This window comes from Pseudomonas sp. MYb185 (genome assembly GCF_002979975.1).
In the GTDB taxonomy this organism is placed as follows: Bacteria; Pseudomonadota; Gammaproteobacteria; order Pseudomonadales; family Pseudomonadaceae; genus Halopseudomonas.
On sequence record NZ_PCQD01000008.1, the window covers coordinates 56,391 to 170,499 of the forward strand.

General features: G+C 60.4%; 110 protein-coding genes, 1 tRNA gene and 1 pseudogene (2 of these 112 only partly in view). 49 read left to right on the forward strand and 63 right to left on the reverse strand.

Annotation, left to right across the window (positions count from 1 at the left end; genetic code table 11):
* Both CQ007_RS13420 and CQ007_RS13425 read right to left on the reverse strand, forming a co-directional pair.
* Positions 1-2,211, reverse strand: the 5' portion of a protein-coding gene (locus tag CQ007_RS13420) for a catalase (protein WP_105646348.1). It extends 162 nt beyond the left edge of the window; 2,211 of the gene's 2,373 nt are visible here — the first part of the coding sequence; it begins with the start codon at positions 2,209-2,211; the stop codon falls past the left edge of the window.
* Positions 2,212-2,684: 473 nt separating this feature from the next.
* Positions 2,685-4,013: an MFS transporter gene (locus CQ007_RS13425; RefSeq protein ID WP_105646349.1), complete on the reverse strand. Its 1,329-nt coding sequence runs from the start codon at positions 4,011-4,013 to the stop codon at positions 2,685-2,687.
* A gap of 354 nt (positions 4,014-4,367) precedes the next feature.
* Between CQ007_RS13425 and CQ007_RS13435 the strand changes: the two genes are divergently transcribed.
* Positions 4,368-5,165, forward strand: coding sequence for a phosphatase PAP2 family protein (locus CQ007_RS13435; protein ID WP_105646351.1), 798 nt, complete (start codon positions 4,368-4,370; stop codon positions 5,163-5,165).
* 31 nt (positions 5,166-5,196) lie between these two features.
* On the opposite strand, the gene CQ007_RS13440 is transcribed toward CQ007_RS13435, so the two are convergent.
* Positions 5,197-5,451 (reverse strand): hypothetical protein, encoded by a 255-nt coding sequence (locus CQ007_RS13440; RefSeq protein ID WP_105646455.1) that lies wholly within the window; start codon positions 5,449-5,451, stop codon positions 5,197-5,199.
* 186 nt (positions 5,452-5,637) lie between these two features.
* Here CQ007_RS13440 and CQ007_RS13445 point away from each other — a divergent pair, with 186 nt between their 5' ends.
* Entirely contained in the window at positions 5,638-6,237 is a 600-nt protein-coding gene (locus CQ007_RS13445; RefSeq protein ID WP_105646352.1) for a pentapeptide repeat-containing protein, read from the forward strand.
* Between the two features lie 211 nt (positions 6,238-6,448).
* On the opposite strand, the gene map is transcribed toward CQ007_RS13445, so the two are convergent.
* The 3 genes from map to CQ007_RS13460 form a co-directional block, all read right to left on the reverse strand.
* The gene (gene map, locus CQ007_RS13450; RefSeq protein WP_105646353.1) at positions 6,449-7,249 is read right to left on the reverse strand and encodes a type I methionyl aminopeptidase; all 801 of its coding nucleotides are present in this window, start codon (positions 7,247-7,249) and stop codon (positions 6,449-6,451) included.
* Positions 7,242-7,448: a ParD-like family protein gene (locus CQ007_RS13455; RefSeq protein ID WP_105646354.1), complete on the reverse strand. Its 207-nt coding sequence runs from the start codon at positions 7,446-7,448 to the stop codon at positions 7,242-7,244. Before CQ007_RS13455 ends, map begins: the two co-directional genes overlap by 8 nt.
* A gap of 234 nt (positions 7,449-7,682) precedes the next feature.
* Complete coding sequence (locus CQ007_RS13460) at positions 7,683-8,141, reverse strand: DUF4112 domain-containing protein (protein WP_105646355.1); 459 nt, start codon at positions 8,139-8,141, stop codon at positions 7,683-7,685.
* A gap of 96 nt (positions 8,142-8,237) precedes the next feature.
* Here CQ007_RS13460 and CQ007_RS13465 point away from each other — a divergent pair, with 96 nt between their 5' ends.
* The 5 genes from CQ007_RS13465 to CQ007_RS13485 all read left to right on the forward strand — a co-directional run bounded on the left by CQ007_RS13465 (position 8,238) and on the right by CQ007_RS13485 (position 11,816).
* Complete coding sequence (locus CQ007_RS13465) at positions 8,238-9,497, forward strand: RNA polymerase sigma factor (protein ID WP_218278879.1); 1,260 nt, start codon at positions 8,238-8,240, stop codon at positions 9,495-9,497.
* 89 nt (positions 9,498-9,586) lie between these two features.
* A complete protein-coding gene (locus tag CQ007_RS13470; protein ID WP_105646356.1) occupies positions 9,587-10,444 on the forward strand; it encodes a YciI family protein in 858 nt (285 codons plus the stop codon).
* On the forward strand, positions 10,441-10,800 hold the full coding sequence (locus tag CQ007_RS13475; RefSeq protein WP_105646357.1) for a YciI family protein: 360 nt from the start codon (positions 10,441-10,443) through the stop codon (positions 10,798-10,800). Before CQ007_RS13470 ends, CQ007_RS13475 begins: the two co-directional genes overlap by 4 nt.
* Positions 10,801-10,833: 33 nt before the next feature.
* Entirely contained in the window at positions 10,834-11,187 is a 354-nt protein-coding gene (locus CQ007_RS13480; protein ID WP_105646358.1) for a DUF1428 domain-containing protein, read from the forward strand.
* Positions 11,188-11,468: 281 nt separating this feature from the next.
* Positions 11,469-11,816 (forward strand): hypothetical protein, encoded by a 348-nt coding sequence (locus CQ007_RS13485; RefSeq protein ID WP_105646359.1) that lies wholly within the window; start codon positions 11,469-11,471, stop codon positions 11,814-11,816.
* A gap of 22 nt (positions 11,817-11,838) precedes the next feature.
* On the opposite strand, the gene CQ007_RS18950 is transcribed toward CQ007_RS13485, so the two are convergent.
* From CQ007_RS18950 to CQ007_RS13500, 3 genes are all read right to left on the reverse strand, one after another.
* The gene (locus CQ007_RS18950) at positions 11,839-12,438 is read right to left on the reverse strand and encodes a hypothetical protein (RefSeq protein ID WP_158256774.1); all 600 of its coding nucleotides are present in this window, start codon (positions 12,436-12,438) and stop codon (positions 11,839-11,841) included.
* A 53-nt stretch (positions 12,439-12,491) separates the two neighbouring features.
* Positions 12,492-12,713 carry a VF530 family DNA-binding protein gene (locus CQ007_RS13495; RefSeq protein ID WP_105646361.1) on the reverse strand — a complete coding sequence of 74 codons (222 nt, stop codon included), beginning with the start codon at positions 12,711-12,713 and terminating at the stop codon, positions 12,492-12,494.
* 153 nt (positions 12,714-12,866) lie between these two features.
* Positions 12,867-13,838, reverse strand: coding sequence for an AraC family transcriptional regulator (locus CQ007_RS13500; protein ID WP_105646362.1), 972 nt, complete (start codon positions 13,836-13,838; stop codon positions 12,867-12,869).
* 330 nt (positions 13,839-14,168) lie between these two features.
* Here CQ007_RS13500 and CQ007_RS13505 point away from each other — a divergent pair, with 330 nt between their 5' ends.
* The 3 genes from CQ007_RS13505 (at position 14,169) to CQ007_RS13515 (ending at position 20,002) form a co-directional block, all read left to right on the forward strand.
* Positions 14,169-15,323, forward strand: coding sequence for an efflux RND transporter periplasmic adaptor subunit (locus CQ007_RS13505; RefSeq protein WP_105646363.1), 1,155 nt, complete (start codon positions 14,169-14,171; stop codon positions 15,321-15,323).
* Between the two features lie 82 nt (positions 15,324-15,405).
* Positions 15,406-18,594, forward strand: coding sequence for an efflux RND transporter permease subunit (locus CQ007_RS13510; RefSeq protein WP_105646364.1), 3,189 nt, complete (start codon positions 15,406-15,408; stop codon positions 18,592-18,594).
* The gene (locus CQ007_RS13515) at positions 18,587-20,002 is read left to right on the forward strand and encodes an efflux transporter outer membrane subunit (protein ID WP_105646365.1); all 1,416 of its coding nucleotides are present in this window, start codon (positions 18,587-18,589) and stop codon (positions 20,000-20,002) included. Before CQ007_RS13510 ends, CQ007_RS13515 begins: the two co-directional genes overlap by 8 nt.
* A 327-nt stretch (positions 20,003-20,329) precedes the next feature.
* Here the strand turns inward: CQ007_RS13515 and CQ007_RS13520 are convergent, their stop codons facing one another.
* Both CQ007_RS13520 and CQ007_RS13525 read right to left on the reverse strand, forming a co-directional pair.
* Positions 20,330-20,560 (reverse strand): VF530 family DNA-binding protein, encoded by a 231-nt coding sequence (locus CQ007_RS13520; protein WP_105646366.1) that lies wholly within the window; start codon positions 20,558-20,560, stop codon positions 20,330-20,332.
* Between the two features lie 68 nt (positions 20,561-20,628).
* Positions 20,629-20,784 (reverse strand): CBS domain-containing protein, encoded by a 156-nt coding sequence (locus tag CQ007_RS13525; RefSeq protein WP_218278880.1) that lies wholly within the window; start codon positions 20,782-20,784, stop codon positions 20,629-20,631.
* Between the two features lie 177 nt (positions 20,785-20,961).
* On the opposite strand from CQ007_RS13525, the gene CQ007_RS13530 reads away from it, so the two are divergent.
* Entirely contained in the window at positions 20,962-21,291 is a 330-nt protein-coding gene (locus CQ007_RS13530; protein ID WP_105646367.1) for a YegP family protein, read from the forward strand.
* Between the two features lie 116 nt (positions 21,292-21,407).
* On the opposite strand, the gene CQ007_RS13535 is transcribed toward CQ007_RS13530, so the two are convergent.
* The 6 genes from CQ007_RS13535 to CQ007_RS13560 all read right to left on the reverse strand — a co-directional run bounded on the left by CQ007_RS13535 (position 21,408) and on the right by CQ007_RS13560 (position 25,660).
* Positions 21,408-21,776: a barstar family protein gene (locus tag CQ007_RS13535; RefSeq protein ID WP_105646368.1), complete on the reverse strand. Its 369-nt coding sequence runs from the start codon at positions 21,774-21,776 to the stop codon at positions 21,408-21,410.
* A 1-nt stretch (position 21,777) separates the two neighbouring features.
* Entirely contained in the window at positions 21,778-22,173 is a 396-nt protein-coding gene (locus CQ007_RS13540; protein ID WP_218278881.1) for a ribonuclease domain-containing protein, read from the reverse strand.
* 51 nt (positions 22,174-22,224) lie between these two features.
* On the reverse strand, positions 22,225-23,169 hold the full coding sequence (locus CQ007_RS13545) for a redoxin domain-containing protein (protein ID WP_105646369.1): 945 nt from the start codon (positions 23,167-23,169) through the stop codon (positions 22,225-22,227).
* An 81-nt stretch (positions 23,170-23,250) separates the two neighbouring features.
* Positions 23,251-23,889: an FMN-dependent NADH-azoreductase gene (locus CQ007_RS13550; RefSeq protein WP_105646370.1), complete on the reverse strand. Its 639-nt coding sequence runs from the start codon at positions 23,887-23,889 to the stop codon at positions 23,251-23,253.
* Positions 23,890-23,950: 61 nt separating this feature from the next.
* A complete protein-coding gene (locus CQ007_RS13555; protein WP_105646371.1) occupies positions 23,951-25,162 on the reverse strand; it encodes an NAD(P)/FAD-dependent oxidoreductase in 1,212 nt (403 codons plus the stop codon).
* A 63-nt stretch (positions 25,163-25,225) separates the two neighbouring features.
* Positions 25,226-25,660, reverse strand: coding sequence for a carboxymuconolactone decarboxylase family protein (locus CQ007_RS13560; protein WP_105646372.1), 435 nt, complete (start codon positions 25,658-25,660; stop codon positions 25,226-25,228).
* Positions 25,661-25,766: 106 nt separating this feature from the next.
* Between CQ007_RS13560 and CQ007_RS13565 the strand changes: the two genes are divergently transcribed.
* Entirely contained in the window at positions 25,767-27,188 is a 1,422-nt protein-coding gene (locus tag CQ007_RS13565) for a PLP-dependent aminotransferase family protein (RefSeq protein ID WP_105646373.1), read from the forward strand.
* A 31-nt stretch (positions 27,189-27,219) separates the two neighbouring features.
* Here the strand turns inward: CQ007_RS13565 and CQ007_RS13570 are convergent, their stop codons facing one another.
* Positions 27,220-27,501, reverse strand: a complete 282-nt coding sequence (locus CQ007_RS13570; RefSeq protein ID WP_105646374.1) for a DUF503 domain-containing protein — start codon at positions 27,499-27,501, stop codon at positions 27,220-27,222.
* Between the two features lie 130 nt (positions 27,502-27,631).
* Here CQ007_RS13570 and CQ007_RS13575 point away from each other — a divergent pair, with 130 nt between their 5' ends.
* Entirely contained in the window at positions 27,632-28,003 is a 372-nt protein-coding gene (locus CQ007_RS13575; protein WP_036992881.1) for a hypothetical protein, read from the forward strand.
* 219 nt (positions 28,004-28,222) lie between these two features.
* Here the strand turns inward: CQ007_RS13575 and CQ007_RS13580 are convergent, their stop codons facing one another.
* Together CQ007_RS13580 and CQ007_RS19220 are read right to left on the reverse strand one after the other, a co-directional pair.
* On the reverse strand, positions 28,223-29,098 hold the full coding sequence (locus CQ007_RS13580; protein ID WP_105646375.1) for a methylated-DNA--[protein]-cysteine S-methyltransferase: 876 nt from the start codon (positions 29,096-29,098) through the stop codon (positions 28,223-28,225).
* A gap of 13 nt (positions 29,099-29,111) precedes the next feature.
* A pseudogene (locus tag CQ007_RS19220) lies at positions 29,112-29,425 on the reverse strand (SDR family oxidoreductase).
* 329 nt (positions 29,426-29,754) lie between these two features.
* Here CQ007_RS19220 and CQ007_RS13590 point away from each other — a divergent pair.
* Positions 29,755-30,882 (forward strand): zinc-binding dehydrogenase, encoded by a 1,128-nt coding sequence (locus CQ007_RS13590; RefSeq protein WP_105646376.1) that lies wholly within the window; start codon positions 29,755-29,757, stop codon positions 30,880-30,882.
* 515 nt (positions 30,883-31,397) lie between these two features.
* Entirely contained in the window at positions 31,398-32,783 is a 1,386-nt protein-coding gene (locus CQ007_RS13595) for an IS4 family transposase (protein ID WP_105646377.1), read from the forward strand.
* Here CQ007_RS13595 and CQ007_RS19085 read toward each other — a convergent pair.
* From CQ007_RS19085 to CQ007_RS13625, 8 genes are all read right to left on the reverse strand, one after another.
* On the reverse strand, positions 32,776-32,952 hold the full coding sequence (locus CQ007_RS19085; protein ID WP_218278883.1) for a hypothetical protein: 177 nt from the start codon (positions 32,950-32,952) through the stop codon (positions 32,776-32,778). The genes CQ007_RS13595 and CQ007_RS19085 overlap by 8 nt on opposite strands.
* Before the next feature lie 122 nt (positions 32,953-33,074).
* Entirely contained in the window at positions 33,075-33,665 is a 591-nt protein-coding gene (locus CQ007_RS18850; RefSeq protein ID WP_146114587.1) for a hypothetical protein, read from the reverse strand.
* A 145-nt stretch (positions 33,666-33,810) separates the two neighbouring features.
* Positions 33,811-35,673 carry an AAA family ATPase gene (locus tag CQ007_RS13605; protein ID WP_105646379.1) on the reverse strand — a complete coding sequence of 621 codons (1,863 nt, stop codon included), beginning with the start codon at positions 35,671-35,673 and terminating at the stop codon, positions 33,811-33,813.
* A 4-nt stretch (positions 35,674-35,677) separates the two neighbouring features.
* Complete coding sequence (locus CQ007_RS13610; RefSeq protein ID WP_105646380.1) at positions 35,678-36,172, reverse strand: ABC-three component system middle component 2; 495 nt, start codon at positions 36,170-36,172, stop codon at positions 35,678-35,680.
* Positions 36,165-37,265, reverse strand: a complete 1,101-nt coding sequence (locus CQ007_RS13615) for an ABC-three component system protein (RefSeq protein WP_105646381.1) — start codon at positions 37,263-37,265, stop codon at positions 36,165-36,167. Before CQ007_RS13615 ends, CQ007_RS13610 begins: the two co-directional genes overlap by 8 nt.
* Positions 37,266-37,337: 72 nt before the next feature.
* The gene (locus CQ007_RS18855) at positions 37,338-38,417 is read right to left on the reverse strand and encodes a DUF3800 domain-containing protein (RefSeq protein WP_146114588.1); all 1,080 of its coding nucleotides are present in this window, start codon (positions 38,415-38,417) and stop codon (positions 37,338-37,340) included.
* A 137-nt stretch (positions 38,418-38,554) separates the two neighbouring features.
* Entirely contained in the window at positions 38,555-39,337 is a 783-nt protein-coding gene (locus CQ007_RS13620; protein WP_146114589.1) for a hypothetical protein, read from the reverse strand.
* An 84-nt stretch (positions 39,338-39,421) separates the two neighbouring features.
* Positions 39,422-40,048 (reverse strand): hypothetical protein, encoded by a 627-nt coding sequence (locus CQ007_RS13625; protein WP_146114590.1) that lies wholly within the window; start codon positions 40,046-40,048, stop codon positions 39,422-39,424.
* Positions 40,049-41,067: 1,019 nt separating this feature from the next.
* Between CQ007_RS13625 and CQ007_RS13635 the strand changes: the two genes are divergently transcribed.
* The 5 genes from CQ007_RS13635 (at position 41,068) to CQ007_RS13655 (ending at position 47,582) form a co-directional block, all read left to right on the forward strand.
* Positions 41,068-43,917, forward strand: coding sequence for a valine--tRNA ligase (locus tag CQ007_RS13635; protein ID WP_105646385.1), 2,850 nt, complete (start codon positions 41,068-41,070; stop codon positions 43,915-43,917).
* A 79-nt stretch (positions 43,918-43,996) separates the two neighbouring features.
* Positions 43,997-44,968 (forward strand): ABC transporter substrate-binding protein, encoded by a 972-nt coding sequence (locus CQ007_RS13640; RefSeq protein WP_105646386.1) that lies wholly within the window; start codon positions 43,997-43,999, stop codon positions 44,966-44,968.
* A 59-nt stretch (positions 44,969-45,027) separates the two neighbouring features.
* Positions 45,028-45,918, forward strand: a complete 891-nt coding sequence (locus CQ007_RS13645; RefSeq protein ID WP_105646387.1) for an ABC transporter permease — start codon at positions 45,028-45,030, stop codon at positions 45,916-45,918.
* Positions 45,918-46,712: an ABC transporter ATP-binding protein gene (locus tag CQ007_RS13650; protein WP_105646388.1), complete on the forward strand. Its 795-nt coding sequence runs from the start codon at positions 45,918-45,920 to the stop codon at positions 46,710-46,712. Before CQ007_RS13645 ends, CQ007_RS13650 begins: the two co-directional genes overlap by 1 nt.
* Positions 46,713-46,994: 282 nt before the next feature.
* The gene (locus CQ007_RS13655) at positions 46,995-47,582 is read left to right on the forward strand and encodes a LysE family translocator (protein WP_105646457.1); all 588 of its coding nucleotides are present in this window, start codon (positions 46,995-46,997) and stop codon (positions 47,580-47,582) included.
* Here CQ007_RS13655 and CQ007_RS13660 read toward each other — a convergent pair.
* Positions 47,565-48,401: an AraC family transcriptional regulator gene (locus CQ007_RS13660; RefSeq protein WP_256582291.1), complete on the reverse strand. Its 837-nt coding sequence runs from the start codon at positions 48,399-48,401 to the stop codon at positions 47,565-47,567. The two genes, CQ007_RS13655 and CQ007_RS13660, sit on opposite strands and share 18 nt — an antisense overlap.
* A 68-nt stretch (positions 48,402-48,469) precedes the next feature.
* Entirely contained in the window at positions 48,470-48,724 is a 255-nt protein-coding gene (locus CQ007_RS13665; protein WP_105646389.1) for a Rho-binding antiterminator, read from the reverse strand.
* 123 nt (positions 48,725-48,847) lie between these two features.
* Between CQ007_RS13665 and CQ007_RS13670 the strand changes: the two genes are divergently transcribed.
* From CQ007_RS13670 to CQ007_RS13680, 3 genes are all read left to right on the forward strand, one after another.
* Entirely contained in the window at positions 48,848-49,093 is a 246-nt protein-coding gene (locus tag CQ007_RS13670; protein WP_105646390.1) for a type II toxin-antitoxin system CcdA family antitoxin, read from the forward strand.
* Entirely contained in the window at positions 49,093-49,410 is a 318-nt protein-coding gene (locus CQ007_RS13675) for a CcdB family protein (RefSeq protein WP_105646391.1), read from the forward strand. The genes CQ007_RS13670 and CQ007_RS13675 overlap by 1 nt, the downstream gene beginning before the upstream one ends.
* A gap of 126 nt (positions 49,411-49,536) precedes the next feature.
* Complete coding sequence (locus tag CQ007_RS13680) at positions 49,537-51,363, forward strand: SLC13 family permease (protein ID WP_105646392.1); 1,827 nt, start codon at positions 49,537-49,539, stop codon at positions 51,361-51,363.
* Positions 51,364-51,401: 38 nt separating this feature from the next.
* Here CQ007_RS13680 and CQ007_RS13685 read toward each other — a convergent pair whose 3' ends face one another.
* Entirely contained in the window at positions 51,402-52,259 is an 858-nt protein-coding gene (locus CQ007_RS13685) for a ChaN family lipoprotein (protein WP_105646393.1), read from the reverse strand.
* A gap of 131 nt (positions 52,260-52,390) precedes the next feature.
* Here CQ007_RS13685 and yejK point away from each other — a divergent pair, with 131 nt between their 5' ends.
* The 3 genes from yejK (at position 52,391) to CQ007_RS13700 (ending at position 56,330) form a co-directional block, all read left to right on the forward strand.
* The gene (gene yejK / locus CQ007_RS13690; RefSeq protein WP_105646394.1) at positions 52,391-53,398 is read left to right on the forward strand and encodes a nucleoid-associated protein YejK; all 1,008 of its coding nucleotides are present in this window, start codon (positions 52,391-52,393) and stop codon (positions 53,396-53,398) included.
* Positions 53,399-53,499: 101 nt separating this feature from the next.
* Complete coding sequence (locus CQ007_RS13695) at positions 53,500-54,501, forward strand: SDR family oxidoreductase (protein WP_105646395.1); 1,002 nt, start codon at positions 53,500-53,502, stop codon at positions 54,499-54,501.
* A gap of 26 nt (positions 54,502-54,527) precedes the next feature.
* Complete coding sequence (locus CQ007_RS13700) at positions 54,528-56,330, forward strand: glycoside hydrolase family 15 protein (RefSeq protein WP_105646396.1); 1,803 nt, start codon at positions 54,528-54,530, stop codon at positions 56,328-56,330.
* A gap of 12 nt (positions 56,331-56,342) precedes the next feature.
* Here the strand turns inward: CQ007_RS13700 and CQ007_RS13705 are convergent, their stop codons facing one another.
* The 6 genes from CQ007_RS13705 to CQ007_RS13730 all read right to left on the reverse strand — a co-directional run bounded on the left by CQ007_RS13705 (position 56,343) and on the right by CQ007_RS13730 (position 61,506).
* Complete coding sequence (locus CQ007_RS13705; protein ID WP_177424358.1) at positions 56,343-57,695, reverse strand: erythromycin esterase family protein; 1,353 nt, start codon at positions 57,693-57,695, stop codon at positions 56,343-56,345.
* On the reverse strand, positions 57,682-58,341 hold the full coding sequence (locus CQ007_RS13710) for a phosphoribosyltransferase (protein ID WP_371919830.1): 660 nt from the start codon (positions 58,339-58,341) through the stop codon (positions 57,682-57,684). The genes CQ007_RS13705 and CQ007_RS13710 overlap by 14 nt, the downstream gene beginning before the upstream one ends.
* Positions 58,342-58,417: 76 nt before the next feature.
* Positions 58,418-59,179 (reverse strand): ABC transporter permease, encoded by a 762-nt coding sequence (locus CQ007_RS13715; protein ID WP_105646398.1) that lies wholly within the window; start codon positions 59,177-59,179, stop codon positions 58,418-58,420.
* Complete coding sequence (locus tag CQ007_RS13720; protein WP_371919831.1) at positions 59,176-60,141, reverse strand: ABC transporter ATP-binding protein; 966 nt, start codon at positions 60,139-60,141, stop codon at positions 59,176-59,178. The genes CQ007_RS13715 and CQ007_RS13720 overlap by 4 nt, the downstream gene beginning before the upstream one ends.
* Positions 60,141-61,076 carry a glutathione S-transferase family protein gene (locus CQ007_RS13725; RefSeq protein WP_105646399.1) on the reverse strand — a complete coding sequence of 312 codons (936 nt, stop codon included), beginning with the start codon at positions 61,074-61,076 and terminating at the stop codon, positions 60,141-60,143. The genes CQ007_RS13720 and CQ007_RS13725 overlap by 1 nt, the downstream gene beginning before the upstream one ends.
* Before the next feature lie 103 nt (positions 61,077-61,179).
* Complete coding sequence (locus tag CQ007_RS13730; RefSeq protein ID WP_105646400.1) at positions 61,180-61,506, reverse strand: GIY-YIG nuclease family protein; 327 nt, start codon at positions 61,504-61,506, stop codon at positions 61,180-61,182.
* A gap of 29 nt (positions 61,507-61,535) precedes the next feature.
* Here CQ007_RS13730 and CQ007_RS13735 point away from each other — a divergent pair, with 29 nt between their 5' ends.
* Together CQ007_RS13735 and CQ007_RS13740 are read left to right on the forward strand one after the other, a co-directional pair.
* Positions 61,536-62,018 (forward strand): asparaginase domain-containing protein, encoded by a 483-nt coding sequence (locus tag CQ007_RS13735; RefSeq protein WP_105646401.1) that lies wholly within the window; start codon positions 61,536-61,538, stop codon positions 62,016-62,018.
* Positions 62,019-62,705: 687 nt separating this feature from the next.
* Positions 62,706-62,996, forward strand: a complete 291-nt coding sequence (locus tag CQ007_RS13740) for a GIY-YIG nuclease family protein (protein WP_105646402.1) — start codon at positions 62,706-62,708, stop codon at positions 62,994-62,996.
* 70 nt (positions 62,997-63,066) lie between these two features.
* Here CQ007_RS13740 and tldD read toward each other — a convergent pair whose 3' ends face one another.
* From tldD to mreB, 8 genes are all read right to left on the reverse strand, one after another.
* Positions 63,067-64,512 carry a metalloprotease TldD gene (gene tldD, locus CQ007_RS13745; RefSeq protein WP_105646403.1) on the reverse strand — a complete coding sequence of 482 codons (1,446 nt, stop codon included), beginning with the start codon at positions 64,510-64,512 and terminating at the stop codon, positions 63,067-63,069.
* A 4-nt stretch (positions 64,513-64,516) separates the two neighbouring features.
* Complete coding sequence (locus CQ007_RS13750) at positions 64,517-65,365, reverse strand: carbon-nitrogen hydrolase family protein (protein ID WP_105646404.1); 849 nt, start codon at positions 65,363-65,365, stop codon at positions 64,517-64,519.
* A 1-nt stretch (position 65,366) separates the two neighbouring features.
* Positions 65,367-69,218 carry a YhdP family protein gene (locus CQ007_RS13755; RefSeq protein ID WP_105646405.1) on the reverse strand — a complete coding sequence of 1,284 codons (3,852 nt, stop codon included), beginning with the start codon at positions 69,216-69,218 and terminating at the stop codon, positions 65,367-65,369.
* 44 nt (positions 69,219-69,262) lie between these two features.
* Positions 69,263-70,720 (reverse strand): ribonuclease G, encoded by a 1,458-nt coding sequence (rng, locus tag CQ007_RS13760; protein ID WP_105646406.1) that lies wholly within the window; start codon positions 70,718-70,720, stop codon positions 69,263-69,265.
* Positions 70,721-70,775: 55 nt separating this feature from the next.
* The gene (locus CQ007_RS13765; protein WP_105646407.1) at positions 70,776-71,366 is read right to left on the reverse strand and encodes a nucleoside triphosphate pyrophosphatase; all 591 of its coding nucleotides are present in this window, start codon (positions 71,364-71,366) and stop codon (positions 70,776-70,778) included.
* The gene (gene mreD / locus CQ007_RS13770) at positions 71,356-71,829 is read right to left on the reverse strand and encodes a rod shape-determining protein MreD (RefSeq protein ID WP_105646408.1); all 474 of its coding nucleotides are present in this window, start codon (positions 71,827-71,829) and stop codon (positions 71,356-71,358) included. The genes CQ007_RS13765 and mreD overlap by 11 nt, the downstream gene beginning before the upstream one ends.
* Complete coding sequence (gene mreC, locus CQ007_RS13775; protein WP_105646409.1) at positions 71,819-72,754, reverse strand: rod shape-determining protein MreC; 936 nt, start codon at positions 72,752-72,754, stop codon at positions 71,819-71,821. Before mreC ends, mreD begins: the two co-directional genes overlap by 11 nt.
* Before the next feature lie 92 nt (positions 72,755-72,846).
* Positions 72,847-73,884: a rod shape-determining protein MreB gene (mreB, locus tag CQ007_RS13780; protein ID WP_105646410.1), complete on the reverse strand. Its 1,038-nt coding sequence runs from the start codon at positions 73,882-73,884 to the stop codon at positions 72,847-72,849.
* Between the two features lie 261 nt (positions 73,885-74,145).
* Between mreB and gatC the strand changes: the two genes are divergently transcribed.
* The 5 genes from gatC to CQ007_RS13805 all read left to right on the forward strand — a co-directional run bounded on the left by gatC (position 74,146) and on the right by CQ007_RS13805 (position 79,983).
* Positions 74,146-74,433, forward strand: a complete 288-nt coding sequence (gene gatC / locus CQ007_RS13785; protein ID WP_105646411.1) for an Asp-tRNA(Asn)/Glu-tRNA(Gln) amidotransferase subunit GatC — start codon at positions 74,146-74,148, stop codon at positions 74,431-74,433.
* Between the two features lie 42 nt (positions 74,434-74,475).
* A complete protein-coding gene (gene gatA / locus CQ007_RS13790) occupies positions 74,476-75,927 on the forward strand; it encodes an Asp-tRNA(Asn)/Glu-tRNA(Gln) amidotransferase subunit GatA (RefSeq protein ID WP_105646412.1) in 1,452 nt (483 codons plus the stop codon).
* 12 nt (positions 75,928-75,939) lie between these two features.
* Complete coding sequence (gatB, locus tag CQ007_RS13795; RefSeq protein WP_105646413.1) at positions 75,940-77,385, forward strand: Asp-tRNA(Asn)/Glu-tRNA(Gln) amidotransferase subunit GatB; 1,446 nt, start codon at positions 75,940-75,942, stop codon at positions 77,383-77,385.
* A 3-nt stretch (positions 77,386-77,388) separates the two neighbouring features.
* The gene (locus tag CQ007_RS13800) at positions 77,389-77,841 is read left to right on the forward strand and encodes a septal ring lytic transglycosylase RlpA family protein (protein WP_371919832.1); all 453 of its coding nucleotides are present in this window, start codon (positions 77,389-77,391) and stop codon (positions 77,839-77,841) included.
* A 93-nt stretch (positions 77,842-77,934) separates the two neighbouring features.
* Positions 77,935-79,983 (forward strand): BCCT family transporter, encoded by a 2,049-nt coding sequence (locus CQ007_RS13805; RefSeq protein WP_105646414.1) that lies wholly within the window; start codon positions 77,935-77,937, stop codon positions 79,981-79,983.
* Between the two features lie 46 nt (positions 79,984-80,029).
* Here the strand turns inward: CQ007_RS13805 and CQ007_RS13810 are convergent, their stop codons facing one another.
* The 3 genes from CQ007_RS13810 to CQ007_RS13820 all read right to left on the reverse strand — a co-directional run bounded on the left by CQ007_RS13810 (position 80,030) and on the right by CQ007_RS13820 (position 81,557).
* Positions 80,030-80,614 (reverse strand): YajG family lipoprotein, encoded by a 585-nt coding sequence (locus CQ007_RS13810; RefSeq protein WP_105646415.1) that lies wholly within the window; start codon positions 80,612-80,614, stop codon positions 80,030-80,032.
* A 62-nt stretch (positions 80,615-80,676) separates the two neighbouring features.
* On the reverse strand, positions 80,677-80,976 hold the full coding sequence (locus CQ007_RS13815; RefSeq protein WP_218278885.1) for a PA4642 family protein: 300 nt from the start codon (positions 80,974-80,976) through the stop codon (positions 80,677-80,679).
* Between the two features lie 89 nt (positions 80,977-81,065).
* A complete protein-coding gene (locus tag CQ007_RS13820) occupies positions 81,066-81,557 on the reverse strand; it encodes a hypothetical protein (protein WP_146114591.1) in 492 nt (163 codons plus the stop codon).
* A 74-nt stretch (positions 81,558-81,631) separates the two neighbouring features.
* Between CQ007_RS13820 and dauA the strand changes: the two genes are divergently transcribed.
* Positions 81,632-83,374 carry a C4-dicarboxylic acid transporter DauA gene (gene dauA / locus CQ007_RS13825; RefSeq protein WP_105646418.1) on the forward strand — a complete coding sequence of 581 codons (1,743 nt, stop codon included), beginning with the start codon at positions 81,632-81,634 and terminating at the stop codon, positions 83,372-83,374.
* A 9-nt stretch (positions 83,375-83,383) separates the two neighbouring features.
* Here the strand turns inward: dauA and CQ007_RS13830 are convergent, their stop codons facing one another.
* Positions 83,384-83,941, reverse strand: a complete 558-nt coding sequence (locus CQ007_RS13830; protein WP_105646419.1) for a hypoxanthine-guanine phosphoribosyltransferase — start codon at positions 83,939-83,941, stop codon at positions 83,384-83,386.
* 156 nt (positions 83,942-84,097) lie between these two features.
* Here CQ007_RS13830 and upp point away from each other — a divergent pair, with 156 nt between their 5' ends.
* Together upp and CQ007_RS13840 are read left to right on the forward strand one after the other, a co-directional pair.
* Positions 84,098-84,739 (forward strand): uracil phosphoribosyltransferase, encoded by a 642-nt coding sequence (gene upp, locus CQ007_RS13835; protein ID WP_105646420.1) that lies wholly within the window; start codon positions 84,098-84,100, stop codon positions 84,737-84,739.
* Positions 84,739-85,995, forward strand: a complete 1,257-nt coding sequence (locus tag CQ007_RS13840; protein ID WP_105646421.1) for a uracil-xanthine permease family protein — start codon at positions 84,739-84,741, stop codon at positions 85,993-85,995. The genes upp and CQ007_RS13840 overlap by 1 nt, the downstream gene beginning before the upstream one ends.
* Positions 85,996-85,999: 4 nt before the next feature.
* On the opposite strand, the gene CQ007_RS13845 is transcribed toward CQ007_RS13840, so the two are convergent.
* From CQ007_RS13845 to CQ007_RS13870, 6 genes are all read right to left on the reverse strand, one after another.
* Entirely contained in the window at positions 86,000-86,404 is a 405-nt protein-coding gene (locus CQ007_RS13845; RefSeq protein WP_105646422.1) for a type IV pilin protein, read from the reverse strand.
* A gap of 11 nt (positions 86,405-86,415) precedes the next feature.
* Positions 86,416-89,316, reverse strand: coding sequence for a PilC/PilY family type IV pilus protein (locus CQ007_RS13850; RefSeq protein ID WP_158256775.1), 2,901 nt, complete (start codon positions 89,314-89,316; stop codon positions 86,416-86,418).
* On the reverse strand, positions 89,297-89,794 hold the full coding sequence (locus CQ007_RS13855) for a PilX N-terminal domain-containing pilus assembly protein (RefSeq protein ID WP_158256776.1): 498 nt from the start codon (positions 89,792-89,794) through the stop codon (positions 89,297-89,299). The genes CQ007_RS13850 and CQ007_RS13855 overlap by 20 nt, the downstream gene beginning before the upstream one ends.
* Before the next feature lie 18 nt (positions 89,795-89,812).
* The gene (locus tag CQ007_RS13860; protein ID WP_105646425.1) at positions 89,813-90,598 is read right to left on the reverse strand and encodes a PilW family protein; all 786 of its coding nucleotides are present in this window, start codon (positions 90,596-90,598) and stop codon (positions 89,813-89,815) included.
* A complete protein-coding gene (pilV, locus tag CQ007_RS13865; protein WP_105646426.1) occupies positions 90,595-91,089 on the reverse strand; it encodes a type IV pilus modification protein PilV in 495 nt (164 codons plus the stop codon). Before pilV ends, CQ007_RS13860 begins: the two co-directional genes overlap by 4 nt.
* A gap of 151 nt (positions 91,090-91,240) precedes the next feature.
* Positions 91,241-92,197 (reverse strand): 2-hydroxyacid dehydrogenase, encoded by a 957-nt coding sequence (locus CQ007_RS13870; RefSeq protein ID WP_105646427.1) that lies wholly within the window; start codon positions 92,195-92,197, stop codon positions 91,241-91,243.
* A 65-nt stretch (positions 92,198-92,262) separates the two neighbouring features.
* Here CQ007_RS13870 and CQ007_RS13875 point away from each other — a divergent pair, with 65 nt between their 5' ends.
* Positions 92,263-92,892: a LysE family transporter gene (locus CQ007_RS13875; RefSeq protein WP_105646428.1), complete on the forward strand. Its 630-nt coding sequence runs from the start codon at positions 92,263-92,265 to the stop codon at positions 92,890-92,892.
* Here CQ007_RS13875 and hemH read toward each other — a convergent pair.
* Positions 92,882-93,901: a ferrochelatase gene (gene hemH, locus CQ007_RS13880; RefSeq protein ID WP_105646429.1), complete on the reverse strand. Its 1,020-nt coding sequence runs from the start codon at positions 93,899-93,901 to the stop codon at positions 92,882-92,884. The two genes, CQ007_RS13875 and hemH, sit on opposite strands and share 11 nt — an antisense overlap.
* A gap of 203 nt (positions 93,902-94,104) precedes the next feature.
* On the opposite strand from hemH, the gene CQ007_RS13885 reads away from it, so the two are divergent.
* On the forward strand, positions 94,105-95,079 hold the full coding sequence (locus CQ007_RS13885; protein ID WP_158256777.1) for an NAD(P)/FAD-dependent oxidoreductase: 975 nt from the start codon (positions 94,105-94,107) through the stop codon (positions 95,077-95,079).
* Positions 95,080-95,123: 44 nt separating this feature from the next.
* Here the strand turns inward: CQ007_RS13885 and CQ007_RS13890 are convergent, their stop codons facing one another.
* From CQ007_RS13890 to hemA, 6 genes are all read right to left on the reverse strand, one after another.
* On the reverse strand, positions 95,124-95,648 hold the full coding sequence (locus CQ007_RS13890; protein WP_105646431.1) for an acyloxyacyl hydrolase: 525 nt from the start codon (positions 95,646-95,648) through the stop codon (positions 95,124-95,126).
* A 69-nt stretch (positions 95,649-95,717) separates the two neighbouring features.
* Complete coding sequence (gene murI / locus CQ007_RS13895; RefSeq protein WP_105646432.1) at positions 95,718-96,509, reverse strand: glutamate racemase; 792 nt, start codon at positions 96,507-96,509, stop codon at positions 95,718-95,720.
* Entirely contained in the window at positions 96,502-97,254 is a 753-nt protein-coding gene (gene moeB, locus CQ007_RS13900; RefSeq protein ID WP_105646433.1) for a molybdopterin-synthase adenylyltransferase MoeB, read from the reverse strand. The genes murI and moeB overlap by 8 nt, the downstream gene beginning before the upstream one ends.
* Positions 97,247-98,080 (reverse strand): peptide chain release factor N(5)-glutamine methyltransferase, encoded by an 834-nt coding sequence (gene prmC, locus CQ007_RS13905; protein ID WP_105646434.1) that lies wholly within the window; start codon positions 98,078-98,080, stop codon positions 97,247-97,249. The genes moeB and prmC overlap by 8 nt, the downstream gene beginning before the upstream one ends.
* Positions 98,081-99,163, reverse strand: coding sequence for a peptide chain release factor 1 (gene prfA, locus CQ007_RS13910; protein WP_105646435.1), 1,083 nt, complete (start codon positions 99,161-99,163; stop codon positions 98,081-98,083).
* Positions 99,160-100,440 (reverse strand): glutamyl-tRNA reductase, encoded by a 1,281-nt coding sequence (hemA, locus tag CQ007_RS13915; RefSeq protein ID WP_105646436.1) that lies wholly within the window; start codon positions 100,438-100,440, stop codon positions 99,160-99,162. Before hemA ends, prfA begins: the two co-directional genes overlap by 4 nt.
* 220 nt (positions 100,441-100,660) lie before the next feature.
* Between hemA and CQ007_RS13920 the strand changes: the two genes are divergently transcribed.
* The 8 genes from CQ007_RS13920 to ychF all read left to right on the forward strand — a co-directional run bounded on the left by CQ007_RS13920 (position 100,661) and on the right by ychF (position 107,520).
* Positions 100,661-102,391 (forward strand): tetratricopeptide repeat protein, encoded by a 1,731-nt coding sequence (locus tag CQ007_RS13920; RefSeq protein ID WP_105646437.1) that lies wholly within the window; start codon positions 100,661-100,663, stop codon positions 102,389-102,391.
* A 2-nt stretch (positions 102,392-102,393) separates the two neighbouring features.
* Positions 102,394-103,011, forward strand: a complete 618-nt coding sequence (gene lolB, locus CQ007_RS13925; protein WP_105646438.1) for a lipoprotein insertase outer membrane protein LolB — start codon at positions 102,394-102,396, stop codon at positions 103,009-103,011.
* Positions 103,008-103,859 carry a 4-(cytidine 5'-diphospho)-2-C-methyl-D-erythritol kinase gene (ispE, locus tag CQ007_RS13930; protein WP_105646439.1) on the forward strand — a complete coding sequence of 284 codons (852 nt, stop codon included), beginning with the start codon at positions 103,008-103,010 and terminating at the stop codon, positions 103,857-103,859. The genes lolB and ispE overlap by 4 nt, the downstream gene beginning before the upstream one ends.
* A gap of 32 nt (positions 103,860-103,891) precedes the next feature.
* Positions 103,892-103,966: transfer RNA gene (locus CQ007_RS13935), tRNA-Gln, on the forward strand.
* A 122-nt stretch (positions 103,967-104,088) separates the two neighbouring features.
* Positions 104,089-105,030 carry a ribose-phosphate pyrophosphokinase gene (locus CQ007_RS13940; protein ID WP_105646440.1) on the forward strand — a complete coding sequence of 314 codons (942 nt, stop codon included), beginning with the start codon at positions 104,089-104,091 and terminating at the stop codon, positions 105,028-105,030.
* 100 nt (positions 105,031-105,130) lie between these two features.
* Positions 105,131-105,763, forward strand: a complete 633-nt coding sequence (locus tag CQ007_RS13945) for a 50S ribosomal protein L25/general stress protein Ctc (RefSeq protein WP_105646441.1) — start codon at positions 105,131-105,133, stop codon at positions 105,761-105,763.
* Between the two features lie 43 nt (positions 105,764-105,806).
* Positions 105,807-106,382, forward strand: a complete 576-nt coding sequence (pth, locus tag CQ007_RS13950; RefSeq protein ID WP_105646462.1) for an aminoacyl-tRNA hydrolase — start codon at positions 105,807-105,809, stop codon at positions 106,380-106,382.
* A gap of 37 nt (positions 106,383-106,419) precedes the next feature.
* Entirely contained in the window at positions 106,420-107,520 is a 1,101-nt protein-coding gene (gene ychF, locus CQ007_RS13955) for a redox-regulated ATPase YchF (protein ID WP_105646442.1), read from the forward strand.
* A gap of 116 nt (positions 107,521-107,636) precedes the next feature.
* Here ychF and CQ007_RS13960 read toward each other — a convergent pair whose 3' ends face one another.
* Positions 107,637-108,806 (reverse strand): mandelate racemase/muconate lactonizing enzyme family protein, encoded by a 1,170-nt coding sequence (locus CQ007_RS13960; RefSeq protein ID WP_105646443.1) that lies wholly within the window; start codon positions 108,804-108,806, stop codon positions 107,637-107,639.
* 98 nt (positions 108,807-108,904) lie between these two features.
* On the opposite strand from CQ007_RS13960, the gene CQ007_RS13965 reads away from it, so the two are divergent.
* The 3 genes from CQ007_RS13965 to CQ007_RS13975 form a co-directional block, all read left to right on the forward strand.
* Positions 108,905-109,783, forward strand: a complete 879-nt coding sequence (locus CQ007_RS13965) for a LysR family transcriptional regulator (RefSeq protein ID WP_105646444.1) — start codon at positions 108,905-108,907, stop codon at positions 109,781-109,783.
* Between the two features lie 115 nt (positions 109,784-109,898).
* On the forward strand, positions 109,899-111,434 hold the full coding sequence (locus CQ007_RS13970) for a phospholipase D family protein (RefSeq protein ID WP_105646463.1): 1,536 nt from the start codon (positions 109,899-109,901) through the stop codon (positions 111,432-111,434).
* Between the two features lie 85 nt (positions 111,435-111,519).
* Positions 111,520-114,109, forward strand: partial view of a DUF748 domain-containing protein gene (locus CQ007_RS13975; protein ID WP_256582292.1) — the 5' portion only. Its footprint extends 323 nt past the window's final position; only the first 2,590 of its 2,913 coding nucleotides appear in the window; its start codon is at positions 111,520-111,522; its stop codon lies off the right edge, out of view.

Consider the following 114,109-nt stretch of genomic DNA (forward strand, 5'->3'; position numbering starts at 1 on the left):
GGCAACAGCCAGGATGGGTTTGCAATGGCGGAACAGGTGGCGGACAAACCCCAGCGCCTGTCCATTTCCACTCATCGCCTCCACTGACGCCTTGCCTCCCGGCACCACCATCGCATCGAACAGTACCGACGGAGAGGCTTCGAAAGTGGTGTCCGCTTCCACTGCATTACCACTGCCCTGAATCTCACCCAGCTTGGAGCTGACGATTCTTACCACCGCTCCCTGATCGATAAGCGACGTACAGAGCGCCTGCACCGCCTTGCCATCCACCCCTTGTTCACAGATGACAGCGATTTTCCGGGTTCTGATCCCGGCCTCGCCCGGATGGGCGGTCAAGGACAGAAAATCCGATTTATCCACCTCGGCCTTGAATTTCCGGTCCGTCGCCAGCGGCATGGGCGGCGGCAGTTCAGTGATCCCCAGCTTGTCCGCTATGGGCTTGGCCAGCTCATCCGAGACATTACGCAACATCGACACGACCCGTACCCTCACAGCAGGCACGGTCAGCTTGCTCAACTCAAATGCGAAACCATCGATGATGTGCTTCTGCTCATGGCTCGTCTGGCTATTGAAGAACAACCTGGCCTGGTTATAGTGCTCGGCAAACTTCTCCGCCTTGGCAGTGATCTCGACCCCGGAAACCGGCTCGGGAAACGCAACGAAGCCATCTGCGCCAGCCTGGAACGGGCAGCCCCCACCGAGGGAGTTGGGTTCATAGGCCACCCGCCCCCGATGAATGGCCTGCCTGTGCATACCGTCTCGCTGGTTGTTGTTGACCGTCACCAAGGAGGCGTTGATGGGCAGCTCATGAAAATTGGGCCCGCCCAGACGTGACAGCTGGGTGTCCGCATAGGAATGGATGCGTCCTGCCAACAGCGGATCGTTGGTGAAGTCGATGCCCGGAATGACATGGGCGGCACAGAACGCAACCTGCTCGGTTTCCGCAAAGAAGTTATCCGGATTGCGGTTCAGCACCAGCCGTCCCACCGGCGTGACCGGCACCAGCTCTTCCGGGATCAGCTTGGTAGCATCGAGCAGATCGAAACTGAATTTCTCCGCATCCTCCTCCGGCACCAGCTGAACGCCTACCGTCCACTCGGGATAATCACCGGCCTCGATCGCCTCCCACAGATCCCGACGGTGATAGTCAGGGTCTGCACCGGAAATCTTCACTGCCTCGTCCCACATGAGCGAATGCGTACCCCATTTGGGGGTCAGGTGAAATTTGACGAAGGTGGATTTGCCCTCCCGCGTGACAAAGCGGAACGTGTGAACACCGAACCCCTGCATCATCCTGTAGCTACGGGGAATCGCCCGGTCGGACATCTGCCACATCAGCATGTGGGTGCTCTCGGGCATCAGAGAGACGAAGTCCCAGAAGGTGTCATGGGCAGAAGCGGCCTGGGGCATGGCATGGTGGGGTTCCGGCTTGACGGCATGCACCAGGTCCGGAAACTTGATGGCGTCCTGAATGAAGAACACCGGCATATTGTTTCCCACCAGATCCCAGTTGCCCTGGTCGGTGTAGAACTTGATGGCGAAGCCGCGCACATCCCGGGCAGTGTCCTTTGATCCCCTCTCCCCCGCTACTGTCGAGAACCGCACGAATACCGGGGTTTGCTTGCCTTTTTCCGCGAACGGCGCGGCACAGGTCAGGCTCCCAAGATCATCAAAACTCTCAAAATAGCCATGTGCCCCGGAACCTCGGGCATGAACAATACGCTCCGGTATGCGCTCATGGTCAAAATGGGTGATTTTCTCTCTGAGGATGAAGTCCTTGAGCAAGGCAGGGCCACGGGCGCCGACTTTCAGCGAGGACTGATTATCTGCAATCAGCACGCCCTGGTTGGTCGTCAATGGGCCTGGTTTGGGTGTGGCTCGCGCCTTGTCCAGGGATCCATCCCGATAGTCACTATCGCTCCCCGCCCCCGTCTTGTCGCTGACATTCTTCTCACTCAGCGTACTGGCAGTAGCCAACTCATCAAATACCGGAGAAACTTTACCCGACACGGCAACTTTACCGTTATCGGCATACTCACTCTCTTTGGTTTCGTTATATTCAATACTTCCAGAAACATCACCAACAATCCTGGCTTGTTTCAATTCAGGCTTCTTTGTGTTATCCGGGGCTGCAGCGGGAGCGCCATCAGTTGCAAGATAGGCAGTATCAGGAATGAACTTACCGCCCTTGTCTTTACCATTCTTAGCCATATCCTCACCTCAAAAGTTTGAATGTCGGATCGCCCTCCCAAGCGTAAAGACTAGCCCATCCCCCGCGCACGTCAAACCTTGCAACAAACAGGCTATAACTCCTTATTTAAAATAAAAATGAAACCACCTGACAATTACACAACAAACAGTTCAGACAAAAATATTAGATACGAAAAACCCATAACAAACAAAAGCCAGCAATTAAATATATGAACTTATAAAGACCGTAAAACTGGTTTTTGAATAGAAACGCTAGCCGAACTCAATTTACTTCCAGCCACTACCAAGTATGGAAGGCCGGGTTCCATCCCGGCCAGCGGATCTGCCGCCAATATCCCTGTCGAGATGGAACTCGACATTCCAATGCCCAGCGTAGATACGCGACACCTTCCCCATCCAGCGCGCGTTGCTCTATCCCTGCCGGACCCTGTCAGCGCGACAGGGTCCACGCTGACAAGCTTCCCGGAACGGACTCAGGCCGGCACCATCTGATCAAGCCCGTCCCGCATGCGCAGAGCATCCTCCCGGAAGCAACGCGCAGCCTGTAGCAACGCCAGCAGGGTGAGGAACAACGCCACCGGAATCAGCAGCATGGCATCGTGCAGGCCGACAGCCTTGAATACCTCGGTCATTTCAGTGGCACCGGCGGCATGCATGGCCGCCTGGGCCGAACGGTCGGACAGCCAGCCCACCACCAACGGCCCGAGGCCACCGCCAAGCAGATACAGACCGGCAAAGAACAGCGCCATGGCGGTCGCACGCAGGCGCGGTTCGACTACATCCTGGATCGCCGTATAGACGCAGGTATAGAAGTTGTAGGAGAACAGCCAGCCAATACTGAACACACCAACGAAAACCGCCGTGTCGATGCGCCCGGCGCTCAGCGCCCAGGCGGTGCAAACGCAGGCCACCAACATGCTGAAGGCGGCGAACAGCAGCCGACCGGCAGCCCAGCGCTGATGAATCTTGTCCGCCAACCAGCCGCCCAGGGTCAACCCGAACAAGCCGGTTACACCAACGATCACCCCGGTAGCCATGGCCGCGTTCTGCAGCCCCAACCCGAAGTAGCGCTGCAGCATCGGCACCATGAAGGAGTTGCAGGCATAGGAAGCAAAGTTGAAGGCCAGACCGGCCAGTACCAGCCACCAGAAGGTACGGATCGCCAGCACCTTGCGCAGCGGCTTGTCCACCGGTGCGGCGCTGACCTGCACGCTCTCCGCCGCGCCACGGGTCGGCTCGCGGATAAAGAACAGGAATACCGCCAGGATAAGGCCCGGCACGGCGGCAATGAAGAACGGCGCGCGCCAGCTGTCGAAGGCCTGGACCATGGCACCGATGGTAAAGAACGCCAGCAGCAGCCCCAACGGCAGGCCGAGCATGAAGATGCCCATGGCCCGTGCCCGCTTGTGCGCCGGGAACAGGTCACCGATCAGCGAGTTGGCCGCCGGGGCGTAGCTGGCCTCACCGATACCGATGCCCATGCGGATCAGCAGGAAGCTCCAGAAATTCCAGGCCATGCCGTTCAGTGCGGTCAAGCCGCTCCAGGCGGCCAGCCCCCAGCCCATAATCTTGCGCCGCGCACCGGTGTCAGCCATGCGCCCCAGCGGTAAACCCGCCATGGCATAGACGATGGTGAAAGCCGTGCCGACCAGGCCCAGTTGCAGATCGCTCAGGCCCCATTCCAGGCGGATCGGCTCGATGATGATGGCCGGAATGGTACGGTCGAAGAAGTTGAACAGGTTGGCGAGAAAAAGCAGAAACAGGATGCGCCAGGCGTTGGACGCTTGCTGATTGGGCTGCATGGAGAGTTCTCTTGTTGTTGTCCTTGGGCGGCCTCTCGCGGCGACACTTGCCTTGGCAGCATCGTCCGAAGGTCTGCTACGGACAATCTAGAACCTTTACCAGGGCCTGTCTCCGACTATTCGCTGGATTTATGTCTGCCGATGACTGCCCGCCAAATCATTTTTTTCGCTGAAGCTGAATGCAGCCTGAACAAAATGGATAAACCCCGGAGCGAGAAAGCCATTTTCCTTATAGTGGGCAAGTAGCTCAGCTACGCTCACCAACTTTCTCTTATATATCAATGTCTTTTGCATGGAAACCGGATCTGGCATGCCCTCCGCTCAAGTCCACGCAAATGACAAGGATAGGACTGCATGAACCACACATTGCTCAATGAGCGATGGCGCATCCGCCCGTTTGTCGCCTGCCATATGATCGCTCTACTACTGTTGGCCACCTGGCTGTGGGCCCCTGGCCGAGCGTTGTGGGACGAGTTCGATCTGCAACTGTTCGCCCTGCTCAACGAGCCGGTACATGGCGCGGGCCTGTGGGCGAAGATCTGGGCAATTGGCAGCATGCGCCTGGCAGACCTGGGCGTTGGCCTACTGATGCTGGCGGTGATGCTCAAGGCAAATCTGGTATTCAGCGGTGCGCAGATACGCAGGGGGCTGTATGCCTTTCTGGCGGCACTGCTGGTCATGTTGCTGTTTCGCGTCGGCTTCGCTGAACTGGTGAAACTGATGGGTTGGCAACGCCCGAGTGCGTCGCTGGTGGTGGAAGGCGCTGCACGGCTGACAGAGCTGTTCCCAGGGTGGGAGGAACGCTGGGACATGAAGGACAGCGCATCGCGCAGCTTCCCTGGCGATCACGCCTCGGTGCTGCTGCTCTGGGCCATGTTCATGAGCTTCTTTGCCCGTAACTGGCGCTTGCTGCTGGTCTGGACGATGGCCGTGATCTTCATGCTGCCGCGCCTGGTGGCGGGCGCGCACTGGGGATCGGATGCTCTGGTTGGCGGAGCATTTCTCGCCCTTCTGGGGCTGGCCTGGGCCTGTTTCACCCCGTTCGCCTGCAAGGCCAGCGGATGGATGGAAACAGTTACCCTACCGCTGACCCGCCTGCTCGCGAGGCTACCACTGCTGGGCCGTCTGAGCGTAATCAGCGGGCGCGGATGATAATGTTCCAACAAACTGAAAGCGAATAGAGTCAGTGGCTGTGCGGCTCCTCACCCAGTAACTCAAGCGCCTCGCCCAACACCGTAACCGACTCCTCGTGCTGCCCGGCGTCATGCAACTCCTCTCCTTGCGCACGCAACGCCACCACCCGATCCAGCACCGCTTCATCGGTTGGCGGATTGCTTTCCAGGATGGCATCGATCCTAGCCATATCCTGAGGACAATGCATGGCAAAAGCAGCAGAACTGAGCACCATTGCAGCAAACAGCAGGAATAAACGGGACATGACCACAACCCTCGTCTGATGGGTTCCCAGCACCCTCCAAGCGTAGTTCACAAACGGGGGGTTGTAACCGATACGGACGTTGTCACGACCTGGCCGATCACCCAAGATGACGGGCACCGCAGCGACGCGCCGACGCGCGGAGTTGTCATCAAGCGCAGCGGCTGCGCCACATGAAGTGAGGTTGTCGTGAACGATATCGCAAGTAATCAACAGTATTTTGACCAGGTGTTCGATCGGCAGCATCTGTCGTCAGCTGATATCAGGGAGTCCGTCTTCGAGGAGTGCGAGTTCAGCGATTGCGACTTTTCTGCCAGTACGCTGGCTCGCTGCAAGTTCGTCGACTGCACCTTCAAACGTTGCAACCTGAGCCTCATGACCCTTTCTCAATCACGCTTCTCCACGGTGGAATTCATTGAATGCAAGCTGGTGGGAGTGGACTGGACCAAGGCCCAGTGGCCATCCTTCGACCTGGCTCCAGGGTTGGCCTTCAGAAGCTGCATACTGAATGACTCCAGCTTCTTTGGACTGACTCTTCACTCGCTGCAACTGCAGGATTGCAGGCTGCATGACGTGGACTTCCGGGAGGGCAACTTTTCCGGATCTGCAATGCGTGATTGCGAGTTCAGCAACAGCGTATTCATGCGCACTGACCTGAGCAAGGTCGATTTCAGTGGGTCAACGGATTTCACCATTGACGTATTGACGAACAAGATCACCAAGGCAACCTTCTCCCGCATGGAAGCCTTGAGCCTGCTGGATAGTCTCGGTATCGAGCTGGTTGATTAGGTGTCGAACTGAGCAAAAACCGATGACAGTATCCAAAGCCTACTCGCTGCTCGAAGCCCAGTGCCTGCTGGCCTGGGTTGGCATCTCACCCCACTGGCAATGAGCCGGGGCAGGCCCACTACCGTCACTGCAAGCTGGACAATGGTGCGGCTCGCAGCGCTAACCGGCTACATCCATTCCCCAGCGAGGCCAGGCACAGCTTTATACTCACTCACTGCCTTCCAGGTGCCTCACTGAACGCAGTCACCTCGTCACCCCGGAGCGTTAGAACCTCATAACCATTCCGCGTCACCGCAACCGTGTGTTCCCACTGGGCAGACAGCGTCTTATCGCTGGTCACGACAGTCCAACCATCCTTTTTCAATTTAACTTTGGCCTTTCCCTGGTTAATCATCGGCTCGATTGTAAATGTCATGCCTTCCTGCAGCACCAGTCCTTTCCCCTGCTGACCAAAATTCAGCACCTGCGGCTCCTCATGCATTTCCCTACCAATGCCATGACCACAGTATTCACGCACAACGGAATACCCATGCCGTGCTGCATGTTGCTGAATTGCGTGTCCAACATCGCCTAATGTGGCCCCGGGCTTCACTACACGTATTCCTTCCCACATTGCCTCATAGGTTTGATCGACCAGTCGCTTTGCAAACGGTGAAACATCACCAATCATGTACATCTTGCTGGAGTCGGCAATAAAACCACCATGTTCAAGCGTGATATCGACATTGACGATATCACCCGACTTCAGCTTCTGAACATCTGAAGGAATACCATGGCACACCACATGGTTCACTGACGTGTTCAGCACATACTGATAGCCGTACTGCCCCTTGCTGGCAGGGCGTGCCTTCAGATGATCCACAATATAGCGCTCGGCCAGGTTATTGATATCCATCGTGGAGATACCCAGCGTTACCTGCTCATCGAGGTAACTGAAAACTGACGCAAGAAGCCGACCGGCCTCGCGCATTATCTGCAATTCCTGTTCATTTTTTAGTATGACCTCAGCCACCCATGACCCTCCTTATATCAACATCTGCATGTTTCATCTGCTCGCTCACAATTTGAGAGAACGACATGCTCGGATTGGTCTCCGCAAGCATACCTATTTTTATCCAGTACTCAGCCTGAGCATTGATGGAGCGCACCATGACCGAACTAGCCTTGCGGACTTCCTCGTGGAGGTCATCATTGATTTTCACGATACCCATAACAGATCCATATATGAAACGTATACGAATCATATAGAGAACCCGAACAGAGCGCAAAGATGACCGCAGCGGTCCGGGAAAGCCAGAACCGCTTGCGACCTATGAATTGGTACGAGCGCTGACCTGACCGCCCCCGTGAAAGCAAGTAACGCGACAATGAACCCACCCCGATAACGGGTGGTCAGGCTCAGATGAAGAAAGACGTACTTTTCATTGGAGCCCCATTCCCCGATTTCACAAAAGAAACACAAAACCCCCAATGATCGCCGCAAACAGAACAGACAGGCCGATCATCACCTTCCAGGGAAAAGGCCGCGGGGGCGGCTGTACGGCTAACTGCTCGTTCAGATAGTTTCTCAGCAAGCGGGTATTACGCGTGTTGGCCTTGTAGACAGCATCGAAGGCATCCCCCACAACCGGTATCAGCCCACCGACAAAGTCGATCCCGATATTACGCAGCATGCGCCGCTTCACCTCCTTGCTCGCACCAGCGCGCTGTGCCTCCCACAGCACATAGCCAGACATCGCCAACCCGATCAAATCACCAATACCCGGCACCAGGCCAATCAGGGGATCGACCCCGATCTTGAATCGGGTGAAAGGCAGACCGATGCTACTGTCGGTGAAACGGCTGAACTTATCGAGCCGCGCAAGTATGGCGCGTTGTTCGGCTTCGGATGGCTTTCTGGTCATTACGGCTCCGGTAGCAAAGGGCGTCAGATCAATATAGGCTCAAAATGCGCCGCAAGCGTTGCCATACCAAGGCTCACGACAACCGAGCTGCCCATTATGAATGCCATGTCCACTTCGCCAACACATATCGAACAGATCTACCGGGACCATTCTCGCCGGGTTCTCGCGACGCTGATCCGCTTGCTCAACGACTTCAGCCTGGCCGAGGAATCCCTGCAGGAAGCCTTCGTCGCGGCCTTGCGGCAATGGCCACAGGAAGGCATACCCGACAATCCTGCCGCGTGGCTGATCAGCACCGGCCACCGGCGTGGCATCGACCAGATCCGCCGCAACCAGACCGCACGCCGCCATGCCCACCTGGTGGAACCTGGCGACGCCTCCATGGAGGAAGCCGACGAGACTCCCATCGATGATGATCTGCTGCGATTACTGTTCACCTGCTGTCATCCCGCGCTGGCCATGGAAGCGCGGGTAGCACTGACCTTGCGGGAAATGTGCGGCCTTACTACCGAGCAGATCGCTCGAGCCCTGCTGCAGAAGCCCGTCACCGTGGCGCAGCGAATCGTCCGCGCCAAACGCAAGATCCGTGACGCCGGCATCCCCTACAAGGTGCCGGACAGTCACGAGTTGCCGCAGCGACTCCCCGACGTGCTCAAGGTGATCTACCTGGTGTTCAATGAAGGTTACTCACGTACCGAAGGGCAGCATGTCCTCGATGTCAGCCTCGCGGGCGAGGCTATTCAGCTGGCCGAATCCCTCGCCCGGCTGCTCCCCCACGGCGAGGTGTTCGGGCTCGCCGCGCTGATGTACCTGCAGCACTCGCGCCGCGATGCCCGCCAGGACCCATGCGGCGAGCTGGTCACACTGGAACACCAGGACCGCAATCTGTGGAACCAGGCGGATATCCGTCTCGGTCTCGACTGGCTGGCCCAGGCACTGCAGTTCACCCCCATCGCACCCTATACATTGCAAGCCTCGATCGCGGCGGAGCATGCTACCGCCAGACATGCCGGCGACACCAACTGGAAGCGAATCGTCCTGCTCTATGATGCCCTGCACCGACAACAACCTTCCGCCGTGATAGCCCTCAACCGGGCGGTGGCAGTGGCCATGCGCGACTCACCGCAGGAAGGCCTGCGTCTGCTGGACCAACTCACCTCCACCAGGGAGGTGCTCAGCTACCACCTGTTTCACGCGGCTCGCGCCGATCTGCTGCGGCGCGCGGGTGATACCGAATCCGCTCGAATGGCTTATCAGCAGGCACTGGTGCTGGCGGTTCAGGAGCCGGAACGGCGCTTTCTGGCGCGCCAGCTGCGCTTACTCGATGACGATCCCACCAGCCGACCAGCGCCATGAAAATTTCATAAAAAGATCGATACCGCTGTCGATCTGGCCCCTCTCCGCACGACTCAAGGGTAACTACCCCAGCAGAGGAGAACGACAAAATGAAATTCATGTTGATGCGCAAAGCGGACGAGGAAACCGAAAAAGGCACCCTGCCATCGGCCGAGGTCCTGCAGGCCATGCACGCCTACAACGAGCGCATGATCCAGGCAGGTATCTTCCTGTTCGGCAATGGCGTAAGGCCCACCAGCGAAGGTTGTCGTATCGTCTTTCGCAACGGAGAAGCCAGTGTTATCCGCGGCCCCTTCTCCCCCACCTCGGACCAACTGGCCGGCTATTCGGTACTGGAAGTGGACTCCCTGGAAGAGGCCATCGACTGGGCCAGGCAATGGCCACGCGAGGACAGCGATGGCAACACTACCCTGGAGTTGCGCCGCTACTTCGAGCTGAGCGATTTCAATCTCGATGCTGCGCTCACGGATAAGCATCAGCGTCAGATGCAACTGCCGATGGAGCTGAACATTCATCTGTCATTTCCCGGTAACTGCCGTGAAGCCATGACCTTCTACCAGCAAGTCACCGGCGGCGTTCTGGAAGCCATGATCCCTTATGCCGAGACACCCGCCGCAACGGAAGTGCCGGCCGAGCAGGCCGACCGGATCATCCATGCCTCGCTGAACATCCGCGGCCGGCGCCTGATGGCAGCGGACATGAACGGCGACTGCCATCAGGCAATGCAAGGTAGCTGTGTCCACCTGGAATTCGACAGCCTCGAACGCGCCGCCGAGGTGTTCGATCAACTGCAACAGGGCGGCCAGCTCATCATGCCCTTTGAAGAAACCTTCTGGGCCAAACGCTTCGGCATGACCACCGACCGCTTCGGTACCCACTGGATGATCGGTTACGGTACCGGTCATTGTCCCCAGGCTCTCAACACAGAGGAGGTTAACGCTCCATGAAATATGTCGCACTGGTGTACTACCAGGAAAGTCTCATTGAAGCCATGACCGAGCAGGAGTGGCACGACCTCAACCAGGAATGCATCGCAGGGGTCGAACGGCTGTGCGCCGAGGGGAAGTACATCAGCGGTCAGCCACTGCAACCGGTGACAACGGCCACCACGGTCCGGGTGCGCAACGGGGAAACGCTGATTACCGATGGCCCCTTTGCCGAAACCAAGGAACAACTGGCCGGCTTCTACCTGCTCGATGCCACCAACCTGGACGAAGCCCTCCAGCTCGCCAGTCGCATTCCTCCGGCGCGCCTCGGCAGCATCGAAGTACGGCCCGCCCGGGAATTACCAGCCAAAGACTGAAACAGTCCCGAACACCGAAACAGGAGTCCGAACATGAACTACATCGATGGTTTTGTCGCAGCGGTTCCCACCGCCAACCAGGAAGCCTATATTCGCCACGCCCGTCTGGCCGCACTGGTGTTCAAGGAGCATGGCGCACTGCGGGTAACGGAATGCTGGGGTGATGACGTCCCCGAGGGTGAGACCACGTCCTTCTCCATGGCGGTGAAACGAGAGCCCGAGGAAGCCGTGATCTTTTCATGGATCGAATGGCCCTCCCGCGAAGCACGGGATGCTGGCATGGCCAAGGTCATGCAGGATCCCCGCCTGCAACCGGACAGCAATCCCATGCCCTTCGACGGCAAGCGTTTGATCTATGGCGGGTTCCGTATGCTGCTGGATGAGTGAGGCCATTAACGACCACGCCAGCCGGGAACGCTCGATGGGTACCTACCTGGCTAAACGGGCCATGCGCTGAGGCATGGCCCACTCTACTCCCATCTTCTCGGACCATGCCCAACAAATGTACTCCCACGAACCACGGCGGTGCACCCCCACGTCATAAATGCCAACACAACCCCGCTCACAATGGCCACAGCCGGTATAAACCGGGAAAAACGAGAAGTTGGAATACATTCTGCTTGGGAATCGGTGGTCACCAAGCCGTAGCCGTTCGGAGGAGAGGGAGCATGATCGATGAAGCCCGTTTCAACCGCAGCACCCTGGATCGCATGGTCACTCTGCGCAGACGCCTCAAGCAAACCATGGGCGTGACCATACACCTGGGCGAGCCTGGCGCGTTCGAACAGATGATCAAACTCAGCGAGGCCAGCACAGATGAAGAGGTGCGCAAACTGGGTGCGGAGCTGGCGCCGACCGCTTCTCACCAGCAAAAGGCAGCGACACTCGGGAAAGGAATGATAGAGACGATGCGCGAGCGGCTCACCAGCAACACCCAAGCCAGGCAAACCGAATCACATACCAGCCTATCCGGTAACAGGGTGCAGATTTACCGCGGGCGGATCGTGCAACAATAACGACAGGCCCATTATCAAATGATCAGGGGGTTTCACTCATCTGACTACTACCAGCGAGTGCAATACCACCAGAAGCACTGCCGCCGCCTCCGCCACCACCACCGCCACCTTTACCACCAGACCCACCGCCTCGTTTACTACTACCACCTGCAGTAACACGCATAGGGCCCTGGTTAGGGACGGTAATACCTGTCGGAATTGCTGTTAGATCCAGAGCCTGACGAATAAAGTCACGCAATGAAATCACCAGTTCAGCGGTTTCGATATTTTTCCCTGCCACCATATCGTTAGCTGCTTGCGCAGCCAGCCGAACCTGTTCCTCTGTACCCAGTAAAACAACATCTGACAGTGCCGCTTCAACCGCATCGCGGATACGCCTGCGGCGCTCGGAAGGACTGGCCTCGTCATCTGTACCGGCAAACTCACGTAAATGAGCAGGATCAACCGCCAGCTCGCCCGTAAAGGAACCTCCCAGCACCTTGTAGGCAGCAATAAGCACCTTTAATCGTTCATTGATCTGCCGATTTTCACGCTCACGTCGACGCTGAAAGGTCTGCATGAAAATGAGACGAACACCGACCACTACCACAGACATCAATACCAAAGTCAGCAGTGTCGTCATGATTGCGAAGCCAGAACTGAAATCAAGCAGGTTCCGCATAAATCACCTGTTGCCTAATGATGAAAGGTGGCTACGTATAGCCTTTCAACCTTGTCTCTTGCCCACTGGGTTCTGCGCAGGAACTTCAAGGAAGATTTGATTGACTGATCCTTCTTGAAGCAGTTGATATCGATCCGCTGAGCCAAACCATCCCAGCCATAGTGACTTTCCAACCTGGTGACGATCTGCTCGAGCGTGACACCGTGCAACGGGTCACGCGGGTTTTCATTACTCATGAATCGACAATTACCCCTGTAGTGTAGTCAGCAGAACTGAGCACCATTGATGATACCCCTCCGGTGAGCTCTCTGCACTCCGCAAGCATAGTTCAGAGACTGGCGTTGCCAGGTGTTACTGGCTCTAGCTCGCGTGACCTGGCAACAGGTTGATCAGGCAGGCATGCTCATGCGCGTTTCGCGGCGCAGCTTGGTGACGTCTGCGCGCGGCGGCGCACCGAACATGCGGCTGTATTCGCGGCTGAAGTGCGAAGGACTTTCATAGCCGACCCGATAGCTGGCCGTCGCAGCTTCAAGGCCTTCACTGAGCATCAACCTCCGCGCTTCGTGCAGGCGCAGCTTCTTCTGGAACTGCACGGGTGACATCCGCGTGACCTGCTTGAAGCTGTGGTACAGCGCCGACTCACTCATGTTCACGTCTTCTGCCAGCTCCCGTACCCGCAGCGGCTCGGCGAAACGGCTCTTGAGCACTGAAATCACCCGGGAAATACGGTGTGACTGACTATCGGCGGAAACAAACTCGCGCATGCGCGGGCCCATCTCACCGACCAGCGCACGGTAGATGATCTCGCGCTGGATCAGGGGCGCCAGCACCTTCGCATCGGTTGGCGAGTCGAGCAGTTGCACCAGCCGGGTCATGGCATCGAGTATGCCCAGATCGACCTGGGCGATACACAGACCGCAGGCTGAATAAGGGCAGTCAGTCGGCCCCCCGCTCGCCTCGGCATCGCCTAATTGCAACACCAGATCGGCGACTTCCGCCGGATCGATACTGATCTTCACCGCCAGATAGGGCTGCTCTGGAGAGGCATCTATTACGCGCCCCTTCACCGGCAGATCGACACTGGACACCATATAACTGAGCGCACCATAGACAATTTCCCGGTCGCCCAGTTCGACCGTCTTGCGGCCCTGGGCAATGACACACAACGAGGGCTCGTACACGGTGGACACGCAACCGGAGGGCGCATCGATGCGAAACAGCTCCAGGCCGGGAATGATGGTTTTGTGGATGCCCTCGGTGGTGATTCTGGCTGAGACCAGATCGGCCAATTGCCGGCACATGGGTTCGGCGGGTGGCTGTATCGGGTCAAGTACAGGGGTTGGGTAGGCGACGTTGAGCATGGCAGACCTCCAGAGAGTGGAGCCAGTATATACAGGATCAGGTAAGCCATAAGACCGGCACCGACGATTTGCAGGAATAGGCAATGATTCTGGAGGATCACTCAAACCATTACAGATAAAGCGCTACGGAGAAGGAAAAATTTCTGTTCAGGCAAACTTGTCGATCTTGAATGCACAGCGTGCGAGGCCGTCAAAAATAGAATCAGGCAAGCATGCCGCAGTAACGCGCTACCCCTTGCAAGAGCACAGGTCTTATCGTTCAACCCTACCAGGGCGCCCTGCGCCCATGACTCAGACCCAGTAATCCCTGACGGGAAGCGAGAACAGACCATGCACGCAATCCCTTTCTATCAGGCCCGAGTGACCTTGCTCGGTGTCCTGTTACTGATCGCCCTCGCCGGCTGCGATGCCCAGGGCCAGGCCCAGGATAATGCCATGCCTCCGCCGCCTGAAGTCGAGGTAGCCGAGGTCAAAGCCGAACAGGTTACCCTATGGGGCGCGTTCAGTGGGCGGGTCGAGGCGCCGCAGACCGTGGAACTGCGACCGCGGGTCAGCGGCTATATCGATCAGGTCAACTTTGAAGAAGGCGAGCTGGTCAGTGAAGGCGACGTGCTGTTCGTCATAGACCCACGCCCTTACAAGGCCCGTGAGCAATTGGCTCAGGCAGAACTGGCACGCATGCGCAGTCAGTTGGCGCTGGCTGGCAGCGAGGCGGCTCGTTCCGAACAGCTATGGGAGCGCCGGGCGATCTCTCGCGAGGAATTCGAACAACGCAACGCGGCGAAGACCATGGCACAGGCAGCAGTGAATGCAGCGGCTGCGACAGTGCAGAGCGCCCAGCTGGATCTGGAATACACCCAGGTCAAGGCACCGGTCAGCGGGCGCATCGGCCGCGCCGGGGTGACCCGCGGCAATCTGGCCACCGCCGACGCCACCTTGCTGGCGACCCTGGTATCGGTCGATCCGCTGTATGTGTATTTCGAAAGTGATCAGCAAACCGTGCAGGACAATCCCCACGGTCAGGCTGTGCCGGTGCGCATTGGGCTGTCAGGCCGGCAGGATTTCCCGTACCAGGGCCAACTGGACTTCGTCGACAACCAATACAACGCGCGCACCGGCACCCTGCAATACCGCGCACAGGTGGCCAATCCCGATGGCAAGTTGCGCCCTGGCCAGTTTGCCCGGGTAGAAATGCCGGTGGCCGCGGCCAGTGCCGCGTTGCTGGTCGATCAGAAAGCCGTGCTGACCGATCAGGATCGCCGTTACCTGTATGTACTGGGTGATGACAACAAGGTCGAGCGACGCATTGTTGAAACCGGCCGCCGGGTGGATGGATTACTGGTGATCACCGCTGGTCTGGCCGCAGGCGAACGTGTCGTGGTCAACGGCCTGCAGAAAATCGGCTTCCCCGGTATTGAAGTGGTGCCACAGCAGGTAGCGATGCGTCGTACCCCGGCACCGATAGTGGTGGCGACAGCGCCGTGACGCTCTAGCGCTCCCTTTAGCTTTCTTCTTACTCTGACTGATACGGGCGCGTCTCCCAGACGCGTTCCGGGAGGCTGTTGCCGTGAATTTCTCGCGTTTCTTTGTAGACAGACCGATCTTCGCTTCGGTGTTGTCGATCATCATCTTCGTGGTTGGGCTGATCAGCATTCCACTGCTGCCGGTCAGCGAGTACCCGGAGGTGGTGCCGCCCAGCGTGCTGGTCAGCGCCAGCTATCCCGGCGCCAACCCCAAGACCATCTCCGAGACCGTAGCCACGCCATTGGAGGAAGCCATCAACGGCGTCGAGAACATGATCTACATGAAATCGGTAGCCGGGAGTGACGGCAGCCTGGCGCTGACCGTGACCTTCGCACTGGGCACCGACCCGGATCAGGCCCAGGTGCAGGTGCAGAACCGGGTATCCCAGGCACTGCCGCGGCTGCCCGAGGATGTACGTCAGCTCGGTGTGACCACCCAGAAGCAGTCGCCCAACCTGATGATGGCGGTGCACCTGACCTCCCCGGATGACAGCCTGGACGCCACCTACATACGCAACTATGCGGTCCTGCATATCCGTGACGAGCTGGCGCGCATCCCCGGTGTGGGCCAGGCCGGCCTGTTTGGCTCCGGTGACTACGCCATGCGCCTGTGGATCGACCCGCAGCGCGCCGCTGCCTTGGGCGTCACTGCCGGTGACATCAGTACGGCTGTGCGCGAGCAGAACATCCAGGTCTCCGCCGGCCAGATCGGCGCACCGCCCATGCCGAATGGCTCCGACCTGCTGATTTCGATCAACGCCAAGGGCCGCCTGGAGTCGGTCGAAGAGTTCGAAAACATCGTGCTGAAAACCGGTGAGCAGGGTGAAGTGACTCTGCTCAAAGATGTAGCCCGGGTCGAGCTGGCGGCCTCGCAGGATGCATTGCGGGCGCTGCTCAATAACCGCCAAGCGGTTGCACTCCCCATATTCCAGGCCCCCGGCTCCAACTCTCTGGAAGTCTCGGCAGCGATACGGGAAAAAATGGCCGAACTGGAAGCCGACTTTCCCCAGGGCCTTGGCTGGGAGATTGCCTACGACCCGACCGTGTTCGTCAGTACCTCCATCAAAGCCGTGATCATTACCCTGCTGGAAGCCGTCGCCCTGGTGGTGCTGGTGGTCATCCTGTTCCTGCAGACCTGGCGCGCCTCCTTGATCCCCCTACTCGCGGTGCCGGTGTCCATCGTCGGTACCTTTTCGGTTCTGCTGCTGATGGGCTTTTCCATCAACACCCTGACCCTGTTCGCCATGGTACTGGCGATCGGTATCGTGGTGGACGACGCCATCGTGGTGGTGGAAAACGTCGAACGTAACATCGAAGACGGTCTGGCACCTCTGGCGGCTGCGCATCAGGCGATGCGCGAAGTCAGCGGGCCGATCGTGGCAATCAGTCTGGTGCTCTGCGCGGTCTTCGTGCCCATGGCCTTTCTCGACGGCATCACCGGCCAGTTCTACCGCCAGTTTGCGATGACCATCGCTATCGCCACGGTGATCTCAGCGATCAACTCGTTGACCTTGTCGCCGGCTCTGGCGGCAGCGCTGCTGAAACCGCACGGAGCAGCGCCGGATCTGCCTGCGCGGATCATCGACCGCCTGTTTGGCTGGATTTTCCGCCCCTTCAACCGCTTCTTTCTGCGCAACGCGCAGCGCTATGAATCCCTGGTCGGTCGCAGCCTGAGTCGTCGTGGATGGGTGTTCGGGGTGTATCTGTTGTTGCTGGCTGGCACCGCCCTGATGTTCACCCAGGTGCCCGGCGGTTTTATCCCCACCCAGGACAAGACCTACCTGATCGGCAGTATTCGTCTGCCGGAAGGCGCCTCACTGGACCGTACCGAAGCTGTTGCACGTCGGGTCAGTGAGCTGGCATTGGAAACCGAAGGCGTTGCCGACGCGCTGGCCTTTGTCGGCTTCAACGCCCTGCAGGGCACCAACACGCCGAATGTCGGTACGGTGTTCATGGTGTTCGACGACTTTGCCGACCGTGACCGCACTGCCCAGGAAATATCCGACGAGATCAATGCCAAACTGGCCGACATCAACGAAGGCTTCGCCATTACCTTCATGCCGCCGCCGGTGTTCGGATTGGGCGCGGGCTCGGGTTATTCACTCTACGTACAGGACCGGCGCGGCGCTGGTTATGGCGAGCTGCAAACAGCCACCAACGAGCTGGCCCTGGCGCTGAGTGAAACACCGGGCATGTTCTACCCGTTCAGCTCCTACCAGGCCAACGTGCCGCAGCTGGATGCCGATGTAGACCGTATCCAGGCCAAGGCCCAGGGTGTGCGGCTGGATGATCTGTTCGGCAGCCTGCAGCTGTACTTCGGCTCGCAGTACATCAACGACTTCAACCTGTTCGGCCGCACCTACCGGGTCATGGCCCAGGCGGATGCGTCGTTCCGCGACAACCCCAGCGACATCGACCACCTGTATACCCGCAACGCCAACAACCAGATGGTGCCGCTCAACACCATGGTTACGCTACGCGAGAGCTTCGGGCCAGACCCGGTGATCCGCTACAACGGCTACCCGGCGGCAGATCTGATCGGCCAATCCGACCCTGCCCTGCTGTCTTCGGCGCAGACCCTGGCCGCGGTCATGGGCGTGGCCGACGAGGTACTGCCGGCCGGCATGTCATTGGAATGGACCGACCTGAGCTTCCAGCAGGTTACCCAGGGCAATGCCGCCATGGTGGTCTTCCCGGTGGCCCTGCTGCTGGTGTTCCTGGTACTCGCCGCGCTGTATGAAAGCTGGGTAATGCCCCTGGCGGTAATCCTGATCGTGCCCATGTGTCTGCTCGCTGCGCTGTTTGGCGTGTGGCTGGTAGACGGCGATAACAACATCTTCGTCCAGGTCGGCCTGGTAGTGCTGATGGGCCTGGCGTGCAAGAACGCCATCCTCATCGTCGAGTTCGCCCGTGAACTCGAACTGCAAGGCCGCGATACCATCAGCGCCGCGCTGGAAGCCAGCCGCCTGCGGCTGCGCCCGATCATCATGACCTCGGTCGCCTTTATCGCCGGCGTCGTGCCGCTGGTACTGGCCACGGGTGCGGGTGCCGAAGTGCGTAACGCCATGGGTATCACCGTGTTCACCGGCATGATCGGCGTAACCCTGTTCGGCCTGCTGCTGACACCGGTGTTTTATGTCGCGCTGCGGACGCTGGCCAAGCATTTTGAGCACAAGGCAGAAAAGCCTGAAAGCGATGTACAAGCAGAACTTGAAGGAGCGTCACATGAGTAAGCTGGCAGGTATCTTTTCGATGGCAGCGCTGCTCAGTGCCTGCGCCGTAGGCCCGGATTATCAGCCTCCTGAGCCAGTACAGCTGGAGCAGTTTGCCCACGATCAGGCAACCACAGATGCTGCCGGAGCGGCGCTGGAACGCAACGAACAGCAGTTCTGGCAAGGCTTTGCCGACCCCCTGTTGGCCGACCTGATCAAGCAAACCATGGCCGACAACCAGAGCCTGCAGGCTGCCCTGGCCCGCTATCAGGAAGCTGAAGCCCTGCTGCGCGGCTCGCGCCGGGATCAGTTACCCAGCGTCACCGCCGGTGCCAATGTTGCCGGCCAACGCCTGGCAGAAGTGGAGCGCACTCAGCCGGGTCAGGAGCGAGTGGAGTTATACCAGGCCGGTGTCGCGCTCAGTTGGGAACTGGACCTGTTCGGGCGGCTGCGCCGCGCCACCGAGGCCAGCGAAGCACAGTTGCAGGCCGCCGGTGCAGACCAGCAGACACTGCAGGTTGCGCTCGCCGGCCTGATGGCCAGCAGCTACTTCCAGCTCCGCGGCCTGCAACAGCAACTGCGGGTAGCCGAGGAGAACGTCAGCCTGCAGCAGGCCTCGCTGGATATCGTCAGCGCACGACTGGAAGCCGGCCGCGGCACCCTGTTCGATCAGGTGCGGGCCCGCGCCCAGCTGGATGCCACCCGGGCAGAGATACCCCAGCTCAAAGCCGACATAGGCGCCGCCATGCACCGCATCGGCGTACTGACCGGCCAGACACCCACCGCACTGGTTTCCCTGCTTGAAGTCCCTGCGGACCTACCGGACAGTCGGCCGTCCATTGCGGCAGGCAGCCCCGGTGATGTACTGCGCCGCCGCCCGGATATCCAGGCCGCTGAACGGCGACTGGCCGCAGCCAACGCCCGCATCGGCATCGCTACCGCCGACCTGTTCCCCCGCTTCACCCTAGGTGCCCTGCTCGGCTCCCTGGCCGGCACCGGGTCAGACCTCTTGACCGGCGGCGCCCAAACCGGGCGCGTCGCCTTGGGTATCGACTGGTCCTTTCTTGATCGGGCCATGGTTCAGGCACGCATAGACGCCGCCGACGCCCGCTACGCAGAACTGCTCGCCGACTACCGGCAGACAGTGCTGCTGGCACTGGAAGAAACAGAAACCTGGCTGCTGCGCTACCAGCAATCCCACGAACGCACAGCGTTGCTGCAAAGCGCCACCGACGCCGCCACCCAGGCCGTGGAGCAGGCGCGCGACCGTTATGATCAGGGCTTTATCGGCTACTTCGAGCTGTTGGCAGCGGAGCAGGAATTGACCGCCATGCGGGATAACCTGGTGCAGAGCCAGACAGCCATGGTGCTGGCGATGGTGAATGTGTATCGGGCATTGGCTGGGGCACCGGTGCCGTCAAGCGTATGATCTGTGGAACTCCAGACTACCCGGGCGCACCTCAAGCTTCCGATGCTTCATCTGCACTTCCGATCCATGCGCCAGAGCCGCCTTCCACCTTGGCACCTTCTTCGTAGCGACTTGCATTGGGCAGGGAGTTACATTTTTATGCGCGTAAAAATGGATAAATTCACATTTTTATGCGCGTAAAAATGTACGGTACAGGTTGTTTACCCTCCGAGGTGCCGCTGTACTTTGTGCAATATGTCGTCGGTGAACATTTGAAGTGATATCGCACAAACGCACGGCTTTGCTGCAAAGCGCCAGCTCTCTCCAATTACAAACGCCTGCCCAGGCTTAGTAAGCCTTACCGTGAAAGGTTGAAACATACAGTTTCTCTACCTTGTCCCGGGCCCATTGGGTCTTACGCAAAAACTTCAGGGATGATTTGATTGACTGATCATTCTTGAAGCAGTTGATATCGACCCGCAGAGCCAGGCCGTCCCAACCGTAGTGGCCTTGCAACCGGGTAACAACCTGCTCCAGCGTGACGCCATGCAAGGGATCGTTCGATCTTTGTTCAGTCATCTGTTCCTCACTCCGAGGCGGCTGCAGCGTTGCCTGCTCGGACTATTTCAATCAGTGCATTCAGTGCATCAGTAGCCGTAAAGATCTCCAGCAGTGTGACCGTCCCCATCCTTGATGATCACACTGCCAACCCTTCTCTCCGACATGAGATACGCCACCTCATCCGGCGGCGTGTCTGCAGTCACGCACAGCGGATCAGCCGCCATGATATCGGAAGCCCGCACCTGAAACTTCTCCGCAGCACCAAAACCCGAGAAAAGCCGCACCGTCCGCGGTGCGTCAAGCCGACTCTCGCGGTGCAATCTTTTGTGCAGTCCGGCATTAGCGAAGCGGCAAACTCTGAGCTTTAATTGACACAATGAACCGACATTCGCCGTGGTTCATTTTTCCAGGAGAACAATATGGCAGGTAAATTTGAGGTCTATCAGGACAAGGCTGGTGAATACCGCTTCCGACTCAAGGCATCCAATGGGCAGAACATCCTTGCCAGTGAAGGGTACAAAACCAAAGCCAGTTGCATGAACGGTGTCGAATCAGTCAAGGCCAACGCCCCGGAAGACGACCGCTACGAGCGCAAGGAGTCCAGCTCTGGCAAGTTCATGTTCAATCTCAAGGCAGCAAACCACCAGATCATCGGCTCCAGCCAGCTATATGAATCAACAGCGTCCCGTGAAAACGGTATCGAGTCCGTCAAGAAGAACGCCCCCGAGGCCACAGTAACAGAGGTCTGATGAGTTCCCCCTCTCCCGGCCCTGGGAGAAGGGGAGTTCCTCTGTTGTTGCAAAGCGTCATACCTGGCTTTTCTGCCGGCACTCGCTCGTGCTCAGTTCAAGCCGCTCGCGTCGAGTCACTCGACCTGTGCATCACTGTATATCTCCACCCGCAATCCATGCTCCCGGGACTCAGCATAAGCACAAAGGTCCGCCATCAACTGAATCCAGTCTGCCAGATCAGCTTTATCCACCTCCGCCGCGCCATCAATTGAAAAACGCCAGAGCGCAGGTGCTGTTAGCTGATCCACCTCATCAAGCAACAGGTCATAGGCCGCATCCCAGTTTCCACCGAAATAATCCGGAAAACGGAAGGACTCGCTGAGCGCCCGCAGCAGGGTCGACTTGTTCAGCTTGTTACCTGCATCCAGCGCGATGGCCGGTTGATCAAGCTGGCCCCTGGGCCACCAGGTGATTGCCGCTGGCTGGCTGGCTGCTGTGCTCATCTCAGTGCCCCTTGATGCGGGTGAAGGAACGGTAATGATCCTCCGTGTAATAGAACTCCACAGGCGGATTGCCACCCGTCACCACTCGCCGCGGGCCACGGTGTGATAAGCCCGGCGTGTCCACCGTGTATTCCCGGTAGTACCCCCTCGGCTTGATCGGCAACAGCCGTTCCCGATTTTCAAAGGTGATGCCATCACGCTGGTAGGGAAACGGCCCATTCCGACTAATCCGCTCCAGCGTGTTGTGCAGCTGCTGGTCCTGCGCCGACAGCTGCGAGTGGTTGGCAGAGCCGGACTGAGTAAGGCCGGCGCCATCAAGCAAGCCATCGAGATGCCCACCCTGCTGAAGCTGGAACAGGCCAAAAGCGAAGGCCAGAACAAGTAGAATTTTCTTCACGGTATGCACTCAGGTCCTTAGCAGCGCAATGGATGAGAGAGCTCCCCATCCTTATTTTTTATGGCTTTTCAGTTCACTGACTATACTGTTTTCGTCAGAAAAGTCCGTTATCCGCGCCACGACTGCATCATCCTTAATGATCAAGAGTGTTGGGAGATCATGGACGGCGTATTTATGAAACAACCGATTGCTTTTGTCTATCTGCATAGAATGCGCTATTGAGTATTTTCTTCTGTATTCCGCCATGTCTTCATCGCCAGTCCACAAGCGATTTATCACACCAAGCCAAGAGATATCCCCGGTTTCCTTGAAAACAGAATTTATTGTGTTTTGAGCTGCAGCGCAGCGCTCAGCAGACACTGGCCGCGTTTCTTTCAAATACCAGTCACACCAGGTGGCAGTGAAAAACAGAGCATGTACATCACCATCATTGGTGTCGATCGATATATCGGGTTCGTCCTCATTCAACACGGACGAGTCAATTATTTTATCTTTCTCCGACAGGCTTCGGGAAACCATGTCAATCTTATTATCCAGTGAGGAATCGGCTTCATGCCCCAGATGAATCAGGTTCATCTGCTTATCAAATAAAAGATGGTAAGGCGTACCGATAAGGCGGAATTTCTGGGCCAGATCACCACCTTCATCAATGGCCATCGGCATCGTTAATCCAAATTCTGCAATCGTGTCTTGTACCGCACGCAGGTCATCATTGAGGCCCAGATTTATGCCGATGACTTCGATCTCATCACCATATTTTTCCTGGACATGCTCGAAGTGCGGCATCTGCTGGCGGCATGGCTGGCACCAGGTTGCCCAAAACTTCAAATACACAGGCTTTTCACCTTTGTATTCGGCCAAGCTGACAGTCTCTCCTGAGATAAGGTGTATGGGCGCATTCAGCAGCTCGTCAGGTAAACCGTCGGCAACGGAGTGAGTGGCAATGAACAGCATCATGAAAATAATTTTATTTATATGGATCAGATAATTACGCATCAATCAGTCCTATTTTGATAGCAGGATGAGGAGTATCGACTGCAGTACCGCACTCACCGCTCGGCAGGAGCCGCTTGCAGCTCATTGAGCCGCTCCAAGTATTGCTCTGCCAATATTCGTCGTATCCATGGTTGAGATCAGAGCTTCCCGATCTGCGTTCAGTTGCTCCTCATCGAGAAATGCCGTCGCTTGCAGAGGAAAGAACTGCAACGAAGTTACGCCCACGCATCCAAATGCAGCAGTCAGGTAAGGGATGAGAAAATCGGGCTGTTTTGCGTGGTCACCTGTGAATATACCGCCGGAGGCAATCCCAATATAGACCGGCTTGTCTTGCAGCAGGCCAATTTTCTCTCCTGTGGATGCGGCACCAATCGTGCGGCCCATCCGCAGAACCTGATCGATCCAGGCCTTGAGTACCGAAGGCACAGTGAAGTTGTTCATCGGCGTACCAATCACCAGCACGTCCGCAGCTTCCACCTCCTGGATCAATTGCTCCGACAGACGCACGGCGCTATCCGACTGCCACGCTGCCAACTCCCCAGGTGACGAGATCGCGGTGGCGTAGCTGGTCTCCGCGTGCGGTATGGGCTCCCGCCCCAGATCACGGCGAGTGACATGAGCAGCAGGATCCATAGCGAGCAGCCGCGCAATGATGGCTGCCGACAACTTCCGGCTATGCGAGTTGGGCCTGGGACTACAGTCAATCAGCAGTATGTTCATATCACCTCCGGCCATGGCCTCGTGAAAGGAGCAGAGCGATCGGGTAGACCGCTCTGTTCGTTCAAGCAACAACGATGCGACTGGGATCCGCCAGGGCAAAGACTTCAGCGCGATCGCCACTCGGGGGATAGATCCACTCGGTATTGATCTTCGTCTTCAGCGCCTTGGCCTCTGCACCAGCCAACTTTACCTGGCGATCCCAGCCTTCCGTGTAGACGGCGCCCCAGGGGCCCAGGTCCAGGCAAGTCACGTACTGCGGCTGGCTATACGGGATCGGCTCCTCGCCAATCAGGTCTGCAGCCACATTATGGCCTGCGGAGCGACCGAGATTCATGGCGTGCTGGCAGGACATCATCGCGTAATTCCCGTCGTCATCGGTGGCCGCATAGGCGCAGTCGCCCGTGGCGTAGACCGTATCGAGGCCGTTGACCTTCAGATTACGATCAACATGAAGCCGACCGAAGTTGTCGCGCTGCGCCGGGATTTGCGCGGTCAGCTTGCTGGCGCGCGCACCAGCGGTCCAGATAACAGTATCAGCCTCGATATATTCCCCATTCTCGAGCGTGACTCCTTTTGCATCGATGCCAGCAGCGCCGGAGCCGAGCTTCCAAGTGACTCCCAGCTCAGCCAGCGCTTGGGTAATCACTGGCCGCGGACCGGCACCCAGATCCGGGCCCACGTCGGTATTGCGCTCAATCATGATCACGCGCACTGCTGCATCCTGACCGAGGACTTCGCGTAAGCGGGCTGGCATTTCGGCCGCGGTCTCGATGCCAGTGAAGCCGGCGCCGGCAACGACCACGGTATTGCGCCCTGCACTTTCCGCCCGACTGGCCAAACCGTGGATATGTGTCTCGAGTTTCGCAGCGTCAGCAATCTGATCAACATTGAATGCATGCTCAGCCAGCCCCGGGATCGGCGGACAATTCAGTCGGCTGCCCGCAGCCAGTACCAGACGGTCATAGCTGATGGTCCGGCGCGATGTGTCCATACCGGTACCGACAATGTTCACCTGCTGGTTCGTCACATCAATGTGCTCGACCAGCCCCTGAATGAACGCAACACCGGTCGCCTGGAAAATGTCCTGCAACGATGCCTTCATTCCCTCGGGATTATGCTCATACAAGCGGGGCCGGACATGCAGCTCCGGTTCTGGCGCAATCAGTACGACCTCCACGTCGGTGCGCCCCGCCTGATCGAGCAGACGAGCGGCGCCCAGCGCGCTCCACATACCGGCAAATCCGGCACCTATGACAAGAATACGTTTCGACATGCGTTATGCTCCTGAATCAAATCGCGCGCCAGGAACCTGGCGGCTGTGGGGGTGTACTGATACTTACTGGCGCATCCCGATCGCCAGGCGATTGAATGCGCTCATCAAGGCAATGGCAAAGGTCAGGTCGGAAATTTCAACCTCGTTGAAATACGCCTTGAGCGGCTCGAAATCCTCGTCGGGTGCATGCGTGCGATCTACGTGCGTCAGTGCCTCCGTCCAAGCCAATGCGGCACGCTCACGTTCGCTGAAACGATCGCTCACGCGCCATCCCGCCAAGCTGTCGATCTTGGCATCTGGAACGTTGTCGGCGCGCAGGGCTTTCGCATGCATTTCCAGGCAGAAAGCGCAGCCATTGATCTGCGACATTCGCAGCCATACAAGCTGGATCAGCTCCATACCGAGACTGCTTTTCTCCAGCGCTGCTTTTGTAGCACCGAGCCCGCGATAGGCCTCGGGAGAGAGCGTGTGATAGGGCAAACGTTTTGGGGTACTCATGTAGATTTTCCTCAGGTGAAGATCCTTGTTGCATGGACAGTACTGTAGGAAAATCATGACCCAGCAGGTAGGTGCAAGAATTGACTAATTTAATGGGGCATTCGATATGGACTTGCAGCACCTCAGACCGAGCCAGGAACAGGGCGTGCCGCTCTATCTGCAGTTGTATCGGCGCTATCGGGAGGCGATTGCCGCTGGCAAACTCCGTCCTGGAGACCGCGTGCTGTCCGTGCGCAACCTCGCCAGTGAGTTAACCCTGGCGCGTGGCACAGTCGAAATGGCCTATCAGATGCTGGCAAACGAAGGCTACTTCGTGACGCGTGGTGCCGCGGGAACCATCATCTCGCCCCGCTTGGAGAGCCTGGCCGCAGATCACGCCAAGCTGTCAGAGCCTACCGCTCCTGCATCACCGCCACTGCACGCGATATCCAGTGAAGTGCTGCCGTTTCAGCTCGGTTTACCGGCGTTGGATGCATTCCCACGGAAGACCTGGTCGCGCCTGGCTGGCCGCACTATGCGCTCGTTGGAAACCACCTCCATGACCTACCCCGATCCAGCAGGCTATGAGCCTCTGCGGCGCGCCATTGCGACTTATCTGGGAATCTCACGCGGGATTGCCTGTTCACCCGAGCAGGTGTTCGTGACGACAGGTTATCTGGGCGCGCTGGAACTGGTATGCCATGCGCTATTGAAGACGGGTGACTTGGGATGGTACGAGGACCCGGGATACATCCTGGCCCGGCAGTTCCTGGAGCGCACGGGGATGCGCCTGGAACCGGTGCCGGTCGATGAGGAAGGTCTGAACGTGGCGACTGGTCAGCGCCGGGCACCCCATGCGCGTTTCGCCGTCGTCACCCCGACCCATCAAAGCCCGCTGGGTGTTGCCTTGTCATTGCCGCGACGGCTGGAGCTGTTGGAGTGGGCGAACCATCGCCAGGCCTGGATTATCGAAGACGACTACGACAGCGAGTTCCGTTACCACGGCCGGCCCCTGCCCGCGCTGAAAAGCCTGGATCGCGATGGGCGGGTGCTCTACACCGGGACTTTCAGCAAAGTGCTGTTTCCCGGTTTACGTCTGGCCTATCTGGTGGTCCCCGTCTCTCAAATCGGCCAGTTCAGGGATGCGGTGAACCACCGCTCCGGCTCAGGCTCCATCCTGCCCCAGGCCATGGTGGCTGACTTCATGGAACAGGGTCACTTTGGCAGGCATCTGCGCAAGATGCGAACCTTATACGCCACCCGGCGGGGCCATCTGGTTGATGCGTTGAAACAGGAGATGGGGGAACACTTGTATATCCAGCCACAGGCGGGCGGCATCCATGTCCTGGCCCATCTGCGCGCCGAGCAGAAAGACAGAGCTCTGGCGGAGGCCGCCCAATCCAGCGGGCTCGCGGTTCACGCCTTGAGCGACTGGCAGATGTGCAACTCATCGCAGGGAGGTTTGCTGATGGGGTTTGCCAATTTTGCAACTGCAGAAGAAGCACGGGTGTCGGTTCAGCGGCTCAAGACGGTGTTGGCAAAGTGCTGAGATACTTGCTCTGCCAAATAGCTGCTGATCACTACAACCGCTCGCGAACCACATCCGTCACCCTGGCCTCGACTGTACGTTGAATCCGGTCTTCAATCTCGCTACACAGCGAGTCCAGCTCTGGTGACGAGGTGCCCACCACAACGAAAGTCCATTCACTTGCATCCAGTCGCTCACGATCACCACTTTCACAAACGGCCACCGCAGGGTTACGCCCGTAGCGCTCGTGAATCCCACCCATTCGCTGGCGCTTCTCCTTCAGCGAGCGACAGCCTGGGAGTGAAAATGTCAGGGTTAACACAACGATTTGCATGAAGCAGTCTCCAGCCAGTTGACGGTACCCCCTCCCGGTAAGAGGCCCCACAGGAGCCTAAGGTTTGCCAGCCATGGAAACCAGAGCCCCTATGGTAAAGTAGCCACAAAATTCAACCCGGACAGTTCAAATGCTTATATACCTGCTGATCGCCTGCGACCGCCTTGAAGAAAAGCGAGAGAAAAAACTGAGGCAGAACCTGCCGGAGCTGCAAGCGGCCTTGCAGGCATATGTTGATGCCAATGCGGCCAACAATGTCACGCTGATCAACGAGTGCGAGAGCGACGATTGCGAAGACTGGCAGCTGGGAATAAGTCAGCCCGTGACGAAAAACATTCACCTTAACTTCCCAGTGGACCTGTTCAACAGGCTGGCCGAGCAATATGGCATTGATTGCGAGGTGGGTTATATCGAAGACGATGCCCGCGAGCCAGTCAGCTATTTCGGTAAGTACGAAGGCAAGGGTGAAGCATTTTTGATAGCAGAGTATTTGGGGTTATAGCAGTGCACCCCAGCGTCTTGATAGTGACGCTGCCCATGTTGTCATCGGGGAGTGGGTCAGCGCAGCTCGACTAAGCTCAACCCCACAAGTCACTCTGGCCAGCGGGCGCTGGATGTGCAGTTTGAAGATACCGCGCAAGCAAGTGGCGTGCTGATCGACAACACCGTTTCAGGTGCAGTGGATTAAAGGGGGCATGTAAGTCGGGCCTCAACGCTTGAGTTAAGGCCCGTCGGGACGCGGAGGCGGCTCAAACGAATTGCTAGGCGGCTCCTCCTGCATTCTTTCCCAAGTTTGTACCATCAGTTTCTTTGTGGGACCCCAGCGATATCCGCCAAGCGCACCACTTTTCTGTATAACCCGGTGACAGGGAATCAGCAAAGCGACCGGGTTTGAACCAATGGCATTACCGACGGCTCTTGCAGCATTGGAGGCGCCCAATGACTCTGCTATTTGGCCATAGCTAGCCACGGTGCCCGGAGGTATTTTCAGCAGCGCACGCCACACGGCGATCTGAAAATTGGTCCCTGCCACATGGAGCGAAAGCGGACCCTCTTTGGAGCCGGCATTGCCGCTAAAAATAGCGTCGATAACATGGCGCGTAGACGAGGTGCTTTCCGTGATTGAACTGAATGGCCAAGCAATACGAAGGTCATCCAGTAATTCGTCCTTGCTGTTGAAGTCCATAAAGCCCGCCCGACACACACCACGCGGGGTCACTGCCACAAACAGGGCCCCCAGCGGGGTAGAATGTACGCCGTACTCTATTTTTAGCTGCTTTCCTCGGTTCTTGTATTCCCCAGGCGTGACTGCTTCCAGCTGCACAAAATGGTCATGCAACCTTGAGCTGCCGCTTAACCCAAGTTCATGTGAGACGTCGAGCAGAGAACTAGACTTATCCAGCAGTCCTTTACCTCGCTCCAATGTGAGGACCTGCAAGAATCGCTTCGGTGTCGTGCCTGCCCAACGACAAAAGAGCCGCTGAAAATGATAAGGACTCAAATGCACATGGGCGGCTATTTCCTCCAAATTGGGCTGATCAGACGCCCTATTCACAAGATAAGTCATAGCGCTCGCGATTCGGTCATAGTCTGACATGTGGCACCGCCTCTCAGACACGATTTATGGATATGCCGCCATCTACCAGCATCGCTGACCCAGTAGTAAAACTGGAAGCATCGGAAGTCAGGTAGAGCGCTGATCGGGCAATTTCTTCAGGCTGCGCGATACGCTTGAGCGCGTGAAGATTGGATACAAACTCTTTCGCCTCAGGAGTATCCGCAAATTCCTGTGCCGCCGCTGTATCAGTACCACCTGGCAGAAGCGCGTCACCCGGATGTTATGGGAACCATACTCAGATGCAAGCACTTGGGTCAGGCCAATCAGCCCTGCCTTGCTAGCTGCATATGCCGCCATCCCCGGCATACCTGCTGTGTAGCCGACTCACGACCAACCTGCACTGGCGCCAGTAACAATAGCGACTTTATTTTCGAGGGTACTCATATAGTTGACCTCTCTGACTCTGTTCTTGATGGATGGGGATCTAACCGGAACAGAAACAATACTAAGAGGCCGATTCGAGCTTGCCGACCCGAATCTTGCTATGTTGCTTTAATGCTGTAACGCTCGGCACACGTGCCGATTTGTAGCCGCGGAGCGGCGGATCACGCAAGCGCTAAGGGCTTGCTCCGCATCTTGTGCGGTAACACCGGTTAGCGAAATACCAGACCACTCAACCTTTGCAGGAGAACAAAGTGTCAGATACCAACATCGAACTCACTTCGACCATTAGCGAAGACAACAAACTGGAACTGGCCCTGCGCGAGATTGAGATCCCGCAGCCAGGCGAAAACCAAGTGGTCATCCGCATCGAAGCCGCCCCTATCAACCCGTCTGACCTGGGAGTGATGTTCAGCGCGGCCGATATGACAACCGCCAGCCAATCCGGTAGCGCCGATCGCCCGGTCATCAGTGCCGATGTTCCGGCCAAGTTCATGGGTGCCGTTAAAAAGCGGGTTGGCAAGTCTATACCCGTAGGCAACGAAGGAGCCGGTACAGTCGTCACTGCTGGCTCATCCGCCGCTGCGCAAAGCCTGCTGGGCAAAACCGTTGCGGTCATTGGCGGTGGCAGCTACCGCAAATATCTCTGTGCCAATGTTCAAAGCTGTCTGGAACTGGAGCCGGGTACGACTGCAGCCGAAGGCGCTTCAAGCTTTGTTAATCCGCTTACTGCATTGGCCATGGTAGAAACCATGCGAGCTGAAGGTCACAAGGCGATCGTTCACGCTGCCGCCGCCTCCAACCTCGGACAAATGCTCAACCGCATCTGCATCGCCGACGGCATAGACCTGGTCAATATCGTCCGCAAGCCAGAACAGGAAGCCTTGCTGCGCGACATGGGCGCCAAATACGTGGTCAACTCCAGCAGCGACAGCTTTATGGCAGACCTGACCGAAGCACTTATCGAAACCGGCGCTACCATCGCCTTCGACCCTATCGGTGGCGGACGACTGGCTAGCGACATCCTCAGCTGCATGGAAGCCGCCGTTTCTCGCAACATGACTGAATACAGCGTGTACGGATCTGACACCTATAAACAGGTTTATATTTATGGGGGCCTTGATCGTGGCCCGATTACTCTGAACCGCAGCTTCGGTTTTGCCTGGGGTGTGAACGGCTTCTTGCTGTTCAATGCGTTGGGAAAGCTCGGCAAGGACACCACCGCCGCCATGCGCAAACGCGTAGCCGCCGAGATCAAGACCACGTTCGCCAGTCACTACACTCACGAAGTATCCCTGGCCGGTGCCTTACAACTGGATGCGATCTCGGTTTACGGCAAACAGGCTACCGGAGAGAAGTTCCTGATCAAACCACAGAGTTAACGTTTAGCGTAAGGCCGTAAGGCCAGCCTAGGGCGCTGGAGTGAGGTTGACTCCGGCGTCTGCATGACAGGTAACCCTGCCGACCAATATTTCTGAAGTTTTGCAGCTTCCATAATGACGTTCATTGTTCTCTCCGAATTAAGCGGAGAGCCCCCCGAGCGGGGATTTCTCCCCGCGTGGGATGGTAGTTATGCAGCGTTTACAGCGAAGATATCCTCCTGGAAGGGCTTCCCCGCACCGCCAGGGGAAAAGGCGAGGCAACAGATATCATGTGTGATAACACTTTCAAGATAAAAAAATTGTACCTGACCCTATTTCCCCTTATTTCCCCAGGCTGGCGCGGATCAGGCGACGCACTTCGTCAATCAAGTCTGATTTATTTCTGGAAAATGTACCTGACCCGAATGGCACTTACTTAGGCTCTAAGCACTTGAAATTGAAATGAAAAAGCTGGCTCAAGGTCACAGGTTGAAAGCGACCAAACCTTCACCTGACAACACAAGAGCCAGCCTTCCATGCATCCTAGACTCCGAGCCACCCATCATCAACAGCAACGTGTCCGCCATCACGCTCAAGGCCTTGATTCCCACGGTTTTTTCAACCTGCTGACAAGCCCTGAGCTGCTGGACTCCGTGGAATCCTTGCTGCCCGAGCATCGAGAAAGACTGTTTCCACCAACAGAAACTCTTTCCCTGTTTCTGGCTCAGGCCATGAGTGCAGACCGCTCCTGCCAGAAAGCTGTGAACGAAGCCGCTATCAAGCGGCTGGCTTGTGGACTGCCAAACTGCAGCACGCAGACAGGAGCTTACTGCCGGGCGCGACAGCGGTTACCTGTTAGCATGGTATCCGCACTAAGCCGACAGGCTGGACGCATGATGACAGAGCAGGCTCCACGAGCGTGGCAGTGGCGCGGTAGGCCAGTACGTCTGGTGGATGGCACCATGATTTCCATGCCGGATACCCCGGCCAATCAGAAGTGTTACCCCCAACCAAATAGCCAGAAACCGGGGCTGGGCTTTCCCTTGTGTCGGCTGGTAGGCATCGTTTGCCTGTCCAGTGCTGCTGTTCTGGACGCAGCCATTGGCCCATACAACGGTAAGGGCGGAGATGAGCAAACACTGCTCAGAAGCATGCTGTCGACCCTGCATGCAGGTGACGTTCTGATTGGCGATGCGTTCTATGCCACGTACTTCCTGTTGAGCGAGTTACAGCGCCGCCACATCGATGGGGTGTTCGAACAGTATGGCGCCCGTAAACGCTCAACCGACTTCAATAAAGGGGTATCCCTGGGGTCCAAAGATCACCTTGTTGAATTGACCAAACCGGTGCGCAAACCTCGTTGGATGAGCCAAGAGCAGTATGACCAGGTTCCTGCCACCCTGACCGTACGAGAGCTGTATTGCGGCGGCAAGATCATGGTCACTACCTTGTTGAATGCCCGACAGACAAGCAAAGCTGATATCAAGCAACTCTATCGTAGCCGTTGGCATGTTGAGCTTGATATACGCAATCTAAAAAGTACGCTGGGGCTGGAAGTTCTGAGCTGCAAAACACCCGATATGGCGATCAAGGAGATCTGGGTCTACCTGCTGGCCTACAACCTCATTCGCCTGTTGATGGCGCAGTCAGCCTTGCTGGGAGACTGCTTGCCTCGGCAGCTGAGCTTCAAACATACGCTGCAACTGTGGGGAGCGTGGCGACAATATCACGATGAATGTGACGAGGAACAGCTGACGTCATTGCTACTGCTGATTGCCGAGCAGCGGGTGGCTGATCGTCCCGGGCGGATCGAGCCCAGAGTGGTCAAACGACGACCGAAAACCCACCCGCTACTGACCCAGCCAAGACCTCAAGCTCGCAGAAAGGTGGCGAAATATGGGCATCCTAAAAAGGCTAAGTAAGTGCCATTCGTACCTGACCCCTTTTCTGGATTTCGGAATTAACTTCTGCAGCAAATTGTTTTACCTGCTCCATCTCAAATGCCTTCGTACAGTTTCGATAAACCTGCAGGCCATTCTTTTCAGCGTCGCTCATATCTAGCGCCGCGATATCTTCATCCCATTCGGACATTCTCACGAACCGCAAGGAAATTTAACGCTTTTGTTCAGCGGCGACCTTTCTGCAGCGAAGCCGAGAAAAGGGCATCCGGTGGAGGCCGTCAGGCCCGATACGAACTGCAACTACTGGTTAGATTATAGAGGTCCATGCTTGTTAAGCGCGGCAATGAGTCCGCGAAAGGCACCTACAGCACGCATGTGAAAATCGTTGTCATAATCATTTTGGTATTCACGCCCAGGGAGCATGAAAAAGTGCATCCGATTTCTTGCTTCCCATAGCCAATCGAGTTCACTTTGAAGCTCTTCGTCGATAATATTTTTGCTTTTGAGATACTCAGTTCGACCTTTGTAGCCCTTACCGCAAGTTCCATGAAGATAATTTTTAGTTAAGCTTTCGCATAGTGAGCCCAATAAAAAAGCATAAAGCTTAGTGAGCATTTGCTGAGGGATCCCCCACAAATCGGTTCGTAAGCTTAGCCACAAAACTGCGTCAGAAAGTATTAACGTGTACGCAAGGTTGCTTTTTAAATCAGGATCTCGAATAAATGCAATCCTCGAACGCTGGAGGGCCGCTTGCCGGATAAACCCTCTTGGAAAGCGAACTTTTGCCGCTTCAACCTCAGCATGAGTTAAATTTTTTCCGGCGCAATAGTTGTGAATCTCCTGCAGAAGTTCACTAGCTTTATCTACCGCAGCTTTGAGCTCTTCATCATTATTTATAGGCATACGACTCTTAATCTAACATTATGCTCACCGGCAAATTTAAAGTGCAGCGGAAAATTTGTCCGTGTGCAGCACCTTGTTATACGCACGACATACACTTGCACACCTATGAATATTGACAAGCAAGCGCCGCCCCATTTACTTACATTTACTCCTGGCTTTCTTTAAAAGGAAAGAGGCCGAAACGACCATACTGAGGGTTCTTCGTAAATACCGTTAACCCAAGCTGGCCGTCAAAAGACTCTGGCGGATGCTCGTTTTCAACGATAATGACTTGGCTGTCGGAATGTTCTTCGATCAGATATTTAAAAAATTTTTGTTTAAGAGTCGTGCCCTGAAGGCTATCGCCCTCGCCCTCCGGCTTGTAGTAGGCAAGCAAGGGTGAATCAAGTACAACAAACCCCGGGTGAGGGAGCGAGCGCTCTTTACAAAATTCGAGCAACCCTAAAGTGGCGGCGGCATGCGTTATCGCTCTGAGACCTTTGCCCCTGTTGCCACGAAGCTTACCATTGATGACAAAATCCATAGCAGTTTCGTCAAAATAAACACTGCCTGTATCAGGAAAGTCCCAAGCCTCAAGTATTCTTTCTACCGTTTTAGAGAAATCATGTAGAACCTGGGTCGATAGCCTCGCGGCAATCTTTTGATTACCTATTTCCGCTTCGTTCTCGTCTCCGAACAACTCTTCTCTTTGTTCACGGAGCTTGTCTAATCTGCTAAATACCGAAAGGTGCGAAACAACTTTGCTACGGGTATCAACAAACTCGGCGTAGTCAGACTGTACATCTGACAGTTCTGGAGCAATGGCGTTTTTAATCTCACCATCAATGCCATTGAACTTGTTTCCGATCTCAATCAGAGCTTCGGATAGACGGGCCGACTCGCCATGCAACGAAGTAACTGTAGAATCAAGATCACTAGCCAGTCTCTTGATCTTTTCCATCTCCGCTGCTGCAGCAACGACTATTGACTCAACATCGCCATCGCACTCTTCGGTACCATGTTGAGATTCAGGTGAAGCGCCGCAAAGCGGGCAAGGCACTCGTTCATGGTGCACAAAAAGCGAACCGGATTCTTCGATGGCCATCAATCGACGCAAATCTGTTACATATTGCGCCTTCAGTAAAGCAAAGCGTTCCAACATGTTGGCTATGTCATCTATCCTGTCTTTAATCGCCTCGCGGTTATTCACAATCTCCCGTCTTTGGGTGGTCATTTCATTGAGCTGAGTCTGAGCCAGTTGAAGCTTCTCTCTACTGGATGAAATAGACTCATCTAGCTTTTCGAGTTGATCTTCCAGTTCTTCACGCCCAAAACCGTGTTCAGTAATCTCGTCCTCTACATCAGCTATCCATTGTTCGAGAAGTTCGGCTTTTGCTCGGTCATTTGACTCCGATTGCTTGCGAGCACCTGCTGGCACTATTGCGCTATCATCCGCTCCCGTAAGCATGAGCTTCAGGGCAGACTTTTCAGCAGTTTTAGAAACATATTGACCAGTTAAGAACGGAGAATCTTGGCGGATTATTTCCTGCTCATTAACAATGATAAGTCGAGCAATGTCGCGGAAACTTAGGGAACGGCAATCTCCATTCGCATTCTTTCGCACATATTTGCTTAGCAAATCTATAGCGCCAAGGAGCCAACCGGAAATATTGTCCTCCCTGCCTGCTGCGTGTTTCATCTTCATCGTGCCGCTTTCCTTGGCATCAGTCGCAGCTTCAATATCCCCTTTAAATACCCGGTAGTTACCGCCCTCTATACTGCGTTCGAATGTCCAGAGGCCTTTTTCCGAGGATTCAATACCAATGCGGGCTTTTTCGTATCCGGCCAGCTCTGGAATTCCTCGTAGTTCTTTACCACCAAGGAGGAAGTCAATGGCCTCGACAAGAAAGGATTTTCCGGTATCAGATGCACCGCATACAACACTCAAGTTTTGATCGAAACCAATCAAGGCGGGGGCAACTCTACTACCCAGAAAGCTTATATTTCTTATTTGAATTGTTTCATCCATTTGATTAACTATCACCTATACCTTGTGATGGGTGAAATTGGGTCGTCCATTTATCAAAAAACCTGCTGATCAAATCTTGAAGCTCGGCAGTGTCCATATTCCCGAAAGTCTCCCCAACCCAGTGAGCTCTATCCATCAATGTGCGCATATAAGGGGTAGCCATTGAGTCGACGAATGGCTTCGCATAGTCACTTGCTTGATAAAAGAACCCTTTCGCCCCCGCAATCCTGGTGACAAGCCCACGGCTCATCATTAAAGAAAGTCCTGACTCAATAATTTTACGCCTAACCAGAAGCTCACCTTCTCTCATAGGAAGAGGTGGATGGAGGCTTTCGGGGCCGTTAACATCGCCTGAATGAACAACCAGATAGTCAAAATCAACAAGACGCTGCAAATCCAAAGCAACGGGAAAATTAGCTGCAAGAATGACTAACGAGCGAACACCTGTCTCAAGTGCACTGTTAAATACCGTGACATTTGGCTGACGCTCTTCACTCATCGTGCTCACCCCAGTTCAACCGACTGTCATTCACAAGTTGGTGGCACATTCCTTGTTTGTCCCGCGTGCGTGTGACGCTGGCAAGCGGGCTTGCATCAACGGCAACATTGGCTGCCTGGCTCATTGTTGCATTTAAACGATCAATACCGCAGTCGTGCTTGGACTCGCACACATCCACAACGCCATCAAAAATATCATCTAGAAGAGCTTCGAAGACACCTGGGGGAACTGTGTCTCGGGAAAAGTTGCGCAAGGACTCCGCATGATAGAAGCGCTCACGCTGTCTTCGGAAGTTGTTCCGTATGCCATCGTCTTTTTCTAGCAGGGAAAGATCGGGCGATTTCAGGTTATCGCCAATGGACTGTGCATATACGCGTAATAGCTGTCTTACGTAGCGATGATCCATAGATACCGTATCTTCTGGCGGTATTTCAGGTTCGGGGCGTGTGGCTAGCCCTCCACCAAATCTTACGGAATGAAAGGGCGTGGAGGCATGTTGTTCAATCATTCGAACAAGTGACACCGAGTCGAATATGGTAAAATCAAAGCTCTCAAAATGGGCAAGGAGATCGCTCTCGAGCTTTATTTTGGCTGTAGACGTAATGCCATCTTCGCAATGTTTTTCCCAGTTATATTTGAGCTCTTCTTTTAATTTTTGAGCATCGGCGAGTAGCTTGCCCAGTTTTGTCCCGATTTGCTTCGGAGCAACAAAGAAATACTTTCGCGGTGACGTATATTCACCGCAATGCGTAAAGTAAATAATCTTACCTAACTCAACCCAGACATCGGAAGGAGCTAACGGCTTATCGTAAAATTTACACTGGTAGTTGTCCCAGCCATCACTAAACTGGCTAGAGGCGATAAAACCTACGACGTCTAGTCCTTTGTCGCCTGCACCAGCAAAGCGCTTGACGCAACGATAGAGATTTTCAAGCGATGAAGCCCATTCCTCGGTGAACTCCTCCCACTCGTCCGCACCAAATAGCTGCACGCGCTTCGCTTTCGGGATAGGAATACCGGAAATTACATGCTCTGAGCTATACAATCCTTTTTGAGGATTGGGTGAAAGCTCTTTGAAATCTTCTTGGTTCATTATTTTTCGCAAGTGCTCGTGTTCTGTATCGTATAACGCTGCGTTCACCGGCTTGTCCGGTGCAACGCTTGGTTAGATGTGATTTTGGATACCATAAAATTTCTTTAAAGGGAGTCCGTTATTCCACATGTAAAGAACATTACCATTCGCAATTGTTCCCTGATAAAATCCTTTACCCAAGAGACTGCTTGGGAATTCCACCTCCTTACCTCGAATAGATCTTTCAAACTCCCGAGCAACACAGTAGCTTATGAAATCTGCAACTTCCAAGAGGTAGTGAGTTCCCGGCTCAACAAATGACGGCTTTACTATAGCTGCACCAGCCGATAGCCATGTAAATAAAGGTGTGTATTGCAATCCCAGAAAACATTCCTCAGCCCACCCCTCAGTTCTCTTTCCACCTGTAGTGTCTTTGATGTTATCAAATATCCACTCTACGCTTTTATTGTGTGCTCTCATTTGCTTTAACGTAGTCAGGATCGATTGAGCAAATACGTCTTGTTTTTGATGGTTGATATGAACCGATCTATCTTTTGCGCTTTCAGGTGAATATAAGCACCCAGAAATATTAAAAGTTACCAACTCAGGGCGTGACTGCCTTATTATCTTGGCAAATTCCTTTGCATGTTTAATTTTTTCTTCTTTGTTTCTTAGGTTGTATTCTCCTGAATTAGGGCTTGATGACCAAACTTTTGTAAAATGATGGCTCCATGTTTCAGGGTCAGAATCAGGAACAATTTTTCGTTTAATCTTATTGATTCTTTTTTTAAGCCTATTCTGTTTGCTATTGTGCATTCCAACCAGTGTGATGCAAAAGAAATTTAGCGGTCTTTGTGAATACTGATCGAGCGGATCAACAATATACCTACCAGCCTCATCACCATAAAGAAACCATTTGCTTTCTTTTTTTAAGATGGTGACCCTAGCGTCAAAAGAATCACTACAAAAAACACACGTTAATGGAAAGCTAACTGGTACAAAATGGCCACCTCCACCTGTTGGTTGAATTGGCTGCTTGGGAAACTCCATTTTCTCTAACCAAGGAACCTGTACATCCGAGTTGCATTTAGGACATTTAAAGCATCTATCAATAAGTTCTTGTGGAATTAACCCAGGAGCAGATCGATAAGGTAATCGACGAACATCCTTCATAAATCACCATTTGAAACCAATCCCATCAACTTCCCCTCTTATCCGGCTTAATATCTAACGCCAGCCAGCATGCGCGCCTACGGAATGGAGGCGAAGCCGCAATGTAGTAGGTGTCGCCGTGCCTGGCCTTGTTATATTTAGAACACCCATCCCAAGAAACCTTCGTCGTACATATCACTGATTTTCCCGGCAAACAGCGAACGTAGCTCACTGTCGAATTTCTTTTGAATCTGGAATATTTGTTGTTCAGTTTTCATCATAATCTGGTTATGTTCGATTACGGAAGATGCAATTTTTCTGAACTTTGTCATAAACTTTTCTCTCTCGGCCTCAGACTCGAGCTGCGTTGCGAGAAGGGTTCGCATCATTGGCATCATGTCGTTCACTTCGACGTCTTTGGTTGCAGCTTTAGATAGTTCAGACCTAGCGTCGTGAACCTCATTGATTGACGTTACCTTTTCGTCGACCATGTTTGAAAACTTATCATAAGTACCGGTCATTAAAGCCAAGCTTTCGTACTTTCTAAATAATTCAAGCCTGCAGTTGGCTACAGTCTCTTTTAATTCACTAGCTTTTACATTGGTTTCGGAATGCGTTTGAAAAATAGATTTTAGGAGAACTTCATAGTCCCTGCCGAGCTCCGATTCAGGTGTCGAAAAAATGTGCTCCAGCTCGTCAAACATGAGCTGGTAAGAACCGCTCAAGTTTCCGTATTGAAGATACAGATCATTATGAGATGTGTGGCACGACCCCTGTAATTCACGCATTGGCGTGAAGTTTTTTTCTATTATCGTGCCTTCCAATCGCGAATCGTTCCTATAGTTTTCTAACACGCCCGCAAATAAAAATGAGCCGAAAAAGACAGGAAGAAATGCCACTAAAACTTGTGCCCAAATAGGCTGATTATTGCTACCGCTCAAAACAACTCCTTAAAATATAACGTTTGGTTAAGGGGCGGGCTTTAGCCCGTCCCAGTGAGCGAAGCGAGCGGTTTGAACCAGTTGTTATAACCCTGCAGCAAGAGTTACGTTCTGAGCCACTGTGCGACCGCTTCTGAAATTATCGATTACTTCGTTGAACAGTGATTTTTCATTTTTGAAAGGCTTGGGCCTGCCTGCTTTTAAATTTTCAATAAAAGCTGAATATTCAGTGTTGGCAACTAGCAGGTGTGACCAATTCAGCCCAAACCAAAGATGAAATGCAATTGTTTCAGGAATCCACATTTTCTTAATGGTGGAGTGTAAATTTATGGCTTCTATTAATGAGAAATCATTGAATTCGTCTTTGAATTCATGCTTTTCATTCTTGTCTCTGTCCGCATGCTTAAAGAAATTTCTTGATTTAAATAGGATCGCTAAAAACTCCTTCCTTTTGTCTTCGCGAATTCTATCGCTATCTCGGAACATGCTGTGTGCGCCAATATCTTTTCCAATGTCATAAAGTATTTGAGATGCAGCTTCCGAAAGCGTATGGATAGATACTGAATCTTCTTCTCTGAAGAACAACCGAATAGCTTGAATTAGTTGGCGCTCTGCTGCATCGAATTTCGTTATGAGTCCCATAGTTGCTGTTGCCTGGCTGGTTATAACGCCCGCAGCACGCGCGGCTTTGTAATGTAGGCGCAGCCGCAATGAAAAAGCCGTCGCCGTGCCTGCGATTGTTAACCATCATCACTTTGGAACCAACTTTAAGCGACCATTAGGTTGCTGTGTAGCTGTACGCCCTGGTGGTATAGCAAGAACGCGACCATCAGCCCCTTGACGGGATGAATAACCTTTCGGTATGGCGACAACCCTACCATCAGAGCCTTGGCGACTTGTACCTCCGGGAGGAATTGCCACCACACGTCCATCAGAGCCTTGTCGTGAAGTAAAACCTTTGCGTATTTCCACAACTCTGCCATCTGAGCCTTGCCGAGAAGTGGAACCGGCGCGCAGTGGGACTACTCGACCATCGGAACCTTGCCTAGATGTCCAGCCATCCGGGATTTTTATCTTACGGCCGTCGGAGCCTGTTCTTGTTGTTGGCATGGTCATTTCCTCCTGTGATGGTTAACAGTGATTAGACCTCACGCGGCACTAATACATAAACAGTGACTGCGGTATAACTCCGCTTCACCGAAGTGACGACGCCAGAAATATTTAAAAATCAATAACTTACAGCTCACACCACAGCCCACCCCGTATTCGCTTGACTGCGTCTTTTCATGAATCCATTACTACTGGATACAAACCCACCCCGCCAGGGACGCTACCGCCCGACCCTCAACAGGCAGGCAAGCCGGTACGCTCTCAATTCGGGTATGGAAGGTAGGCTGTCCTTGCCCCTTGGGCGGGAACGGCTGCGATCCATGCTTTGGGGTCAACATAGCCCAGAGAATGGCGCTTGGCCATAGTCGGAAAGTCATAGGAGGTGAAGGCAGGTGCCAGTCGGCGCATGACCGGCGTTCAATGCACCCTACACGCCATGCAAACAAGGATGCGACCACCCTCCCTCCTCGCTATAATGGCCGTTTTTGCGACTCTGTCTCATGGCGCGCGGAGTTCCTGCTTTATATAGCCCCACCGATCGGCGGGTCATGCGGGACTCCTGTAAGCTGCCGTGGCACCCTTTACCGTCGCCAGCCATATACCGGACAGCCAAAACACCCATGGATAAAACCTACCAGCCCCACGCTATTGAATCCTCCTGGTACCAGACCTGGGAGCAGAACAATTACTTTGCTCCGCAGGGTTCTGGCGAGTCGTACACCATTGCCCTACCGCCGCCGAACGTGACCGGCAGCCTGCACATGGGCCATGGCTTCAATAACTCGATCATGGATGCACTGATCCGCTTCCGCCGTATGCAGGGGCGCAACACCCTGTGGCAGCCGGGTACTGATCATGCGGGCATCGCTACGCAGATGGTGGTGGAGCGTCAGCTGGCAGCGCAGGGTCAGTCGCGGCATGACCTGGGCCGGGACAAGTTTCTGGAGAAGGTCTGGGAGTGGAAGGAGGAGTCCGGCGGCAACATTACCCGGCAGATTCGCCGGCTGGGTAGTTCGGTGGATTGGAGCCGTGAGCGCTTCACCATGGATGAGGGTATGTCGGCGGCGGTGCAGGAAGCCTTTGTGCGTCTGCATGAGGATGGGCTGATCTACCGTGGCAAGCGTCTGGTCAACTGGGACCCGAAGCTGCATACGGCGATTTCCGATCTGGAGGTGGAGAACCACGACGAGACCGGTTCGCTGTGGCACCTGCGTTATCCGCTGGCCGATGGCGCAACCACCGCTGAAGGCAAGAATTACCTGGTCGTTGCCACTACCCGCCCGGAAACCATGCTCGGTGATACCGCCGTGGCGGTGAACCCGGAAGATGAGCGCTACCAGGCACTGATCGGCAAGTTCGTCGAGCTGCCTTTAGTGGGTCGGCGTATTCCGATTGTCGGCGACGACTACTGCGATCCCGAGTTCGGCACCGGCTGCGTGAAGATCACCCCGGCGCATGACTTCAATGACTATGAGGTGGGCAAGCGCCACAACCTGCCGCTGATCAACGTGTTGGATAAAGAGGCCGCCATTCTGCCGCGGGCTCAGGTATTCAACGTCGATGGCAGCGTCAATGGCGAAGTCGATGCCAGCCTGCCCGCCGCCTATGCCGGTCTGGATCGTTTCGATGCACGCAAGCAGATCGTTGAGGACTTCGACGCTGCCGGCCTGCTGGAGAAGATCGAGCCCCATAGCCTGAAGACGCCCAAGGGCGACCGCTCCGGCGTGGCTATCGAGCCCTGGCTGACCGATCAGTGGTATGTGTCGACCAAGCCGCTGGCCGAACCGGCGATTGCCGCGGTGGGAGATGGCCGTATCCAGTTCGTGCCCAAGCAGTACGAGAATATGTATTTCTCCTGGATGCGCGATATCCAGGACTGGTGTATTTCCCGCCAGCTGTGGTGGGGCCATCGTATCCCGGCCTGGTATGACGACGCTGGTAATGTCTATGTCGGCCGTGATGAAGCTGAAGTGCGGGCCAAGCACAACCTGGGCGATGCACCGCTGCGTCAGGATGAGGATGTGCTGGACACCTGGTTCAGCTCCGGGCTGTGGACCTTCTCCACCCTCGGCTGGCCGGAACAGACCGAGGCGCTGAAGACCTTCCACCCCACCGATGTGCTGGTCACCGGTTTCGACATCATCTTCTTCTGGGTGGCACGCATGATCATGCTGACCATGCACCTGATGAAGCATGGCGATGGCAGCGCGCAGATTCCGTTCAAGACGGTGTATGTGCATGGTCTGGTGCGCGATGGTCAGGGCCAGAAGATGTCCAAGTCCAAGGGCAACGTGCTCGACCCGCTGGATATCATCGACGGCATCGACCTGGAATCGCTGGTGCAGAAGCGCACCAGCGGCATGATGCAGCCCAAGCTGGCGGAAAAGATCGAGAAGCAGACCCGGGATGAGTTCCCCGACGGCATCGCCGCCTACGGTACCGACGCACTGCGCTTTACCAACCTGTCGCTGGCATCCACCGGCCGCGATATCAAGTTCGACATGGGCCGGGTCGAAGGTTACCGCAACTTCTGCAACAAGATCTGGAACGCTACGCGCTATGTGATGATGCAGTGCGAGGACAAGGATACCGGCGTCAATGGCGAGCCCGTGGAATTGACCCTGGCCGATCGCTGGATCATTTCCCAGTTGCAGCGCACCGAGGCGGAAGTGACCCGTCAGCTCGACCAGTTCCGCTTCGACCTGGCCGCTACCGCGCTGTATGAGTTCATCTGGAACCAGTACTGCGACTGGTATCTGGAGCTGTCCAAGCCGGTACTGTGGGACGAGAACGCCCCGGCCGAGCGCCAGCGCGGCACCCGCCGTACCCTGGTGCGCGTGCTGGAAACCGCCCTGCGCCTGGCGCATCCGTTCATGCCCTTCATTACCGAGGAAATCTGGCAGCGCATCGCGCCGATGGCTGGCAAAGCTGGTGAGACCATCATGCTGCAGCCCTGGCCGGTTGCCGCGGATGACCGCATCGATACCGCCGCTGAAGGTGATATCGATTGGCTGAAGAACCTGATCCTCGGTGTGCGTAATATCCGTGGTGAAATGAATGTCGCCCCGGGCAAGGAGCTGGAACTGCTGCTGCGCAAGGCCGGCAGTGAAGATCAGCGCCGCCTGAACGAGAACGATGCCTTCCTGCGCAAGCTGGCCAAGCTGTCATCCATCCAGGTACTGGCCGAGGGCGACGAAGCACCGCTGTCCGCCACCGCGCTGGTCGGCGAGATGGAAGTGCTGGTGCCGATGGCCGGTCTGATCGACAAGACCGCCGAGCTGGCCCGTCTGGACAAGGAGATCGGTCGCCTCGAAGGTGAGGTCAAGCGTATCGGTGGCAAGCTCGGCAACGAAAGCTTTGTTGCCAAGGCGCCACCGGCGGTGATCGACAAGGAACGCGCCAAGCTGGCCGATGCCGAAAAGGCCCTGGCCCAGCTCAGCGAACAACGGGCGCATATCGCCAACCTGTAATCTGGATCCCGTGACTCTCAGCGAACACGGACACAACAACAAGCAAACAGGGCCGATGACGGCCCGATAGGATATGCAAATGAAGTCACCCATCGGTAAATGGCTGTCCCTGGGCGCGCTGGCACTGGCGCTGGCTACCCCGTTCTCCAACGTTGTCGCCGAGACCAAGTCGGTGGCGGCGACCGCCATCGTCGAGCACCCGGCACTGGATTCGGTGCGTGACGGCGTACGTGCCGCGCTGGAAGAAGCCGGCTACAGCGGCGACAAGCTGAAATGGCAGTACCAGACCGCCCAGGGCAACACCGCCACCGCCGCGCAGATCGCTCGCAAGTTCGTCGGTGACCGCCCGGACGTGATCGTCGCCATCGCCACCCCCTCGGCCCAGGCCGTGGTAGCCAGCACCAAGTCGGTACCCGTGGTGTTCGCCGCGGTCACCGATCCGCTGGCCGCCCAACTGGTGCGCAGCTGGGACGCCTCCGGCACCAACGTCACCGGTGTCTCCGACGAGCTGGAGCTGGATCGCCAGATGGAGCTGGTCAAGCGTGTGCTGCCCAATGCCACCCGTGTGGGCATGGTCTATAACCCCGGTGAAGCCAACTCCGTGGTAGTGGTCGAACGCCTGCGCGAGCTGCTGCCGACCATGGGCATGACCCTGGTTGAAGCTGCTGCCCCGCGTACCGTGGACGTAGGCTCTGCCGCCCGCAGCCTGGTCGGCAAGGTGGATGTGATCTACACCAACACCGACAACAACGTGGTGTCGGCCTATGAGTCGCTGGTCAAGGTCGGTACCGATACCAAGACTCCGCTTATCGCCTCCGATACCGACAGCGTCGCACGTGGCGCCATTGCCGCCCTGGGCATCGACTACTACCAGCACGGTGTCCAGGCTGGCAAGGTCGCTGTGCGTGTGCTCCAGGGCGAAGCACCCGGCAGCATTGCGCCGCAGAAGACCGGCGAGCTGAGCCTGTACGTCAACCGCTCCGCCGCTGCCGCCCAGGGTGTTACCCTGTCCCAGGAACTGCTCGACTCGGCCGCCGAGATCATCGACTGATCTGACCTGCGCCGATGCACCCGCATCGGCGCAGCCGCTCACCATAGGCTTAACATCCCATGTCATTGTTCTCCCTGTTTGGCGCCCTCGAAGTCGGCCTGATCTTCAGCCTGGTGGCGCTTGGTGTATTCATTTCCTTCCGTTTGCTGCGCTTTCCTGACCTCACGGTAGACGGCAGCTTTCCGCTGGGCGGCGCCGTTTGCGCCGTTCTGATTGCCAATGGCATGGATCCTTTTCTCGCCACGCTGATCGCCACCCTCGCCGGTGCGCTGGCCGGCATGGTCACCGCCGTGCTCAATGTGCATCTGAAGATCATGGATCTGCTGGCCAGTATCCTGATGATGATCGCGCTGTACTCGATCAACCTGCGCATCATGGGCCGGCCGAATATTCCGCTGATCATGGAACCGACCATGTTCAGTATCCTGCAGCCGCAGTGGCTGGCCGATTACATCGCTCGCCCGCTGATTTTGCTGATGGTGGTGCTGGTGGCCAAGGTGCTGCTGGATGCCTACTTCTCCACCCGCCAGGGTCTGGCGATCCGCGCCACCGGCTCCAACCCGCGCATGAGCCGCGCCCAGGGTGTGAATACCGGGGCCATGGTGATTCTCGGCATGGCCATTTCCAACGCACTGGTCGGCCTGGCGGGCGCCATGTTCGTGCAGACCCAGGGTGGCGCGGATATCTCCATGGGCATCGGCACCATCGTGATCGGTCTGGCGGCGGTCATCATCGGCGAAAGCATCCTGCCGGCACGGCGGATCATCTTCCTGACCCTGGCCGTGGTCATCGGCGCGGTGATCTACCGCTTCTTTATCGCGCTGGCCCTGAACAGTGACTTCATCGGTCTGCAGGCCCAGGACCTGAACCTGATCACCGCGGTACTGGTGGTTATCGCCCTGGTCATTCCGTTGATCAAGCAACGTCTGACCCGCAGGAGGCACACCTGATGCTCAGCGCCCAGAATCTGAAAATCACCTTCAACCCCGGCACGCCGATCGAGACCAAGGCGCTGCAGGGGCTGTCGCTGGAGATCCCCACTGGCCAGTTCGTTACCGTGATCGGTACCAACGGCGCGGGCAAGTCCACCTTCCTCAATGCCGTGTCCGGTGACCTGTCGGTGGACAGTGGCAAGATCCTGATTGATGGCGATGACGTCACCCGCCTGCCGGTATGGAGCCGCGCCACCCGCGTGGCGCGGGTATTCCAGGACCCCATGGCGGGCACCTGCGAAGACCTGACCATCGAGGAAAACATGGCGCTGGCCCATCAACGCGGCCAGCGCCGTGGCCTGGGCAAGGCGGTGCAGACCTCCATGCGCGATGAATTCCGCAGCCATCTGGCGACCCTCGGCCTGGGACTGGAAAACCGCCTCACCGACCGCATCGGCCTGCTCTCCGGTGGCCAGCGCCAGGCCGTCAGCCTGCTGATGGCAGCGCTTCAGCCCTCACGTATCCTGCTGCTGGACGAGCACACCGCCGCACTCGACCCGCGCACCGCGGATTTTGTCCTGCAACTGACTGCGCGCATCGTCGCCGACAAGAAACTCACCACCATGATGGTTACCCACAGCATGCGCCAGGCACTGGATGTCGGTGACCGCACGGTGATGCTGCACCAGGGCCAGGTGGTGCTGGATGTGGCCGGGGATGAGCGCAAGGGGCTGGATGTGCCCGACCTGCTGCAGATGTTCGAGAAGGTGCGCGGGGAAAAGCTGGCGGATGATGTGCTGCTGTTGAGCTGAATCACGGCCTACAGGTGTAGTGCGCCCGCGCTATGCCTGCTCCAGCGGTACAGAAATCAGCCGTCGAACAGGTGCTCGACAACCCGGGATAGGGGTTCGTTCGGGGTGTAGCGCACCTGCGCTACGCCTTCCATGGCAAGCCATACCTCTCATCCTCACTACCGGTCGATACTGAGCTTGCCAGACTACCGCAGGCTAACAAGCACACCACAATTTCCTTCAATACCCGGACCGAAACCTTCCCGCAGACTCCCTGCCTTTACCCCAAGGAATCTGCCCATGCTGTCGATAGTCCTACCCATGTCCATCTTCGCACTGGCCGCATCCATTACTCCGGGACCGGTGAACCTGGTGTGTCTGAGCACGGGCATTCGCCGTTCCATTCCACAGGGACTGGTGTTCGTTACCGGTGCCACGCTGGGCTTTGTGGTCCTGTTCCTGGGTATCGGATTCGGCCTGAATTCACTCCTGACCAGCCTGCCGGGCTTCGAACGCTGGCTGAACTGGGCGGCGATCGGCTTCCTGCTGTTTCTCAGCTACCGGCTTGCCCGTGATGACGGCGGGATTCCCGACGATGCGCGGCATGAGAGCTCCGGCTTTGTCACCGGCGCATTGATGCAATGGCTCAATCCCAAGGCCTGGCTGGCCTCCATTGCCGGCATCGGCGCCTATACCAATGGCGGCGACGCCTCGCTGGTCTGGCTGTTCGCTGCGCTGTACCTGCCCATCTGCTGGCTATCACTGAGCTGCTGGGTGTACGCCGGCGCGTTTCTGCGGCATCTGGTGCGACGCCCGGCAATATTGCGTGGTATCAATCGCACCCTGGCGGCCCTGCTCGCGGCGAGCTGCAGCTTATTTCTGCTCGACTGATACCTGCAGGTACTGTTTCGGTGTCGCGGCCACCAGCCGTTTGAAAGTACGCTGGAAATGCGCCTGATCGGCAAACCCGGCATTCAGTGCGACCTCGGCCAGGGCGACGCCCGCTTTCAGTTGCCGCTGGCTGTATTGAATGCGCCGGTTGATCAGCCAGGCGTGGGGCGTCATGCCGAAGTGCTGCCTGAAGGCGCGGATCAGATGGCCGGGGCTGTAGCCACTGTGGGCGCACAGCTCATCCAGCGACAGCTCCGCGGTGCAATGGCGGTCCATGTGGGCTGCCAGTTCCTGCAACCGATCGGGTGCCGGCGGCCGGGCTTGAATCGATTGCCCGGACAACGCCTGCATCAGGATCGATAGGTACTCGACTACCTTGGTCTGCTTATCCAGCAGCTCGCGCCTGCCATCCAGCAGGCAGTGCGCCATGGCGCAATAGCCGTCATACAACACCTTGTCGGTTACTACCGCGGCGTCGATATCCTGCCAGCGGGGCTCGTCCAGCAACCCCAGCTCATACCGCAGCCGGGTGAGCCAATCGAGATCCACGTACAGCATCAGATAGGCCCAGGCCTGGTTGTCGATGGGGTTGCAGGCGTGCGCCGCCTCGGGGTTCATCAATACCAGCGTGCCCTGGTGCACCTGATGATGGTCATCCCGATAGACAAAGGTGCTCTGCCCGGCCGTAATGGCTCCCAGCGACCAATGGGTATGGCTGTGCAGGGCGTAACACACCTCCCGCCCGTCGGCGACCTTGCGCAGCTCCACATGGGGCATGCGCGTATCACGCCAGAAGATCGGAGCATGCACAGCGGCCACAGGTGATGTCCTCATTGCAGGGCGTCGAACGACGCAACAGGGACATGCTACCCCGCCGCAGGACGCAATTAAAACGCTTCGCCAAACCGAATCTGCGCAAAATGCGGATTTTCCACCAGCGCCGTCATGTTCTGTACCCCATCCAGCACCACCCACTCCTCCCTGTCACCCACCATCATCAACAGGCACTCCTGCCGCTGCTCGTTGTAGCCTGTATCCAGCGGCGTGCCTTCAACCCGAAGCCCACCCGCCCAGCTCAGGGCAATGGGGATACGGTAAAGACAGGCGATTTCCAGGTAATCCGACTGATCGCAGGTAATCATGGGAATGTCCTGTAAGGAAAATGAACGGGCGATAGAAGAAGGGTAGCAACTGAATACGGCTCGCGCTGGCGTGAACACCGTTATGCGCATAAGATATGCGCATCATGCTCAAGGAGTATGCATATGCAAGCTACCTACGATATTCGCGCGCCCAAGCGGTCAGCCAATCTTAGTGTCAATGAGGATCTGCTCAACAAGGCCAGGGAGCAGAACATCAACCTTTCCGCCACTCTGGAGCAGGCGTTGGCCTCAGCTCTGAAGGAGAAGCAACGTGCAGCCTGGCTGGCGGAAAACAAGGCCGCCATGCAAGCCTACAACGACCATGTGGAGGGGCACGGCGTGTTCAGCGATGGACTCCGGAGCTTCTGATGTCCCCGTTCACAGTGCATGAAAATACCAATCCTGCCACCAGAGCTGCCGTTCCTCTGCTGCTGAACGTCCAGAGCGATCTGATTGAAGAACTGGGCACACGGGTGGTGGTGCCGCTCTACCCCGTCGGCGATATACCAGGAAAGACGATGCGCATTCTGACGCCCATCTTCGATATCGATGCCGAGCGATACGTGATGATGACGCCGCAATTGGCAGGTATTCAGAAGAAACTGCTCGGTCCAGCCGTCGCCGACCTGTCTGCGCATCGTGAGGATATAATCGCCGCTCTCGACCTACTGATTACTGGAATCTGAGCAGCAGATCTTTCCGGCGTGTAGCTCCAACCATGTGTGCGCCGGATCGGTAATTGCCAGGGCTGCCGCCCGCTCCGATCGTGTATTCTCGACAGCATTTCACCTCAGCCTTGCGGACAGGGATTCATGAGTACCGAGTTGACTATTGTGCTGGCACTGCTGCTGGGCAGCATGCTGTTGTTCATCCGCAACAAGCCGCGCATGGATGTGGTCGCCGTACTGGTGATCGTCGCCCTGCCGTTGACCGGCGTGCTCAGTGTGGAGGAAGCCATTGCCGGCTTCGCCGATCCCAGCGTGCTGCTGATCGCGGCGCTGTTCGTGATTGGGGATGGCCTGGTACGTACCGGTATCGCCTACAAGCTGGGCGACTGGATGGCCCGGCAGGCGGGCAGCAGTGAGACGCGATTGCTGATACTACTGATGCTGACCGTGGCAGCGCTGGGTTCGGTGATGAGTTCCACCGGGGTGGTGGCGATCTTCATTCCGGTGGTGATGAGCGTGAGTGTGCGCATGGGCATTCCGGCGTCCCGGCTGATGATGCCGCTGAGCTTTGCCGGGCTGATCAGCGGTATGCTGACGCTGGTCGCCACCCCGCCCAACCTGGTGGTCAGCAGCGAATTGATGCGCCACGGTCTGGACAGTTTCTCGTTCTTCAGTTTCACGCCCATCGGTCTGGTGGTTCTCGTCTGCGGCATCGGCTACATGCTGCTGGTGCGCCGCTGGCTGGGTGGCTCCGGGGCCGGCAAGGATGAGCCCGAGCGCCAGACCATGCAGGACCTGGCGACACTCTACCGGCTGCCGGAGCGCGAACGCCGGCTGCGACTGAATGAGGACTCACCCTTGATCGGTCGTCCGCTGAACGAACTGGAGCTGCGCAGCGAGTATGGCATCAATGTGATCGCCATCGAGCGCCAGCGGCGCTTCCGCAACCTGCTGCAGGTGGCTACCGGCAATACCGTGCCGCAACCGGGAGACATCCTGCTGGTGGACCTGGCCAGCCCGGCCATCGCCCTGCTCGGCGCCTATCAGGAAATCGGCGTGACGCCGCTGGAACTGGAGCATTCCTACTACAGCGTGCACTCCCACCAGCTGGGATTGGCCGAGGTGGCGCTGCCGCCGGAGTCGCGCCTGCCGGGCAGGACCATTCAGGAACTGGCATTCCGCAGCCGCCACCGGCTCAATGTGGTCGGCCTGCGGCGCAAGGGCAAGGCCCTGCAGGGCCTGCTGGTGGATGAGAAGCTGGAAGCCGCCGATACCCTGCTGGTTGCCGGGAGTTGGAAGGACATCGACCGCCTGCATATGCTGACCCGCGATTTTGTGCTGCTCAGCCTGCCCAGCGAGATCAAGGAGGTGGTACCGGCAGCACGCAAGGCGCCCTATGCCCTGTTCAGTCTCGGCGTGATGGTGGTGTTGATGGTCTCGGGGGTGGTGTCGAACCTGATGGCGGCGCTGATCGGCTGTTTGCTGATGGGTGCCTTCAAGTGCATCAGCATGGACTCGGCCTACAAGTCCATCCACTGGCCGAGCCTGATCCTGATTGTCGGCATGCTGCCCTTTGCCCTGGCGTTGCAGAAGACCGGCGGTATCGACCTGGCCGTGGGCGGCTTGCTGAACCTGTTCGGCGATGCCGGGCCGCGCGCGTTGATCGCCACGCTGTTCATCGCCACGGCGGTGACCGGGCTGTTCATCTCCAATACCGCCACCGCCGTGTTGATGGCACCGGTGGCGGTGGCCACCGCCCAGGCAATGGGCGCCTCGCCCTACCCCTTCGTGATGACCGTGGCACTGGCAGCGTCGGCGGCGTTCATGACGCCGGTGTCATCACCGGTCAACACCCTGGTGCTGGACCCCGGCGGCTACCGTTTCAGTGATTTCCTGAAGATTGGCGTGCCTTTCACCATTCTGGTGTTGATCATTACCGTGTTGCTGGTGCCAGTGATTTTTCCGTTGTAGATGCTGGTACTACCGCGCTGGCTTCAGCTGTCATTCTGCTACCACTGCGCACAATGATCCTTCTCCGGTGCCGCCGGGGTCAGCCACAGGTAGTCAGCCTGTTCAGCACCGGGCAGCGGCTTGCCGGCCTCGTGCAGCATGACCACCACTGGCGCCGGCCCATCCAGGTGCAGTGGTACGCCCAGGTCCTTGCGCACATGGAAGTTGCCGGCCAGCAGCAATGCCGGGGCCGCTGCGGTGGCCAGTTGCTCACCCATACGCACATCGCGCTGCTGCTGGATGCCGCGCATGGCGCTGAGTTGCGGCTCGGCTATCTGTCCACAATGGGACGCTTCGATGGTCTCGCGCAGTTCGGCCAGTGCCTGATCGGAATAGCGAGGCGAGGCCGCTACCGGCGTGCGGTACAGGGTACTGATCTCCTCCCGGTCGAGGTTGGCGGCGTGCAGGTTGATACCGGCCTCCAGCGCCCAGGTGACAATCGGCCCGTAGACATCCCAATCCCAGCCAGGGCCCCAGTTCAGCTGCTCAGCCAATTGTTCGGGCTGCACTACGATATCGCCGTTCTGCAGGCTGTCCACGGCGGGCTGTTGCGAGGGCGTCAGCATTTCCAGCAGCAGGCTGGCTTGCGGCCGCTGCTGCTGCAGGCGCTGCAGCAGCCATAGTTGCAGACGATGATGGTCATCATTGTCGTGCTGCTCGCCCACCAGCACCTGGCTGGCCGGCGCCAGGCGCTGCACCAGTTCATCGGCCGTGAGCCATTCACCAGTCGCCGTATCCTGCGCCTGGCCCAGCCGCTCACGCTGGTCGGACACCGTGTTCTGCCAGGCGGGCAAAGGCTCTGCGCCGCTCATCGACACCCAGACGGCCAGCAGCCCGGCCAACATTCCCCGTTTCATGAAGCCCCCTTGTACAATGCATCCATCACCCAGTATCTGCGGTTTGCGACGCGCCGTGAACTGGAGTAACGTGCTGCAGACTTTCGGCCCAGCCGACAGCATGCCCTTTGTTCTACCGCTGCGGATAATCCATGCCCATCGACAACAGTATTGTTCATCAGATCCACAAGAAGCCTGACGGCCAGCCCGCCAGCCTGAGCCTGCGCGATGCCGAGCTGGCCAACTCCGAGGCGCTGGAGCAATTGCTGGCCGGACTGATCGAAGCCTACAACAGCAAGCCGAACAAGGCCTGGGGCTATTTCCATGAGGAAAGCGGTGCCTACCCGTTCAGCGGCTGGCTGCAGCAATTGCTGGATGAGGAACAGGACTTCGTCGGGTTTTCCAAGCGCTCGGCCGAGCACCTGAAGACGCTGATGGAAGGGTCCAACCTGGCGCTCGGTGGGCATGTGCTGTTCATCCGCTACCGCCAGGGCATGACCGCCTTCCTGATCATCGCCCTGTTGCACCATACCGAAGGCGTTACCGTGACCGACGACCTCAACGTGGCGGCAGCGCGGCACCTGGATCTGTCCAGCCTGAACATGGCGGCGCGCATCAACCTCACCGAGTGGAAGCAGAACGCCAACTCGAAACAGTACATTTCCTTCATTCGCGGACGCAGCGGCAAGCGGGTGTCGGACTATTTCCGTGACTTCATCGGCTGCATCGAAGGCGCCAACCCCGAGCAGGAAACCACCACCCTGCTGCAGGCCTTCCAGGATTACGTCGGCGAAGCCGACATGCCGGTCGATGAGCTCAAGGACAAGACCAAGGCCATGAGCGGCTACGTCAGCAGCCAGGCGCGCCAGGGTGAGCAGGTGGCGCTGGAGGAGCTGTCCGGGCTGATCGACGAGGAACAGCCGCGCGCCTTCTATGATTACATCCGCAACAAGGATTATGGCCTGTCCCCGGAGATTCCGCCGGACAAGCGCACGCTGAACAACTTTCTGAAGTTCTATGGCAAGGCTGACGGTCTGTCGATCAGCTTCGAGGCGCACCTGCTCGGTGACCGGGTCGAGTATGACGAAAGCGAGGACTCGCTGGTGATCAAACATCCGCCGAAGGGATTGATCCAGCAACTGCGCAACAAGAGAAAGTAGCGCGGATACATTTTGATTGTTTTTCGTTCGGGGTTTTCCCTGAACAACGCAGCCCAGCGGGGAGTCACTTGTTTTAGACAAATGACAAACCCGGAGCTGCCATGGCCAGTCTTTCCAACAAGATCGTGGTGATCAGTGGGGCCTCGGCCGGTGTCGGCCGGGCCACTGCGGTCGGGTTCGCCCGTCAGGGTGCTACCGTGGCGCTGCTGGCCCGGGGCGCCAAGGGGTTGGAAGGAGCCCGGGCGGAAGTCGAGGCCGCCGGCGGCAAGGCCTGGGTTCGCACCCTGGATGTGGCCGATGCGCAGCAGGTGGATGCGGCCGCCGCCGCTATCGAGTCCGAACTCGGCCCGATCGATATCTGGGTCAACAACGCCATGGTCACCGTGCTGTCCCCGGTCAGTCAGATGAGCGCCGACGAGTACCGCCGGGTGACCGAGGTGACCTACCTGGGCACGGTACATGGCACCTGCGCCGCCCTGCGCCATATGCGTCCCCGTAACCGCGGCAGCATTGTGCAGGTCGGCTCGGCGCTGGCCTACCGCGCCATTCCCCTGCAATCAGCCTACTGCGCGGCGAAGTTCGCCTGCCGCGGCTTCACCGATGCGCTGCGGGTGGAGCTGCAGCATGAGAATAGCGCCATCCATGTCACCACCGTACATCTGGCGGCCTTCAATACACCGCAGTTCGACTGGGCGCGTACCCGTCTGGAACGCAAGCCACAGCCGCTGCCACCGGTCTTCCAGCCGGAAGTGGCAGCGCGCGGTATCGTCTGGGCGGCGGGCCAGCGCCGGCGCGAGGTGTACGTGGGTTTTCCCGCCGTCAAGACCATCTGGGGCAACAAGTTCGTGCCCGCCTTCGCCGATCATGTTCTGCAGACCCAGGGTTATGACGGCCAGAAGGATGACCAACCGCTGCCGCCGGACCGCCCGGACAATCTGTTCGAGCCGGTGGACCGGGATATGGGCAGCCATGGCCGGTTCGACAGCGAGGCGCGGGATCACAGCGGCCAGCTGTGGCTGACCATGCATCGGGGCAGCGTTACCGGTGTCATCGCTGGTGCCGTACTGTTGCCACTGGCGCTGTTGCTGCTGAAAAAACGCTGAATACCTACCCCTGCAGGGAGTCGCCCATGACCCAGCCCATCAAGGACTATGCTCTGCTTGGCAATCTGCGCTGCGCCGCCCTGGTCGGGCGCAACGGCAGTATCGACTGGTTCTGCCCACCACGCTTCGACGCCCCCGCCTGTTTCACCAAGCTGCTGGGTACCGAGCAGCATGGCTTCTGGCAGATCGCCCCCGCACAGTCGCCACACAAGGTGGAGCGCCATTACCAGCAAGATACCCTGGTGCTGTGCACCGAGTTCGAAGTCGATGGCGGCAGGGTGCGCGTGACCGACTTCATGCCGTTGCATGAGAAGACCCTGATCGTTCGCCAGGTCGAAGGCGTGGAGGGCTCAGTGGCGATGCGCATGCAGCTGTCGCCGCGTTTTGGTTACGGCGCCCGTGCCGCGCACTGCGAGCAGCATGCCGACGGCTGCAGCCTGTGGGATGAAGACCGCCAGCGTCTGGTGCTGTACAGCGATACTGCCCTGCAACTCGAGTCCGATCAGGCGACCGCCCGCTTTACCTTGCAGGCGGGCGACAACGTGCACTTCATCCTCGAGCATCTACAGGCCGGCGAGGCGCCAGCGTCCATCGAAGATCCCCGCCAGTTGCTGGATGCCTGCTGCCAGTGGTGGCGCCGCTGGGTCAGTGAGTCCACCTACCACGGCCGCTGGCGCGATGCGGTGATCCGCTCGCTGATCACCCTCAAGGCGCTGACCTATCAGCCGACCGGCAGCATGGTGGCGGCTCCCACCACCTCCCTGCCGGAGGCACCTGGACTCGGCGCCAACTGGGATTACCGGTTCTGCTGGCTGCGTGATGCGGTCTGGGCGCTGGATATTCTCATCGACTCCAATTACCTGGACGAGGCCCATGCCTGGCGCGACTGGCTATCACGCCTGCTGGACAAGAATGACGGCGACATCCGCGTACTCTACGACCTCGATGGCGAGGCCACCCCGGATGAACGCGAGCTCGACTGGCTGCCCGGTCATCTCGACTCCCGCCCGGTGCGTATCGGCAACGCCGCGCGCGATCAGCACCAACTGGATGTGTATGGTCAGTTGATCGACCTGCTGCATATAGGGCGGCGCAGCGGCATGCAGCTGAGTCCGCATAGCTGGCACCGCCAGCGTCTGCTGATGGACAGGATAATCGCCTGCTGGCACGAGCCGGACGAAGGTATCTGGGAGCTGCGCGGACGGCGGCGCAACTATATCCATTCCAAGGTCTATGCCTGGGTCGCCGTCGACCGCTCCATCCGCGACGCCGAGGAGTTCGGCTTGCATGCGCCACTGGAGCAGTGGCGTGCGGTGCGGGATGAAATCCACGCGCAGGTCTGCGAACAAGGCGTCGACCCGCAGCGCGGGGCCTTCAAGCAGAGCTACGAAGACGCCGAGCCGGATGCCAGCCTGCTGATGATCCCGCTGCTGGGTTTTCTGCCGGTGGAGGATCCGCGGGTACGGGCCACCATCGCCTGGATCGAGCAGGACCTGCTGCGCGACGGGCTGGTGCATCGCTTCCGCCCGAATGACAGCGAGGCCGGCTGGGAGGGTACCTTTATCGCCTGTTCGTTCTGGATGGTGGACAACCTGATCATGGATCAGCGCGAGGGTGAGGCCGAAACCATGTTCGCCCGCCTGCTGGCCCTGCGTAACGATGTTGGCCTGCTGGCCGAGGAGTACCATCCCGCGCATGGCCTGCTGGGCAATTTCCCCCAGGCGCTGTCGCACCTGGCGCTGGTCAAGACCGCCTACCTGATACAGGCTTGCGAACAGGTGCACCATGGTGGCAGCCCCGAGCGGCATTCCTACCGGCCGGTGGAATAGCCCATCCCGCCTTTACAAGCCGCTGGGCCAGGTCTCGCCCAGCTCGCCACTGGCCGTCGAGTGCCGCGTCAATGGCTGCAGCGCATGGGTATGCTGATAGTGCAGCATGAAGTCGAACTGCTCCGGCAGGCGGCTGTAGTAATAGTGACTGTGGCGTTCGGTCTGCGGTCGATAGATCACCCCGATGGCACGCTGCAGACGCGCCTCGGCCAACGCGGCGGACAAGGCGTCATTGCCGCGCAGGTCGAGTAGAAAGTCATCCTCGGGTACCGCCTGGAACAACGCCTCGTAACTACCCGGCAGCGGCGGCCGGATCGTCCTGGTTTCCGCCGGGCCGTCCCAGTCCGACGCCGCGGTCACCTCGCCAGTGGCGGTGGAAAAGCCGACCAGCAAGGCCTGCTCGCCGTACTGCTGTCGAGCCAACTGGCCGATATTGAACTCGCCCCGGGCACCCATCTCGGTGGCGGCGGCATTGCCCACATGCGAGTTGTGCGCCCATACCACCATTCCCGCCGGCTCGCCAAGCTGGTACGTCAGATGGCTGCGCAGCGCCTCCAGGGTTTCGAACATGTGGCCGTCACGCAGGTTCCAGGAGCTGGGCCGGCCGCGGAACATCGCCCGATAGTATTCCTCGGCATTGCGCACCAGCCGGGCATTCTGCTCGGCGCAGAAACGCTGTTCATCGGCCACCAGGCCCAGGCCTTCCAGGCGCTGGAAGGCGCGGGTCTGCATTTCCCGCAGTTGCTCGGTGATCGCCTGTTCACAGGAGGTGCTGAGACCGAATTCCACCGACTGGCCGTACAGATGCGGCTCATGGAGAAACTGATCCAGGCAGGCATAGCGCTCCCGCGCCCGAGCCGCAGCCGGCGGGTCCTGCTTTTCCAGGTAGTCGATCACCGCCCGGGTGGAACTCTGCAGGCTGTACAGGTCCAGCCCATAGAAGCCGACCGGACGCAGCCCGGCAGCGGCCCGGGTCGGCATGGCATTGAACTCGGCCAGCCAGCGGACGAAGTCCAGCACCTCGGTGTTGGCCCACATCCATACCGGGAAACGCTCGAACGCCTGGAATGCCTGCTCGGCCCGCTGATCCGGGTCCAGGTTCCAGACATGGCGGTTGATTGCATAGGCGTCGGGCCAGTCCGCCTCGACCGCCACCCCGGCAAATCCCAGTTCGCTGATCAGGCGCCGTGTCAGCCGTGCCCGCGCCCGGTAGAACTCACTGGTGCCATGGGAGGCTTCACCGATCATCACCAACGGTTTGCCGCGCGCCGCCTCGATGAGGCTGTCGAAGTCCTCCGCCGCGCCGGTCAATGGCTGCGCCTGGCGGGCAATGGCGCGGCTCAGCGCGCTGTCAGTGCTGTTCATCAGTGGCCTCCGGACGATGCCGCTGCAGCAGCTCAATGACCTCCTCATCGCTGACCTGCTGGAAATCCGCGTACCACAGGCCCACGCCACGAAAGAACTCGAGCCGGTGGGGGCAGACCAACCGATCCACCAGCACTTCGAGCTGGCGGCAGGTCTCGGCGGCAACCACCGGTACCGCCACCACCACGGTCTGCGCACCGCCAGCCCGCACCGCGTCGATGGCGGCACGCATGGTCGCTCCGGTAGCCAGGCCATCGTCCACCAGGATTACGTCGCAACCCTGCAGATCCGGCTCGGCGCGACTACCGCGGTAGACCTGGCTGCGGCGCTGCAGCTCGGCCTGCTCGCGCTGCAAGGTCGCCTCGACCTGCCCGGCGCTGATGTTCAGCTCACCAATCACATCACGATCCAGATAGCAGCTGCCGCCACTGGCAATCGCGCCCATGGCGAATTCCTCATGCCCGGGTATGCCCAGCTTGCGCACCAGCAGGATATCCAGCGGCAATTGCAGAGCACTGGCGATCTCCGCCGCCACCGGCACGCCACCACGCGGCAGCGCCAGCAGCCGCATATCCCGGCGGCCGGCATAGTCGCCCAGTTCCGCGGCCAGCGCCTGGCCAGCCTCGATTCGGTCGGAATAGATCATGGTCATTCGCCTTTAGCTGATCCCATGCTACAGAGACCGGCCTGGCAGATGACTGTTCAACCCTTTTCCCGGAAGGTCAGGGCTTGAGCTTGTAACCGGTACGGAAGATCCACCACACCAGCGTCAGGCAGACCAGCAGGAACACCAGGGTCATGCCCAGGCTGACGGCGATATGCACATCGGCCACCCCATAGAAGCTCCAGCGAAAGCCGCTGATCAGGTAGACCACCGGATTGAACAGGGTAATGGTCTGCCACATCGGTGGCAGCATGCTGATCGAGTAGAAGCTGCCACCGAGAAAGGCCAGCGGCGTGACTATCATCATCGGAATGATCTGCAACTTCTCGAAGCCATCGGCCCAGACGCCGATGATGAAGCCGAACAGACTGAAGGTCACCGCCGTGAGGACCAGGAACGACAGCATCCACAGCGGGTGCTCGATCTGGTAGCTGACGAACAGCCGCGCGGTGAGCAGGATCAGCAGCCCCAGCAGCACCGACTTGGTGGCGGCGGCGCCAACATACCCAACAACGATCTCGATCGGCGACACCGGCGCGGACAGTACCTCGTACAGGGTCCCGGTGAACTTGGGCATGTAGATGCCGAAGGAGGCATTGGCGATGCTCTCGTTGAGCAGCATCAGCATGATCAGCCCGGGAATGATGAAGGCGCCGTAACTGACGCCGTCGACCTGCTCCATGCGTGCACCGATCGCCGCGCCGAACACGATGAAATACAACGAGGTGGAAATCACCGGAGAGGCGATGCTCTGGAACAGCGTGCGCCACATGCGCGACAGCTCCGAATAGTAGATCGCCCACATACCATGCAGATTCATGCGCGCTCCCGCTGCTGATTGCTGCCGTGCACCAGCCCGACGAAGATCTCCTCCAGCGAGCTCTGGCTGGAATTCACATCCTTGAACTCGATGCCCTCGCGCGCCAGGGCACGCAGCAGATCCGCCACCCCGGTCTGCTCACCCTGGGCATCGAAGCTGTACACCAGGCTGCAGCGGTCCGCGCTGACTTCCAGCGCCCGGCTATCCAGGGCTGCAGGCAGCTCGCCCAGCGGCTGCTGCAACTGGATGGTCAGACGGCGCTTGCCCAGCTTGCGCATCAGCACCGCCTTGTCTTCCACCAGGATCAACTGGCCGCGGTTGATCACGCCGATGCGATCGGCCATCTCTTCGGCCTCCTCGATGTAGTGGGTAGTGAGGATGATGGTCACCCCGCGCTCGCGCAGGCCCCGCACCATATTCCACATGTCCCGGCGCAGTTCCACATCGACCCCGGCGGTCGGCTCATCGAGAAACAGGATCTGCGGCTCATGGGCCAACGCCTTGGCGATCAACACCCGCCGCTTCATGCCACCGGACAGGGCCATCATCTTCTCGTGGCGCTTATCCCATAGCGACAGGTCGCGCAGCAGCTGTTCCAGGTAGGCCCGATCCGGCGCCTTGCCGAACAGGCCGCGACTCAGGCTCACCGTCGCCCAGACGGTATCGAACAGGTTGTTGGTCAGCTCCTGCGGCACCAGCCCGATGCGGCTGCGTGCCTTGCGATAGTCACGCACGATGTCGTAGCCATCCACCGTCACCGTGCCGCCACTGGCATTGACGATGCCGCAGATGATACTGATCAGCGTGGTCTTGCCCGCGCCGTTGGGTCCGAGCAGCGCCAGGATCTCGCCCCGGCGGATCTGCAGATCGACCGCCTGCAGCGCCCGGAATCCCGAGGCATAGGTCTTGCTCAGACCGCTGACGCGGATCACCGCATCCACGCCCTCTGTCAGAGCCGACATCAGGCCGCGTCGACCCGGTAGCCCAGCCGCGGGAAATGCACGTGCACCAGACCGGCACGCTCGTCCTCCCGGGCAATGACGATTTCATCCAGCTCCTCGTGGACCAGCCTGCCGGCGACCGGATCGCAGCCGTAATCCACCGCCTGGACGGTCACTTCCTCACCCAGGGTGAACCCACGGGTGCTGACGAAACCGTGTTCGGGCAGCTCCTCCGGGGTGGCATCGCGGGCGATGCGGATGGCCTCCTCCGCGCTCATCTTCACCGGCGCCCCGGCACCGAAATCATTGATCCGCGCCATCCACGCACGAATATTCGGATAGTCGTCCAGCAGAATCGACACCGCCGCATTGGCCGCCATGAACCACAACGGGTGATACCAGGCCAGATCGGCAATGCTGGGCTCATCACCCAGCAGATACTCGCCGTTGCGATCGAGCTGCATCTCCAGCCGACTCATCAGCACCGGCCATTGGGCCAAGGCCACGTCGGGCTCGGGGCGGCTGGCCGACCCATTGTCGAACAGTGCCTTGCGGTCAGCGACAAACCCCTTGACCACCTCCTGGGGCAGGCCGGTAAAGCGTGCCTCCAGCGCATGCGGCTGGAAGTTGATGGCAATCGAATTCTGGAACAGCACCTGATCCCCAAACTGCGCCAGTGCCGCCGCCACCGCCTCCTGCCCCTCGGGGAACAGCGCAGGCACCGCCTTCTCGCGCTCCAGACGGCGGGCGATCAATGCCGTATCACAGTAGATATCCGCCCCTATCTGCAGCACCGGAGTGCGCCGATAGCCACCGGTCAGGGCAGTGAGATCCGGCTTGGGCATGACCGGCGGAATCAGCACCGAATGCCAGGACAGCCCCTTGACTCCCAGCATCAGGCGGGCTTTCTCGGCGAAGGGCGATTGCGGATAGTGGTGCAGGATCAGCTCGTTCATGACAACCTCAGATCAATACTCGAAGTGGATTCAGCTTAGCTGCTGACGCTCGATTCTGCACCGCTGGGGGTCCAGATCAAAGGGAATGATGAGGAAGCCGCGGTCAGGTCGTCCCCTCCCGCTCTGGCAGGGGATAATCCCCCCTGATCAGTGCTTCCTTGGTTTTCTTCGCCAGCCGTTTCAGCGCAATTTCCCGCCGCAAGGCATCAGAATGATCGACGCAACTCTGCTGCCAGACCAGCGCCCGCGCCGGGCTGCGATTGAAGAAACGCGCTCCCCGCTTCCCGCTGACATGTTCCTGGAAGCGGCGCTCGGGATCGGTGCTGATGCCGGTATACAGATGGCCGTTCTCGGCACGCACCATGTACACCCACCAGGTTTTCACTGGCGTGGCGGTGTCGGGGCTGTGTTCGTCGGTATCAGACGGCATACTTGGGGCAATCATCCTGGGAGAAAGTCATGTTCGTACAGATCTTCAGCACCGGCGGCACCATCGACAAGGTGTATTTCGACGCACTCAGCGAGTACCAGATCGACGAGCCCATGGCCGGCGAGTTGCTGGAACAGGCGCGGGTCGGTTTCGATTATGCCATCGAGTCGCTGGTAAAAAAGGACAGTCTGGAATTGAATGACACCGACCGCGAACTGATCCACGCCAAGGTCGCCGCCTGCCCCGCCGAGCATATCCTCATCACCCATGGCACCGACACCATGACGGTGACCGCTGCAGCATTGGCCGATATCGACAACAAGGTGATCGTGTTGACCGGCGCCATGCAACCGGCGCGCTTTCGTGATTCGGATGCGCTGTTCAACCTGGGCTTGGCCATCGGCGCGCTGAATGTCTGCCAGCCGGGCGTATATATCGCCATGAGCGGCAAGGTGTTTGCGGCGGATCAGGTGACCAAGAATCGGCTGGCGGGAAGGTTCGAAGGGCTCTGAACATTGAGCACGACAAGCCATACAGGAGCGCGGCAATCCAGCGGACTCGCCACATACACTGGTACTCCCCATGGATTGCTTCACCTGCGGCTCGCAATGACGGCGGGGAGGAGCCGGTGCCCAAGGCCATACGTCATTGCGAGCCACGCAGGGGCGCGGCAATCCAGCGGACCCGCCACATACTCTGGTACTCCGCATGGATTGCTTCACCTGCGGCTTGCAATGACGGCGGGGAACGGCGAATCCTGTCGACCGGGCCAGGAGCCGGTGCCCAAGGCCATACGTCATTGCGAGCCACGCAGGGGCGCGGCAATCCAGCGGACTCGCCACATACACTGGTACTCCCCATGGATTGCTTCACCTGCGGTTCGCAATGACGGCGGGGGACGGCGAATCCTGTCGACCGGGCCAGGAGCCAGTGCCCAAGGCCATACGTCATTGCGAGCCACGCAGGGGCGCGGCAATCCAGGGGACTCGCCACATGCACTGGTACTCCGCATGGATTGCTTCACCTGCGGTTCGCAATGACGGTGGGGAACGGCGAGCCCGAAGGGCGGCAATCCAGAGGCAACAGCACACAGAGTACTGTTCTGATTAACCATCCTGTTCAATATTTGTGAGCTGATTCCGGCAATCCCATGCTCGTACAGGATAGGTTCTGCTTTTCATCTCGAAAGCCCCAAGCCCATGAACAGAATGCCTTGCGTTTATATTCTCGCCAGCAAGAAGAACGGTACGCTGTATGTTGGAGTGACCTCAAACCTGCCGGGGCGGATATGGCAACACAGGGAGAAGGTATTATCCGGTTTCACCGCCCGATATGGGGTCGACCGTCTGGTTTGGTTCGAGCCCCATGAGTCGATGGAAGCCGCGATTCTACGGGAAAAGCAGCTGAAGGCCGGCAGCAGGCAGAAAAAGATCGCATTGATCATCCAGCACAATCCCGAATGGACCGATCTGTATCCTGCGCTGAGGTGATACTCAGCCTCCCCGCAAGTTGTCCAGTCCATGGCCTGTCGCCTCACCGGCGCCCTTGATAACCCGCCTCTTACGCCCCGGTACCACCCACAGTGATCTGATCGATCTTCAGGGTCGGCTGCCCCACGCCCACCGGCACTGATTGACCATCCTTGCCGCAGGTACCCACGCCGCTGTCCAGCTGCAGATCATGACCGACCATGGAGACGCGATTCATCACCTCCGGGCCGTTGCCGATCAGCGTGGCGCCTTTTACCGGGGCGGTGATCTTGCCATCTTCGATGAGATAGGCCTCGCTGGTGGAGAACACGAACTTGCCGCTGGTGATATCCACCTGACCACCACCGAGGTTGGCGCAGTAGATGCCCTTCTTCACCGACTTGATGATATCTTCCGGATCGCTTTCGCCGGCCAGCATGTAGGTGTTGGTCATGCGCGGCATGGGCAGGTGCGCGTAGGACTCGCGGCGGCCGTTGCCGGTAGGCGCCACACCCATCAGCCGGGCGTTGAGCTTGTCCTGGATGTAGCCCTTGAGGATGCCATTCTCGATCAGCATGGTGCAGTTGGTGGGGTTGCCTTCGTCATCCACGCTCAGCGAACCACGGCGGCCCGGCAGGGTGCCGTCATCGACGATGGTGCACAGGCTGGAGGCAACCTTCTCGCCCACCCGCCCGCTGTAGGCCGAACTGCCCTTGCGGTTGAAGTCGCCCTCCAGGCCGTGGCCGACGGCTTCGTGCAGCAACACTCCCGACCAGCCCGGGCCCATCACCACCGGCATACTGCCGGCGGGTGCGGCGATGGCATCGAGGTTGACGATAGCCTGGCGTACCGCCTCGCGGGCGTAGGCCATGGCCCGTTCCTCGGCCTCGAAGAAGCGGTAGTCGGTACGCCCGCCACCACCGAAGCTGCCGCGTTCGCGGCGCCCGTTGTGCTCGATGATGACACTCACGTTCAGACGCACCAGCGGACGGATATCCCCGGCCCAGGTGCCGTCACTGGCTGCGACCAATATGGTGTCGTGCACACCGCCGAGGCTGATGGAGACCTGCGTGATGCGCGGATCGAGGCTGCGGGTGTAGGCGTCCAGGCGTTGCAGAAAACTCACCTTGTCGGCCTGGGCCATGCTGTCCAGCGGGTTGTCCGCGGCGTACAGCGGCGCGTTGTCGCTACGCTGCCAGGCCTGGACTGCGCCCTGCTGGCCGCTGCGGGCGATCGAGCGCGCAGCGCCAGCGGCCTGGTTCAGCGCGTTCAGGCGCAGGTCGTTGCTGTAGGCGAAGCCGGTCTTTTCCCCGGACTGGGCGCGCACGCCGACACCATGATCGACATTGAAGCTGCCGTCCTTGACGATGCCGTCCTCCAGCACCCAGGACTCGCTGATCTGGTGCTGGAAATACAGGTCCGCGGCATCGACGCCGGGGGCGGAAACCAGTTGCCCCAGCACGCTGGCGATACTGTCGGCGCCCAACTCGGCCGGCAGCAGCAAGCGGCTTTCAACCTGGGTCAGCAGATTACTCATAAACTCAAGACTCCCTGGTGGCCGGGACGATATCGTCGACCGGCACGAAGCGGCAATGCGCGGCAACCGGCATGCGCCCGCGAATGGAATTCAGATGCTGCAGATCGATCTCGCCGCAGATGACGCCTTCGCCCTGCGGCAGGCAGGCGGTGATCTCGCCCCACGGATCGATCAGGCAGCTGTGACCGAAGGTTTCGCGGCCATTGGCATGCCGGCCACCCTGGTTTGCCGCGAGGATGTAGCACTGGGTTTCGATCGCCCGGGCCCGCAGCAACACGTCCCAGTGGGCGGCACCGGTCACCGCGGTAAACGCCGAGGGCACCACGATCAGCTCGGCACCGTCGCGACGCAGCGCCTGGTACAGTTCGGCAAAGCGTACATCGTAACAGATGCTCAGCCCCAACCGGCCCACCGGGGTATCGATACAGACAAAACGATCGCCATAACCGTAGTCCTTCGACTCCCGATAACTGCGCTGATTGTCCGCCACCTCGACATCGAACAGGTGCAGCTTGTCATAGCGCGCCACCTCGTTGCCCTGGGCATCCAGCACCAGGCAGCAGGCCATCGCCTTGCCAGCGGCCTGTGCCGGCAGCGGAATGCTGCCAGCGACCAGCCAGATGCCGTACTGGCGGGCCTGCTCGGCGAGAAACCGGCGAATCGGTCCGCTGCCGTCATACTCGGCGGCGCCGATCTCCTGCAAGGCGCGGTTACCGAAGGCAGCGAAGCATTCGGGCAGCAACGCCAGTTGCGCACCCTGCGCGGCGGCTTCGGCAATCAGTCTGGCGGCGGTATCCAGGTTGGCCTGCACATCCGCGCCACTGATCATCTGTATGGCGGCAACCTGCGACATTTCAATCCTCCAGTGCGGCTTTGTCATCGAACGCCCGGTCGAACTCGACCGACGGTTGTTTCCAGTCGCCGCTGATGCGGTACTTGACCGAGGCGAAGCGCGCGACGCGGTCGCCGAGAATGCGGTCGACCAGGAACAGTACCCCGCCAATGTGCGGCGCCCCGGCAATGATCGCCGCCAGCGGCAGGTTGTTGGTTACCGGCAGGGTCACCAGCAGGCCCATGTCGACACGGTCGGCGGGCAGGTCCAGGGTGCCGTCGAGCTGCAGCTTGGCACTGGGCCCATCCATCACCAGCGGGGTCATGGTGTGCATCAACCCGTTGGTCATGGCCACCTCTCCACTGAAGGTATCATAGGCGGTGCCCTTGCCGAACAGATCCGAGAAATCCAGCCGCAGGCGCCGGGTCAGGGTATTGAAATTCAACAGGCCGAATACACGCAGCGCCTCGGCCCCGCTTTCACCACTTTGCAGCATGCCGTCTTCGGCCTGCACCGCCAGCGAGCCGGAACTGCGTTTCAGGGCGAACCAGGCCGGCGAGCCGGGCCAGTCCAGACCGAGTTGCGCCTGGAAGGATTTACTGGTCACCGTCGGCGCATAACGCCAGGCGCGCAGCACCTGGCCGATATCCGCGGCAGCCAGATTGCCATCGAAGCGGGTGCGCTCGGCATCCCAGTGCATGCGCCCGTTCAGTTGCAGACCGCCACGCAGGGACAGGTCGATATCCTGGATATCCAGACCCGCTGAACCCGGCTGCAGATTGAAGCGGGTAGCACCGACCAGATCCTCACCCCAGTACAACTGCTCGATATTCACCTGCATCGCCGGGAGAGTGGCCGGATCGAGCTGCCGGAGCGGATCCTCCGGTACCAGCGGCTCGATCAGGCCATCAGTGTCCGTGGGCAGTTCGGCGCTGCGGGGAAAGCCCAGGCGCTGCAGGTCAAGGATGATGGGCGCATCATGCATGGCTGGCAGATGGATGCGGCCTTGCAGGTCCGGGTGCGCCGAGGTCAGTTCCCAGCCGGCGGCGACCGGCCGCGCGCTGACGCTCAGGTCACGCAGGTCCAGGCCGAAGCCGGTAAAGTGCCCGGCCTGCACCTGTACCCTGTTCAATAACCGGACCGGCGCCTGCCCCGAAGCGGCGGAGGTGCCGGTCAATGTCTCTGACGGCAGCCCCCCGGAGGCGAACCACTGCTGCCAGTCCTGCCAGTCGAACTCGTCGAAGCGGGCAGTGATATCGATGCCGCTGCCGGGCGGCTGCTGGGCCAGCCCCTGGCGATAGCGGATATCACCGGACAGCGCATCGTCCCGCTGCAGCAACAGGCCGCGCAGGTCGTCGCCAAGCTGGAATTGCCAGCGTGAGGTCTCGCCCATGTCCAGCTGCAGGCGGCTGGGCAGGCTGGCATCCTGCGCCTTGGCCAGCGCACCGGGCAGACTCAACTGGATGCCGCGCAGGTCACTGTTGAGGTTCAGGCGGCGCAGGTCATCGCCCAGTAGCAGTTCGGCATTCCAGCTGGCGCTGCCCTGTGCCAGCTGTGCCGGCAACGCCGCCAGCAGCGGCCAGCTGCGCAGGTTGTCTACCCCGTGGGTGCCACTCAGGCGCAGGCGCTGGTTGCCCCCCTGCAGGTCGATGCGTGCAGTGACCGGCTGCTCGAGAAAATGCAGCTTGATCGCTTCACTGGTCAGCCCCTTGCCATGGTCATAGTCGAACAGGCCATCGACCTCACGCAGCGGCGCCTGCAGTTGGGGAATATCCAGCCGGTCGGCACGCGCCTGCAATCGCAGATGCACCTGCGGCTGGTGCTCGCCGCCCAGCGGGATACCCAGTTGCAGGTCACCCTGCAGTTGCCCGCTGCCGCTCCAGCCATGCAGCGGATCACCGGTCAGCCGTGCCAGCGGAGTGCCCTGCATCACCTGCAGCCCATCGCCCAGGGGCCCGCTGAGATTGCCGCCGACCTGCAGCTCCAGGGCATGATCGGCCAGGCGCCCGAGGGTGACACGGACGTCATCCAGTTGCGTCTGCAGCAGCCGGGCCTGCGCCTGGTTGATATCCAGGTCGGCGTTATGCAGATACAGCGAACCACTGACCTCCTCCAGCGCCGGCCAACCGGGCTGGAAATTCAGGCTGCCCTGCTCCAGGCGACCGAACAGGCTGATCAGCCGTTCCTCGCTGGTCGCCGTGTGCAGCAACGAGCCCTGATAGGCAAAGATCGCCAGTGGTACCGCACCACTGAGCTGGGAGTCCTGCAACCATTCGATCAACGCCGGCTCCATCGCCGGGGACAGCGTCGGCAGGTAGTTGGCGTGAAATTCGGCGCGGCTGTCACGCAGGGCCACCCGCAGGTCCATGGTCGGCGTCCCGCCCGGCGGTGGCACGTGCAGTTGCAGGGTCGCCGAGGCGGCGCCTTCGCTGCCGCGTACCGCCGCCCCAGGCACCGCCAGATGCAGCCCCTGCTGCTCGGACCAGCGCCAATCCATCGCCCCGACCAGTGCATCATACTGCCAGCGATTGGGAAACAGCTGGGGCAGGTGCATGCTCCAGTCGCGGGTGTCGACCCGCAATTCACCGGCACTGGGTGTGCCCGAGACCACACCACTGATACCGGCGAATGCCGGCACCCCTTCCCAGGCCTCGACACTGACCCGGTCCAGGCGCGCCAGCAACGACCAGTCAGCGAATGCGGCCAGGCCGCCGCCGCTCACCTGCACATCCCGCAGCGTACCCTGCGGCGCCAGGGTGGTGAGAATCTCGGCATCGTCTTCATCGGGGAGCACACCCGGCAGCCATGCACCGAGCAACCCCAGCGGTAACTGATCCGCCCGTGCCTGCCACTGGCCATCGCCGGGGCTGCGGGTCAGCTGCAGGCGGGTCGCCGGCCATGCATCCTCACCCAGGCGCAGGCTCAACTGCTCGATATCCAGGCGCTGCTGGTCATCCTCGAGCCGCAGGTCGAACTGCAGTTGCAGGTCCTGCACTCCAGGAGCAGCGCGCAGCAGGTCAAGTTCGACTACCGGTGCCGCCAAATGGCCGCTGAGCTGCTGCAACCGGGTCTGTTGCCAATGCCCCCATACCTGGCCGCCAGCGACCATCCGCTGGATGCGGGCACGCTGCAGCAGTTCGGCAGGCAGCCACTGACTCCAGTCGCTGGCCGGCAAGTCGGCGAAAAAGTCCATGTCGGCCTGGCGCCAGTCCCGATCGGGCAACGAGCCATCGAGCTGCAGGCTGACCAGTTGCTCGTCCGGCAAGCGCATGCGTGCATCCAGCCGATGGCGCTCGCCACGGTTCAGCAGGGTCAGGTCGCCATCGCTGAATACCCAGTCGGGCTGTGCCCAGGGGCTGATGCGGATGCTGGTGTCCAGCAGGGTGATGCGGCGCTGCTCGAACAGCCGCTGCAGAGCCCGGTCCAGGCCATTGACCTCGGGCGTGCTCTGGCCCAGGCCGCTCAGTTGCCAGTTGCCCTCTGCATCCTCGATCACTTCCAGCGACAACCCTTCCAGCTGCAGCGCATCCATCACCGGCTGGCGGTGCCACAGGCTGGAAAATACATCGACCCGCGCCGTGACATGCTCCAGGTCGAGCAGCACCGGGCTGTCGGGGTCCGCCGCCTCGTGAACGCGCAGGCCCCGCAGGGTCAGCACCGGCTGTGCGCCCTGCATCTCGCCCTGCAGGCTGTGCAGCTCGATGGCACGACCGGTCTCGCGCTCGACCCAGGCAACCAGTTCGGCCTGGTAGTCGGCCACCGCCGGCACGAACTGACGGCCGAGACTGACGTAGGCCGCGGCCAGCAGCAGCCAGCCGACCAGCAGCAGGATCAGGCCATCGAGAAAACGCCGCAACCAGCGTTGCCAGCTCATGGGAAATCAGTCACTCCGGGTCATCTCCCCTGCGGGGCGTGGCGTTACATCAACACCACATCGTATTGTTCCTGGGTATACATGGTTTCTACCTGGAACTTGATCGGCCGTTCAATGAACATTTCCAGATCGGCCACGTTGCCCGACTCTTCGTCGAGCAGCCGGTCGATCACCGCCTGCGAGGCCAGTACCATGTAGCCACCGGCCTGGTAGGCCCGGGCTTCACGCAGGATCTCGCGGAAAATCTCGTAGCACACGCTTTCGGCGGTCTTCTGGATACCACGTCCGGAACAGCACGGGCAGGGTTCGCAGAGAATCTGCTCGAGGCTCTCGCGGGTACGCTTGCGGGTCATCTGCACCAGCCCCAGTTCGGTGATGCCGATGATGTTGGTCTTGGCGTGATCACGCTCCAGCTGCCGCTCCAGCGTGCGCAGCACCTGGCGGCGATGTTCCTCATCCTCCATGTCGATGAAGTCGATGATGATGATGCCGCCCAGGTTGCGCAGGCGCAGTTGTCGGGCAATCGAGGTGGCCGCCTCAAGGTTGGTCTTGAAGATGGTCTCTTCCAGGTTGCGATGACCGACGAAGGCACCGGTGTTGACGTCGATGGTGGTCATCGCCTCGGTCTGGTCGATCACCAGATAGCCGCCGGACTTGAGCATCACCTTGCGTTCCATGGCCTTCTGGATTTCATCCTCGATGCCATACAGATCGAACACCGGGCGCTCGCCCGGGTAATGCTCGAGCATGTCCTCCACCCCCGGCATCAGCTCCTGCACGAACTGCTCGACCTTCTGGAAGGTCTCCCGCGAGTCGATACGGATCTTCTCGATGCGCGGGTTGGCCAGATCACGCAGGGTACGCAGCGCCAGCGGCAAATCTTCGTAGAGCACCGAGGGCGCCGGTGCGGTGTTCATCTGCTGGGATATCTGCTGCCACAGGCGCCGTACATAGCGGATATCCACCAGGATATCCTCCTCCCGGGCAGCCTCAGCGGCGGTCCGCAGGATGAAGCCGCCGCGCTCCTCGATACCTTCCTGCTCGACGCAGCGGGCGACGATATCGCGCAGACGGTCACGCTCGGTTTCATCCTCGATCTTCAGGGAAATGCCCACATGCGGGGTGCGTGGCATGTAGACCAGATAGCGCGACGGCACCGACAGATGGGTGGTCAGGCGGGCGCCCTTGGTGCCGATCGGGTCCTTGGTCACCTGTACCACCAATGCCTTGCCTTCATGCACCAGGGCGCTGATCGGCTCGACCGCCGCGCCTTCGCGCTCGGAAATCTCCGAGGCGTGGATGAACGCCGCCCGCTCCAGGCCGATATCGACGAAGGCCGCCTGCATGCCGGGTAGTACCCGCACCACCTTGCCCTTGTAGATATTGCCGACAATGCCGCGACGCAGGGTGCGCTCGATGTGCACTTCCTGGAGCATGCCGTTTTCCACCAGCGCGACCCGGGTCTCCATTGGCGTGATGTTGATCAGGATTTCTTCGCTCATGGAGCCCCCTTTTCCCTTGTATAGACCGTCAGAATACCGGTCCGCTGGCTCCCTGTCAGCGCGGTTGCCAGCAAGGAATGGCGAATTCGGCGAGCAGTCCGGCGGTTTCCATCAGCGGCAGACCCACCACCGCGCTGTAACTACCGGCAATGTGTGCGACAAACACCGCGCCCAGGCCTTGAATACCGTAGCCTCCAGCCTTGTCCACCGGCTCGCCGGTGCCCCAATAGGCAATCATCTCGGCCTCGCCCAGCGGACGGAAGCGCACCTGGGTGGTTACCGCCTGCAGGCGCACTTCATTGCCCCGGGCCACCGCCACCGCGGTAATCACGCTGTGCTCCCGCCCCGACAATGCCCGCAGCATGGCCAGGCCCTGCTCGCGACCGGCCGGTTTGCCGAGGATCCGTTCATCCAGCACCACCGCGGTATCGGCGGCCAGCACCACGGCACCCTCCGGTGCCTGACGCACGCCGGCCTTTACCTTGTCGCGGGTAACCCGCTGCACATAGTCCAGGGCCGTTTCCCCGGCCAGTATCTGTTCGTCCACCGCGCAGGCCACAACGCGCACCGGCACGCCAATCTGCTCCAGCAGTTCGCGGCGGCGCGGTGACGCCGAGGCCAGATAGAGAACCCGTTCAGAGCACATGGAAACGCCGCCGTATGCCGCGCAGCACCGAGAATACCCACGGCCAGAGCACCGCACTGATCACCGCCGGCAACAGATACAGCAGGGTCGGCGGGCGGTTGCCAGCCAGGCTGCTGAGCCACAGGGCGACCATCTGCGCGATGCCCAGTACCGGCAGCATCACCAGGCTCTGCTGCCACAGCGGAAAGCGGCGGATACGCTGGTACAGCAGCAGGATCAGCCAGGCCACCAGCACCAGTACCAGGGCGTTCTGCCCGAACAGCTCGCCGAACAGCACATCGGTGGCCAGCCCGGCTACCCAGGCGGTGAGCAGGCCGACGCGGTGCGGCAGCGCCATCACCCAGTAGGCCACCACCATGGCCAGCCACATCGGCCGGCCAGCATCGAAGGGCGCGGGCATGGGCACCACGCTGAGCACCAGCGCCGCGACGAAGGTCAGTCCCACGATCAGGCTACTGCGCATCGCTCTGCTCCCCCTCGGTCTGTGGTGCCGCGGCGTCAGGCTCGGTTATCGTCCCGGTGTCGGGCAGCGCGTCTTCATCGGCCTCCAGGCTCAGCGCCGGCAGGACATCGCCGTAGCCGCTCTCGGGACTGAACACCAGCAACAGGTAACGACTGCGGTTGAGCTGCGCGGTGGGCGCGACCCGGACCTCGGCGAACGGCTGCGAGGAGTCGCGATTGACATGGGTAACGCGGCCCACCGGATAGCCGGCCGGGAAACGTTGCCCCAACCCCGAGCTGACGACGATGTCATCGACCCGGATATCGGCAGTGTCGCTGACATGCCGCAGTTCCAGCCAGTCGCTGTTGCCGGTACCGGTGGCGATGGCGCGCAGGCCGTTGCGATTGACCTGCACCGGCAGGCTGTGGGAAACGTCGGTGATCAACAGCACCCGAGCGCTGAATGGCAACACCTCGACCACCTGCCCCATCAGCCCGGTGGCGTCCAGCACCGGCTGACCGAGGAACACGCCGTCACGCTCACCGCGGTTGATCAGGATGCGCTGGGTAAAGGCATTGGGGTCGACACCGATCAGCTCGGCGACCAGCACCCGTTCATCCAGCAGTTCGGAGGAATTGAGCAGCTCGCGCAGGCGCACGTTCTGCTCGGTCAGCGCCGCCAGTTTCTGCAGCTTGCGCTTGGTCAGCAGTGCCTCGGCGCGCAGGCTTTCGTTCTCGGCGATCAGGTCGGCGCGGCTGGTCAATTGCAGGTAGACCGTGTCCCAGGCCCGTACCGGCAGCTCGGCCACGTAGTACAGTGGCGTCAGCAGCATGCCCAGCTGCGAGCGCAGGGGCTTGAGGGCGGCGAAACGGGCGTCCACCACCATCAGTACAATCGAAAGTACCGTCAGCGCCAGAAAGCGGACCCCGAGCGACGGCCCCTTGATGAAAAGCGGTTTAATGATGGGCTCCTTGCAACAGCAGGATCAGACCGTGGCGGCCAGCCCGGCCTGCAGTGCACCGGGCCCTAACACCCCAATTACTCGGTGGACAGCAGGTCCATGGCATGCTGGTCCATCATCTCCAGCGCCCGGCCACCGCCACGGGCCACGCAGGTCAGCGGCTCCTCGGCGACGATCACCGGCAGGCCGGTTTCCTGGGCCAGCAGCTTGTCCAGATCACGCAGCAATGCCCCACCACCGGTGAGGATCAGACCGCGCTCGGCGATATCCGAGGCCAGTTCCGGTGGCGATTGCTCCAGCGCGCTCTTGACTGCCTGGACGATGGTCGCCAGCGATTCCTGCAGGGCTTCCAGTACCTCGTTGGAGTTCAGGGTGAACGCCCGCGGCACGCCCTCGGCCAGGTTGCGCCCGCGTACGTCGACCTCCAGCACTTCGCCACCGGGGAAGGCCACGCCGATTTCCTGCTTGATGCGCTCGGCGGTGGATTCACCGATCAGGCTGCCGTAGTTGCGCCGCACGTAGGTGATGATGGCCTCGTCGAAACGGTCGCCACCGACCCGGACCGATTCGGCATAGACCACGCCGTTGAGCGAGATCAGGGCGATTTCGGTGGTGCCACCGCCAATATCCACGACCATGGAGCCGTGGGCCTCCTCGACCGGCAGACCGGCGCCGATGGCCGCGGCCATCGGCTCCTCGATAAGGTATACTTCACGGGCACCGGCGCCCAGTGCCGACTCGCGGATGGCACGACGCTCAACCTGGGTGGACTTGCACGGCACGCAGATCAGTACCCGCGGGCTGGGCTGGATGAAGCTGTTCTCGTGAACCTTGTTGATGAAGTACTGCAACATCTTTTCACACACGCTGAAGTCAGCGATGACGCCATCCTTCATCGGGCGGATCGCCTGGATGTTGCCGGGGGTACGGCCGAGCATGCGCTTGGCCTCGGTACCTACCGCGACCACACTTTTCTGGTTGCCGTGGGTGCGAATGGCAACAACGGACGGCTCATCCAGTACAATGCCCCGCTCGCGAACGTAAATCAGAGTATTGGCGGTTCCCAGGTCGATGGACAGGTCACTGGAGAACATGCCGCGAATTTTTTTGAACATGCGTTGAATATACCCCGAGGGCACGTGGGTTGATTGTAAAGAAACACTGATAAGCTGGTTGCCTGGCAAATAGCCACTGACATACACAAATGAAGAGCGGCGGAACGACTCGAACACAGGCAACTGATCGGTACTTCCTGAAGTGTCGCAACTCTAACAATGGCGGGGTTTTTGGGCAAGGCGCGGATGTGGTAAATTCGTCCCTTTTCCCGGATTTACCCAGCATCCAACCCGGATCGTCCGGCTTCATGGAGAATACACATGGCCCTAGACCGCTCAGACGTGGAACAGCTCGCCCATCTGGCGCGCATCGGCATCCAGGATCAGGACATTCCCGCCACCACGGCCAAATTGTCCAGCATCATGGGCCTGATCGACACCATGCAGGCTGTCGATACCAGTGGCGTCGAGCCGCTCGCCCACCCGTTGGAAACCACCCAGCGCCTGCGCGCCGATGTGGTCACCGAAAGCAATCAGCGCGAGGCGTTGCAGGCTATTGCACCGGCCACCGAACAGGGCCTGTATCTGGTCCCCCGGGTCATCGAGTGAATACCGCGTATACCCGCCGCGCTTTGAAACGAGACACTATACATGCATGAGAAAACCCTGGCCGGCTTGTCACAGGCCCTGCACAGCAAGGCAATCTCCAGCGTCGAGCTGACCGAACACTACCTCAGGCGCATCGAGCAGTTCGATGGTGCGCTCAACAGCTTCATCACCGTCACCCCGGAGCTGGCGCTTGAGCAGGCGCGTGCCGCCGATGCACGGCTGGCCGACGGCAGTGCCGGCCCGCTGACCGGCATTCCGCTGGCGCACAAGGACCTGTTCTGCACCCAGGGTGTGCGTACCAGTTGCGGCTCGAAGATGCTCGACAACTTCATCGCCCCCTACGAGTCCACCGTCACCCAGCGCTTCATCGATGCCGGCGCGGTGACCCTGGGCAAGACCAACATGGACGAGTTCGCCATGGGCTCATCCAACGAGTCCAGCTATTACGGCCCGGTGCGCAACCCATGGAATGTCGAGCACATCCCCGGTGGCTCCTCCGGTGGCTCGGCGGCAGCCGTGGCCGCCCGCCTGTGCGCAGCGGCCACCGGTACCGATACCGGCGGCTCGATCCGCCAGCCGGCCGGCTTCAACGCACTGACCGGCCTCAAGCCGACCTATGGCCGGGTGTCGCGCTGGGGCATGATCGCCTATGCCTCCAGCCTGGACCAGGCTGGCCCGATGGCGCGCAACGCCGAGGATTGCGCATTGCTACTGCAGGCCATGGCCGGCTTCGATGACAAGGACTCCACCAGCGTCGACCAGCCGGTGCCGGACTACAGCGCCGAGCTTAACCAGCCGCTGAGCGGCCTGCGCATCGGTCTGCCGAAGGAATATTTCGCCAGTGGCCTGGACAGCATCACCGCCGACGCGATTGCCGCGGCGGTCAAGCAGTTCCAGGCGCTCGGTGCCGAGGTGAAGGACATCAGCCTGCCGAACGCCGAGCTGGCGATTCCGGCCTATTACGTGCTCGCCTCGGCGGAAGCCTCCTCCAACCTGTCGCGCTTCGACGGTGTACGCTTCGGCTATCGCTGCGACAATCCGGCGGACCTGACCGACCTGTACCTGCGCTCGCGTGCCGAGGGCTTTGGCGATGAGGTCAAGCGACGCATCATGGTGGGGGCCTACGCGCTGTCCGCCGGCTATTACGACGCCTATTACCTGCAGGCGCAGAAGATCCGCCGGCTGATCAAGAATGACTTCATGGCCGCCTACGAGCAGGTCGATGTCATTCTCTGCCCGACCTCGCCGACGCCGGCATTCCGCATCGGCGAGAAGATCGACGATCCGGTGAGTCTGTACCTGACCGACATCTATACCATCACCGCCAACCTCGCCGGGGTCCCGGGCATCGCCATGCCCGCCGGTTTCGCCGCTGACCTGCCGATCGGCATGCAACTGCTCGGCCCCTACTTCAGCGAGCCACGCCTGCTGAACATTGCTCACCAGTACCAGCAGCACACCGACTGGCACACCCGCACGCCTGATGGGTTTTGAGGAATACTGAACATGCAATGGGAAATCGTTATCGGGCTGGAGATTCATGCCCAGCTCACCACCGCCTCGAAGATCTTCTCGGGTAGCGCCACCACCTTTGGCGCCGAGCCCAACACCCAGGCCAGCCTGATCGACCTGGGCATGCCCGGCACCCTGCCGGTGCTCAATGCCCAGGCGGTGAAGAATGCGGTCAAGTTCGGTCTGGCGATCGATGCCGAGATCGGCATGACCAACGTGTTCGCACGCAAGAACTATTTCTACCCCGACCTGCCCAAGGGCTACCAGATCAGCCAGATGGAGCTGCCGATCGTCGGCAAGGGTTTTCTCGACATCACCCTGGACGATGGCACGGTCAAGCGCATCGGCGTGACCCGCGCGCACCTGGAGGAGGATGCCGGCAAGAGCCTGCATGAAGACTTCCACGGCATGAGCGGCATCGACCTGAACCGCGCCGGCACCCCGCTGCTGGAAATCGTTTCCGAGCCGGACATGCGCAGCGCCAAGGAAGCCGTGGCCTACGCCAAGACCATCCACTCGCTGGTGCGCTACCTCGGCATCTGTGACGGCAACATGGCCGAAGGCTCGCTGCGCTGCGACTGCAACGTCTCGGTACGGCCCAAGGGCCAGGCAGAGTTCGGCACCCGCTGCGAGATCAAGAACGTCAACTCGTTCCGTTTCATCGAGAAGGCGATCAATACCGAGGTGCAGCGCCAGATCGAACTGATCGAGGACGGTGGCAAGGTAGTGCAGGAAACCCGCCTGTACGACCCGAACAAGGACGAGACCCGCTCCATGCGCAGCAAGGAGGAAGCCAACGACTACCGTTACTTCCCCGACCCCGACCTGCTGCCGGTAGTGATCGAGCCGGCCTTCATCGAGCAGGTGCGCGGCGAACTGCCGGAGCTGCCGCAGCAGAAACGCGAGCGCTTCCAGAGTGCGTTCGGCCTGTCCGCCTATGACGCCAGCGTGCTGTCGGCCAGCCGCGAGATGGCCGACTACTTCGAGCAGGTGCAGCAGACCTGCGGTGACGCCAAGCTGGCGGCCAACTGGGTAATGGGCGAGCTGTCCAGCCTGCTGAACAAGTCCGACATCGAGATCGACCAGTCGCCGGTCAGCGCCAGCCAGTTGGGCGGCATGATCCTGCGCATCAAGGACAACACCATTTCCGGCAAGATCGCCAAGATGGTGTTCGAGGCCATGGCCGCCGGTGAAGGCGACGCCGACCAGATCATCGAAGCCAAGGGCTTGAAGCAGGTCACCGACAGCGGCGCCATCGAGGCCATGCTGGATGAGGTACTGGCAGCCAATGCCGAGCAGGTGGAGCAGTACCGCGCCAGCGATGAAGCCAAGCGCGGCAAGATGTTCGGCTTCTTCGTCGGCCAGGCGATGAAGGCATCGAAGGGCAAGGCCAACCCGCAGCAGGTCAACCAGCTGCTCAAGCAGAAACTGGAAGGCTGAGTTTTGTCTGTCGTCAATGCCCTCCTTCGCATCCGTCCCAGCCGCGTCGGCACTCTGCCGGCGCGGCTGGGACGGGTACTGCTCACCTCGATACTGTTGCTGCCCGGCTGCTCGGCCATCGGCGACAGCCTGAACGACAGCGACGGTGGCCTGTCCTACACCGCCGAGGGTCGCGCCTCCTACTATTCCTCGCGCCTGCATGGCCGGCGTACCGCCAGCGGCGAACCCTACGACGAAACGGCGATGACCGCCGCCCATCCGAGCCTGCCGTTCGACGCCCAGCTGTGCGTCACCAACCTGTTCAATGGCCGCAGCACCGTGGTGCGGGTGAATGACCGCGGTCCGTTCGTGGGCAACCGCATCATCGATCTCTCGCTGGCTGCCGCCAAGGAGCTGGGCATGCTGCGCGCGGGCACTGCCCGGGTCAAGGTGCAAACCTGCGATATGGAGTCCTGAGCCGGGCATCGGCAGCCCGGTTGCTATACTCTCGGCGAAGCGCTGCCGCCACCCGGCAGCACTCATTCGTTCGGGCCCAAGGAGCTTTCCCGCATGTCGGAACCCACCAGACCACGCCTCTGGAACACCACCATTCTGTTGCCGGTATTCATTCCGGCGTTCTTCTTCATCCTGCTGCTGGTCGTAGGCACCGCCAGCCGGCCCGAGCTGGCCGGGGAGCTGTTCAGCTCGGTGCTGGGCTACATCACCAATACCTTCGGCTGGTTCTACATGCTCTCGGTGGCGATTTTCCTGGTGTTCATCGTCATCGTGGCCATGAGCAAATGGGGCCACATCAAGCTCGGGCCCGACCATGCCGAGCCGCAATACAGCTTTCCCTCCTGGTTCGCCATGCTGTTCTCCGCCGGTTATGGCATCGCCCTGCTGTTCTTCGGGGTGGCCGAGCCGGTGCTGCACTATGCCGACCCGCCGGAGGGCGCGGAGGGCCTGACAGTGGATGCAGCCAAGCAGGCGATGCAGATCGCCTTCTTCCACTGGGGCTTTCATATCTGGGCGATCTACGGCCTGACCGGCCTGGTGCTGGCCTACTTCTCGTTCCGCCACGGCCTGCCGCTGTCGATTCGCTCGGCGCTGTACCCGCTGATCGGTGAACGTATCTATGGGCCGATCGGGCATGCGGTGGATACCTTCGCCATTCTCGGCACCATGTTCGGCATTGCCACCACACTGGGCCTGTCGGTAGCGCAGATGAACGCCGGGCTCAATTACCTGTGGCCATCGATACCACTGAGTACCGGGGTGCAGATCGCCTGTATCGCGGTGATCACGCTGCTGACCATGGGTTCGGTAGTGGCCGGGATGGACAAGGGCATCAAGAACCTGGCGATGCTCAACATGATCATCGCCACCGCACTGATGCTGTTCGTGTTTCTGGTCGGACCGACGATCTTCATCCTGGAGACCTTCCTGCAGAATACCGGCAGCTACCTGAACAATATCGTCGAGCGCACCTTCAATCTGCAGGCCTATTCGCGCAGTGACTGGATCGGTAACTGGACGCTGTTCATCTTCGGCTGGACCATCGCCTGGGCGCCCTTCGTCGGCCTGTTCATCGCCAAGATCAGCCGCGGCCGGACCATTCGCCAGTTCGTCTTCGGGGTGATGCTGGTGCCGACCCTGTTCACCTTCTTCTGGTTCTCGGTGTTCGGCGACACCGCCCTGCACATGATCATCAACCAGGGTTATAGCGAGCTGATCGATCAGGTGAAGGCCGACAACGCCGTTGCCCTGTTCAAGCTGCTGGAGCAACTGCCTCTCACCTCGGTGATTTCTTTCATAACGGTACTGCTGATCGCGCTGTTCTTCGTTACCTCAGCCGATTCCGGGGCGCTGGTGGTCGACTCACTGGCCTCCGGCGGGGCGCTGGCCACACCGGCCTGGCAGCGTGGCGGCTGGGCCATCCTCAGCGGTGTGCTGGCCTCGGTGCTGCTGGTGGCCGGCGGGCTCAAGGCGCTGCAGAGCATGGCCATCGCCAGTGCCCTGCCGTTTGCCATCATCATGCTGCTCTCGGCACTGGGCATGTGGCGCGCACTGATCATCGAAAGCCACCACCAGCAGGTCAACCTGCAGTCGAACCGCGGCAGCAGCGGCCAGACCGGCTCGCCATGGAAGAAACGCCTGGCGGGCATCGTCAACTATCCGAAGAAGGATGAGGTGGAGCAGTTCATCAAAGGTCCGGCATTGACCGCCATGATCCGGGTGGCGAAGGGGCTGCAGGCGCAGTCCTGGCCGGCAGAGGTGCATTACGACGAGGAAAATCTTCGCGCCTATCTGGAGGTCATCGTGCCGGAACAACTGGACTTCCTGTACGAGATCCGCCTGCGTGACTACCTGCTGCCGGCCTTTGCCCATCCGGAGACCGGGGAAACCGCCGACGAGGACAGCTACTACTACCGGGCCGAGGTGTTCCTGCGCCGGGGCGGGCAGGCCTATGACGTCTACGGTTATGATGGCCAGGAGATCATCAGCGACATTCTCGACCACTTCGAGAAGTACCTGCACTTCCTGCATCTGTCACCGGGCGGGCTGCCATGGAACATGGCCGAGCATGACGAACTGCTGAATACACCGAAGGAAGAGTGAGCGCTGCGCGGGCCGTCGGCATGGCGGCCCGCGCAGATGAAGCCGGCTATTGCTGCAGGATGCGGATGACTTCCTGATCCTTGAAGATGCGCGACAGCGCATCGCTCATGACCTCGGTCACCAGGCGGGTATTGGTGGCCTGGTTCGGCGCATAGCCGAAACGGTGCTGGGCCGAAGCGCTGTAGCGACCAATGTAGCGCTGGTTCATCGAGCGCACCTCGGTAGCGAATACCGCGGAGATGTCCGCCTGGGTGACATACACACCCTCCTGCGGCGAAACGTAGGACAGCTCCGCCAGGCTCACCACCAGGCTGTTGGCATTGGGCGTCCCCTCCGGCACCACCTGAAAGCCCAGCTTGCCGAGCGCCTGCTCCACCTGCTGGCGCAGATGGGGCACGGTCTGGGCGCTGAGGGTCAGGTTGCTGGAGTCGGGATAGATGCCGCCGCGGGTGCCCAGCACCGGCGATGAGCGACTATCCTTGACAGTGACCACCACCGGCTGCTGACGCGCAACCTGGCTCAACGGCGCAGTCACGCTGGGCGTCACGTTCAATTGCTGCGGGCTGTGGGCACAGCCGGCCAGCACCAGGGCCAATCCCGCTACCGCCAGCCAACCCAGATGTTTCAACATGCTTGCACTCCTTTCAGCGATGACAGAGATACAGAATGACAGATGATTCCAGAGCCGCCAGGTCAGGCTGGACGCGCGCCCACTTCTTCCAGTGCCGCCACGTAGTCCTCGGCCTGGGCATGTCCACTGATGACCTGCAGGAAGGTCCTGCCCTCGGCATCCAGCGCGTTCACATCATGGCCAGCGGCCTGGAACATCTCCAGGAAGCGGGCGAAGTCATGCGCCCGCAAGCCCCGATAGGCGCGCGTCAACATGTAATGGTCAACGGGCTCGTCAGCCTCTCGCGGACGGAAACTCATGAACACGGCAACCTGCTCATCGGTCATGGGCTCGCCAACCACCTTTTTCTTGTCTTTGCGCACGAACAATCCCTCATGTGAATACGTAAGGGCCAAATTGTAACCATCCGGCCGCGCCGCCACCAGCTTAGAGTCTGTTGGCGACAGACTGCTCAGGGGACGCTGACCGGCCCGGCGTGGATATCCGCCCATACCGTCCCGTTGCCATAGAAGCGTGCCTGCACGAAATGCGGGCCTGGGCCTTCGAGCAGGCCGGTCAGCGCCTGCAGATAACTCAGCGGATAGTACAGGGTCAGCGTCTGGGCCTGCTGATCGTGCCTGGCCGGCGGCAGGCTACCCGCACCGTCGATGAAGCCGATGCGCACACTGCGCAGCGCGCCACCACGCAGCAATGAACGACCTTCGACGAACAACCACAGGCTGCTTTCCTGACTGCGGCCGGAGCTGCCCTGGCGTGACTCGCTGGCCACGGTCATGCGATAGCTGTCGATCTGCAGCAACAGCTGTTCGGGGCGATCCTGACGGGCCGCATAGCGGTCCGGCGGCATGAACTCCTCGTGCGGCAGGCTCTGCGGGGCGGCACCCACTACACCTGTAAGCGCAGCGAGGAGTATGCTTGTGAGTACCTTGGTGCTAATTTTCATGGGGCAGACTTCCCGAGCAGACACAAAGATCTGTTGTGGCAGCCGCGCCCAGCGTTGTCAACACAGGAAACACTATGAGCAGTTCTTCCTTTCGAGTGCCGCTGTTCGCCGCCTTGCGCGACAGCTTCCGGCAGGGCTATTCCCTGGCCAGCCTGCGCAGCGATGTGCTGGCCGGCATCACCGTCGGCATCATCGCCATCCCACTGGCCATGGCACTGGCCATCGCTGTGGGTGTGGCGCCGCAGCATGGCCTGTACACCGGTATTGTCGGCGGACTGATCATCGCCATCTGTGGCGGCTCGCGCTTCAATATCTCCGGGCCGACCGCCGCCTTCGTGGTAATCCTGCTGCCGATCACCCAACAGTACGGCCTGGGTGGCTTGCTGCTGGTCACCCTGATGGCCGGGGCAATCCTGCTGGCGCTGGGGCTGGCACGCATGGGCAATCTGATCCAGTTCGTGCCCTACCCGGTAGTGATGGGCTTTACCGCCGGTATCGGCATCGTTATCGCCACCCTGCAGATCAAGGACTTCTTCGGCCTGCAGGATATCGGCCAGCACAGCAACTATATCGAGCAATTGCAGGCCCTGGCCGGCGCGCTACCCTCGATCAGCACTGGCGACACGCTGGTCGGCGCTGCCACCCTGGCGACGCTGATCCTCTGGCCACGCCTGACTCGACGCGTTCCCGGACACCTGGTCGCACTACTGGCCGGCAGCCTGCTGGGTCTGCTGCTGATGACGCTGCAGATACCGGTGGCGACCCTCGGCGCACGCTTCAGCTATGAGCTGGACGGCGTCATACATGCCGGCATTCCGCCCTTTGCCCCGCACTGGGTGCTGCCATGGCGGCTGCCCGGTGCCGATGGCCAGCCGTTGCTGGTCAATTTCGAGATGCTGCGCCAGTTGCTGCCGTCGGCCATGGCGGTGGCCATGCTCGGCGCCATCGAGTCGCTGTTGTGCGCGCTGGTCGCCGACGGTATGGCCAATACCCGGCATGACCCCAATGCCGAGCTGCTGGGCCAGGGACTGGGCAACCTGGTGGTACCCTTCTTCGGCGGCATCACCGCTACCGCGGCGATCGCCCGCACCGCCACCAGCGTGCGCAGCGGCGCCCGCTCGCCGATCGCCGCGGTGGTGCATGCGCTGGTCATGCTGCTGGCGGTGGTGCTGCTGGCCCGGCTGTTCGCCTGGCTGCCGATGGCCTCGCTGGCAGCCATGCTGCTGATGGTGGCCTGGAACATGAGCGAAGCGCCACGGGTATTGCATCTGCTGCGGGTCGGGCCGCGCCAGGATGTGCTGGTGCTGCTGATCTGCCTGCTGCTGACCGTGCTGTTCGACATGGTGCTGGCGGTGGGGGTGGGCTTGCTGCTGGCCTCGGCGCTGTTCATCCGGCGCATGGCCGCGCTGAGTGGCGGCGGCGCACAGCTGCGCGGCAGCGAGGGGCCGCTGGCTGACCTGCCGGACAGCGTCGTGCTGTACTCCATCCAGGGCCCGATGTTCTTCGCCGCCGCCGACAAGGCGCTGGAAGCCATCAGCCGCTTCGATAGCGGGGTTCAGCATATGGTGATCGATATGCGCTCGGTGCCGAGCATGGACATGAGCGCCCTGGTGCTGTTCGAGAAGGCGTTGCAGGACCTTCATCGGCGCGGCATTCGGGTGTATCTGGTCGGGGTCAGGGCGCAGATCAGGCTCAAGCTCCGGCGCGCCGGACTCGATGCCCGGCGCGATGTGCGCAGCTTCGCCGCCACACCGCAACTAGCGGCGCAGTTGATCAGGGCGAAGCTGGCTGAAACTGGCACAGAGCCGTCGGGCTGAACAGCGCTGTCAGTGGTCCTTCAGCGCGTAGATGCCGGCGGCGTTGCGCCAGTAGCCCTTGTAGTCGAGGCCGTAGCCGAACACATAGCGGTCCTCGACATCCAGCCCGGTAAAGTCGGCGCGCAGGCCGGGATAGGCCTTGCGGTCATGGGTCTTGTCCAGCAGCACCGCAGTCAACACCTGCTCGGCGCCAGCATCACGGCAGTATTCGACGATCGCCGCCAGGGTATGCCCCTCGTCGAGGATGTCATCGATGATCAATACCGTACGGCCAACCAGCGAATGCTCGGCACGGGCCTTCCAGAAAAGCTCACTGCCGGACAGCTTGTTGCGGTAGCGGGTCGCGTGCAGGTAGCCCACCTCCATCGGGAAGGCGAGCCGGGTCAACAGCTGGCCGGCGATGATCAGGCCGCCATTCATCACGCTGTAGACGATCGGATTGCTGTCCTGCATGGTCTGGGTGATCGCCGCGGCCATCTGGTCCATGGCCGCCTCGACCTGCTGCTGCGTGTACAGGCAATCCGCCTCGTTCATGACCTGCCTGACGTGCTCGAGATCAAGGGACATGCATAGCCTCCGGGGGCATCGGAAAAGCGAGGCAAAATACTGCACCTGCTACAGCCATGCAAGCGATGTGACGCACCATCGCAGATAACCGGATGACCGGCACCGGACATTGGTTTACGCTATCAGCGTATTTGGCCCGCCCCCTGGAACCCCTCAATGAACATCCAAGAAATTCGCCATCCTCTGATCCGCCACAAGCTCGGTCTGATGCGTCGCAACGATATCAGCACGAAGAATTTCCGCGAACTGGCGCAGGAGGTTGCCGCCCTGCTGACCTACGAAGCGACCAAGGACATGCCGGTTGAAAATCACACGATTGACGGCTGGTGCGGCGATGTCAGCGTCGAACGGCTGGCCGGCAAGAAGATCACCGTGGTGCCCATACTGCGTGCCGGCCTCGGCATGCTCGACGGCGTGCTGAGCCTGATCCCCAGCGCCAAGGTCAGCGTCATCGGCATGGTGCGCAATGAACAGACCCTGGAAGCCGACACCTATCTGGAAAAGCTGGTCAGCGAGCTGCACCAGCGCCGTGCCCTGATCATCGACCCGATGCTGGCCACCGGCAGCTCCATGATCGGCACCATCGATATGCTCAAGCGCGCAGGCGCCCATGAGATCCGCGCACTGGTGCTGGTGGCTGCCCCGGAAGGCATCAAGCGGGTGAATGCCGCCCATCCGGATGTGGAGATATTCACCGCCTCGGTGGATGAAGGGTTGAACGAACATGGCTACATCATCCCCGGCCTGGGCGATGCCGGTGACAAGATCTTCGGTACCCGGCAGAAGGACGCCCATTGATGCAGCAGGACATGAGTACCACCGGCTGGCGCAGCGTGCTGGCCGGTTCCCAGATACTCTTCGTCGCCTTTGGTGCCCTGGTCCTGATGCCGCTGATCACCGGCATGCATCCGAGTGTGGCGCTGTTCACCGCTGGCCTGGGCACCCTGATATTCCACTTTGTGACCCAGCGCCAGGTACCGGTCTTCCTCGCCTCCAGCTTTGCCTTCATCGCCCCCATCCTGTACAGCAATCAGACCTGGGGCCTGCCAGCCACCCTCGGTGGACTGGTCGCTGCGGGTATGGTGTACCTGTTGTTGAGCCTGGCGGTACATCTGCGCGGGCCGGGCTTCATCCACCGCCTGCTGCCGCCGGTGGTGATCGGTCCGGTGATCATGGTGATCGGCCTCGGGCTGGCTTCCACCGCGGTCAACATGGCCTCCGGCAAGTCCGGCGACGGCAGCCTGCAGGTGATGGACTATTCCACCGCACTGCTCATTTCACTCGCTTCGCTGATCACCACATTGCTGGTCGCCGTCTATGCCCGGGGCCTGTTCCGCCTGGTGCCGATCATGGCCGGCGTGCTGGTCGGCTACACGCTGGCCTGGGCACTGGGAGAGGTGGACTTCACCAGCGTCGACAATGCCGGCTGGCTGGCCATGCCGGGCTTCGTGTTCCCCGAATTCCACCTGGCCGCCATCCTGTTCATGATCCCGGTTTCCATTGCCCCGGCGATCGAGCATATCGGTGACGTGATGGCGATTGGTGCGGTGACCGGCAAGGACTATGTACGCAAGCCCGGCCTGCAGCGTACGCTGCTGGGCGATGGCCTGGGCACCTCAGCCGCGGCCTTCTTCGGCGGACCGCCGAGCACTACCTATTCCGAAGTGACCGGCGCCGTGATGCTCACCCGCAACTTCAATCCGCTGGTGATGATCTGGGCCGCCGTCTTCGCCATCGGACTGGCGTTCATCGAAAAATTCGGTGCCGTCCTGCTGGGCATTCCGTTACCGGTGATGGGTGGCATTCTGTGCCTGCTGTTCGGCTCGATCGCCGTGGTCGGCATCAATACCCTGATCCGTCATCAGGTCGACCTGTCCGAAGCGCGCAACCTGTGCATCGTATCGATCACCCTGGTCTTCGGTATCGGCGGCATGGCCATCGGCAACCAGACAGTCACTCTGCAGGGCATCAGTCTGTGCGGCATCGTCGCCATTCTGCTGAACCTCATCCTGCCGGCGACCAGGCCCGATCCGGCCGCCCCCACAGCCGACTGAGCGATCAGCGGCGCCAGCACTTCCGATCGGTCGGTGTGCGCTGACCGACCTGATTCAGCGTATAGCTGGCGCAGGCATCCCCGGCCATGATACCGCCGGGGACCGCCGTTGCGGTCAGGGTGAAACTCTCGGCAGCCAGGGTCGGCACTATGCTGAATACCGCATTGCCGGTAGCCGGGCTCTGGCTGGCCAGGCCGCTGACCGTGCCGCTGTCATACCCCCCGTGACGGGTGTAGTGCCGTTCCAGCAGCTGGGCGTTTTCCAGCAGCACTGCGGTTACCTCGGCGCGCCGGGTCTGGCGCACATGCTCCTGATAGGACGGCAGCGCGATCGCCGCCAGGATACCGATCACCACTACCACGAGCATCAGCTCGATCAGGGTGAACCCCCGCTGTGCTTTTCTCGACATGCACCCTCCCCTCATTGCAGCTGCCGCCACATGATGCGATTGAACTGGCAATGGGGCCGACCGGAAACCACCGCGACATCGCTGGAACCCTGCACCAGATAGATTTCACCGCTGCAGCCGGCCGGCATTCCGTCCTCATCCCGGTCCATGACGCTGAGATCGCCCGGCAGACCGATGTCCAGCTCCAGGCCTGCCGCCGGCAGGTCGGCATCGTCGATGCGCCGGTCGCCGTTGGTGTCCAGTATCTGCCTGGCCGGCATGCCACCATTGCTCAGCGACACCGCCATCAGCCAGCCACCGGCCTGGGTCAGGCAAGGGTCGTCGACATCGGTCCTGATGAAACCGGTGGTAAACAGCACCCGGGCATTCTTGATCACGAAGTCCCGGGTTACCCGCTCGCCCTGAGCCTGGCTGTTGTGAATCAGCGGCAGATACCAGCCATGCTGGCTGCTCCAGTCCACTGTGTTGGAGGTTACCGTGCGTACCGCCTGGCCGCTGCCGGGGTCGGTGGTAAGCGAAGCGATGCGCTGCTCCTGCAGCGCCGCGGGTGTCAGCCCGTCCACCGGCAACGCTGGCACATCCAGCACGGCATAGAACGCCTGGGTGCCAGTGTCGGTCAGGTCCGCTGTTTCCATGAACTTGCCGGTGCCGAACAGCACCAGATCCCGGTCGGTGTTCATGCTCGGATGCAGTTGCGGTTGTACGGTGATCGGCTGGCCGGCGGCAGCGGTGAACAGCGGCTTACCATCGTGTGCCACCGCCCAGTGGGCCGCATCCGCCTGGTGCAGGTCGAATTTCCACAATTGGCCATGCAGATCACCGGCGAACGCTGCTCCCACCTCGCCAGCCGCATCGAACTGCAGCACCGGTGCGGACAGGCCATTGCCCTGCACCACTCCCGGGCGAGCGCTGACCTCCAGTTGCCTGAGCAGCACACCGGTCTGCAGGTCGAACACCAGTAGCGCTGCACCATCGGCGGTGCTGCCATAGCCGTTGCCGGTGATCAGCACCGGGGTACCATGCAGCCGCGTTATCACCGGTCTGCCGTAGACATGCCCGATCGCCTCACTCTGGCTGGCATTGACCTCCCACAGCGCACCGCGCGCCGCATCGCCACGAACCGCATCGAACAGGCGCAGAACGAACAGTCCCTTGCCACCGGCACCCAGGCCACCCGCCGCCAGGGTGCTCCACTGGCCACCCAGTTCGGCATCGGCGACCACCAGGCGACCATCGACCCCGGAACGGTGGTGATTGCCGTTGCCGTAATCGGAGCGCGCACGTATACCCAGGCCGACCTGCAGCGCCGCCGGCAGGTAGGAGTACAGATGGTTGCCGGCGGTGTCGAACAGGCGCACAAAGCCGTCATTGGCACCGACCAGCAGCGCTTCGGCCATAGCGCTGCGCCGTTGCTGCAGATACGCAGCATAGTCCGCGCCCTGGTTGATGGTCAGAGCCTGGTGCCCTGCTCCAACCAGCACCGGGGCGGAATTGATGATATTGCCCAACAGCCGGCTGCGGCTACGCAGCTCGGCATCCCGGCTGCCGCGGGTCCAGTCGAGCAGGCGCTGCGCGGCATCGCTGCCCGTCAGACCGGCCGTCATCGCCTCGGCATCCAGCGCCACCTGCTGTTCGCCAGACAGCAGCGCCCAGGTATTGCCGCCCAGCGTGACGGCACCAGCGGCTGTCCCGCCCTCGGCATTGCGCCAGGTCTGGAAAGTGCCCCCCGCTGCGCCCGGTACAAAAGTCTGGTCGGTGCTCCACAGCAAGGTATCAGGCTCACCATCGGCATTCATCTGGTAGGCGCGCAGGCTGCCGCTCCAGTCGCTGGGGTCGAACTGCGTCTGGTAGTAACGACTGACCCCGGCACTGAGCTGCTGGCTGTCACTCACCGCACCGCCGCCAGAGCCTGCCGCGGCGCTGATCTCCTGCAGGGCGCTGCTCAGTGCCTGCTGCAGTTGCTGGCGATCGCTGGCAGTGAAGTAGCGGCCATTGCCCGCGCTCGCCGCCTGACTGAGGCGGACATCGTCCAGGGCAAAGCCGACGGTATAGGTTTGCAGGTTCTGCAACGGGAAGCGCGGATCATTCCAGCTCTGTCCGGCCTGGTCGGTGCCGCTGCTGCGCAAGTCGGTTTCATAGGCGAAGCGGGCGATATCATCCAGGTAGAAGGTGCCGCCTTCGGTGCTGTCCTGTGCGCCAGCGGTGACATCGGCGCCGTCCCCATCCCAGTCGGGCAGGTTGAAGTTGCCGGCCAGCCGCGGATTGTTGCCGTCCGGCTCCTGCGCCAGCGTGGTGGGAAATTGACTGTCATGGGTGGGCAGGCCGTCGGTCACCACCAGACCGAAGTTCTTCTGGCAGCGATACTGGATCGGACTGTGGAACACCTCGCGCTGCGACTCGGCCAGGGTTTGCGGGTAGAACGCCCGCATGCCGCGCAGATAACGGGTGATCTCATAATAGGACTCGGCCAGCGGGGTCCAGGTAAGGCTGCCCCTGGTGCTCGGATTCAACCCGTCCAACGCCCGGTTGAGCGCATCGAAGCGGGCGATGCCGGCAGCGCTGTGCGGGTCGATGCTGCCCGCCTCCACTTGCAGTTGCCCTCCCGGGCCACTGTCATTGGGCAGTGACTGACGAAAGGTAAACAGTCCGAAGCGCAGGTCGCGATTGGCCGCGATCACGTCCTTGGTGACGTCCCGGGCAATGTCCAGACGCGTTTCGCTGCCGATGGAGTTCAGCACCATGCTCGAGGAATTGTCGAACAGCACCAGCACGTTGGGCGGTACGACCGAGGCAGATAATATCGGCCCGCTCAAGGGAGCGAAGGCCTGCGCCGGCAGAGCCGTGCACAGCCCCAGCGCCAGCCCGGCGACAGCCGCCTGACAGCGGTGCAGGTTACATCCGTGTAAAGGCATAGACACTCTCCAGAACCGTACGGGTAGCCCCCTTGTGACTGACCACCGAGATCCGATACAGGGTGCTCGGCGCCCCGGCGGCCAGATTCGCCGGCATGACGCTGTCACCCAGCCGCACGATGCGGTACCAGGCCCGCGCGTCATTGCCGGCCACCGCAACCGGTAACGCACTCCAATCGGCAGCCGGGGCGCTCAGATGGTCCGGATCGAGTGCGGCAACTGGCAGCTCGCAGCCAGCCTGGACGCATACCAGCAACGGCAGCATCAGTTCATTAGCGCGGACCTGCTGTTCGATGTAGCGCAGGCCGCTTTCCGCGGCCTGGAAGCTGTCGTTCTTGAGTTTGACGTTATGCGCCATGCGCTCCTGACTGGTAGAGATACCGATGCCCGCCACCGCGGTCAGGGTCAGCATCAGCAGCAGAACCAGGCTGATGATCAGGGCACTGCCTGCCTGGCGCCGTGTTGAACCTGTAAACATGATCCGCTCCTGTTCCATTCAATCCAGCCGGTTGCGCAGCGCGGTGACCAGGGTGTACTGCTGCACCCTGACCTTGCCGTCATCGGTACTGGCCGGACTGTCACTGAGACCCAGGGCAAGGCGCACACTGCGAATGCGCGCACTGTCCTCGGTTGCCACCGTGGCCAGGTAACTGCCGTCCACCTGCCGCTGCGCGGCATCGGCGGCCAACCCGAAGCGCACGTCGAAGGCCGCCACGTTGTCGATCAGTACCTCGAAGTTGCCAGTGCCGTTGAGGCGGGTCTGCACCGCATGTTGCGCCAGCCGGTACTCGATCTGGCGTACCGGGATCAGCAGGTCGCCAGGGCCGGCCTGCAGACGGTCGGTGCCGCTGACAATACGCAGCTCGTTCAGGCAGTTGCTCGCCAGCAACCACTGCGCGCCATAGTCCGAGGCCCTGTGGCTGCCGCCGAACGCAGTGCTGGCATACACCGGCACCGCGGTGACTACCTTGAGCACACCGTCGGCAAAACTGATGGGTTGGGCAAAGTCCACTGGCAGTTGGCTGCGGGTAGCGGCAGGCAGGCGGGCCAGATCCAGACAACCGAACATGCCGGCCTGGCGCAGATCGCGGCTGATACGGGTCAGCACGAAGCGGGCATTCTCCTGCAACGCGGCGCTATGCTGCTGCACCACGAAGCTCTGCTTGCCGGCAATGAATATCTGCGACACGCCAAGCACCAGGATCAGCCCGAGGGTCATGGCGATCATCAGCTCGACCAGCCCGAAGCCGCGCTGTGCGCCTACCGGCGCGAGACCGCTCACAGGTCACCCCGGATCAGTGAGGAAATGACCACTTCGGTATGGCCGCCATCCGCGACGATACGTTGCTCCGACCAGCCAACGGTGATGGTCGCACGGCTGCCGCTGATCACCACGCTGCCGTAACCGGCCGGCAACAGGCAACTGACGGCGCGGATGAAATCCTCGCGGTCGGTAGCCAGGATCGATGAGGCCTGCGATGCAGCAGAGCATGTGCTGTTGACGCTCAGGGCATAACTGGACAGGCTGCCGGCGTTGGCCCGCATGCGATCGAGCATGTCATAGGCGAGGAAGCTGGCTTGGGTATGGTAGGCGGCACTGGCGTTATAGCGCAGGGCATTGGTCTGCAGTGAGACGGCGCCAAGCACGCCGATGGCCAGCACCAGCAGCGCCACCAGCACTTCCAGCAGGCTGACGCCGCGCTGCCGCCCGGCGCCACCGGGCAGCGCCGGGCGGGTCCCCAGTCGGTGGCGTGCAGATCGTCCCGATCCCATGGCAGACTCCCATCAGCAGAAAAGATGCTCAGGGACTGCCTGCTCCTGACATGAGGCCGGGAACTTAACGGTGACTCAAGGGCAGAACATCACCCAAATGGGTGATGTTGGTGATTCTGTGAAACGCATCATGCCCAATCTGTCGATCAGGCTACACAATGCGCCGGCTTGCCCGGGACTGCCCTTCCAGCAGATTCTCCGCCAGTTGCGCGACGATCCGCTGCCGTGCCTCCCGACTGCCCCAGGCGCTATGCGGCGTCACTACCAGATTCGGCAACTGCGCCTCCAGTAGCGGATTGCCCGCCACCGGCGGCTCGGTGGTCAACACATCGAAACCGGCCCCGCCCAGGTGACCGCTGCGCAGACTGTCGACCAGTGCCTGCTCATCCACCAGTCCGCCACGCCCGGTGTTGATCAGCAGACTGCCCGGTTTCATCGCCGCCAGTTGCGCAGCGCCAATCATGCCGCGGGTGTTGTCGGTAAGCGGACAGTGCAGGCTGAGAATATCGATCTGCGGCAGCAGCTCATCCAGAGCCGGCCGATCAGGATGGGTACGCCCCGGCACAGACCCCACCAGCACCCGCATGCCGAAGGCACTGGCGAGGTGGCCGACGTGCTGGCCCAGCTCACCGTAACCGAGAATGCCCAGGGTGCGTCCGGACAGCTCACCGATCGGATAGTCCAGCAGGCAGAACTGGCTGCTGCGCTGCCAGGCTCCCTCGCGTACCGCCTGGCGGTAGGACTCGAAACGGGTGATCAATACCAGCATCAGCATCAGCGTGTGCTGCGCCACCGAAGGCGTGCCGTAGGCCTGGCAGTTGTAGACACCGATGCCGCGACGCCGGGCCGCCTCCAGATCCACATTGTTGGTGCCGGTGGCGGCGATCAGGATCAGTTGCAATTGCGGGCAGGCCTGCATGACCCGCTCATCGATCACCACCTTGTTGGTGATCACCGCCTGATGGTCACCAATACGCTGCGCCACCTGCTCCGGCGCAGTGGCCGCAAACAGCGTCAGCTGCGAGGTGCTGTCATGCAGCGCCTGCATGTCGAGATCACCCTGATCCAATGAGGCCTGGTCCAGAAATACCGCCGATAGCTTTTTCATTGTGCAACCTGTGTCTGCCATGGGAAGGGAGTTAGAATGGCCGTTTTTCAGGCCGGAGTGGTCCATTGTATCTGAACGAATTTCTTCTGGTGGCGCTGGTGCATCTGCTGGCGGTGATCAGCCCCGGGCCGGACTTTGCGGTGGTGATACGCAACAGCGTCAGTGCCGGACGCCAGGCCGGTCTGATGACCGCCCTGGGGGTAGGCAGCGGTATCTTCCTGCATGTGACCTACTCGCTGCTGGGCATCGGCATCATCGTCTCGCAGTCGGTATGGCTGTTCAACCTGCTGAAGCTGCTGGCCGGTGCCTATCTGCTGTACATCGGGGTCAAGGCGCTGCGTGCCAGACCGCAGGCGGCGACGGACATCACCGCGCCAGCGGTGGTCCTGGCATCGCGCAGGGCCTTCGGCATCGGCTTCATCACCAACGGCCTGAACCCCAAGGCAACGCTGTTCTTCCTGTCGCTGTTCACGCTGGTGATCAGTCCGCAGACACCGATCCTGATTCAGGCCGGCTATGGCCTCTATCTGGCGCTCGCCACTACCCTGTGGTTCTGCCTGGTCGCCTTGCTGTTCAGCCAGCAGGCAGTGCGCCGCGGTTTCGCCCGCCTGGGCCACTGGTTCGACCGAGTCATGGGCGCGGTACTGATCGCCCTGGGTCTGCACCTGGCCCTGGCGGAGTGGCTCAGGCGCTGACCGGTTCGTTGCGCGCCCAGTCGGCCAGGGTATCCATCCACTGCGGGTGGTCGTTCAGGCAGGGCACCAGCACCAGTTCCTCGCCACCGGCATCGATGAACTGCTCGCGGCCACGATCGCCGATTTCCTCCAGCGTCTCGATGCAATCGGCGGTGAATGCCGGGCACATCACCAGCAACCGCTTAACACCGCGGGCGGCCAGCTCCTCCAGTTGCGCCTCGGTATAGGGTTCGATCCACTTGGCGCGGCCCAATCGCGACTGGAACGACATGCTCCACTGCTGCGGCGCGAGATCGAAGCGCTCGGCAATACTCTGGCTGACCGCCCGGCACTGGGCCCGGTAGCAGGTCGGATGGGACGGCGAGTGACGCTCGCAGCAGTCCTCGAAGCTCACGCAGTAGTCACCTGTGGGATCGGCCTTGCGCAGATGACGCTCGGGCAGGCCATGATAGCTGAACAGCAGATGGTCAAAGCCACCCTCCAGATGCGGCCGGGCACTGCTCGCCAACGCTTCCAGGTAGTCAGGGCGGCCATGGAAAGCGGGCAGTACAGTCAGACGCACCGGAAAACGGTGCTGTTCGATGACCCGCTGCGCTTCAAGCACCGCCGTGGTAATGGTGCTATCGGCGAACTGCGGGTACTGGTGCATCAGCAATATCTCACTGACTCCCTGCTGCATCAGCGCCACAATGCCCTGCTCGATGGATGGCTCACCGTAACGCATTGCCAGCTCGACCGGCATATCCACTCGGCTACGCAACTGATCGCGTACACGCTTGCTGATGACCACCAGCGGAGAACCTTCTTCCCACCATATGGAGGCGTAAGCACGCGCAGACTCGCGCGGCCGGCGCAACAGAATCAGGCTGACCAGCAGCCGTCGCGGCAGCCAGGGCAGATCCACCACGCACGGGTCCATCAAGAACTGGTTGAGGTAGCGGCGCACATCGGCCACCTCGGTGCTGGCGGGCGAACCCAGATTGACCAGCAAAATCCCACGATCGGACATCAGGCTCTCCCTTGTCGCATCATCATCTTGTCGGCATTGATCGATAGCGCGATTGTACCCTGCTTGCAATGTGTTTACCGCACCGCAGGCACAGCCGACAGCACCAGCTCCGCTTGCAGCCAGGGCACGGTTCGGTAATCCTAGGACGATTCATCGCGGCTGCCCCTGTGCCGGCCGGACCCACCTGGAGCAAGGTCGTCGGAATGAGCAACACACGCAAGATTGCCGTTATCGGTGCCGGGCTGGCCGGCATCAGTGCCGCCTCGGCCCTGGTCGAGGCCGGAGTGGATGTCACCCTGTTCGAACGTGACAGCGCAGTGGGCGGACGGCTGGGCGATGTCGGCAAGCCCGATCTGGGTGCGCAGTACTTCACGGTGCGCCACCCAGCCTTCCGCCAGGCTACCAGGGAGTGGCAACAGCGCGGCTGGATCGCCGAGTGGTCGCCGCGACTGTATCACTATGATCACGCACACGGCCTGCGGGCCTCGGCCGATGATATCCAGCGCCTGGTCGGTATACCGGATATGGCCACGCTGGCCGAGCACCTGCTGGGCAGCGACCCGGTATGCGACAGCGAGATCCAGCAGATTCAACGAACCGCCGACGAACACTGGCTGCTGCAGACGGCCGACGGCACCCAGCTGGGTCCCTTTACCGGCCTAGTGCTGGCCACCGCGCCGGCTACCGCGGCGCTGCTGCTGGAGGCCGCCCCCCAAGTGCAACAGGACGTGGCGCGGGTCCGCATGCGCCCCTGCTGGAGCCTGGCACTGCGCTTCGCCAATCCGCTGGGCACAGTGCTGGATGCCTGCTTCGTACGCGATGGGCCACTCGACTGGCTGGCGCGCAACAACAGCAAACCGCAACGGCCGGCCGATGAGCTGTGGGTCGCGCAATCCACCGCCAGTTGGGCCGAGGAACATCAGCACGCCAGCCCGGAACTGGTTGCCAGCGCCCTGCAGCAGGCGATGGCCGAGGTATTGGGCGTGCCGCTACCGGAAGCCGACCAGGTGCAGATCCGCTACTGGCCGCAGGCGCGTCCCGCCGAAGAGTTGAAATGGGGCGCTCTGGCCGCTCCGAAGCTGGGTCTGTATGTCTGCGGTGACTGGTGTCTGGGCGGCAGGATCGAAAATGCCTGGCTCAGTGGCCGGCAGGCAGCCAAGGCAGTATTGGACAAGTGATGGGAAAGCGGGGTAACGGGCTTCCCTGCCCGTGGCAGGCGGGCTCAGAAGCCCAGGCGATAATACAGCGCAGCCATGTTGATACCGTCGTTCGGCTTCTTGATGCCGGCATTGGAGTAATGGTAGGCGCGTATGCCCACTTCCGAGCCGCTGGCGAACATCAGGCCCGCACCCAGGCGATCCTCGAACTGGAATTTGCTGCCCAGATCCTGGTCATCCAGGTCGGTTTCGGTAAAGTAGGCAGCGCCGATGCCGCCCTCCACAAAGGGTGTCACTCCCCCATCACTGGCCCCGAAGCTCAGGCGGAACATGGGCGTCAACGTCAGGCTGGTTGCATCCAGCCCACTCCAGCGGGTCACCCCGGCGTCCCAGTAGCCATTCAACTGCACACCACCGGACTGGCTTTGCCACAGGGTACGGCCGAACTCGAACTGCGCGCCGATGCGGTAGGTGGTGGTGTTTTCCGATGATTCACCAATCTGGAAAGTGATCCCGTCCAGCGCCTGGGCAGCAGGAATACTGAACAGCGTTGACAGGGCGCAAGATAATGCCAGGGCAGTTTTCTTCATCTCGTTTTTCCTTGCTATGGATAATCCCACAATGATCGACTCCGCGGACCGGGGCTCCGTTCCGCTTACCTATACCGACAGGTCCTGCACGGTCGCTGCCTGTCCTTCCCACAGAAGCGGAAGAACCCGTTGCAGTACCTCGATATCACCGCTACTCCAGAACCCTGTCGGTGCGGCCGGGCCCTGGGCGAGCAGATCAAATTCAGCCAGTTTCACCTGCAGTTGCCGCGCCACCGCCGCGCCGGTATCCACCAGCTGGATATCGGCGGGCAGCAGAGGTTGCAGTGCAGGCTTCAGGAAGGGGTAATGCGTACAACCGAGGATCAGGGTGTCACAGCCGGCTTCCAGTAGTGGCTGAGTATAGCGGACCAGCAGAGCGGTCACATGCGCTCCGCTCAACTCGCCCCGCTCGACACATTCGACCAGGCCGGGGCACGGCTGGGTTACCACCTTGACCGAACCGGCAAAGCGATCCAGCAGCGCGGCGAACTTGGCGCTGCGCAAGGTGCCGGTAGTGGCCAATACCCCGACCACACCGCTGCGGGTTGCGCTGCTGGCCGGCTTGACCGCCGGCTCCATGCCGATGATCGGTAGCGCATGGCGCGCGCGCAGGTCCGCCACCGCGGCAGCGGTAGCCGTATTGCAGGCCACGACCAGCGCCTTGGCGCCCCGCGCCAGAAGAAACTCGGCAATCGCCCGGCTGCGTTGGCTGATTACCTCGGGCGATTTCTCGCCATAGGGCACGAAGCCACTGTCGGCCACGTAGAGCAGGGATTCTGCCGGCAGCAGACGACGTATCTCGCGCAGCACCGACAGCCCGCCGACCCCGGAATCGAATACCCCGACCGGCTGCTCACGCATGCCCGGTCCCACAGCAGGTGCAGCCTGGATCACGCTGGATGCGCAGCTCGCGAAAGCGCGCCTGCAACGCGTCGATCAGCAGCAAGCGGCCGACCAGCGGCTCACCGAAGCCGGCCAGCAGCTTGAGCGCCTCCAGGGCCTGCAGGCTGCCAACCATGCCCACCAGCGGCCCGATCACCCCCGCTTCGCTACAGCTCAGAGCGACATCGTCACCGTCGCCATACAGACACTGGTAGCAGGGACTGTCCGCACGCCGGGAGTCGAACACGCTGACCTGCCCCTGCAGGCGGATGGCGGCGCCGGAGACCAGCGGGCGGCGCTGCGCCACGCAGGCGCTATTGATCGCCTGGCGGGTAGTGAAGTTGTCGGTGCAGTCGAGCACCACATCCACGCCCTGCACCGCCTGGCTCAACTGCTCACCAAGCAGGCGCCGGTCCAGCTGCTGCACGCGCACCTCGGGATTCAGCGCGGCCAGCCGCCCAGCCGCCGAAGCGGTCTTGGGTCGGTCAAGATCGGCGGTGCCGTGGATGATCTGGCGCTGCAGGTTGGTCAGGTCGACGTGGTCGTCATCGGCCAGCACCAGCGTGCCGACGCCGGCCCCGGCCAGGTACAACGCCGCCGGACCGCCCAGGCCGCCCAGGCCGACGATCAGCACCTTGCTGTCGAGCAGCCGCTGCTGGCCGTCGATGTCGATCTGCTCCAGCAATATCTGCCGGCTATAGCGCAGCAACTGTTGATCATTCATGCCAGCATCCTCCAGTGACACGCTGATGCCCGCCCAGATCCTGCCAGGACTGCACCGCAGCAAAGCCGCGTTCGCTCAACAGCTGGCGTACCGCCTCGGCCTGCTGCCAGCCATGCTCCAGCAGCAACCAACCCTCCGCCTGCAGGTATGCCGGTGCGGTGGTGACGATATGGCGGATGTCGTCCAGCCCATCGGCGCCGCTGACCAGGGCGCTGTCCGGTTCGAAGCGCACATCGCCCTGCTGCAGATGCGGGTCATCCGCGGCGATATAGGGCGGATTTGAGACGATCAGGTCGAATGTCTGTTGTTCCAATGCGGCAAACCAGTCGCTATGCAGGAACTGCGCATTGGCCAACTCGAGCCGGGTACGATTGACCTCAGCCAGTGCCACCGCGTCCGGCATGCGGTCCACCCCGGTGACCTGCCAGTGGCCACATTCGCTCGCCAGCGCCAGCGCGATGGCGCCAGTGCCGGTACCCAGGTCCAGTATCCGGGCGGGGCGCCGTGGGCCCAGTTCCAGCGCGACCTCCACCAACCGCTCGGTGTCCGGGCGCGGAATCAGCGTGTGCGCGCTGACCTGCAGCGCCAATGTCCAGAAGCCCTGCTCGCCGAGCAGATAGGCCACCGGCTCACCCAGGCGCCGACGCGCCAGCAGGGCCTGGAAGCGCGCCACCTCCGGCTCGGCGATCTGCCGCTCCGGCCAGGTCAGCAGATAGCTGCGCGACTTGCCCAGTACGTGGGCGAGCAGCAGTTCGGCATCCAGCCGCGGCGTGTCCGAGTCGGGCAATTGCGCCTGCGCCAGCAGGGCCACGATGCTGTGGGTCATTTATGCGTCCAGCGCCGCCAACTGGTCGGCCTGGTATTCCCGGCGCAGCGGCTCGATGACATTGTCCAGCTCACCCTCGATAACGTGATCCAGACTGTACAGGGTCAGGTTGATGCGGTGATCGGTGACCCGCCCCTGGGGGAAGTTGTAGGTACGAATGCGCTCGGAACGGTCCCCCGAGCCCACCAGCGAGCGGCGGGTGTCGGAGATTTCCTTCTCATGCGCCTCGCGCTGCCGATCGGCCAGCCGCGCCTGCAGCAGCGCCATGGCCTTGGCCCGGTTCTTGTGCTGCGAGCGTTCTTCCTGGCACTCGACGACGATACCGGTGGGCAGGTGCGTCAGGCGAATCGCCGAGTCGGTCTTGTTGACGTGCTGGCCGCCGGCACCGGAGGAGCGATAGGTGTCCACCCGCAGGTCGGCAGGATTGATTTCCACTGCGGCCTGTTCATCCGGCTCGGGCATCACCGCAACGGTGCAGGCCGAGGTATGGATCCGGCCCTGGGATTCGGTCTCCGGCACCCGCTGCACACGGTGCGCGCCGGACTCGAATTTCAGCCGGGCGTATACGCCCTGGCCTTCGACCCGGGCGATCACCTCGCGGTAGCCACCGTGCTCGCCGGTATTTTCCGAGAGGATCTCGATACGCCAGCCCTGGCGTTCGGCATAGCGCGAATACATGCGGAACAGGTTACCGGCGAAGATCGCCGCCTCGTCACCGCCGGTACCGGCGCGGATCTCCAGGAACACGTTGCGCTCGTCATCCGGGTCCTTGGGCAGCAGCAGCAGGTTCAGCTCGGCTTCCAGTCCGGCCAGCGCGGTGCTGCAGCTGTCAGCATCGTCCTCGGCCATGGCGCGGATGTCCGGATCGGCGTCCTTGAGCAGGCTGCGCGCCTCTTCCAGGTCGGCACTGGTCTTCAGCCACTGGCCGTAGCACTGCACGGTCGGCTCCAGCTCGGCATATTCGCGGGAGTAGGCGCGAAAGCGATTCTGGTCACTGATCACCTCCGCATCGCTGAGCAGGGCGGACAACTCCTCGAAGCGCTCGCGCAGGATATCCAGACGTTGTAACAGGGAAGCTTTCATGATTTGCCTTGTGCAGTGTTCGTTTCGTCATCCAGAGCGAACAGCTCCATGGCCAGCGACAGGGATTCGCTGCGACCATCGGCGCTCATGCGCTTGAGTTGCACACTGGGTTCGTGCAACAGCTTGTTGGTCAGGGCGCGGGCCATTTCCGCCATCACCGCCGCCGGGTCGCCACCGCGCTCCAGCCGCGCCAGGGCCTTGTTCAGTTCCTGGTCACGTTGCTGTTCGGCGCGCTGGCGGTAGCGCTTGAGTACATCCACCGCGGCGCGGGCGCGCTGGCGCTGCATGAACTCGTCGGTGCCCAGCTCGATCAGCCGCTCCGCGGCCTGGGCAGCGTCCTGGCGCGAGCGCATGTTTTCCTCGATGACCTCGCGCAGGTCATCGACGCTGTATAGATAGACGTCGGGCAGGTCACCCACCTCCGGTTCGATATCCCGCGGCACGGCGATATCGACCATGAACATCGGTTTGTGTCGGCGCTGCTTGAGCGCCCGCTCCACCGCGCCCTTGCCGAGAATCGGCAGCGGGCTGGCGGTGGAGGCGATGATGATCTCGCACTCGTGCAGCACATCGGGAATCTGGTTCAGGGTGATCGCCCGACCGCCCAGGGGCGCGCTCACCTCCTCGGCCCGCTCCAGAGTACGGTTGGCGACGATCAGCTTGCTGACGCCCTGCTCGTTCAGATGCCGGGCGACCAGGGCGATGGTTTCCCCGGCCCCGATCAGCAATGCCGTGCTGCGACTCAGGTCGGAGAAGATCTGCCGCGCCAGACTGACCGCAGCGAAGGCCACCGACACCGGGTTGGCACCAATGGCGGTATCGGTGCGCACCTGCTTGGCGGTATTGAAGGTGCTCTGGAACAGACGATCCAGACGCGGGCCAAGGGTGCCGGCGGTACGCGCGTACTGCCAGGCGTCCTTCATCTGCCCAAGTATCTGCGGCTCGCCCAGCACCATGGAGTCCAGCCCGGCGGCCACGCGCATCATGTGGCGTACCGCGCCGGCATCCCGGTGCACGTAGCTGCATTTCTCCACCGAATCCGGCTGCAGGCCGTGATAGCGCGCCACCCAGCCGATCAGCGCAGTCGGATCTGCCTGGTCCTGGGTGCAGTAGATCTCCGTGCGGTTGCAGGTGGAGAGAATGGCTACTTCCCGGGACAGGGTTTCGTCACGCAACTGCTGCAGGGCATCGGCCAGCTGGTCCGGCGCAAAGGCAACGCGCTCGCGCACGTCCACCGTCGCCGTCTTGTGATTGATCCCGAATGCGAGAAAGCCCATGGCACCTCAACAGATGTGACCCCGAGTAACTACGGGTTAAAAGCGGGTAATTGTCCTATGTAAACAGGCGTCAATCAATTCCTTCCATGATTGGCGGGTAAAACCGCCCTGGACGGGGCGTCCGATATCGGTTTGCACTTGCACGCTTCGGGTTTGCCACTCATCCTGTATTATCAGCTGCCGGCTGCGCCTGCAGGCCCGCGTATCAACGAGAGTATCCATGACGGCAAGATCCCACCACCCGCTTCTGGCCCTGGCAGTCAGCCTGCTGTTCACCGGATGTGCGGTCACCAACACTACCCCGGAGCCGCCCCAGGCACCGCTGCAGTCGCCGGTCATCCCGGCACCGAGCGAGGAGCCGACCGTCTATGGCCAGTTCCAGGCCGATACGCTCTATGCCCTGTTGGCAGCGGAGATTGCCGGGCAGCGCAACCGCTTCGATATCGCGCTGAACAACTACCTCGAGCAGGCGGTACAGACCCGCGATGCGGGCATCATCGAGCGGGCCATGGAGATTTCCGAATTTCTCGGCGCCCATCAGCAGGCCATGGACATGGCATTGCTGTGGACCGAAGTGGCACCCGACAACCCCGACGCCCTGCGCGCCGCGGCGCTGCAACTGGCCCGTGCCGGCCAGCATGATCAGGCCATGCGCATGATGGAGCAGGTATTGCAGCTGCAGGATGATACCCACTTCGACCTGCTGGCGCTGACCGCGCTGCAAGCCGATAGCGCCACCCGCACCAGCATGCTGGACAACCTCCTGGCGTTGCTGCAGCGCTATCCCGACAATGCCCAGCTGAGCTTCGCTGCGGCCTTGCTGCTGCAGGAAGAGCAACGCACCGATGAAGCCCTGGAGCTGCTCGAGGAGCATACCCAGCACAACCGTACCACCGCCTCGATCATGCTGCAGAGCCGTCTGCATGCCGGGCTTGGTGATGTGGACGAGGCCATAGCCGTGCTGCAGCAAGGGGTTGCCGAGTTCCCCGAGGATGGCCGCATGCGCCTGCTGCTGGCCAGGATGCTGGTCAGCAACGGTGATCACCAGGCGGCGACCATTCATTTCCGCGAACTGGCCCGACAGAACCCCGAGGACGATGAGATACGCCTGGCACTGGCGCTGGTGGAGCTGGAGAGCGGCGATACCGAAGCAGCGATAGAGGATCTGCAGGCACTGCTCGAACTGGATCCCGGCAATGCCGCCGCAGCCTATCACCTCGGTACGGCGCATGAGCGCGCCGGGCAGTGGGATGCCGCCATTCATGCCTGGCAGAGCATCGGCGCCGGCGAAGAGTTCCTGCCCTCGCGCCTGCGCATCAGCCGCCTGCTGGTGCAACGCGAACGCAGTGACGAGCTCGGCACACTCATGCGCAGCGAACGCGTCAACTACCCGCAACAGGCGCTGGAGCTGTACCTGCTGGAAATCGAGACCCTGGCTCCAGCCGACCCACAACAGGCCATGCAGCGCACCAACGAGGCGCTCAGGCAGTTCGAACTCAACAGCAACCTGCTGTATACCCGGGCGATACTGTCCGAACGCCTCGGCGACCCGGCCGGGCTGGAAGCCGATCTGCGCCTGATCCTGGATCAGGAACCGGATAATGCCATGGCCCTCAATGCTCTCGGCTATACCCTGGCCGACCGCAACGAGCGGCTCGACGAGGCCCTGCAACTGATCGAACAGGCGCATGAGCTGAAACCGGATGATCCAGCCATTCTCGATAGTCTCGGCTGGGTGCATTATCGCCTCGGCAACCTGGAGCAGGCCGAACAGCTGCTACGCCAGGCGTTCTCCGCCTACCCCGATGCCGAGGTCGGCGCCCATCTCGGCGAGGTACTGTGGCAACAGGGCAAGCACCGTGAAGCCCGTGCCATCTGGGATGAAGCCGCCACCGATGCCGAGGACACCTCACTGATCGATGCCACCCGCAAACGTCTGAAGGGCAACTGATCATGCTGTCGCTGCGCACTCTCCTCCTGCTGGTACTGGCCCTGGCGCTGAGCGCCTGCAGCAACCTGCATCAGCGCGAAACCCTGGAGTTCGGCGGTGACCCCGCCGCCTGGCAGGCGCACCGCAGCGCGGTCACTCCGCTAACCGACTGGACCCTGCAAGGCAAGCTGGGCGTGCGCGCTCCCGCCGAGTCCGGCAGTGGCACCCTGTTCTGGCTGCAGCAACAGGATCATTACGACATCCGCCTGTCCGGCCCGCTGGGCCGCGGTGCTACCCGCATCCAGGGCAGCGACGCCGGCGTGACCCTGGAAATTGCCGGCCAGCCGCCGGCCAGCGCCAGTTCCGCCGAGGCGCTGCTGGAGCAGCAGATCGGCTGGCGTCTGCCGGTGGAGCACCTGCTGTGGTGGGTCCGTGGCCTGCCCGCACCGGACAGCCCCAGCCGGTTGCAGCTCAACCCCGACAGCCAGCTGGCACGCCTGGCCCAGGCTGGCTGGACCGTGGAATACAGCCGCTACCAGCTGATCGACGGCCTGCAGCTGCCCCAGCGCCTGCAACTGTCCGGACATGATGTGCTGCTGACCCTGGTCATCACCCGCTGGGAACCGCGTACAACCGAATGACGACTACCACCCTGAGCCTGCCTGCCCCGGCCAAGCTGAATCTGTTCCTGCACATCACCGGCCGCCGCGCCGATGGCTATCACCTGCTGCAGACGCTGTTCCAGTTTCTCGATTACGGCGACACCCTGCACTTCACCCCGCGCACAGACGGTCGGATCCGGCTGCTGAGCGAGCTGCCGGGAGTCATGCCCGAGGACAACCTGATCGTGCGCGCCGCCCGCGCCCTGCAACAGGCCAGCGGCACCGCCCTGGGCGCGGATATCCGCCTGGACAAGCGCCTGCCCATGGGTGGCGGCATTGGCGGCGGCAGCTCGGACGCCGCCACCACCCTGGTCGGGCTCGACCATCTCTGGGAAACCGGACTCGGCGAGGACCGACTGGCCGAACTGGGCCTGCAGCTCGGCGCCGATGTACCGGTATTCGTGCGCGGCCGCGCCGCCTGGGCCGAGGGGGTGGGTGAGCGACTGACTCCAGTGGAAGTGGATGAACCCTGGTATCTGGTGGTGGTACCGCCCTGCCAGGTGAGCACCGCGGAAATTTTTTCCGATGAGAGGTTGACTCGGGACACTCCCCCTATTACATTAGCGGCCTTTCGAGAGCACGGTGGTCGGAACGACTGCTTGCCGGTTGTCATGGCGCGTTACACTGAAATACGTAACACGTTGATCTTGCTAAACAATTTTTGTGAGGCTAAGATGACCGGAACTGGCAGTTGCTTGTTTGGGGCCTTCCCAAACGAACGCGAAGCTGATAAAGTTCGCGCCCGGTTGCCAGTCACTCTGCAAGCCTTTGTTGCCAGGGGATGTAACGTTTCACCGTTACATGCTTTACTCAACAAAGCGACGTAAGAAGGATGCAACCTTAGCATCCGGACAGTTACAGGGGCGTAGCCAAGCGGTAAGGCAGCAGGTTTTGATCCTGCCATGCGTTGGTTCGAATCCAGCCGCCCCTGCCATTTTCTCCGGCAGCAATAATTCATGACATCTTGAGTCCGGCTCGACCGGCCAGGCGTGTTTCTGCTCGCCCGGCTCTCTCACTGACTCATCGCATAGACCACTACCCAGAAGGTAATGTAGCGTGTCCAAGATGATGGTCTTCACCGGGAATGCAAACCCCGACCTTGCACGGCGTGTCGTGCGTCAATTGCATATCCCCCTTGGTGACGCCTTGGTCAGTCGCTTCAGCGACGGCGAAGTCAGCGTTGAACTGAATGAAAATGTACGTGGCAAGGATGTATTCGTCATCCAGCCCACCTGCGCGCCGACCAACGACAACCTGATGGAACTGGTCGTCATGACCGACGCCCTGCGTCGCTCGTCCGCTTCGCGCATCACTGCCGTGATCCCCTACTTCGGTTATGCCCGCCAGGACCGCCGCCCGCGTTCGGCCCGTGTGCCGATCAGCGCCAAGGTAGTGGCCGACATGCTGGACGTGGTCGGCGTCGACCGCGTTCTGACCGTCGACCTGCACGCCGACCAGATCCAGGGCTTCTTCGACATTCCGGTGGACAACATCTACGGCTCGCCGGTACTGATCGACGACATCCAGGACCAGCGCCTGGACAACCTGCTGATCGTCTCCCCCGATATCGGTGGCGTGGTTCGCGCCCGGGCCGTGGCCAAGAGCCTTGGCGTCGACCTGGCGATCATCGACAAGCGTCGGCCCAAGGCCAACCAGTCGGAAGTCATGCACATCATCGGTGAAGTGGAAAACCGCAACTGCATCCTGGTCGATGACATGGTCGATACCGCCGGCACCCTGTGCCATGCGGCCAAGGCCCTGAAGGACTTCGGTGCCACCCGCGTGTCGGCCTACTGCACCCACCCGATCCTGTCGGGCAAGGCGATCGAGAATATCAACGGCTCGGTACTCGACGAGCTGGTGGTGACCAATACCATTCCGCTGAGTGCTGCCGCCGAGAACTGCGAGCGCATCCGCCAGCTGGACATGGCGCCGATCATCGCCGAGGCAATGCGCCGCATCAGCAATGAAGAATCCATCAGCGCCATGTTCCGCTAGGAACAGACGCTGATCAAACAGCCCGGCAATAACGCCGGGTTTTATCAATTGTCCGACGCGCTGGTCGCAAGTGCCCGGACACACAGCAAGGAGACTATCAATGGTCGACTTCACTTTGAATGCGAATGCGCGTGACGATCTGGGGAAAGGTGCGAGCCGCCGCCTGCGTCGTAACGCCGACCTGGTTCCGGCTATCGTCTACGGTGGCAGCAAGGAGCCGCAAAGCATTTCCATCGCCGCTCGCGAGCTGAACAAGGCGCTGGAAAACGAAGCTTTCTATTCTTCCATCATCGGCCTGTCCATTGATGGCAAGAAGGAAGAAGTCCTGCTCAAGGCACTGCAACGTCACCCGGCCAAGCCGCGTGTCATGCACGCCGACTTCCAGCGCATCGTTGCCGGTCAGAAGGTTACCGTCCACGTACCGCTGCACTTCATCAACGAAGACACCTGCGTAGGCGTCAAGCAGGAAGGCGGCATGGTATTCCGCAACCTGCCGGAGATCGAAGTAAGCTGCCTGCCGAAAGATCTGCCCGACTTCATCGAAGTCGACCTGCTGGAGCTGAAAGTCGGTCAATCGCTGCACCTGGCCGACCTGAAACTGCCGGAAGGCGTTGTCATCCCGAGCCTGGCTCTGGGCGACGACCACAACCTGCCGGTAGTCAACATCATGGCTCAGCGTACTGCTGCAGCCGCTGATGACGAAGCTGGTGAAGGTGAGGAATCAGCGGAGTAATTTCCTGCTGAAACCCTAGAGGGCGCCCGTTGTGACGCACGGAATCAAGTTGATCGTCGGTCTTGGTAATCCGGGACCGGAATATGACATGACCCGGCATAACGCGGGCGCCCTTTTTGTTGAGCGTCTTGCGGATGCTCATAACCTGACTCTACGTCAGGAAAAACAGTTTTTTGGCCTGACCGGCCGCCTGACCATCAATGGCCAGGATGTTCGCCTACTCATCCCTACTACCTTCATGAACCGCAGCGGCCAGGCAATTGCCGCCCTTGCCGGTTTCTACCGCATCGCCCCCGAGGAAATCCTGGTCGCTCACGATGAGCTGGATCTGCCCCCCGGCGTGGTGAAATGCAAGAAAGGTGGTGGTCACGGCGGACACAATGGACTACGCGACACCATCGCCAGTCTGGGTAACAACAATGGTTTTCATCGCCTGCGTCTGGGTATCGGTCATCCCGGCCATAGTTCGCAGGTAACAGGCTATGTACTGGGCCGCGCGCCCAAGGACGAGCAGCAGGCACTGGATGCCTGTATCGACGAGGCGCTACGCGAAGTCCCCGGTATGCTGGCTGGCGATTGGACCCGCGTCATGCAGCGCCTGCACAGCTTCAAGGCCTGATTCATTTTTCGCCGCAGCCGCGGCAGAGGACACCAGTATGGGATTCAATTGCGGTATCGTCGGACTGCCCAACGTCGGCAAGTCCACCCTGTTCAATGCACTGACCAAGGCCGGCATCGGTGCCGAGAACTTTCCGTTCTGCACCATCGAACCGAACAGCGGTATCGTCCCCATGCCCGACCCGCGGCTGGATGCCCTGGCAGCCATCGTCAAACCCGAGCGGGTCCTGCCGACCACCATGGAGTTCGTCGATATCGCCGGGCTGGTGGAAGGTGCCTCCAAGGGTGAGGGGCTGGGCAACAAGTTCCTGGCCAACATTCGCGAAACCGACGCCATTGCCCACGTGGTGCGCTGCTTCGATGACGACAATGTGATTCACGTGTCCAACAGCGTCGATCCCAAGCGCGATATCGAGATCATCGACCTGGAACTGATCTTTGCCGATCTGGACAGCTGCGAGAAGCAACTCCAGCGTGTGGCACGCAATGCCAAGGGTGGCGACAAGGAAGCCGTAGCGCAAAAGGCCCTGCTGGAAAAGCTCATCCCCCACTTCAGTGAAGGCAAGCCGGCGCGCACCCTGATCAAGGAACTGGCTGACGACGAGAAGAAACTGGTCAAGGGCTTCCATCTGCTGACCAGCAAACCGGTGATGTACATCGCCAACGTCGCCGAGGAAGGCTTCGACAACAACCCCTATCTCGATATCGTGCGCGAGATCGCCGACGCCGAAGGTGCGGTGGTGGTACCGGTGTGCAACAAGATCGAAGCGGAAATCGCCGAGCTGGATGACGGTGAGGAGAAGGACATGTTCCTCGAAGCCATCGGCATGGAAGAGCCTGGCCTGAACCGGGTGATCCGCGCCGGCTATGAACTGCTGAACCTGCAGACCTACTTCACCGCCGGGGTCAAGGAAGTCCGCGCCTGGACCGTCAAGGTCGGCGCTACCGCCCCGCAGGCCGCTGGGGTGATCCATACCGACTTCGAGAAGGGCTTTATCCGCGCCGAAGTGGTCGCCTATGACGACTTCATCCAGTACAACGGCGAAGCCGGTGCCAAGGAAGCCGGCAAATGGCGTCTGGAAGGCAAGGAATACATCGTCAAGGATGGGGATGTGATGCATTTCCGCTTCAACGTCTGACGAACGCCGTAGAACTCCACGCAGCTCGGTGGACCTCGAACCCCCGTATCATCTGGTGATACGGGGGTTTTTCGTTTAGCAGGAACCTTCCTCGTTCTTTTAGATCTACCCGGCCATCAACCTTCGCCCAGCTCGCGCATCACCGCGTACAAGGCAGACTTGGCTTCGAAGCCAACCCCCGGAATATCCGGCAGACCGACATAGCCATTCTCTACGCGAATCCCGTCAGCGAACCCGCCGAAAGGCTGGAACACGTCCGGATAGGATTCGTTGCCGCCAAGGTGCAGGCCTGCGGCGATGTTCAGGGACATCTGATGGCCGCCGTGCGGAACCACACGGCGCGAAGACCAATCCATGTCCTCCATCACTTTCAGGGTGCGCATGTACTCGACCAGGCCGTAAGATAGGGCGCAGTCGAACTGAAGGTAATCACGATCAGCGCGCATACCACCGTGACGCAGCAGGTTACGCGCATCCTGATGGGAGAACAGGTTCTCACCGGTAGCCATCGGCAGCTCGTAGTGCTTGGCCAGCTCTGCCTGGAGCGCGTAGTCGAGTGGATCGCCCGCCTCCTCGTACCAGAACAGGTTGTACGGCTTCAGTGCTTCGGCATAGGCGATGGCGGTGTCCTGGTCGAAGCGACCGTTGGCATCAACCGCCAGTCGGCGGCCATCCCCCACTACCTTGAGCACCGCTTCGATGCGACGAATATCATCAGCCAGCGGAGCGGCACCGATCTTCATCTTGACCACTTCGTAGCCGCGATCCAGGTAGCTACGCATTTCGTCCTGAAGCTTGGTGTCGTCCTTGCCCGGATAGTAGTAGCCCCCAGCGGCGTACACCCAGACCTTGTCATCGGCCACACCGTTGCGGTAGCGGTCGGCCAGCAGGCGATACAGAGGCTTGCCTTCGATCTTGGCCACGGCATCCCATACGGCCATGTCGATGGTGCCCACCGCAACCGAGCGCTCGCCGTGACCGCCTGGCTTTTCGTTGGTCATCAGGGTCTTCCAGATGGCGAACGGGTCCAGATTGTCGTTCTCCTTATCGATCAAGGATTCCGGGGCGGCCTCGCTGATGCGCGCCAGGAAGCGATCGCGCATCAGCGCTCCTTGACCATAGCGACCGTTCGAGTTGAAGCCGTAGCCGATGACAGGTGCACCATCGCGAATCACATCCGTGACGACAGCGACGACCGAGCAGGTCATCTTCGAGAAATCGATGTAGGCATTGGCAATGGGGGAGGCAATGGAAACCGTTTTTTCACGGATGTCGACAATACGCATGACGGGGTCCTCTTGGGTTGGTGACCCAACGTTATGCTTTGCGATGACGGCTGCCCAATGCTATTAATGCCGCGCCCTATGCACAGGAGGCATTGCCCGTGGAACTCGTTTGGCTCGAAGACTTTTCCGCACTGGCGGAGTACGGCAGTTTTGTCCGTGCCGCTGAAGCACGCCACGTTACTCAACCGGCGTTCAGCCGCAGGGTCCGGTCCCTGGAAAACTGGATGGGAGTGGAACTGTTCATTCGCACGCCACAGGGAGCAACGCTGACCGAGGCCGGAAAACAGATCCTGCCCAGTGCCCAGGAGACTGCCAGGCGCCTGTACCGAATGCGCAGCGAAGCCCAGGAAGTGGCTGGGATGGCGGCCAGGACGTTGCAGTTCGCTGCAACCCATTCACTGTCGTTTACCTTCTTTCCCCGCTGGCTGAGAAGTGCGGAAAGCGGCGCTCCGATCGAAGCGGTGCGACTGCATTCAGATAGCATGGCGGTCTGTGAACAGATGCTCATCCATGGCCAGATACAGTTTCTACTGTGCCATCGCCACCCGGATGTTCCGCCGATGCTGGCGCCCGATCAGTTCATCGGCAGGAAAGTAGGCGAGGATGTCCTGCTTCCGCTGATGGGCGCTTCTGCCAACATCGGCTCCTCCCCCTCATCCCAGCCCTATCTGGCCTATACCCAGGAGTCCGGATTGGGCCGTATCGTTGCTCACCGCCTGCATGGCAAGGAAGACCTCCTTCATCTCAAGCCATTGTTCAGTAGCCACCTCGCGGCGGTGCTGATGTCCATGGCCCTGGAAAACAAAGGTGTCGCCTGGCTCCCACGCAGCCTCACCGAGCAGGAAGTCAGCGATGGACGACTTGTGCGCGCACTGGATGAAAGCTGGGATATTCCACTGGAAATTCACCTGACGCGACCCATCGCCCCGATCAGCCCAGCCGCTGAAGAGTTCTGGGCCAGGCTGGGGCACTTCTGAAACTCGCTCAGGCACCAAGCGCAGCATCGCTCAGACTGATGGTATGCTGCGCTTCGGCATTATACCGGCGCGCCCCGGCGCCCTGACGCTCCCCATTTCAGGACGATATGACAGCATGTTTTCCAAGCGGTTATTCATTGCTCTTTTCAGCGCTCTGCTGGGCGGCTGCAGCTTGCCAGCGCAGAACATGATCGCCTCCAGTGCCCTGGATAACGAAACCGCCCAGAGTACCCGCCTTGGGCAGGCACTGGCACCGGGAGTGGCAGCACATCCCGGCAAAAGCGGCATATACCCCTTGTCCGATCCGCACAACGCCTTTGCCGCACGGGTGCTGCTGGCGCGGGCAGCCGAACGCACCCTGGATGTGCAGTACTACATCTGGCATGCGGACATGACCGGCACCCTGCTGCTGGAAGAGTTGCACAACGCAGCGGATCGTGGGGTGCGTGTCCGCCTGCTGCTGGACGACAACGGTACCGCCGGGCTGGATACGGAACTGGCAGCGCTGGCACTGCACCCACAGATCGAAGTGCGCCTGTTCAATCCATTCAAGGTGCGCAAACCCAAGTGGCTGGGGTATGTCACCGACTTTTCCAGGGCCAATCGGCGCATGCACAACAAGTCCCTCACCGCCGATAACCAGGCCACCATCATCGGCGGACGGAATGTCGGCGATGAGTATTTCGGCGCCACCGAAGGCATTCTGTTTGCCGACCTGGATGTGCTTTCGGTCGGGCCGATCGTCGACGAGGTATCGCAGGACTTTGACCGTTACTGGGCCAGTGGCTCGTCCTATCCTGTCGAACAGATCGTACCTGCGGTTTCCACCGCACAGCTGGACCACCTGAGCCAGAGCGCAACGCTGATCGAGCGCGATGCTCGCGCTGCCGACTATGTCGCTGCGGTTTCCCGGGCGGACTTCATTCGCCAGATGCTCAGCGGCGAGTTGCAGCTGGAATGGGCGCATACCCGCATGGTCACTGACGACCCAGCCAAGGGGCTGGGCAAGGCCGAAGCGGACGGCATGCTGACCTATCAATTGGGGCAGATCCTGGATCAACCGAACAATGCAGTTGTGCTGGTCTCGCCCTACTTCGTACCCACCGCCGCAGGGGTGGCCGCCTTCACTGCCCTGGCCGACCAGGGTATCGATGTGCGCATTCTGACCAACTCGCTCGACGCCACCGATGTGGCCGCCGTGCACGCCGGTTACGCCAAGCGGCGCAAGGCTCTACTCAAGGCCGGCGTGCAGCTGTTCGAGATGCGCCGCCTCTCGCCCCACCTGGAGCGCAATGAAAGCGCCGGCCCGTTTGGCAGTTCCGGCTCCAGCCTGCACGCCAAAACCTTTGCCGTGGACGGTGAGCGGATCTTTGTCGGCTCATTCAATTTCGACCCGCGCTCAGCCAACCTGAATACCGAGCTGGGCTTCGTCATCGACAGCCCATCCCTGGCCCAGGCGGTACATCAGGCCTTCGACAGCACCATTCCAGCCAACGCCTATGAAGTTCGCCTGGATGATCGTGAGCGGTTGTACTGGGTCGAGCGCCTGGATGACCGGCAGATCCATTACGATCAGGAACCCAACACCGGGATGCTAAAACGCAGCGGCATACTGCTGCTGTCACTCCTGCCGATTGAATGGCTGCTCTGAGGCAGAGGCCCCTGAAGGTCCTGTTTTGCGCTCGGTCATGCGATACTCCGGCCTATCAGAAGCGAGCCGGACGATTTCCATGCGCATGAAACCGAGAACCCTATTGATCAGCCTGGTGACAGCGGTATCGCTGTATGCCCTGCTGGGCTTTCTGCTGTTGCCGGCCATTGCCCTGCATCTGGTCAACAAGCAACTTGAGCAGCGGGCTACTGTTCCCGCTCAGTTGGACAGCATCAAGCTCAACCCTTTCACCCTGGAGCTGACGCTCGGCGGCCTGCATATCGGCGAACCGGACCGACCCGAGGTGGCCTTCACCCGGCTGTATGCCAACCTCCAGATAGACAGCCTGTGGACCCGGGCGGTGCACCTGCGCGACGTGGAGCTGGAGCAGGCCAGCACCCGTGTCCATTTTGCCGAAGACGGCACGCTCAACCTCGCCGAGTTGTTCATCCTGCCGGAATCGGAGGAGCAACCCGAGGACAGCAGCAGCGATCCCTTCCCGCTGCGTATCGACCGCCTGGCACTCATCGACAACAGTCTGGAATTCCGGGACCTGCGCCCCGCCGAGCCGGTCGAGTTCGGTTATGACGCAGTGGATATCGAACTCAACAACCTCAGTACCCTGCCGGATGACAATACGCTGATGCAGATCAGCGCCAGCGGTCCCTACGGCGCCCGTATCGACTGGGCAGGCAAACTCAGCATCAGCCCCCTGGCTTCCAGCGGAACGCTGCGCGTCAGCGAGGCACAATTGAGCACTTTCTGGCCCTATGTACAGGAACAAGTGCCGCTGACGCTGAATCAAGGCTCGCTGGATCTCAGCAGCGATTACCAGCTCAGCCTGGCCAACAGTACCGAGCTGCAGCTGTCCAATGTCCATGTCCGCCTCAGCGATCTCGATCTGGCAGCGGCAGACGAGCCGCTGCTACGCCTGGCCAGCATGGAAATCAGCGATACGTCCCTGGACCTGGCCACACGCCAGCTCCATCTGGGCTCCATCCGCAGCCAGGGGCTGGAAGCCTGGGCCGTCCGGCAGAAGGATGGCCAGATCGACTGGCTGCAGCTGCTGGAACCGAGTGTCTCGGCGACCGAGCAGATCGCTGCCGCTCCCGCCGGGGAAGCAACACCCCAGCTCGAACTAGAGACAACAACACTGGCAAGCGACAGCACCGGCACCGAACCGGAAGAAGCCCCATGGCACATCCTGCTGACCGATGCGCAACTGCGCGACTATCAGCTGCACCTGACCGATCAGCAGCCGTCCCAGCCGGTAAGTCTGGATATCGGCCCGTTGAACCTGGACCTGAGTGACTTCGACAGCCAGGCCGAGACGCCCTTTCAACTGCGCCTGGACACCCTGCTGAATGCCGATGGTCAGCTGGAGATTGCCGGCAAAGTCGGCATCAACCCGGTCAGCGCCGATCTGCAGGTCGAAACCCGGGATATCGATCTGACCCTGGCCCAGCCCTATATCGAGCCGCTGGTGCGCCTGGAACTGAGATCCGGCCTGCTCACCAGCCAGACCCAAGTCCAGCTCAGCCAGCTGGAGCCCCTGCAACTGGAGGTAACCGGCCAGGCCGGGGTGCAGCAGCTACATGTGGTGGACGGGCCCGCCAAGCGCGACCTGCTGAAATGGCAGAGCCTGCAGCTGGATGAAATCAGCTACCAGGGTGACAGCCTGAGCATCGACAAGGTCAACCTGCAGCAGCCCTATGTGCGTTTCATCATCAACCGCGACATGAGCACCAACTTCAGCGATCTGCTGGTATCCCAGCCCGCAGGCGAAGCCAGTGACAGCGACAGCAGCGAGCCCATGGCCATCCGTATCGGCGGCGTCAGCATCACCAACGGCTCGGCCAACTTCGCTGACTTCAGTCTGCGCCCCAACTTCGCCACCGGCATCGAACAGCTGAACGGCCATGTCGGCACCCTGGACAACCAGAGCCCGCGGGCCGCCGCGGTCGACCTGAGTGGCAAGGTCGATCGCTATGCTCCCGTCACCATCAAAGGCAGCCTGACGCCCTTCGACCCGCTCAACAGTCTGGATATCGCCACCAGCTTCCAGAACGTCGAGCTGACCACGCTGACCCCTTACTCCGGCAAATTCGCCGGCTACCGCATTCGCAAGGGCCGGCTGAACCTGGACCTGCATTATCAGATCGACCAGGGCCAGTTGAAAGCCGACAACCGCCTGGTATTGGAAGACCTGCAGCTCGGCGAGCGGGTCGACAGCCCAGACGCGGTGGATCTGCCGGTGCGTCTGGCGGTCGCCCTGCTGAAGGACACCAAGGGCAATATCGATATCGAGCTACCGGTCTCCGGTGACCTGAACAACCCCGAGTTCAGCGTCATGCCGATTGTCTGGCAGACCCTGCGCAACCTGGTGCTGCGCGCTACCCAGGCCCCCTTCAAGTTCATCGCCGGGTTGGCCGGTGCCGGCGAAGCCGATCTCAGCCAGCTCAGCTTCGCCGCGGGCAGCGCCGAACTGGACGCCAAAGCCAGGCAATCGCTGAACACCCTGGCCAGCGCCCTGCAGGAACGTCCGCAGCTGACTCTGGAAGTGGAAGGCATGAGTGCCACTACCGCAGACGGACCGGTTCTGGCAGCCCAACGTCTGGAGCATGAGATGCGCCAGCTGGCCGCCAGCAAAATGCGCCGTCCACCGGAAGATCTGA

Excerpts from the sequence above, each read along its gene's own strand:
- CQ007_RS13545 (WP_105646369.1), bottom strand. The coding sequence starts at position 23,169 with ATGCGTAATTATCTGATCCATATAAATAAAATTATTTTCATGATGCTG.
- moeB (WP_105646433.1), bottom strand. The coding sequence starts at position 97,254 with ATGAATGATCAACAGTTGCTGCGCTATAGCCGGCAGATATTGCTGGAG.
- murI (WP_105646432.1), bottom strand. The coding sequence starts at position 96,509 with ATGCGTGAGCAGCCGGTCGGGGTATTCGATTCCGGGGTCGGCGGGCTG.
- CQ007_RS13480 (WP_105646358.1), top strand. The coding sequence starts at position 10,834 with ATGAACTACATCGATGGTTTTGTCGCAGCGGTTCCCACCGCCAACCAG.
- CQ007_RS13605 (WP_105646379.1), bottom strand. The coding sequence starts at position 35,673 with ATGGATGAAACAATTCAAATAAGAAATATAAGCTTTCTGGGTAGTAGA.
- CQ007_RS19085 (WP_218278883.1), bottom strand. The coding sequence starts at position 32,952 with ATGTCCGAATGGGATGAAGATATCGCGGCGCTAGATATGAGCGACGCT.
- CQ007_RS13855 (WP_158256776.1), bottom strand. The coding sequence starts at position 89,794 with ATGTTTACAGGTTCAACACGGCGCCAGGCAGGCAGTGCCCTGATCATC.
- CQ007_RS13435 (WP_105646351.1), top strand. The coding sequence starts at position 4,368 with ATGAACCACACATTGCTCAATGAGCGATGGCGCATCCGCCCGTTTGTC.
- gatB (WP_105646413.1), top strand. The coding sequence starts at position 75,940 with ATGCAATGGGAAATCGTTATCGGGCTGGAGATTCATGCCCAGCTCACC.
- CQ007_RS13520 (WP_105646366.1), bottom strand. The coding sequence starts at position 20,560 with ATGACTGAACAAAGATCGAACGATCCCTTGCATGGCGTCACGCTGGAG.
- CQ007_RS13460 (WP_105646355.1), bottom strand. The coding sequence starts at position 8,141 with ATGACCAGAAAGCCATCCGAAGCCGAACAACGCGCCATACTTGCGCGG.
- lolB (WP_105646438.1), top strand. The coding sequence starts at position 102,394 with ATGCTGTCGCTGCGCACTCTCCTCCTGCTGGTACTGGCCCTGGCGCTG.
- CQ007_RS13455 (WP_105646354.1), bottom strand. The coding sequence starts at position 7,448 with ATGGGTATCGTGAAAATCAATGATGACCTCCACGAGGAAGTCCGCAAG.
- CQ007_RS13475 (WP_105646357.1), top strand. The coding sequence starts at position 10,441 with ATGAAATATGTCGCACTGGTGTACTACCAGGAAAGTCTCATTGAAGCC.
- CQ007_RS13735 (WP_105646401.1), top strand. The coding sequence starts at position 61,536 with ATGTTCGTACAGATCTTCAGCACCGGCGGCACCATCGACAAGGTGTAT.
- CQ007_RS13495 (WP_105646361.1), bottom strand. The coding sequence starts at position 12,713 with ATGAGTAATGAAAACCCGCGTGACCCGTTGCACGGTGTCACGCTCGAG.
- CQ007_RS13945 (WP_105646441.1), top strand. The coding sequence starts at position 105,131 with ATGGTCGACTTCACTTTGAATGCGAATGCGCGTGACGATCTGGGGAAA.
- ispE (WP_105646439.1), top strand. The coding sequence starts at position 103,008 with ATGACGACTACCACCCTGAGCCTGCCTGCCCCGGCCAAGCTGAATCTG.
- CQ007_RS13700 (WP_105646396.1), top strand. The coding sequence starts at position 54,528 with ATGACCCAGCCCATCAAGGACTATGCTCTGCTTGGCAATCTGCGCTGC.
- CQ007_RS13555 (WP_105646371.1), bottom strand. The coding sequence starts at position 25,162 with ATGTCGAAACGTATTCTTGTCATAGGTGCCGGATTTGCCGGTATGTGG.
- CQ007_RS13645 (WP_105646387.1), top strand. The coding sequence starts at position 45,028 with ATGTCATTGTTCTCCCTGTTTGGCGCCCTCGAAGTCGGCCTGATCTTC.
- CQ007_RS13765 (WP_105646407.1), bottom strand. The coding sequence starts at position 71,366 with ATGTGCTCTGAACGGGTTCTCTATCTGGCCTCGGCGTCACCGCGCCGC.
- CQ007_RS13820 (WP_146114591.1), bottom strand. The coding sequence starts at position 81,557 with ATGAAAATTAGCACCAAGGTACTCACAAGCATACTCCTCGCTGCGCTT.
- pilV (WP_105646426.1), bottom strand. The coding sequence starts at position 91,089 with ATGGGATCGGGACGATCTGCACGCCACCGACTGGGGACCCGCCCGGCG.
- CQ007_RS13650 (WP_105646388.1), top strand. The coding sequence starts at position 45,918 with ATGCTCAGCGCCCAGAATCTGAAAATCACCTTCAACCCCGGCACGCCG.
- CQ007_RS13750 (WP_105646404.1), bottom strand. The coding sequence starts at position 65,365 with ATGTCGCAGGTTGCCGCCATACAGATGATCAGTGGCGCGGATGTGCAG.
- prfA (WP_105646435.1), bottom strand. The coding sequence starts at position 99,163 with ATGAAAGCTTCCCTGTTACAACGTCTGGATATCCTGCGCGAGCGCTTC.
- CQ007_RS13840 (WP_105646421.1), top strand. The coding sequence starts at position 84,739 with ATGCAGCAGGACATGAGTACCACCGGCTGGCGCAGCGTGCTGGCCGGT.
- CQ007_RS13440 (WP_105646455.1), bottom strand. The coding sequence starts at position 5,451 with ATGTCCCGTTTATTCCTGCTGTTTGCTGCAATGGTGCTCAGTTCTGCT.
- CQ007_RS13635 (WP_105646385.1), top strand. The coding sequence starts at position 41,068 with ATGGATAAAACCTACCAGCCCCACGCTATTGAATCCTCCTGGTACCAG.
- CQ007_RS18855 (WP_146114588.1), bottom strand. The coding sequence starts at position 38,417 with ATGAAGGATGTTCGTCGATTACCTTATCGATCTGCTCCTGGGTTAATT.
- CQ007_RS13705 (WP_177424358.1), bottom strand. The coding sequence starts at position 57,695 with ATGAACAGCACTGACAGCGCGCTGAGCCGCGCCATTGCCCGCCAGGCG.
- CQ007_RS13920 (WP_105646437.1), top strand. The coding sequence starts at position 100,661 with ATGACGGCAAGATCCCACCACCCGCTTCTGGCCCTGGCAGTCAGCCTG.
- CQ007_RS13845 (WP_105646422.1), bottom strand. The coding sequence starts at position 86,404 with ATGTCGAGAAAAGCACAGCGGGGGTTCACCCTGATCGAGCTGATGCTC.
- rng (WP_105646406.1), bottom strand. The coding sequence starts at position 70,720 with ATGAGCGAAGAAATCCTGATCAACATCACGCCAATGGAGACCCGGGTC.
- CQ007_RS13670 (WP_105646390.1), top strand. The coding sequence starts at position 48,848 with ATGCAAGCTACCTACGATATTCGCGCGCCCAAGCGGTCAGCCAATCTT.
- CQ007_RS13515 (WP_105646365.1), top strand. The coding sequence starts at position 18,587 with ATGAGTAAGCTGGCAGGTATCTTTTCGATGGCAGCGCTGCTCAGTGCC.
- CQ007_RS13970 (WP_105646463.1), top strand. The coding sequence starts at position 109,899 with ATGTTTTCCAAGCGGTTATTCATTGCTCTTTTCAGCGCTCTGCTGGGC.
- CQ007_RS13680 (WP_105646392.1), top strand. The coding sequence starts at position 49,537 with ATGAGTACCGAGTTGACTATTGTGCTGGCACTGCTGCTGGGCAGCATG.
- CQ007_RS13565 (WP_105646373.1), top strand. The coding sequence starts at position 25,767 with ATGGACTTGCAGCACCTCAGACCGAGCCAGGAACAGGGCGTGCCGCTC.
- gatA (WP_105646412.1), top strand. The coding sequence starts at position 74,476 with ATGCATGAGAAAACCCTGGCCGGCTTGTCACAGGCCCTGCACAGCAAG.
- CQ007_RS13740 (WP_105646402.1), top strand. The coding sequence starts at position 62,706 with ATGAACAGAATGCCTTGCGTTTATATTCTCGCCAGCAAGAAGAACGGT.
- CQ007_RS13465 (WP_218278879.1), top strand. The coding sequence starts at position 8,238 with ATGAATGCCATGTCCACTTCGCCAACACATATCGAACAGATCTACCGG.
- CQ007_RS13615 (WP_105646381.1), bottom strand. The coding sequence starts at position 37,265 with ATGAACCAAGAAGATTTCAAAGAGCTTTCACCCAATCCTCAAAAAGGA.
- CQ007_RS13550 (WP_105646370.1), bottom strand. The coding sequence starts at position 23,889 with ATGAACATACTGCTGATTGACTGTAGTCCCAGGCCCAACTCGCATAGC.
- CQ007_RS13755 (WP_105646405.1), bottom strand. The coding sequence starts at position 69,218 with ATGAGCTGGCAACGCTGGTTGCGGCGTTTTCTCGATGGCCTGATCCTG.
- CQ007_RS13570 (WP_105646374.1), bottom strand. The coding sequence starts at position 27,501 with ATGCAAATCGTTGTGTTAACCCTGACATTTTCACTCCCAGGCTGTCGC.
- CQ007_RS13710 (WP_371919830.1), bottom strand. The coding sequence starts at position 58,341 with ATGATCTATTCCGACCGAATCGAGGCTGGCCAGGCGCTGGCCGCGGAA.
- CQ007_RS13720 (WP_371919831.1), bottom strand. The coding sequence starts at position 60,141 with ATGTCGGCTCTGACAGAGGGCGTGGATGCGGTGATCCGCGTCAGCGGT.
- CQ007_RS13640 (WP_105646386.1), top strand. The coding sequence starts at position 43,997 with ATGAAGTCACCCATCGGTAAATGGCTGTCCCTGGGCGCGCTGGCACTG.
- CQ007_RS13715 (WP_105646398.1), bottom strand. The coding sequence starts at position 59,179 with ATGAATCTGCATGGTATGTGGGCGATCTACTATTCGGAGCTGTCGCGC.
- gatC (WP_105646411.1), top strand. The coding sequence starts at position 74,146 with ATGGCCCTAGACCGCTCAGACGTGGAACAGCTCGCCCATCTGGCGCGC.
- CQ007_RS13610 (WP_105646380.1), bottom strand. The coding sequence starts at position 36,172 with ATGAGTGAAGAGCGTCAGCCAAATGTCACGGTATTTAACAGTGCACTT.
- CQ007_RS13695 (WP_105646395.1), top strand. The coding sequence starts at position 53,500 with ATGGCCAGTCTTTCCAACAAGATCGTGGTGATCAGTGGGGCCTCGGCC.
- CQ007_RS18850 (WP_146114587.1), bottom strand. The coding sequence starts at position 33,665 with ATGCCTATAAATAATGATGAAGAGCTCAAAGCTGCGGTAGATAAAGCT.
- CQ007_RS13890 (WP_105646431.1), bottom strand. The coding sequence starts at position 95,648 with ATGAAGAAAACTGCCCTGGCATTATCTTGCGCCCTGTCAACGCTGTTC.
- CQ007_RS13560 (WP_105646372.1), bottom strand. The coding sequence starts at position 25,660 with ATGAGTACCCCAAAACGTTTGCCCTATCACACGCTCTCTCCCGAGGCC.
- CQ007_RS13810 (WP_105646415.1), bottom strand. The coding sequence starts at position 80,614 with ATGTTGAAACATCTGGGTTGGCTGGCGGTAGCGGGATTGGCCCTGGTG.
- hemH (WP_105646429.1), bottom strand. The coding sequence starts at position 93,901 with ATGTCCGATCGTGGGATTTTGCTGGTCAATCTGGGTTCGCCCGCCAGC.
- CQ007_RS13470 (WP_105646356.1), top strand. The coding sequence starts at position 9,587 with ATGAAATTCATGTTGATGCGCAAAGCGGACGAGGAAACCGAAAAAGGC.
- CQ007_RS13485 (WP_105646359.1), top strand. The coding sequence starts at position 11,469 with ATGATCGATGAAGCCCGTTTCAACCGCAGCACCCTGGATCGCATGGTC.
- CQ007_RS13870 (WP_105646427.1), bottom strand. The coding sequence starts at position 92,197 with ATGAAAAAGCTATCGGCGGTATTTCTGGACCAGGCCTCATTGGATCAG.
- yejK (WP_105646394.1), top strand. The coding sequence starts at position 52,391 with ATGCCCATCGACAACAGTATTGTTCATCAGATCCACAAGAAGCCTGAC.
- CQ007_RS13725 (WP_105646399.1), bottom strand. The coding sequence starts at position 61,076 with ATGAACGAGCTGATCCTGCACCACTATCCGCAATCGCCCTTCGCCGAG.
- CQ007_RS13830 (WP_105646419.1), bottom strand. The coding sequence starts at position 83,941 with ATGTCCCTTGATCTCGAGCACGTCAGGCAGGTCATGAACGAGGCGGAT.
- CQ007_RS13425 (WP_105646349.1), bottom strand. The coding sequence starts at position 4,013 with ATGCAGCCCAATCAGCAAGCGTCCAACGCCTGGCGCATCCTGTTTCTG.
- tldD (WP_105646403.1), bottom strand. The coding sequence starts at position 64,512 with ATGAGTAATCTGCTGACCCAGGTTGAAAGCCGCTTGCTGCTGCCGGCC.
- CQ007_RS13885 (WP_158256777.1), top strand. The coding sequence starts at position 94,105 with ATGAGCAACACACGCAAGATTGCCGTTATCGGTGCCGGGCTGGCCGGC.
- CQ007_RS13805 (WP_105646414.1), top strand. The coding sequence starts at position 77,935 with ATGTCGGAACCCACCAGACCACGCCTCTGGAACACCACCATTCTGTTG.
- CQ007_RS13850 (WP_158256775.1), bottom strand. The coding sequence starts at position 89,316 with ATGCCTTTACACGGATGTAACCTGCACCGCTGTCAGGCGGCTGTCGCC.
- CQ007_RS13575 (WP_036992881.1), top strand. The coding sequence starts at position 27,632 with ATGCTTATATACCTGCTGATCGCCTGCGACCGCCTTGAAGAAAAGCGA.
- CQ007_RS18950 (WP_158256774.1), bottom strand. The coding sequence starts at position 12,438 with ATGACGACACTGCTGACTTTGGTATTGATGTCTGTGGTAGTGGTCGGT.
- mreD (WP_105646408.1), bottom strand. The coding sequence starts at position 71,829 with ATGCGCAGTAGCCTGATCGTGGGACTGACCTTCGTCGCGGCGCTGGTG.
- hemA (WP_105646436.1), bottom strand. The coding sequence starts at position 100,440 with ATGGGCTTTCTCGCATTCGGGATCAATCACAAGACGGCGACGGTGGAC.
- CQ007_RS13960 (WP_105646443.1), bottom strand. The coding sequence starts at position 108,806 with ATGCGTATTGTCGACATCCGTGAAAAAACGGTTTCCATTGCCTCCCCC.
- ychF (WP_105646442.1), top strand. The coding sequence starts at position 106,420 with ATGGGATTCAATTGCGGTATCGTCGGACTGCCCAACGTCGGCAAGTCC.
- CQ007_RS13595 (WP_105646377.1), top strand. The coding sequence starts at position 31,398 with ATGCATCCTAGACTCCGAGCCACCCATCATCAACAGCAACGTGTCCGC.
- prmC (WP_105646434.1), bottom strand. The coding sequence starts at position 98,080 with ATGACCCACAGCATCGTGGCCCTGCTGGCGCAGGCGCAATTGCCCGAC.
- CQ007_RS13530 (WP_105646367.1), top strand. The coding sequence starts at position 20,962 with ATGGCAGGTAAATTTGAGGTCTATCAGGACAAGGCTGGTGAATACCGC.
- mreB (WP_105646410.1), bottom strand. The coding sequence starts at position 73,884 with ATGTTCAAAAAAATTCGCGGCATGTTCTCCAGTGACCTGTCCATCGAC.
- upp (WP_105646420.1), top strand. The coding sequence starts at position 84,098 with ATGAACATCCAAGAAATTCGCCATCCTCTGATCCGCCACAAGCTCGGT.
- CQ007_RS13730 (WP_105646400.1), bottom strand. The coding sequence starts at position 61,506 with ATGCCGTCTGATACCGACGAACACAGCCCCGACACCGCCACGCCAGTG.
- CQ007_RS13675 (WP_105646391.1), top strand. The coding sequence starts at position 49,093 with ATGTCCCCGTTCACAGTGCATGAAAATACCAATCCTGCCACCAGAGCT.
- CQ007_RS13535 (WP_105646368.1), bottom strand. The coding sequence starts at position 21,776 with ATGAGCACAGCAGCCAGCCAGCCAGCGGCAATCACCTGGTGGCCCAGG.
- CQ007_RS13500 (WP_105646362.1), bottom strand. The coding sequence starts at position 13,838 with ATGCTCAACGTCGCCTACCCAACCCCTGTACTTGACCCGATACAGCCA.
- CQ007_RS13505 (WP_105646363.1), top strand. The coding sequence starts at position 14,169 with ATGCACGCAATCCCTTTCTATCAGGCCCGAGTGACCTTGCTCGGTGTC.
- CQ007_RS13665 (WP_105646389.1), bottom strand. The coding sequence starts at position 48,724 with ATGATTACCTGCGATCAGTCGGATTACCTGGAAATCGCCTGTCTTTAC.
- CQ007_RS13685 (WP_105646393.1), bottom strand. The coding sequence starts at position 52,259 with ATGAAACGGGGAATGTTGGCCGGGCTGCTGGCCGTCTGGGTGTCGATG.
- CQ007_RS13580 (WP_105646375.1), bottom strand. The coding sequence starts at position 29,098 with ATGTCAGACTATGACCGAATCGCGAGCGCTATGACTTATCTTGTGAAT.
- dauA (WP_105646418.1), top strand. The coding sequence starts at position 81,632 with ATGAGCAGTTCTTCCTTTCGAGTGCCGCTGTTCGCCGCCTTGCGCGAC.